This is a genomic window from Pseudonocardia sp., from assembly GCF_025465255.1.
GTDB lineage: Bacteria > Actinomycetota > Actinomycetes > Mycobacteriales > Pseudonocardiaceae > Pseudonocardia.
Genome location: NZ_JAODNI010000112.1, coordinates 1 through 112,298 on the forward strand (window position 1 = coordinate 1; position 112,298 = coordinate 112,298).

The 112,298-nt window shown below is 73.0% G+C and carries 112 protein-coding genes, 1 tRNA gene and 3 pseudogenes (1 of these 116 running past the window's edge); 49 read left to right on the plus strand and 67 right to left on the minus strand.

Annotation, left to right across the window (positions count from 1 at the left end):
• Positions 1-876: 876 nt before the first annotated feature.
• Positions 877-2,676, minus strand: coding sequence for an ABC transporter ATP-binding protein (locus JWP64_RS12590; protein ID WP_297496085.1), 1,800 nt, complete (start codon positions 2,674-2,676; stop codon positions 877-879).
• Between the two features lie 82 nt (positions 2,677-2,758).
• On the opposite strand from JWP64_RS12590, the gene JWP64_RS12595 reads away from it, so the two are divergent.
• Complete coding sequence (locus JWP64_RS12595; RefSeq protein ID WP_297496087.1) at positions 2,759-3,190, plus strand: MarR family transcriptional regulator; 432 nt, start codon at positions 2,759-2,761, stop codon at positions 3,188-3,190.
• Between the two features lie 138 nt (positions 3,191-3,328).
• Positions 3,329-3,508 carry a DUF4287 domain-containing protein gene (locus JWP64_RS12600; protein WP_297496088.1) on the plus strand — a complete coding sequence of 60 codons (180 nt, stop codon included), beginning with the start codon at positions 3,329-3,331 and terminating at the stop codon, positions 3,506-3,508.
• On the opposite strand, the gene JWP64_RS12605 is transcribed toward JWP64_RS12600, so the two are convergent.
• The gene (locus tag JWP64_RS12605; protein ID WP_297496089.1) at positions 3,465-3,761 is read right to left on the minus strand and encodes a hypothetical protein; all 297 of its coding nucleotides are present in this window, start codon (positions 3,759-3,761) and stop codon (positions 3,465-3,467) included. The two genes, JWP64_RS12600 and JWP64_RS12605, sit on opposite strands and share 44 nt — an antisense overlap.
• Before the next feature lie 43 nt (positions 3,762-3,804).
• A complete protein-coding gene (locus JWP64_RS12610; protein ID WP_297496090.1) occupies positions 3,805-4,659 on the minus strand; it encodes a class III extradiol ring-cleavage dioxygenase in 855 nt (284 codons plus the stop codon).
• A 238-nt stretch (positions 4,660-4,897) separates the two neighbouring features.
• Here JWP64_RS12610 and JWP64_RS12615 point away from each other — a divergent pair, with 238 nt between their 5' ends.
• Positions 4,898-6,163, plus strand: coding sequence for an NAD(P)/FAD-dependent oxidoreductase (locus tag JWP64_RS12615; protein ID WP_297496091.1), 1,266 nt, complete (start codon positions 4,898-4,900; stop codon positions 6,161-6,163).
• A gap of 114 nt (positions 6,164-6,277) precedes the next feature.
• Here the strand turns inward: JWP64_RS12615 and JWP64_RS31490 are convergent.
• From JWP64_RS31490 to JWP64_RS12640, 5 genes and pseudogenes are all read right to left on the minus strand, one after another.
• Positions 6,278-6,871: pseudogene (locus JWP64_RS31490) on the minus strand (response regulator); the annotation flags it as partial.
• A 151-nt stretch (positions 6,872-7,022) separates the two neighbouring features.
• On the minus strand, positions 7,023-7,238 hold the full coding sequence (locus tag JWP64_RS12625; RefSeq protein WP_297496092.1) for a hypothetical protein: 216 nt from the start codon (positions 7,236-7,238) through the stop codon (positions 7,023-7,025).
• Between the two features lie 249 nt (positions 7,239-7,487).
• On the minus strand, positions 7,488-8,231 hold the full coding sequence (locus JWP64_RS12630) for a GAF and ANTAR domain-containing protein (RefSeq protein WP_366889842.1): 744 nt from the start codon (positions 8,229-8,231) through the stop codon (positions 7,488-7,490).
• A 40-nt stretch (positions 8,232-8,271) separates the two neighbouring features.
• Positions 8,272-8,982, minus strand: coding sequence for an ANTAR domain-containing protein (locus JWP64_RS12635; RefSeq protein WP_297496093.1), 711 nt, complete (start codon positions 8,980-8,982; stop codon positions 8,272-8,274).
• Between the two features lie 306 nt (positions 8,983-9,288).
• A complete protein-coding gene (locus JWP64_RS12640; protein ID WP_297496094.1) occupies positions 9,289-10,257 on the minus strand; it encodes an NADPH:quinone oxidoreductase family protein in 969 nt (322 codons plus the stop codon).
• A 312-nt stretch (positions 10,258-10,569) separates the two neighbouring features.
• Between JWP64_RS12640 and JWP64_RS12645 the strand changes: the two genes are divergently transcribed.
• Positions 10,570-10,707: a hypothetical protein gene (locus JWP64_RS12645; protein ID WP_297496095.1), complete on the plus strand. Its 138-nt coding sequence runs from the start codon at positions 10,570-10,572 to the stop codon at positions 10,705-10,707.
• 10 nt (positions 10,708-10,717) lie between these two features.
• On the opposite strand, the gene JWP64_RS12650 is transcribed toward JWP64_RS12645, so the two are convergent.
• From JWP64_RS12650 to iolG, 3 genes are all read right to left on the minus strand, one after another.
• Positions 10,718-11,749, minus strand: a complete 1,032-nt coding sequence (locus JWP64_RS12650) for a LacI family DNA-binding transcriptional regulator (RefSeq protein ID WP_297496096.1) — start codon at positions 11,747-11,749, stop codon at positions 10,718-10,720.
• Between the two features lie 87 nt (positions 11,750-11,836).
• Positions 11,837-12,502, minus strand: coding sequence for a Gfo/Idh/MocA family oxidoreductase (locus tag JWP64_RS12655; protein ID WP_297496097.1), 666 nt, complete (start codon positions 12,500-12,502; stop codon positions 11,837-11,839).
• Positions 12,503-12,725: 223 nt separating this feature from the next.
• A complete protein-coding gene (gene iolG, locus JWP64_RS12660; protein WP_297496098.1) occupies positions 12,726-13,736 on the minus strand; it encodes an inositol 2-dehydrogenase in 1,011 nt (336 codons plus the stop codon).
• Between the two features lie 145 nt (positions 13,737-13,881).
• Between iolG and JWP64_RS12665 the strand changes: the two genes are divergently transcribed.
• Positions 13,882-14,922, plus strand: coding sequence for a LacI family DNA-binding transcriptional regulator (locus JWP64_RS12665; protein WP_297496099.1), 1,041 nt, complete (start codon positions 13,882-13,884; stop codon positions 14,920-14,922).
• On the opposite strand, the pseudogene JWP64_RS12670 reads toward JWP64_RS12665, so the two are convergent.
• The 3 genes and pseudogenes from JWP64_RS12670 to JWP64_RS12680 form a co-directional block, all read right to left on the minus strand.
• Positions 14,900-15,731: pseudogene (locus JWP64_RS12670) on the minus strand (FAD-dependent oxidoreductase). The gene JWP64_RS12665 and the pseudogene JWP64_RS12670 overlap by 23 nt on opposite strands.
• 11 nt (positions 15,732-15,742) lie before the next feature.
• Complete coding sequence (locus tag JWP64_RS12675) at positions 15,743-16,057, minus strand: MocE family 2Fe-2S type ferredoxin (RefSeq protein WP_297496101.1); 315 nt, start codon at positions 16,055-16,057, stop codon at positions 15,743-15,745.
• A 16-nt stretch (positions 16,058-16,073) separates the two neighbouring features.
• Positions 16,074-17,171 (minus strand): fatty acid desaturase family protein, encoded by a 1,098-nt coding sequence (locus JWP64_RS12680; protein ID WP_297496102.1) that lies wholly within the window; start codon positions 17,169-17,171, stop codon positions 16,074-16,076.
• Positions 17,172-17,306: 135 nt separating this feature from the next.
• On the opposite strand from JWP64_RS12680, the gene JWP64_RS12685 reads away from it, so the two are divergent.
• Both JWP64_RS12685 and JWP64_RS12690 read left to right on the plus strand, forming a co-directional pair.
• A complete protein-coding gene (locus JWP64_RS12685; RefSeq protein ID WP_297496103.1) occupies positions 17,307-17,486 on the plus strand; it encodes a hypothetical protein in 180 nt (59 codons plus the stop codon).
• 124 nt (positions 17,487-17,610) lie between these two features.
• Positions 17,611-17,946 carry a hypothetical protein gene (locus tag JWP64_RS12690; RefSeq protein WP_297496104.1) on the plus strand — a complete coding sequence of 112 codons (336 nt, stop codon included), beginning with the start codon at positions 17,611-17,613 and terminating at the stop codon, positions 17,944-17,946.
• Positions 17,947-17,950: 4 nt separating this feature from the next.
• Here the strand turns inward: JWP64_RS12690 and JWP64_RS12695 are convergent, their stop codons facing one another.
• From JWP64_RS12695 to JWP64_RS12705, 3 genes are read right to left on the minus strand one after another with little or no spacing between them, the layout of a single operon-like run.
• The gene (locus JWP64_RS12695) at positions 17,951-18,703 is read right to left on the minus strand and encodes an SDR family NAD(P)-dependent oxidoreductase (protein WP_297496105.1); all 753 of its coding nucleotides are present in this window, start codon (positions 18,701-18,703) and stop codon (positions 17,951-17,953) included.
• A gap of 10 nt (positions 18,704-18,713) precedes the next feature.
• Positions 18,714-19,580, minus strand: a complete 867-nt coding sequence (locus JWP64_RS12700; protein WP_297496106.1) for an MBL fold metallo-hydrolase — start codon at positions 19,578-19,580, stop codon at positions 18,714-18,716.
• Between the two features lie 23 nt (positions 19,581-19,603).
• On the minus strand, positions 19,604-20,164 hold the full coding sequence (locus tag JWP64_RS12705; RefSeq protein WP_297496107.1) for a TIGR03086 family metal-binding protein: 561 nt from the start codon (positions 20,162-20,164) through the stop codon (positions 19,604-19,606).
• Between the two features lie 92 nt (positions 20,165-20,256).
• On the opposite strand from JWP64_RS12705, the gene JWP64_RS12710 reads away from it, so the two are divergent.
• Complete coding sequence (locus JWP64_RS12710) at positions 20,257-21,339, plus strand: methyltransferase domain-containing protein (RefSeq protein WP_297496108.1); 1,083 nt, start codon at positions 20,257-20,259, stop codon at positions 21,337-21,339.
• On the opposite strand, the gene JWP64_RS12715 is transcribed toward JWP64_RS12710, so the two are convergent.
• Together JWP64_RS12715 and JWP64_RS12720 are read right to left on the minus strand one after the other, a co-directional pair.
• Positions 21,305-22,222, minus strand: coding sequence for a 3-keto-5-aminohexanoate cleavage protein (locus tag JWP64_RS12715; RefSeq protein WP_297496109.1), 918 nt, complete (start codon positions 22,220-22,222; stop codon positions 21,305-21,307). The two genes, JWP64_RS12710 and JWP64_RS12715, sit on opposite strands and share 35 nt — an antisense overlap.
• A 37-nt stretch (positions 22,223-22,259) precedes the next feature.
• On the minus strand, positions 22,260-25,739 hold the full coding sequence (locus tag JWP64_RS12720) for an indolepyruvate ferredoxin oxidoreductase family protein (RefSeq protein WP_297496110.1): 3,480 nt from the start codon (positions 25,737-25,739) through the stop codon (positions 22,260-22,262).
• Positions 25,740-25,847: 108 nt separating this feature from the next.
• Here JWP64_RS12720 and JWP64_RS12725 point away from each other — a divergent pair, with 108 nt between their 5' ends.
• Positions 25,848-26,288 (plus strand): Lrp/AsnC family transcriptional regulator, encoded by a 441-nt coding sequence (locus JWP64_RS12725; protein ID WP_297496111.1) that lies wholly within the window; start codon positions 25,848-25,850, stop codon positions 26,286-26,288.
• 561 nt (positions 26,289-26,849) lie between these two features.
• On the opposite strand, the gene JWP64_RS12730 is transcribed toward JWP64_RS12725, so the two are convergent.
• The 10 genes and pseudogenes from JWP64_RS12730 to JWP64_RS12775 form a co-directional block, all read right to left on the minus strand.
• Positions 26,850-27,497: an HAD-IB family phosphatase gene (locus tag JWP64_RS12730; protein WP_297496112.1), complete on the minus strand. Its 648-nt coding sequence runs from the start codon at positions 27,495-27,497 to the stop codon at positions 26,850-26,852.
• Between the two features lie 87 nt (positions 27,498-27,584).
• Positions 27,585-29,039 carry a nicotinate phosphoribosyltransferase gene (locus JWP64_RS12735; protein WP_297496113.1) on the minus strand — a complete coding sequence of 485 codons (1,455 nt, stop codon included), beginning with the start codon at positions 29,037-29,039 and terminating at the stop codon, positions 27,585-27,587.
• Between the two features lie 259 nt (positions 29,040-29,298).
• Positions 29,299-30,306, minus strand: a complete 1,008-nt coding sequence (locus JWP64_RS12740) for a LacI family DNA-binding transcriptional regulator (RefSeq protein ID WP_297496208.1) — start codon at positions 30,304-30,306, stop codon at positions 29,299-29,301.
• Between the two features lie 37 nt (positions 30,307-30,343).
• Positions 30,344-30,661 (minus strand): glutamine amidotransferase, encoded by a 318-nt coding sequence (locus JWP64_RS12745; protein ID WP_297496114.1) that lies wholly within the window; start codon positions 30,659-30,661, stop codon positions 30,344-30,346.
• Between the two features lie 24 nt (positions 30,662-30,685).
• Positions 30,686-30,972: pseudogene (locus tag JWP64_RS31495) on the minus strand (glutamine amidotransferase); the annotation flags it as partial.
• Positions 30,969-31,493, minus strand: coding sequence for a pyridoxamine 5'-phosphate oxidase family protein (locus tag JWP64_RS12755; RefSeq protein ID WP_297496115.1), 525 nt, complete (start codon positions 31,491-31,493; stop codon positions 30,969-30,971). The gene JWP64_RS12755 and the pseudogene JWP64_RS31495, both read right to left, overlap by 4 nt.
• Positions 31,493-31,918, minus strand: a complete 426-nt coding sequence (locus JWP64_RS12760; RefSeq protein WP_297496116.1) for a cupin domain-containing protein — start codon at positions 31,916-31,918, stop codon at positions 31,493-31,495. Before JWP64_RS12760 ends, JWP64_RS12755 begins: the two co-directional genes overlap by 1 nt.
• A 174-nt stretch (positions 31,919-32,092) precedes the next feature.
• The gene (zwf, locus tag JWP64_RS12765) at positions 32,093-33,592 is read right to left on the minus strand and encodes a glucose-6-phosphate dehydrogenase (RefSeq protein ID WP_297496117.1); all 1,500 of its coding nucleotides are present in this window, start codon (positions 33,590-33,592) and stop codon (positions 32,093-32,095) included.
• A gap of 103 nt (positions 33,593-33,695) precedes the next feature.
• Complete coding sequence (locus tag JWP64_RS12770; protein ID WP_297496118.1) at positions 33,696-33,959, minus strand: hypothetical protein; 264 nt, start codon at positions 33,957-33,959, stop codon at positions 33,696-33,698.
• Between the two features lie 50 nt (positions 33,960-34,009).
• Positions 34,010-34,228 (minus strand): hypothetical protein, encoded by a 219-nt coding sequence (locus tag JWP64_RS12775; RefSeq protein ID WP_297496119.1) that lies wholly within the window; start codon positions 34,226-34,228, stop codon positions 34,010-34,012.
• 227 nt (positions 34,229-34,455) lie between these two features.
• Between JWP64_RS12775 and JWP64_RS12780 the strand changes: the two genes are divergently transcribed.
• A complete protein-coding gene (locus tag JWP64_RS12780; protein WP_297496120.1) occupies positions 34,456-34,779 on the plus strand; it encodes a putative quinol monooxygenase in 324 nt (107 codons plus the stop codon).
• Between the two features lie 339 nt (positions 34,780-35,118).
• Entirely contained in the window at positions 35,119-35,322 is a 204-nt protein-coding gene (locus tag JWP64_RS12785; protein WP_297496121.1) for a cold-shock protein, read from the plus strand.
• A 91-nt stretch (positions 35,323-35,413) separates the two neighbouring features.
• Here the strand turns inward: JWP64_RS12785 and JWP64_RS12790 are convergent, their stop codons facing one another.
• Entirely contained in the window at positions 35,414-36,184 is a 771-nt protein-coding gene (locus JWP64_RS12790) for a pirin-like bicupin family protein (RefSeq protein WP_297496122.1), read from the minus strand.
• Between the two features lie 52 nt (positions 36,185-36,236).
• Positions 36,237-36,707, minus strand: coding sequence for a MarR family transcriptional regulator (locus JWP64_RS12795; RefSeq protein ID WP_297496123.1), 471 nt, complete (start codon positions 36,705-36,707; stop codon positions 36,237-36,239).
• A gap of 44 nt (positions 36,708-36,751) precedes the next feature.
• Between JWP64_RS12795 and JWP64_RS12800 the strand changes: the two genes are divergently transcribed.
• Positions 36,752-37,138 carry a DUF5313 family protein gene (locus JWP64_RS12800; RefSeq protein WP_297496124.1) on the plus strand — a complete coding sequence of 129 codons (387 nt, stop codon included), beginning with the start codon at positions 36,752-36,754 and terminating at the stop codon, positions 37,136-37,138.
• Positions 37,139-37,286: 148 nt separating this feature from the next.
• Here JWP64_RS12800 and bla read toward each other — a convergent pair whose 3' ends face one another.
• Complete coding sequence (gene bla, locus JWP64_RS12805) at positions 37,287-38,183, minus strand: class A beta-lactamase (protein ID WP_297496125.1); 897 nt, start codon at positions 38,181-38,183, stop codon at positions 37,287-37,289.
• A 181-nt stretch (positions 38,184-38,364) separates the two neighbouring features.
• Between bla and JWP64_RS12810 the strand changes: the two genes are divergently transcribed.
• Entirely contained in the window at positions 38,365-38,643 is a 279-nt protein-coding gene (locus tag JWP64_RS12810; protein ID WP_297496126.1) for a GlsB/YeaQ/YmgE family stress response membrane protein, read from the plus strand.
• A gap of 141 nt (positions 38,644-38,784) precedes the next feature.
• Positions 38,785-39,606 carry a methyltransferase domain-containing protein gene (locus tag JWP64_RS12815; RefSeq protein ID WP_297496127.1) on the plus strand — a complete coding sequence of 274 codons (822 nt, stop codon included), beginning with the start codon at positions 38,785-38,787 and terminating at the stop codon, positions 39,604-39,606.
• Positions 39,607-39,613: 7 nt separating this feature from the next.
• Here the strand turns inward: JWP64_RS12815 and JWP64_RS12820 are convergent, their stop codons facing one another.
• Both JWP64_RS12820 and JWP64_RS12825 read right to left on the minus strand, forming a co-directional pair.
• Complete coding sequence (locus JWP64_RS12820; protein ID WP_297496209.1) at positions 39,614-40,774, minus strand: DegT/DnrJ/EryC1/StrS family aminotransferase; 1,161 nt, start codon at positions 40,772-40,774, stop codon at positions 39,614-39,616.
• 159 nt (positions 40,775-40,933) lie between these two features.
• Entirely contained in the window at positions 40,934-42,058 is a 1,125-nt protein-coding gene (locus tag JWP64_RS12825; RefSeq protein ID WP_297496128.1) for an NDMA-dependent alcohol dehydrogenase, read from the minus strand.
• A 167-nt stretch (positions 42,059-42,225) separates the two neighbouring features.
• Between JWP64_RS12825 and JWP64_RS12830 the strand changes: the two genes are divergently transcribed.
• Positions 42,226-42,795, plus strand: a complete 570-nt coding sequence (locus JWP64_RS12830) for a GNAT family N-acetyltransferase (RefSeq protein WP_297496129.1) — start codon at positions 42,226-42,228, stop codon at positions 42,793-42,795.
• A 56-nt stretch (positions 42,796-42,851) separates the two neighbouring features.
• Positions 42,852-43,868 (plus strand): NAD-dependent formate dehydrogenase, encoded by a 1,017-nt coding sequence (locus JWP64_RS12835; protein ID WP_297496130.1) that lies wholly within the window; start codon positions 42,852-42,854, stop codon positions 43,866-43,868.
• Positions 43,869-43,930: 62 nt separating this feature from the next.
• Here the strand turns inward: JWP64_RS12835 and JWP64_RS12840 are convergent, their stop codons facing one another.
• The gene (locus JWP64_RS12840) at positions 43,931-44,137 is read right to left on the minus strand and encodes a DUF2945 domain-containing protein (RefSeq protein ID WP_297496131.1); all 207 of its coding nucleotides are present in this window, start codon (positions 44,135-44,137) and stop codon (positions 43,931-43,933) included.
• Positions 44,138-44,193: 56 nt separating this feature from the next.
• Entirely contained in the window at positions 44,194-44,319 is a 126-nt protein-coding gene (locus tag JWP64_RS12845; protein WP_297496132.1) for a hypothetical protein, read from the minus strand.
• Here JWP64_RS12845 and JWP64_RS12850 point away from each other — a divergent pair.
• The 4 genes from JWP64_RS12850 to JWP64_RS12865 all read left to right on the plus strand — a co-directional run bounded on the left by JWP64_RS12850 (position 44,309) and on the right by JWP64_RS12865 (position 46,059).
• Entirely contained in the window at positions 44,309-45,142 is an 834-nt protein-coding gene (locus JWP64_RS12850; protein WP_297496133.1) for a hypothetical protein, read from the plus strand. The two genes, JWP64_RS12845 and JWP64_RS12850, sit on opposite strands and share 11 nt — an antisense overlap.
• Entirely contained in the window at positions 45,142-45,291 is a 150-nt protein-coding gene (locus tag JWP64_RS12855; RefSeq protein WP_297496134.1) for a hypothetical protein, read from the plus strand. Before JWP64_RS12850 ends, JWP64_RS12855 begins: the two co-directional genes overlap by 1 nt.
• Positions 45,292-45,361: 70 nt before the next feature.
• A complete protein-coding gene (locus JWP64_RS12860) occupies positions 45,362-45,628 on the plus strand; it encodes a hypothetical protein (protein ID WP_297496135.1) in 267 nt (88 codons plus the stop codon).
• 38 nt (positions 45,629-45,666) lie between these two features.
• On the plus strand, positions 45,667-46,059 hold the full coding sequence (locus tag JWP64_RS12865) for an STAS domain-containing protein (RefSeq protein WP_297496136.1): 393 nt from the start codon (positions 45,667-45,669) through the stop codon (positions 46,057-46,059).
• A 337-nt stretch (positions 46,060-46,396) separates the two neighbouring features.
• On the opposite strand, the gene JWP64_RS12870 is transcribed toward JWP64_RS12865, so the two are convergent.
• Complete coding sequence (locus tag JWP64_RS12870; protein ID WP_297496137.1) at positions 46,397-47,287, minus strand: MBL fold metallo-hydrolase; 891 nt, start codon at positions 47,285-47,287, stop codon at positions 46,397-46,399.
• Positions 47,288-47,362: 75 nt separating this feature from the next.
• Between JWP64_RS12870 and JWP64_RS12875 the strand changes: the two genes are divergently transcribed.
• The 8 genes from JWP64_RS12875 (at position 47,363) to JWP64_RS12910 (ending at position 52,738) form a co-directional block, all read left to right on the plus strand.
• A complete protein-coding gene (locus JWP64_RS12875; protein WP_297496138.1) occupies positions 47,363-47,623 on the plus strand; it encodes a DUF6158 family protein in 261 nt (86 codons plus the stop codon).
• Between the two features lie 260 nt (positions 47,624-47,883).
• Positions 47,884-49,128, plus strand: coding sequence for a PP2C family protein-serine/threonine phosphatase (locus tag JWP64_RS12880; protein ID WP_297496139.1), 1,245 nt, complete (start codon positions 47,884-47,886; stop codon positions 49,126-49,128).
• A gap of 78 nt (positions 49,129-49,206) precedes the next feature.
• On the plus strand, positions 49,207-50,292 hold the full coding sequence (locus tag JWP64_RS12885; RefSeq protein ID WP_297496140.1) for an NAD-dependent epimerase/dehydratase family protein: 1,086 nt from the start codon (positions 49,207-49,209) through the stop codon (positions 50,290-50,292).
• 23 nt (positions 50,293-50,315) lie between these two features.
• Positions 50,316-50,738: a Rieske (2Fe-2S) protein gene (locus JWP64_RS12890; RefSeq protein ID WP_297496141.1), complete on the plus strand. Its 423-nt coding sequence runs from the start codon at positions 50,316-50,318 to the stop codon at positions 50,736-50,738.
• On the plus strand, positions 50,735-51,511 hold the full coding sequence (locus tag JWP64_RS12895; RefSeq protein WP_297496142.1) for a DUF1990 family protein: 777 nt from the start codon (positions 50,735-50,737) through the stop codon (positions 51,509-51,511). Before JWP64_RS12890 ends, JWP64_RS12895 begins: the two co-directional genes overlap by 4 nt.
• Positions 51,508-52,110 carry an NAD-dependent epimerase/dehydratase family protein gene (locus tag JWP64_RS12900; protein ID WP_297496143.1) on the plus strand — a complete coding sequence of 201 codons (603 nt, stop codon included), beginning with the start codon at positions 51,508-51,510 and terminating at the stop codon, positions 52,108-52,110. Before JWP64_RS12895 ends, JWP64_RS12900 begins: the two co-directional genes overlap by 4 nt.
• Before the next feature lie 63 nt (positions 52,111-52,173).
• The gene (locus JWP64_RS12905; RefSeq protein ID WP_297496144.1) at positions 52,174-52,482 is read left to right on the plus strand and encodes a hypothetical protein; all 309 of its coding nucleotides are present in this window, start codon (positions 52,174-52,176) and stop codon (positions 52,480-52,482) included.
• A 163-nt stretch (positions 52,483-52,645) separates the two neighbouring features.
• Positions 52,646-52,738: transfer RNA gene (locus JWP64_RS12910), tRNA-Sec, on the plus strand.
• A gap of 21 nt (positions 52,739-52,759) precedes the next feature.
• Here the strand turns inward: JWP64_RS12910 and selD are convergent.
• On the minus strand, positions 52,760-53,815 hold the full coding sequence (gene selD / locus JWP64_RS12915; RefSeq protein WP_297496145.1) for a selenide, water dikinase SelD: 1,056 nt from the start codon (positions 53,813-53,815) through the stop codon (positions 52,760-52,762).
• Positions 53,816-53,937: 122 nt separating this feature from the next.
• On the opposite strand from selD, the gene selA reads away from it, so the two are divergent.
• Together selA and selB are read left to right on the plus strand one after the other, a co-directional pair.
• Complete coding sequence (gene selA / locus JWP64_RS12920; RefSeq protein WP_297496146.1) at positions 53,938-55,299, plus strand: L-seryl-tRNA(Sec) selenium transferase; 1,362 nt, start codon at positions 53,938-53,940, stop codon at positions 55,297-55,299.
• Positions 55,300-57,120, plus strand: a complete 1,821-nt coding sequence (gene selB / locus JWP64_RS12925; RefSeq protein ID WP_297496147.1) for a selenocysteine-specific translation elongation factor — start codon at positions 55,300-55,302, stop codon at positions 57,118-57,120.
• Between the two features lie 16 nt (positions 57,121-57,136).
• On the opposite strand, the gene JWP64_RS12930 is transcribed toward selB, so the two are convergent.
• A complete protein-coding gene (locus tag JWP64_RS12930; RefSeq protein ID WP_297496148.1) occupies positions 57,137-57,646 on the minus strand; it encodes a DUF4383 domain-containing protein in 510 nt (169 codons plus the stop codon).
• A gap of 204 nt (positions 57,647-57,850) precedes the next feature.
• Between JWP64_RS12930 and fdh the strand changes: the two genes are divergently transcribed.
• From fdh to JWP64_RS12950, 4 genes are all read left to right on the plus strand, one after another.
• Positions 57,851-61,192: a formate dehydrogenase gene (gene fdh / locus JWP64_RS12935; protein ID WP_297496149.1), complete on the plus strand. Its 3,342-nt coding sequence runs from the start codon at positions 57,851-57,853 to the stop codon at positions 61,190-61,192.
• On the plus strand, positions 61,189-62,229 hold the full coding sequence (locus tag JWP64_RS12940; protein WP_297496150.1) for a 4Fe-4S dicluster domain-containing protein: 1,041 nt from the start codon (positions 61,189-61,191) through the stop codon (positions 62,227-62,229). The genes fdh and JWP64_RS12940 overlap by 4 nt, the downstream gene beginning before the upstream one ends.
• Positions 62,226-63,320 (plus strand): NrfD/PsrC family molybdoenzyme membrane anchor subunit, encoded by a 1,095-nt coding sequence (gene nrfD / locus JWP64_RS12945; RefSeq protein ID WP_297496151.1) that lies wholly within the window; start codon positions 62,226-62,228, stop codon positions 63,318-63,320. Before JWP64_RS12940 ends, nrfD begins: the two co-directional genes overlap by 4 nt.
• A gap of 74 nt (positions 63,321-63,394) precedes the next feature.
• Positions 63,395-63,685, plus strand: a complete 291-nt coding sequence (locus JWP64_RS12950) for a hypothetical protein (protein ID WP_297496152.1) — start codon at positions 63,395-63,397, stop codon at positions 63,683-63,685.
• Between the two features lie 24 nt (positions 63,686-63,709).
• On the opposite strand, the gene JWP64_RS12955 is transcribed toward JWP64_RS12950, so the two are convergent.
• Positions 63,710-64,186 carry an ATP-binding protein gene (locus JWP64_RS12955; protein WP_366889859.1) on the minus strand — a complete coding sequence of 159 codons (477 nt, stop codon included), beginning with the start codon at positions 64,184-64,186 and terminating at the stop codon, positions 63,710-63,712.
• A gap of 952 nt (positions 64,187-65,138) precedes the next feature.
• Here JWP64_RS12955 and JWP64_RS12960 point away from each other — a divergent pair.
• The gene (locus tag JWP64_RS12960) at positions 65,139-66,311 is read left to right on the plus strand and encodes a hypothetical protein (protein ID WP_297496154.1); all 1,173 of its coding nucleotides are present in this window, start codon (positions 65,139-65,141) and stop codon (positions 66,309-66,311) included.
• Positions 66,312-66,341: 30 nt separating this feature from the next.
• On the opposite strand, the gene JWP64_RS12965 is transcribed toward JWP64_RS12960, so the two are convergent.
• Positions 66,342-66,713, minus strand: a complete 372-nt coding sequence (locus tag JWP64_RS12965; RefSeq protein ID WP_297496155.1) for a DUF2267 domain-containing protein — start codon at positions 66,711-66,713, stop codon at positions 66,342-66,344.
• Positions 66,714-66,750: 37 nt separating this feature from the next.
• Positions 66,751-67,953 carry a glycosyltransferase family 4 protein gene (locus tag JWP64_RS12970; protein WP_366889862.1) on the minus strand — a complete coding sequence of 401 codons (1,203 nt, stop codon included), beginning with the start codon at positions 67,951-67,953 and terminating at the stop codon, positions 66,751-66,753.
• Positions 67,954-68,287: 334 nt separating this feature from the next.
• Here JWP64_RS12970 and JWP64_RS12975 point away from each other — a divergent pair, with 334 nt between their 5' ends.
• The 5 genes from JWP64_RS12975 to JWP64_RS12995 all read left to right on the plus strand — a co-directional run bounded on the left by JWP64_RS12975 (position 68,288) and on the right by JWP64_RS12995 (position 74,126).
• Entirely contained in the window at positions 68,288-68,761 is a 474-nt protein-coding gene (locus tag JWP64_RS12975) for a hypothetical protein (RefSeq protein ID WP_297496156.1), read from the plus strand.
• Positions 68,758-69,930: a zinc-dependent alcohol dehydrogenase gene (locus JWP64_RS12980; RefSeq protein ID WP_297496157.1), complete on the plus strand. Its 1,173-nt coding sequence runs from the start codon at positions 68,758-68,760 to the stop codon at positions 69,928-69,930. Before JWP64_RS12975 ends, JWP64_RS12980 begins: the two co-directional genes overlap by 4 nt.
• Positions 69,931-69,957: 27 nt before the next feature.
• Positions 69,958-70,626, plus strand: a complete 669-nt coding sequence (locus JWP64_RS12985; protein ID WP_297496158.1) for a DUF1345 domain-containing protein — start codon at positions 69,958-69,960, stop codon at positions 70,624-70,626.
• A gap of 64 nt (positions 70,627-70,690) precedes the next feature.
• A complete protein-coding gene (locus JWP64_RS12990; protein WP_366889864.1) occupies positions 70,691-72,772 on the plus strand; it encodes a glycogen debranching N-terminal domain-containing protein in 2,082 nt (693 codons plus the stop codon).
• A gap of 196 nt (positions 72,773-72,968) precedes the next feature.
• The gene (locus tag JWP64_RS12995; protein WP_297496160.1) at positions 72,969-74,126 is read left to right on the plus strand and encodes a glutathione-independent formaldehyde dehydrogenase; all 1,158 of its coding nucleotides are present in this window, start codon (positions 72,969-72,971) and stop codon (positions 74,124-74,126) included.
• Between the two features lie 117 nt (positions 74,127-74,243).
• Here JWP64_RS12995 and JWP64_RS13000 read toward each other — a convergent pair whose 3' ends face one another.
• The 3 genes from JWP64_RS13000 to JWP64_RS13010 form a co-directional block, all read right to left on the minus strand.
• Positions 74,244-75,047, minus strand: coding sequence for a SigB/SigF/SigG family RNA polymerase sigma factor (locus JWP64_RS13000; RefSeq protein WP_297496161.1), 804 nt, complete (start codon positions 75,045-75,047; stop codon positions 74,244-74,246).
• Between the two features lie 147 nt (positions 75,048-75,194).
• Complete coding sequence (locus JWP64_RS13005; RefSeq protein ID WP_297496162.1) at positions 75,195-76,898, minus strand: helix-turn-helix domain-containing protein; 1,704 nt, start codon at positions 76,896-76,898, stop codon at positions 75,195-75,197.
• A gap of 287 nt (positions 76,899-77,185) precedes the next feature.
• Complete coding sequence (locus JWP64_RS13010) at positions 77,186-77,521, minus strand: STAS domain-containing protein (RefSeq protein WP_297496163.1); 336 nt, start codon at positions 77,519-77,521, stop codon at positions 77,186-77,188.
• A 446-nt stretch (positions 77,522-77,967) separates the two neighbouring features.
• Between JWP64_RS13010 and JWP64_RS13015 the strand changes: the two genes are divergently transcribed.
• The 3 genes from JWP64_RS13015 to JWP64_RS13025 all read left to right on the plus strand — a co-directional run bounded on the left by JWP64_RS13015 (position 77,968) and on the right by JWP64_RS13025 (position 82,405).
• Positions 77,968-78,816, plus strand: coding sequence for a glycosyltransferase (locus JWP64_RS13015; protein ID WP_297496164.1), 849 nt, complete (start codon positions 77,968-77,970; stop codon positions 78,814-78,816).
• 154 nt (positions 78,817-78,970) lie between these two features.
• Complete coding sequence (gene ctaD / locus JWP64_RS13020) at positions 78,971-80,728, plus strand: cytochrome c oxidase subunit I (protein ID WP_297496165.1); 1,758 nt, start codon at positions 78,971-78,973, stop codon at positions 80,726-80,728.
• 66 nt (positions 80,729-80,794) lie between these two features.
• Positions 80,795-82,405: an MFS transporter gene (locus tag JWP64_RS13025; protein ID WP_297496166.1), complete on the plus strand. Its 1,611-nt coding sequence runs from the start codon at positions 80,795-80,797 to the stop codon at positions 82,403-82,405.
• Positions 82,406-82,429: 24 nt separating this feature from the next.
• Here the strand turns inward: JWP64_RS13025 and JWP64_RS13030 are convergent, their stop codons facing one another.
• The 13 genes from JWP64_RS13030 to JWP64_RS13090 form a co-directional block, all read right to left on the minus strand.
• The gene (locus JWP64_RS13030; RefSeq protein WP_297496167.1) at positions 82,430-84,142 is read right to left on the minus strand and encodes an FAD-dependent oxidoreductase; all 1,713 of its coding nucleotides are present in this window, start codon (positions 84,140-84,142) and stop codon (positions 82,430-82,432) included.
• Complete coding sequence (locus JWP64_RS13035) at positions 84,139-84,420, minus strand: UBP-type zinc finger domain-containing protein (protein WP_297496168.1); 282 nt, start codon at positions 84,418-84,420, stop codon at positions 84,139-84,141. Before JWP64_RS13035 ends, JWP64_RS13030 begins: the two co-directional genes overlap by 4 nt.
• Positions 84,417-84,911 (minus strand): hypothetical protein, encoded by a 495-nt coding sequence (locus JWP64_RS13040; RefSeq protein ID WP_297496169.1) that lies wholly within the window; start codon positions 84,909-84,911, stop codon positions 84,417-84,419. The genes JWP64_RS13035 and JWP64_RS13040 overlap by 4 nt, the downstream gene beginning before the upstream one ends.
• Complete coding sequence (trxA, locus tag JWP64_RS13045) at positions 84,908-85,384, minus strand: thioredoxin (RefSeq protein ID WP_297496170.1); 477 nt, start codon at positions 85,382-85,384, stop codon at positions 84,908-84,910. Before trxA ends, JWP64_RS13040 begins: the two co-directional genes overlap by 4 nt.
• The gene (gene clpB / locus JWP64_RS13050) at positions 85,381-88,023 is read right to left on the minus strand and encodes an ATP-dependent chaperone ClpB (RefSeq protein WP_297496171.1); all 2,643 of its coding nucleotides are present in this window, start codon (positions 88,021-88,023) and stop codon (positions 85,381-85,383) included. Before clpB ends, trxA begins: the two co-directional genes overlap by 4 nt.
• Positions 88,023-88,388, minus strand: a complete 366-nt coding sequence (locus tag JWP64_RS13055) for a chaperone modulator CbpM (protein ID WP_297496172.1) — start codon at positions 88,386-88,388, stop codon at positions 88,023-88,025. The genes clpB and JWP64_RS13055 overlap by 1 nt, the downstream gene beginning before the upstream one ends.
• Positions 88,385-89,368 (minus strand): J domain-containing protein, encoded by a 984-nt coding sequence (locus tag JWP64_RS13060; protein ID WP_297496173.1) that lies wholly within the window; start codon positions 89,366-89,368, stop codon positions 88,385-88,387. The genes JWP64_RS13055 and JWP64_RS13060 overlap by 4 nt, the downstream gene beginning before the upstream one ends.
• Positions 89,369-89,372: 4 nt before the next feature.
• Entirely contained in the window at positions 89,373-89,981 is a 609-nt protein-coding gene (locus tag JWP64_RS13065) for a nucleotide exchange factor GrpE (RefSeq protein WP_297496174.1), read from the minus strand.
• An 11-nt stretch (positions 89,982-89,992) separates the two neighbouring features.
• Positions 89,993-91,879: a molecular chaperone DnaK gene (gene dnaK / locus JWP64_RS13070; RefSeq protein ID WP_297496175.1), complete on the minus strand. Its 1,887-nt coding sequence runs from the start codon at positions 91,877-91,879 to the stop codon at positions 89,993-89,995.
• A gap of 2 nt (positions 91,880-91,881) precedes the next feature.
• Positions 91,882-92,415, minus strand: a complete 534-nt coding sequence (locus JWP64_RS13075; RefSeq protein ID WP_297496176.1) for a general stress protein — start codon at positions 92,413-92,415, stop codon at positions 91,882-91,884.
• 299 nt (positions 92,416-92,714) lie between these two features.
• Positions 92,715-93,806: a trypsin-like peptidase domain-containing protein gene (locus JWP64_RS13080; RefSeq protein ID WP_297496177.1), complete on the minus strand. Its 1,092-nt coding sequence runs from the start codon at positions 93,804-93,806 to the stop codon at positions 92,715-92,717.
• Positions 93,803-94,783, minus strand: coding sequence for an AraC family transcriptional regulator (locus JWP64_RS13085; protein ID WP_297496178.1), 981 nt, complete (start codon positions 94,781-94,783; stop codon positions 93,803-93,805). The genes JWP64_RS13080 and JWP64_RS13085 overlap by 4 nt, the downstream gene beginning before the upstream one ends.
• A 56-nt stretch (positions 94,784-94,839) precedes the next feature.
• Positions 94,840-95,217 carry a DUF2267 domain-containing protein gene (locus tag JWP64_RS13090; protein WP_297496179.1) on the minus strand — a complete coding sequence of 126 codons (378 nt, stop codon included), beginning with the start codon at positions 95,215-95,217 and terminating at the stop codon, positions 94,840-94,842.
• Positions 95,218-95,393: 176 nt separating this feature from the next.
• Here JWP64_RS13090 and JWP64_RS13095 point away from each other — a divergent pair, with 176 nt between their 5' ends.
• The 6 genes from JWP64_RS13095 to JWP64_RS13115 all read left to right on the plus strand — a co-directional run bounded on the left by JWP64_RS13095 (position 95,394) and on the right by JWP64_RS13115 (position 103,960).
• On the plus strand, positions 95,394-95,972 hold the full coding sequence (locus JWP64_RS13095) for a class I SAM-dependent methyltransferase (protein ID WP_366889871.1): 579 nt from the start codon (positions 95,394-95,396) through the stop codon (positions 95,970-95,972).
• A gap of 14 nt (positions 95,973-95,986) precedes the next feature.
• Positions 95,987-96,244, plus strand: a complete 258-nt coding sequence (locus tag JWP64_RS31500; protein ID WP_366889873.1) for a hypothetical protein — start codon at positions 95,987-95,989, stop codon at positions 96,242-96,244.
• A gap of 317 nt (positions 96,245-96,561) precedes the next feature.
• Complete coding sequence (locus tag JWP64_RS13100; protein ID WP_297496180.1) at positions 96,562-98,352, plus strand: phosphatidylglycerol lysyltransferase domain-containing protein; 1,791 nt, start codon at positions 96,562-96,564, stop codon at positions 98,350-98,352.
• Between the two features lie 668 nt (positions 98,353-99,020).
• Positions 99,021-100,049, plus strand: a complete 1,029-nt coding sequence (locus JWP64_RS13105; RefSeq protein WP_297496181.1) for an alpha/beta fold hydrolase — start codon at positions 99,021-99,023, stop codon at positions 100,047-100,049.
• A 388-nt stretch (positions 100,050-100,437) separates the two neighbouring features.
• Complete coding sequence (locus JWP64_RS13110) at positions 100,438-101,316, plus strand: hypothetical protein (RefSeq protein WP_297496182.1); 879 nt, start codon at positions 100,438-100,440, stop codon at positions 101,314-101,316.
• A gap of 196 nt (positions 101,317-101,512) precedes the next feature.
• Positions 101,513-103,960, plus strand: a complete 2,448-nt coding sequence (locus JWP64_RS13115; protein WP_297496183.1) for a SpoIIE family protein phosphatase — start codon at positions 101,513-101,515, stop codon at positions 103,958-103,960.
• Here JWP64_RS13115 and JWP64_RS13120 read toward each other — a convergent pair.
• From JWP64_RS13120 to JWP64_RS13160, 9 genes are all read right to left on the minus strand, one after another.
• Complete coding sequence (locus JWP64_RS13120) at positions 103,944-104,252, minus strand: hypothetical protein (protein WP_297496184.1); 309 nt, start codon at positions 104,250-104,252, stop codon at positions 103,944-103,946. The genes JWP64_RS13115 and JWP64_RS13120 overlap by 17 nt on opposite strands.
• A 174-nt stretch (positions 104,253-104,426) precedes the next feature.
• Positions 104,427-105,140, minus strand: a complete 714-nt coding sequence (locus JWP64_RS13125; RefSeq protein ID WP_297496185.1) for a FadR/GntR family transcriptional regulator — start codon at positions 105,138-105,140, stop codon at positions 104,427-104,429.
• A gap of 12 nt (positions 105,141-105,152) precedes the next feature.
• Complete coding sequence (locus JWP64_RS13130; protein ID WP_297496186.1) at positions 105,153-106,238, minus strand: sugar kinase; 1,086 nt, start codon at positions 106,236-106,238, stop codon at positions 105,153-105,155.
• Complete coding sequence (locus tag JWP64_RS13135; RefSeq protein ID WP_297496187.1) at positions 106,235-106,855, minus strand: bifunctional 4-hydroxy-2-oxoglutarate aldolase/2-dehydro-3-deoxy-phosphogluconate aldolase; 621 nt, start codon at positions 106,853-106,855, stop codon at positions 106,235-106,237. Before JWP64_RS13135 ends, JWP64_RS13130 begins: the two co-directional genes overlap by 4 nt.
• 14 nt (positions 106,856-106,869) lie before the next feature.
• Positions 106,870-107,748 carry an SMP-30/gluconolactonase/LRE family protein gene (locus JWP64_RS13140; RefSeq protein ID WP_297496188.1) on the minus strand — a complete coding sequence of 293 codons (879 nt, stop codon included), beginning with the start codon at positions 107,746-107,748 and terminating at the stop codon, positions 106,870-106,872.
• Positions 107,749-107,756: 8 nt separating this feature from the next.
• Positions 107,757-108,929 (minus strand): mandelate racemase/muconate lactonizing enzyme family protein, encoded by a 1,173-nt coding sequence (locus JWP64_RS13145; protein WP_297496189.1) that lies wholly within the window; start codon positions 108,927-108,929, stop codon positions 107,757-107,759.
• Positions 108,929-109,627 carry a gluconate 2-dehydrogenase subunit 3 family protein gene (locus JWP64_RS13150; RefSeq protein ID WP_297496190.1) on the minus strand — a complete coding sequence of 233 codons (699 nt, stop codon included), beginning with the start codon at positions 109,625-109,627 and terminating at the stop codon, positions 108,929-108,931. Before JWP64_RS13150 ends, JWP64_RS13145 begins: the two co-directional genes overlap by 1 nt.
• A gap of 28 nt (positions 109,628-109,655) precedes the next feature.
• Positions 109,656-111,323 carry a GMC family oxidoreductase gene (locus tag JWP64_RS13155; RefSeq protein WP_297496191.1) on the minus strand — a complete coding sequence of 556 codons (1,668 nt, stop codon included), beginning with the start codon at positions 111,321-111,323 and terminating at the stop codon, positions 109,656-109,658.
• A gap of 107 nt (positions 111,324-111,430) precedes the next feature.
• On the minus strand, positions 111,431-112,298 hold the 3' portion of the coding sequence (locus JWP64_RS13160) for a GMC family oxidoreductase (RefSeq protein WP_297496192.1). Its footprint extends 794 nt past the window's final position; the window shows 868 of its 1,662 coding nt (coding positions 795-1,662); its start codon lies beyond the right edge, outside the window — the gene reads right to left on this strand; it ends in the stop codon at positions 111,431-111,433.

Genomic DNA, 112,298 nt, shown 5'->3' on the forward strand with positions numbered 1-112,298 from the left:
AAGGACGGCCGTCCCGCCCTGCAGGCGCGGCACGGCGACCTCGACCGCGCGTTGCACGTGGCGACCGGGGACGATGCGGACGCCGGCGCGCGGACCACGCAACCTTCACCTGGCCCGGCACGGCGCGGACCCACGGCGCACCCGGTTCCCCCGGCTTCGCAACTCGACACTCCCATGACCGTCTCCACCACGACGGCGGCGATCACGACCCGGCCGCCCGAAGGTGCCCGACGTCGTACCGGCGAGCGGCCGGCGGTCCGGCCGGACGAGTCGGAGGCGCCCCGTACCACTCCCGGGCGTCCCGAGCAGGGTCACACCAGGGCTCCCGGCGCAGCTCACCGCACCGACACGGCCCGTCCCGCCGGCCGGCCCCGTCCTCCCGAGCCCGCTCGCTCGCACGACCGGCCGCGGGCTCTCGGCGAGGGAAGCCCTGCCGTCCGGCCCCGCCCTGCCGAGCGTGCTCGCCCGGCCGACCACCGGCGCCCTGCCAAGCAGCGACGCCCGGCCGACGAGGGACGCCGAGCCGACCAGCCCCGCCGCGCCGAGCCCGCCCGCTCCGCCGACCAGCCCCGGGCTCCCGACCAGCCCGGCTCTCCCGGTGCAGGCCGCACTCCCGGCCGGTCCGGCGGCTCCGAACCGGCTCACCGTTCGGATCAGACCGGCACTGCCGACTCCCGGCCGGCCGGCCGGGACCGCGGCGGCCGGAACGCCGATCGCGGGCGGCAGCAGCAGCCCGCACACGACGACCCGCACGGCGGGCGAAGCGCCGATGCGGGGGCACAGGGCCACGACCGTTCCTCGGGAAGGAGCGGGTCCTAGCCTAGCGCGGGCATTCCAGCCGCCGAGCCGGCCACGAGCCGCGGCCGCTCCAGCCGCTCAGGCAGCCAGTGCGGCGTAGCGGCCGTTGTTCGCGACAAGGTCCCCGTGGGTCCCGGACTCGACGACGCGCCCGTGGTCGACCACCGCGATCTCGTCCGCGCCGCGCACCGTCGAGAGCCGGTGGGCGATGGTGATCGTGGTGCGGCCGTGGGCGAGGGCGTCGAAGGCCCGCTGCACGGCGCGCTCGGTCTCGGTGTCCAGTGCGCTCGTCGCCTCGTCGAGGATCAGGACGCGCGGGTCCCGCAGGAGGGTGCGGGCGATCGCGAGGCGCTGCTTCTCGCCGCCGGAGAAACGGTGCCCGCGAGAGCCGACGGTCGTGTCGTAGCCGTCCGGCAGCGCGGAGATCAGGTCGTGGACCTGGGCGGCGCGCGCGGCGGCTTCGATCTCCTCGTCGGTCGCGTCCGGCTTGGCGTAGCGCAGGTTCTCCCGCACGGACGTGTGCAGCAGGTACGTCTCCTGGCTCACGACGCCGACGATCGACGCCAGATCGGCCAGGGTCATGTCGCGCAGGTCCACGCCGTCGATCGTCACGCGGCCGGCGTCCGGGTCGTGGAGCCGGGCGGCCAGGGCGGCGAGCGTGCTCTTGCCCGAACCGGTCTCGCCGACCAGCGCCAGCGTCGAGCCGGCCGGGACGTCCAGGCTCACGCCCGCGACGGCGGCGGAGTCGCTGCCGGGATAGGCGAAGGTGACGTCCTCGAACCGCACGTGCCCCTGCACGGTCGCCGGATCGACGTCGACCGGGGACTCCGGGTCGTCGACCTCGACGGGCAGGTCCAGGTACTCGAATATCCGCGCGAACAGGGCGAGCGAGCTGACCAGCGAGACGCTGACGTTGAGCAGGCCCGTGATCGGCCGGAACAGCCCGGCCTGGAGCGAGGTGAACGCGACCAGGGTGCCGATCGTCATCGTGCCGGCGGTGAGCGGGAGGCCCGCCGAGAGGTAGATGACCGCGGGGATCGCGGCGAAGATGACGCCGGTCGAGGCCATCCGCCAGCGCCCGGCCAGCTGCGAGCGCAGCTCCAGGTCGATCAGCCGACTCGACGACGCGGTGAACCGCCGCACGAGCGCGGGCCCGGCACCCATGGTCTTGCTGAGCTGGATCCCGCTGATCGACAGCCCCTCCTCGACGGTCACGTTGAGGTCCGCGAGCTCGCGCTGCTGCGCGGCGGTGATCGTGCGGCGCATCTGCGCGACGCGACGGGTCAGGTAGATCGCGGGCGGCATGACCACGAGCGAGATCAGGGTGAGCCGCCAGGACAGCGCGGCCATAGCTGCGGCCGTCGCGACCGCGGTCGTGAGGTTGGAGGCGACGGACGTGGCCGTCGAGGTGACGACGGACTGCATGCCGCCGATGTCGTTGGTGATGCGGGACTGCACCTCGCCGGTGCGGGTCCGGGTGAAGAAGCCGATGGACTGGCGCTGCAGGTGCGCAAAGACGTCCGTGCGCAGCCGGTGCATCACCTGCTGGCCGATCTTCGTGCTGATCCAGGTCTGGATCACGCCGAACGCGGCGGTCACGGTGGCGACACCGACCATGCCGGCGACCAGCCAGATCAGCAGGGTGAGGTTCCGGTCCGGCAGCGCGGTGTCGATCACCGAGCGCAGCAGGAACGGGGAGGCGGTCGCGACCAGGGACGACGCGACGATGATCGCGACGACCGCGGCGAGCGGCCTGCTGTAGGGGGCGAAGAGCCGGCCGATGCGGCGAAGCGAGACCTCGCGGGCCTGCTTCCGCTCGGCGGCGGTGACGGTGCGGCGGCCGCCTCGGCGGGGACCGTCCTCGGGCGTGGTGACCAAATGTGACTCCTCGTGTCGACCGAATATGCTGAGGTTACCTCATCATGAGGAGGCAACACGAGTTCTTGCTACGGTATTCCCCGTGCTGCACGACGCGGACCCGGACCGGGACGAGACGCTCTCGGAGGCCTTCTGGGCCGTCGCGCGCCGGTTGCGCGAGCTCAACCGGGAGGCGCTGGCCCCTTGGGACGTCACGCCGTCGCAGTTCCGGGCGATCGGGGTGCTCTCCCGGCACGGGACGATGCGTCAGGGCGAGCTGGCCGAGCACCTGCGCATCGCGCCGCGCTCGACCACCGAGGTCGTCGACGACCTGCAGGAACGCGGCCTCGCCGAGCGGGCGCCGGACCCGAAGGACCGCCGCGCCACGCTCGTCGAGCTCACGGAGAAGGGCACCGAGCTCGTCGACGCGGTCCGCACCGCCCGGCACGCGGGCTCGGAGGGTTTCTTCGCCGGCCTCGACGACCAGGACCGCGCGGACCTCACCCGGATATTGATGCGCCTGCGGCGCCCGTGAGCGGAAATCGTTGCCCCGGCGACGACAACCGCGCGCACGAGCGCCGGAGGCGCGGACGCGTGCGACGTGATGACCAAATCGGTCCGCCACGACGAACATGCGGGTGGACGATGGTGAGACCCCCGGCCAAGGAGGACCATGGCGGAACCACAGGTGAAGGGGCCCGCCTCCTACTTCCCCTCGATCGAGAAGAAGTACGGGCGCCCGATCGCGGAGTGGAAGGAGCTCCTCCGCGGCGCGGGGCCGACGACGCACAAGGAGCTCGTGACCTGGCTCAAGACCGAGCACGGATCACCTGGACCTGCCAGGACGAGCTGACCCGGCTGCCCCGGCTCGTCGGCGCCCCCCAGCGCTCGGACCGGTCGATCAGCCGGGTGTACTCCCCGGGGTCGTCGGACACGGGCTGGTCGTCCTGCGACTCGTCGTACCCCGGGTTCGCGGTGAGCGTCGGGACGACGAGGTCCTTGCGCGGGGTGAGCCGCACTGTGGCCCGGACGGTGTCACCGGGCCGGAGGACCTCCCGGTCCGTCACGATCTCGATCTCCGCGGCCGGTCTCCCGAAGCCCAGCATTCTGCGCCTTTCGTCGGGTTCGCCGACGATCCTGCCGCACCGCTCAGGCCACGTGGAGCGACCTCTTCGACAGCCCCATCCAGAACCCGTCGATCGTGGACTCCCGCGCCGCCTCCGGGTCCGCCGAGGCGCCCAGGGTCACGAACAGCGGGATGAAATGCTCGACCGTCGGGTGCGCGTACGGCATGCCCGGCGCCCGGGTGCGGTAGTTCGCCAGCTCGTCGACGTCGCCCCGGGCCAGCGCCTCCGCCGCCCAGGCGTCGAAGTCCGCCGACCAGCCGGGCGTCGTCCTGCCGAGGAAGTCGTCGCGGGTCAGGAACGGCAGACCGTGCGTGGTGAAGCCGGACCCGACCACCAGCACGCCCTCCTCGCGCAGCGCGCGGAGCCGGGTGCCGAGCGCCAGCAGCCGCGCCGGGTCGGAGGTCGGGAGGCTGAGCTGCAGCACCGGGATGTCCGCATCCGGGTACATGATCTTCAGCGGCACCCAGGCGCCGTGGTCCAGCCCGCGGGTGCGGCTCTCGTGGACCTCCTCGCCGTCACCGAGGGCGGCGAGCACCCGCTTCGCCAGGGCACTCGCGTCGGGGGTGTCGTAGCGCATCCGGTAGTACATCGGGTCGAAGCCGCCGAAGTCGTAGACCGGCGTGACGTGCGCGTCGCTGCTGGACAGGGTGAGCGGCGCCGCCTCCCAGTGCGCGGAGACGATCAGCACCGCCTTGGGCCTCGGCATCGACCGCGCCCACGCGAACAGCTGCGCCATCCAGACCGGGTCCTCGAACAGCGGCGGCGCGCCGTGGCTCAGGTAGAGCGCCGGCAGCGCCCCGTCCTCGGGGGTCCAGACGGCGTGCTCGCCCGCCTTCGCGACGTTCGCGAGGTGCAGGTCGAACGGGTGGACGGACATCGTGCACTCCTTGGTTGTTCAACTCTCAACCAAAGTACACCGGTTCGGGAGAGCTCAGCGCCCGAGGCGCGGTGACGAAGACCGAACTGCCCACCTTCGAGGAGTTCACGGACCTCGTCGGGCTGCCAGAGATCCGCGAACAGGAGCGCCGCTACGCCGCCTGCGGCCGGGAGGGCTGAGCGACGCATCTCTCACCCGGCGTCCGACGCCGCTCGCGCGGGCTTGCGACACTGAACGCATGAACGTCTCCCGCCCGCTCCCCGGTTCGACCGACCTCCTCGTCGTCGGCGCGGGGCCCGCGGGATCGGCCGCCGCCGCGTGGGCCGCCCGGCACGGTCTCGACGTCGTGCTGGCGGACGCCGCGCTGTTCCCCCGGGACAAGACCTGCGGGGACGGGCTGACCCCGCGCGCGATCGCCGAGCTGGACCGCCTGGGCCTCGGCGAGTGGGTGCGGTCGCACGGCTCCAACCGGGGCCTGCGCGCCGCCGGGTTCGGCCAGGAGCTGGAGCTCCCGTGGCCCGGGGGCTCGCTCCCCGGTACCGGCAGCGCGGTCGCCCGCACGGAGCTGGACGCGAAGATCCGGGACGTGGCGCTCGAGTCCGGCGCGGTCCCGATGGAGGGCGCCAAGGCCGTCGACGTTGAGCGGGACGGCGAGCGGATCTCGGGAGTCGTGTTCGCCCTGGAGGACGGCACCACCACGACCGTCCGGTGCGAGCGTGTCGTCGTCGCGGACGGCGCGCGCTCCACGCTCGGCCGGGTGCTCGGCCGGGAGTGGCACAAGGACACCGCCTACGGCGTCGCGGCGCGCGGCTACATCCGCTCCGGCCGCAGCGACGACCCGTGGATCTCCTCCCATCTGGAGCTGCGCGGCACCTCCGACGCCGTGCTGGCCGGCTACGGCTGGGTGTTCCCACTGAACAACGGCGAGGTCAACATCGGCGTCGGCACCCTCGCCACCGACGCACGCCCGGCCAAGGTGCGCCTGCGCGGGCTGATCGAGCACTACGCGGACATGCGGCGGGACGACTGGCAGCTCGACGGCCCGGTGCGGCTCCCGGCGTCGGCGCTGCTCCCGATGGGCGGCGCGGTCTCCGGCGTCGCCGGCCCGAACTGGGCGCTGATCGGCGACGCGGCGGGCTGCGTGAACCCGCTCAACGGCGAGGGCATCGACTACGGCATGGAGACCGGACGGGTGGTGGCCGAGCTGCTGATCGGCGAGAAGGACCTCGCCGTCGCGTGGCCCGCCACCCTGCGCACCCACTACGGGCAGGCGTTCTCGATCGCGCGCCGCCTCGCCGGGCTGCTCACGCTCCCCCGGCTGCTCCCCTTCGCGGGGCCGATCGGGATGCGCTCGCGCTCCCTGATGACGGTGGCGCTCCGGGTGATGGGGAACTTCGTCACCGACGAGGACCGGGACCTGACCGCGCGGGCCTGGCGGGCGGCCGGGAAGCTCTCCCTGCGGTTCGACGAGCGCCCGCCCTTCCCCGCCGCCGACCTGCGCTAGAGGGTCTGTCCTGCAGATCTGTGCCGGAGATCCGCAGGACGGACCCTGAGGGTTCCGGTAGACGAGGAACGCGACGTCGTCGTGGTCGTGGTCGTCCACGAGTAGCCGGTTCGCCACCAGGTCGATCACGGCCTCGGCGGGGAGATCGCGGGCGGCGGTCAGGGCGGCGACCGCCCGGTCCACACCGTTGTCGACGTCGTCGTCCGGGCGCTCGACCAGGCCGTCCGTGTAGAGCATCAGGGTCGAGCCCGCCGGGAGCGGCGCGACGGCCTCGGGCCTGCGGACGCGCGCGAACAGCTCGGGCGGGGAGAACGGCTTGGCGAGGTAGTCGTCCGCGCCGGCGGCCAGGCCGTCGACGGCCGCCTCCTCGCCCGCCCGCGCGGAGAGCAGCACGACCGGCGTCGTCGCCGTGGCCGGGTCCGCACGCAGCGCCGCGAGCAGGCCGAGCCCGTCGAGGCGGGGCATCATCACGTCCGCGAGCACCAGGTCCGGGATCTCCCGGCGGATCGCGGACCGGGCCGACGTCCGGGCTGTCCACCTCGGCGGCGAGGCCCGCCCGCCGCGCCCCCGCGAGCGGCTCCGCGGTGTCGGCCAGGGCGTCCTCGGCCGGGCCCGGCGTCCGCAGCTCGTGGCTGATCCCGGTGAAGAACTCGGTGCGCGCCCGGTCGAGCTCGGCCAGCGCCTCGGTCCGGCGCTGCGCGGCGTCATAGGCCTGGGCGTCGGTGACGGCGGAGCCGACCTGGCGGGCCACGAGGTCGACGAAGGAGCGGTGGTCCCCGTCGAGCCGCACGGTAGGGGCTGGCGCCGAGGACTCCGGGTGCCGGTGTCCGAGGATGGGCGCGTAGGGCGTCGTTGTAGATCATCCCGAGCTCGGGGCCCCCATGATCACCATGGCGAAGCGCGAGTTCATGCAGAGGGCGACGACCGAACGCAGCGCCGACGACCAGGTCCGCGGTTCCCCCGGCGGACTCGACGACCAGTCCTGCGCCGCCATGAGCTCGGCCAGCTCGCTACCCGGCAGGGTCACCCGCAGGTCGGCCGGGAGCGAGGCGCGGCGGTCGAGGCCGTCGGACACCAGCACGCCTCGTTTCGGGCCACAGCCTGTCGGGGCCGCCGCGCCGGGCACGAGGAAAGGTTGTGGGCAACCGATTCTGCCGCACGTTCCGCGCCGACGCCCGTGCGGCGGGGCCTACGGGCACGCGATCGGCCACTCTTCGGCCGAAAGGCCTACCGCGCCGAGGCCGCTCGGCCAGCTCGCCGACCCGGGCCGAGGTCGACGTACTCCTCGGGTCTCGTGCGGCGGACGTGGAGCGGGAGACCAGGCCTAACGAGAGACCAGCAGGACCGCGGGATCGAGACCACCGACGGTGAGCCGGCGTGCGACGTCCGCGAGCCGCAGGTTGTTGGCCCGGACGTAGCGGCGCAGCAGGTCGAAGGCCTCGTTCATGTCCACCCCGGCGTGCTGGGCCAGCACCCCCTTCGCCTGCTCGATGACGACCCGGCTGTTCAGGGCGGTCTGCAGCTGCTCGTTGACCACCTCGCCGCGGCGGATCAAACGCTCCGAGAGGATCCCTATCGTCGCGACGTCCGCGAGCGCCTGGCCCAGCACGAGATCGTCCTCGGGCAGCGGACCGGGCGCGTGGTGGAACAGGTTCAACGCCCCGATCGCCTGCCCGCGCAACCGGAGCGGGAGCGCGTGCACGGACCGGAACGCACCCCTGTTCTCCAGCGCCGCGACGAACGCGGGCCATCGGTGCGCGGCCTCGGCGATGTCGTCGACGCGGACCACGACCGACCTCCGGTAGCAGTCCAGGCACGGCCCCTCGTCGCTCTGCAGCTGGAGCAGCTCCATCAGCTCGGCGTCCTCGCTCGACGCCGCGACCGCCCGCAGCGCGCCGCGGTTGTCCGCGAGGACCAGCCCGGCCGCGTCGGCGGAGAGCAGGTCGGCGCTGTAGCCCACGAGCCGGTCCAGCAGGTCGATGACGTCGTAGTCGTCGACCATCGTGTCGGCGAGCGCGACGAAGGCCCGGCCGATCCGCCGTTCCCGGTCGCCCAGTTCCGCGTTCACGCCCACTCCCCGTCCCCGTGTGGTTTCAGCCGGTGCTGCATCAGCTCATGTCCTCGGTGAACCGCAGCCTGCGCGCCACGACGTCCCGGGCGATCTCGACGAGCAACCGCTGCTCGGCGAAGGCGTACGCCCGCATCCGCGCCAACGCCACCACAGGGTCCACCCCGAGCTGCGCCAGCACCATCCCGGTCGCCTGGTGCACCTCGTAGTGGGTAGCCGACCCGGTTTCCGGCCATCCGTCCGCATCCTCCCGGTCGGCCGCCTCGGCGGGGACGGTGAGCCTGTTGATGACCAGCAACGCCACGATGTCCACCGCCCGGAGCAGGTCCGCATAGCCCGCCACGGTCAGCCCGCCCGGCAGGACCCGGTAGAGATCCAGCACCCCGACGTTCACCGCCCCCCACTGCAACGGCAGTGCGAACAGCGCCCCGATCGTCGCACGTTCCGCCACCGCCGCGGCGAACACCGGCCAGCGCGCGGTCTCCGTGCCGTGGTGCATGTCCGGCACCATGACCGGCGCCCCGTACGTCGCGGCTTCGATGCAGGCCCCGTCGTTCAGGGAGAACTGCAGCTCCTCGAGCAGGTCCGCCGTCGGGTCCGTCGAGAAGAGGGTCGCGCGGGCGGTCCTCGCCGTGAGGACCGAGACCGCGGCGCCGTCGACGTCCAGCCCGTCGACGCAGGCCCGGCACAGCCGTTCGGCGAGCGCGCGCTGGTCCGCGTCCCGGGACCCGAGCAGGACCGCCCTCGTCACCGCGCCCGCCTCAGCCACGGCGGGCCGGGATCGGTGGTGCGGGTGGAACGGTGGTGGGGTCGATCGCGAGGACCATCCCGTCGGCGCAGGTTCGGTGGCACGGAGCGCGACAGGGTCCGGATCGAGCGCCGGGAGAACGCGCTCACCGTACCGCTCCCCGCCGGGTCGCTCGGGCCTGCCGGTCGAGCAAATTCGGCGCGCGACCGGCTCCACGCGAGCCCGTTCGCCCCGCGCGCGCGGTCGACCGCGCGCGTGGGAACCGATCGCGCGCGTCGGCAATGATCACGTGACCGGCCCGGCGTCGAATCAGGGCGCGAGGGCGATCTTCCCGGTGACGGCCCGGTCCGCGAACAGCCGCAACGCCTTCCCCGCCTCGACGAGCCGGAAGACCTGCGGCCGCGGCGGGTGCAGCTCTCCCCGGGCGATCCGGCCGAGGACGTCCGCGACGAGCTCGGTGGCCGCGTCCCCGTCGGTGCGGGCCCAGTCCCCCCAGTCCACGCCGACGACCGAGCGGTTCCGCAGCAGCACGATGTTGGCGGGCAGCCGCGGGATCTCCCCGGACGCGAAACCCAGCACACAGAACCGGCCGCCGGTGCCCAGGGCCCGGAGGGCGGACTCGGCCGCGGGGCCGCCGACGGGGTCGATCACGACGTCGGCGCCGCCGTCCGTCGCGGCGCGGATGCCGTCCTTGAGGTCCGTGTAGTCGATCGCCGTCTCGGCGCCCGCGGCCAGCGCCGCCTGCCGCTTGTCCTCCGACGACGCCACCGCGACGACCCGGCCGCCGAGGCTCCGCACGACGTCGACGGCGGCCAGCCCGATCCCGCCGCCCGCCCCGAGGACGACCACCCACTCGCCCTCGCCGATCGCGACGCGGTGGGTCACCGCGAACACCAGCGTCGAATAGCTCTCGATCGCCGTCACCGCGGTCTCGGCGCTCACGCCGTCGGGCAGCGGTACGGCGGTGCTCGCGGGCAGCACGGAGTGCGAGGTGAACCCGCCGAACGCGGTGGCCAGTCCGGCGACCGCGGTGCCCACTGCGGGCGCCGACACGCCCTCGCCGAGCGCGACGACCCGGCCCCCGACCGTCGAGCCCGGGGTGAAGGGCAGCGGCGGACGCACCTGGTAGAGCCCACGGACGATCAGCCCGTCGACGAAGCTGACCCCCGCCGCGTCGACCTCGACCAGGACTTCGCCGGGCCCTGGAGCAGGCGCCGCCTCCTCGACCACCTCGAGGTCCTCCACGTCGCCGAACGCCCGGCACACCACACGCTGCATGCCCCCACACTCTCCGATCGACGTCCCCGGTCACCAGACCCGACGAGGTGACACCGCCGAGGCCCGCGAGTCGGCACCTGGGACCGCGCGAGTCGGGGTCTCTCCGTCACCGAGTCGTGCCGGATCCGTGCGGGTCAGGGGCAGGTGGCCCGATCCTGGCGCGGGGCGGCCCCACCGGACCCGCATGGCCGATGCGCCGGAGCACCGGTGGGAGAACAGTGGCGACGAGGTCCCTTGCGGGCCCCGCTCGGCCCGCGCCGTCCGGCGCGCCACCGGGCGTGGCACTCCGCCACGTGCACCGAGGAGCTGAGTATGTCCGACAAGTCACCGCGCCAGTCCAGTAGCAAGAAGTCCGGGAAGACCCTGAAACAGAAGCGGGCGGAGAAGAAGTCCGCTTCGGCGGCGTCCGAGAACCCCGTCATCATCCCGACCCGCCGCGGCAGCAAGTAGTCCGCGGGGCTCAGGAAGGCGGCGGGCCGCTGGAGCCCCGGACTTCGAGGCGCGGCGGGATGAGGTGCACCCGTCGCGGCTCGTCCGGCCGTTCGATCCGGGCCAGCAGGATGCGGCCCGCCTGCTGCCCGACCGTCGGGGCCGCACCGTCGACGCTGGTCAGCCAGAGGGCCCGCAGCCTGGCGAGACCGGAGTTGTCGAAGCCGACGAGCGACACCTCCTCCGGCACCCGGACGCCCAGCTCCGCCGCCGCGGACAGCGCTCCCACGCAGGACATGTCGTTGGCCGCGAAGATCGCCGTCGGCCGCTCCGGCCGGGTCAGCAGCCGGACGGCGGCGCGATAACCACCCTCCTCGCTCATGTCCCCGGCCTCGACGTGGACGTGGTCGCCCAGGCCGAAGTCCCGCATCGCCGTCACGTAGGCGTCCCGGCGCAGCAGGCCCGCGGTCCCCGGCAGCCCGGAGATGTGGGCGATCCGGCGGTGCCCGAGCTCGACGAGGTGCCGGACCGCCAGCTCGCCGCCGGCCTCGTTGTCGTTGGCGACGACGTCGACCTTCGGCAGGTCGATGTCCAGCCCGCCGGCCGCGACGCTGGGGATCTTCGAGGTGACCTCGGCGATCGCCCGGGACATCGGTACGGACCCGGCCAGGATCAGACCGTCCACACCGTGCTCGAGGAACGACCAGGTCAGGGTCTCGTCCATCATCCGGTCCACCCGGCCGTCGCCGAGCAGGATGTGCTGCCCCGCCACATGCAGGACCGGTGTGAGGCCGTCGAGCAGGTCCGCGAAGTAGGGCTGGCGGATGTCGTTGAGCAGCACCCCGATCGTGCGCGACCGGTTCTCGGCGAGCCGGCGCGCGGCGGCGTTCGGCCGGTAGCCGAGCTCGTCGACGGCCCGCATGACCGCCTCACGACGGGCGGGGCTCACCTTCGGCGAGTCACGCAGGACGAGCGAGACGAGCGACTTCGACACCCCGGCCCGGGCCGCGACGGTCTCGAGGGTCGGCCGGCCCTGGGCGGGCCCCCTGTTCGGTGACGCCACCGGATTCCCGTCTCGCAGGTCGAGGATTGGAGCGATGCAACGCTAAGGCGGTGAGAGATCGGGTGTCAACGCCCAGCGCAGACCCCGTCAGGTGCCCGCGCCATGGCTCCACAACGCGGTCCGAAGCGCTCCACCTTCGCGTTGTGGCTCCATGACGCGAACGGCGGGGACGGGTCGGCCCGTCTTCGCGGAGCGGCGGAGGGACTCCAGGACCCGGGCCTGGGCGATCGCGGCCTCCCGGCCGAACTCCCGCTCCGCGCCGGCGATCACGGTCGCGGCGACGCCGAGCTCGATCCGGTAGGAGTCGGCGGCCGTGCCGACGAGGCCCCACTCCCCCGTCGGGTCGACGGGCAGCCGCTCCGTCACGCCGTCGCGTTCCAGCTCGATGTGGCCGGGCCGGCAGAGCCTCGGGTCCGGGATCGTGATCTTCCCACCGGTTCCGATGATCTCCAGCTCGTCCCGGCGGGGCAGGTCCGGCCCGACGTCGAAGTGGCCGAGCACGCCGTTCGGCAGGGTCAGGACGGCGGCCGTCCGCAGGTCCTCCCCGTCGGGGCCGTCCTGGGCCCGCACTGCGTAGACCTGCGACAGCTCCCCGCCGAACAGCCGGATCGCGCTCACGCGGTAGCACCCGAGGCCGTACACCGCGCCGCCGCCGAGGGCCGGGGTCCGCCGGATGTCGTCCGGCTCGGCACTCGCGCTCAGCACCGCGCGGACCCCCGCCTCGAGCGCCCGGACCGTCCAGTCCGTGTGCATCGAGATGGGCAGCGGGACGTAGACGGCATCGACCTCGTCGCTGCCCAGCAGCTCGTCGTACGAGCCGAAGGACAGCGGATGCCCAGTTCGTCGGCGTAGGCCTCGGCGCGCACGTCGTCCCGTGCGGCGACGGCGACGATCTCGGCGTCCGGCGCGCCCGCGGCCGCCGGGACCACGACCCGGCCGATCGCGGACGCGGACAGGATCCCCCCGAACGGCCACCTCAGCCGCCGAGCCGGACCGTGCGGCCGGTGCGCAGGCTCTCGGCCGCCGCGTCGGCGAGGACCAGCGCGGCGCGGCCGTCGGCGAAGTCCGGGGACGGCCGGGCCCCCTTCTCGACGGCGCTCACGAAGTGGTCGAGCTCGGCGCGGTAGGCCGGGCCGTAGCGCTCCAGGAAGAAGTTCAGGACCGGCGCGGCGGACTCGCTGCGCTCCGCCCCGGCGTACCGCACGCTCGTCGGCAGCTGGTTCTGCGCGATCAGCATGCCGGTGCTGCCGAAGGCCTCGAGCCGCTGGTCGTAGCCGTAGGCGCACCGACGGCTGTTGGTGATCTGGGCGAGCGCCCCGTCCGCGGAGCGCAGGGTGACGACCGCGCCGTCGATGTCCCCGACCTCCTCGATCTCCGGCGACACCAGGTTCGAGCCCATCGCCGACACCTCCACGACGTCCCCGGCCCCCTGGGCGCCGAGCAGGAAGCGGGCCATGTCGAAGTCGTGGATCGTCATGTCCCGGAAGAGCCCGCCGGACGTCGCGACGTAGCCCGCGGGCGGCGGCGCCGGGTCCCGGCTGATGATCACGACCTGCTCGAGCCGGCCGATCTCCCCGGCCGTGACGCGGGCCCGGATCTCGCGGAACGACGGGTCGAAGCGGCGGTTGAACCCGACCATGACCAGCGGGTCCGACGCCCCGATCTCGCCCCAACAGGCGTCGACGCGCGCGATGGCCAGGTCGATCGGCTTCTCGCAGAGCACCGCCTTGCCGGCGCGGGCCGCGCGGGTCAGCAGGTCGACGTGGGTGGGCGTCGGCGAGGCGACGATCACGGCGTCGACGGAGCCGTCGGCCAGGACCGCGTCGGCGTCCGTGCTCGCCGCCGCGCCGTACTGCGACCCGACCTCCTTGGCCGCCGTCTCCACCGGGTCGAAGACCCAGGCGAGCTCGGCCCGCGGGTGCCCCGCGACCGCCTCGGCGTGGACCCGGCCGATCCGGCCGCAGCCGAACAGGGCCACTCGCAGCATGGGAGCTCCTTCGCACCGGGCCCCGCGGGACCGTTTGGAACGTTCTAAACGTGGAGTGTGGGACTCGGCGCGAACGCCGTCAAGACCGCCCCTGAGATCGATCCAACCGTTCTCGGATACGGTGGCGCCGGCGGAGGGAGGCAGGGTGCCGAACAGCGACGGCGCGCGACCCAGGCGCCCCACGCTCAACGACGTCGCGGCGCGCGCGGGCGTGTCCCGCGCGCTCGCGTCCCTGGTCATCCGGCGTGCGCCGGGGCCGAGCGAGGAGTCCCGGACGCGGGTGCTGCAGGCCGCGGACGAGCTGGGCTACCGCCCGGACCCCAGCGCGCAGGTCCTGCGCAGCCACCGCAGCCGGCTGCTCGGCGTCACGCTCACCGTGCACGACACCTTTCACGCGGACCTGGTCGAGGCGATCTACCCGGCCGCCGCGGCGCTCGGCTACGAGGTCCTCCTCACCGCCGTCACCCCCACCCGCGCGGAGGACGAGGCGATCGACGCGCTCACCGCGTCCCGGTGCGAGGGGCTGATCCTCCTGGGTTCCGTCGCGACGCCCGCGCGGCTGCGCGAGCTCGGCGCGACCCTCCCGGTCGTCGTCCTCGGCCGCGGCGCGGGCGGCGGGAAGGCCGCCGTGGACACGGTCCGGACCGTCGACGCGGCGGGGCTCGGCCGGGCCGTCGACCATCTCGTCGGGCTCGGGCACCGGCGGATCGTGCACGTCGACGCCGGGCGGGACGCCGGGGCGGCGGAGCGCCGCCGTGGGTACCGGGACGCCATGCGCCGCCACGGCCTCGACGATCTCGCCCGGATCGTGCCCGGCCGCTACACCGAGCAGGCCGGCGGCGACGCGGCCCGGGTCCTGCTCGACGAGCCCGCGCTGCCGACCGCGATCGTCGCCGCCAACGACCGGTGCGCCGTCGGCGTCCTGGACGCCTTCCTGCGCGCCGGTGTCCGGGTGCCGCAGGACGTCTCGGTCGTCGGGTTCGACGACAGCCAGCTCGCGCGCCTGCACCACATCGACCTCACGACCGTCCGCCAGGACGCGGCCCGGATGGCGAGCCTCGCCGTCGGCGCCGCCGCCGAGCGCCTCGACGACGGCCGCACCGACGCCCGGGACATCACGCTCGATCCCGAGCTCGTCGTCCGCGGCACCACCGCCCCACCCGTCACGCGCCGACGGGCGACCTGAGAAGGAACTTGAGGGTGACGGACGGGTCGGCGAGGGCGGCCGGGTCCGGAACCGCGCGGCGGGCGATCAGCATCTCCGCGAGGCGGACGTCCTTGGCCACCGCGAGCGCGGTCTCCGGGACGGAGCCGATCCCGGCCACCACCACGTCGACCTCGACGACGGCCCCGTCCGCGAGCCCGATCGTGACCCCGGTCCCCGTCGACTCGCGCCCGGTGACGCCGGTCCCGCAGCGCAGGTCGACCCCGGCCGCGACGTGCCGGGCCACCAGGACGGCGGCGATCCGGGCCGGTACCGCGCGACCCATGGGGCGTGGCCCGAGCTCGACGACCGTCACCGAGCATCCCCGGGCCGCCGCCGACGCCGCGAGCTCCAGTCCGACGAACCCGCCGCCGATCACGCCGACCCGGGTCCCGGGCGTCAACCGCCGGCGCAGCGACACGGCGTCGGCGTGCGTCCGCAGGAGGTGCACCGGCGCCCCGTCGAACGGCAGCGGACGCGCCCGTCGCCAGGAGCAGCCGTTCGTAGCCCGGCCGCGGGCCGTCGGCGAGCTCGACGTGGTGCGCGCCGGTGTCCAGCCCGGCCACCTCGACGCCCGAGACCAGCTCGATGTCCGCGTCCCGGTACGCCCGGGCGTCGCGGATGGCGACCGGTCCGGCCGAGTCCGGGACCAGGCCCGCCTTGGAGAGCGGTGGCCGCTCGTAGGGCAGCAGCGGCTCCGCGCCGACGAGGGTGACCGGGCCGGTCCAGCCGTTCTCGCGGAGCGCGAACGCGGCACGGGCGCCGCACTCCCCCGCCCCGACGACCACCATCCCGGGCGGGGTCACGAGACCTCGATGTAGACGGTGCCGTCCTCGACCTTCGTCGGGTAGGTCCGTAGGTCGACGAGCACCGGGGCGCCCATCGCCTTGCCGCTGGTGTAGTCGAAGCGGCCGTTGTGCTTCGGGCACTCGATGACGCCGCCCATCACCAGGCCGTCGCAGAGCAGCTCACGTTCGTGGGAGCAGTGCCCGGCCGTCGCGTAGTAGACGTCGTCCGGGGAGCGGTACACGGCGTAGCTCTCCCCGGCGTGGTCGAAGGGGATGACGTCCTCGGGGTCGACGTCGTCGGTGGCACAGGCGGGGATCCACTGGGGCATCACGGTCTCCGGGGGGTCAGGCGGGGATCAGCGGGAGCGCGCGGCCGTCGTTGACGGCCGACGGCTCGTGGAACGGCGTCGCGCCGGGCGCCAGCTCGCGGCGGACGTAGTACGACTGGTCCTTCAGCTGGCGCAGGACCGCGGGCACGAGCTCCCTGTACGCCGCCCAGATCGAGGGGTACGCGGGCGCGAGATCGCCCTTGATCTCCTCGTGCAGCTCCGGCAGGCGGTGGTACGGGACCATCGGGAACATGTGGTGCTCGACGTGGTAGTTCATGTTCGAGTACAGGAACCGGTTGATCACGTTCATCCGCACCGTGCGGGTGTTGAGCCGGTGGTCGAGGACGTTCTCACCGAGACCCGAGTGCTGGGTCAGACCGTAGACGTAGAGCATGTACCGCCCGTACAGCGCGGGCCCGCCGACCAGGACCACCGGGAGCCAGGAGCCGGACACGATCGCCGAGGCGATCACCACGGCGTAGATCGCGAACCAGATCCGGGCGGTACGGAACACCTTCGGCCGCTCGGTCTCCGGGACGTAGTCCGCCTCCTCGGCGCTGAGCCGGCCCACGACGTGCAGCACCATCAGCCGCATCGCCACCGGCACGTCGACCAGCCCGACGAAGTTCGCGAGGAGCTTGGCCAGCCGCGCGGGGCGCATCGCCTGGATCTCCGGGTCCCGCCCGAGGACGAGGGTGTCGGTGTGGTGGCGGGTGTGGCTCCAGCGCGAGGCGGTCGGATCACGCATGACCATGAACGAGGCGATCTGGTAGACCACCTCGTCCATCCAGCGGGTCCGGAACGCGGTGCCGTGCCCGCACTCGTGCCAGCGGGAGTCCGACGCCGAGCCGTAGAGCACTCCGTACGCGGCGAAGAACGGCACGCACCACCAGCTGCCCCAGAACAGGGTCCCGACGCCGGCGAGGACGACCATGAGGCCGAGCCAGAGCGTCGTGTCCCGGACGGCCGGACCGTCGGAGCGGCGCATGAGCTCCTTCATCCGCTTGCGCGGGACGGCGCTGCGGTACCAGTCGGCGCTCGCGAGGCCCGCGTCGACCGCGGCTCGCGAGTCGGGCCCGACGAGGCTGTACCTCTCGAGGCGTTCCCTGCCCATGTCCGATTCCCTCTCCGCAGTGAGACGTGGCGTCGGACGCGATTGGAGCGCTCCAACCCAGATAATGGTGAGCGCGGGCACAGGCAGGTGTCAACCCCTTCGCGAGGGCGACCGTCGGCCTGGGAGACTGGGAACGTGACCGAGCCCGAGGACACGACGACCGCGCTCCCCCAGACCTGCGTCCGCTGCGGCACCCTCGCGCTGCTGCGGATCGTGGGCCACTGCGGGAACTGTGCCGCGGACATGGGCCTGCGGCACTCCGAGGACTACGCCCGGTGGCGGGCCGAGGTGAAGAAGGAGTTCGGCGTCAAGTAGCCACGCGGCAGACGGGCCCATAACACGGCTCTGTGATCGGCGTCTCGCCGCGCGACCAGGCAATTCGTCGTCCGTCGGCGAGTAGAACTTGTCCGCGCCGCCGCGGCACGTCACCCTCGTCGGTGTGAGCGAGAAGATGGTTGAACTCCACCTCGATGACGCGGGCCTGGCGGCGGACCTCCCGCGGCCGGAGACCCCGCAGGACCAGATCCAGGACGTCCCGTTCCGCCCGGTCCAGTTCCGCGACGACGACCTCCCCACGGCACTCGAACGCTCGGCGAAGTGGCTGCGCCGCGCCCAGGACTGGCTCGGCGAGCCCGTCGACGTCATCGCGATCCACCTCGACTACGACGACCGGAAGGGCTCGCCGTACTACGAGGTCAAGCTGCTCTGCAACGACGAGGACCTGGCCGGCGCCCCGCTGGCGATCCGGCAGGCGGGCGCGGCGCCGCAGCAGTGAGGGTTCACCGGGCCGTGTAGCCGCCGTCCACCGTGTAGTAGGCACCGGTCACGAACGACGCGGCGGGCGAGACGAGGAACCCGACGACGGCGGCGACCTCGTCCGCCCGCCCGAGCCGTCCCACCGGATGCCGCGCGAGGAGCTCCTCGTGCGCCTCCGGGGTGCGCTCGCCGAGCAGCGGCGTGTCGATGAACCCCGGCCCGACGGCGTTGACCCGGATCCCGGTCTGCGCGTACTCCAGCGCGGTGGTCCTGGTCAGGCCGACGACGGCGTGCTTCGACGCCACGTACGCCGACGCCCCGGGCACGGCGACGCTGCCGAGGATCGACGCCATGTTCACGATCACGCCCTCGCCGGCCGGGGCCATGACGGCCAGCTCGGCGCGCAGGCAGAGGAAGACGCCGTCGAGGTTGACGGCGAGCACCTGCCGCCAGGCGTCGAACTCCGTCTCCCCCGTCGGGACGCCGGAGCCGGTGCTGATCCCGGCGTTGTTCACCGCGACGTGCAGGCCGCCGAACTCCGCGACGGCCGCCGCCACCATGGTCGTGACCTGCACCGGATCGGTGACGTCCGCGACGACGGCGAACCCGCCGATCTCGTCGGAGACCTTCCGCGCGCCGCCCTCGTCCCGGTCCGCGACCACGACCCGGGCCCCGCGGGCGGCGAGCAGCCGCGCGACCGCGGCGCCGATCCCCGACCCCGCGCCGGTCACCAGCGCGACCTTGTTCGTCAGGTCCCTCGAGCCGTCGAACTCCATCGGGTTCCCCTCAGCTCTCGAACCGGTAGCCCGCGCCGTCGCGCACGACGAGCCCGGCCGTCGGGTCCGGGAAGTGCGTCCCGAGCACGAGCGTGCCCGAGTCCGCGAACTTCGCCAGGAACTCCTCGCGGGCGGACGTCCCGGCCGCGTGGTCGCAGTCCAGCATCGACGTCCAGCGCGGGCGCGCAATCTGGCACGGGAAGTGCACGAGGTCGCCGGTGATCACCGCGGACTCCCCGCGGGACTCGACGAGCACGCTCACGTGGCCGGGCGTGTGCCCGGGCGTCGGCACCAGCCGGACGTACGGATCGACCCGGGCGTCCGGCTCGACGAGGTCCACCAGACCCGCCTCGGCGACCGGCGCGATCGAGTCCGCCCAGACCGCCGCGACGTCCGTCATCGCGCGGAGCCAGCCGGGACGGTCGTCGTCCGTGCGGGCGGCCTCGGCCTGCCAGTGCTCGAAGTCCGCGCGCACCATGAGGTGCCTGGCCTGCGGGAACGTCGGCGCCCAGGCGCCGTCGACGAGCAAAGTGTTCCAGCCGACGTGGTCGATGTGCAGGTGCGTGTGGATCACCCGCTGCACGCTCGACGGCGGCCACCCGGTTGCCCGCATCTCGTCGAGGAAGCCGGTGCGCAGGCCGCTCCAGTGCGGCACCGCGCGCGGTTTGTCGTTGCCCAGCCCGGTGTCCACGACGATCCGGGTCCGCGGCGTCTCGACCAGGAACGAGTGGATGCTCATCCGCATCCGGCCCTCGGGCGTCAGGAAGTCCGGGACCAGCCACGGGAGGTCCGCGAGCTCGTCGGGGTCGATGCCGGCGATCCCGGCCCGGCCCGGCGGGACCTCGTCCTCGAGTTCGACGATCTTGGTGATGGTCACGTCGCCGATCCGCCAGGTACGGGTCACGGGCGGCGACCCATCATCCCGAGCAGCTCGGCCTGCGGGCCGGAACCGGGCGGGACGGCCACCTTCGGCCCGGTGACGCCCATCGCGCGGTACGTCTCCTCCATCGAGCCGAACCACTCCCGGACCGCGGCGGCCACGTCGGCGTCGACCGTCTCGTCCTCGCCGAGGGCACGCGCCAGGTCCACGGCGTGCACGAGGTGGTCCGCGGAGAGCTGCATCGCGTACTCCCGGCCCGGATGGTCGCCGAAGGACAGGTGCACGGTGCGGTCCAGGGCGCCGTCGGAGGTGATCGCGTCCAGCGCGGCGGCCGCGGTCTCGTCGATCGTGCCGACCGGGTCCTCGCCGAGCAGGTCGCCGTCGAACCGGGTGCCGACCTCCTCGATCGTCGCGCCACCGAACAGCAGCGGGGTCCAGCGCTCCTCGTAGGCGAGGTGGTTGACGAGCGTCCGGACGTCCCAGCCCGGTAGCGGGGTCGGATCGGCCCAGTGCCCGTCGACGGCGTGCACGCGGGCGCTGAACTCGGCGCTGCACCTGGCGTAGATCTCGCTGACGTCCACGTCGCCGAGCATGGTCGAGTTTCCCGCGCTTCGGAAGCAGGCCGGCCGCTTCGACGCGGGACGGCCCGCCCCCGGCAGGGCATGCTTAGCCCATGACCACCTCGGACACCGTCGTCCCGGACCGTCGCAAGGTCCGCGAGTTCGCCCGCCACCTCTTCGGCGTCTACACCAGCGGGGTCCTCACCTTCATGATCGACCTCGGGCACCGGACCGGCCTGTTCGACGCCGCAGCGGCCGGCCCCACCGACTCCGCCGGACTCGCCGAGCGGGCCGGGCTGGAGGAGCGCTACGTCCGCGAGTGGCTCGGGGCGATGGTCACCGGCGGGATCATGACCTTCGACGCCGGGTCCGGGCACTACACGTTGCCCCCCGAGCACGCCGCGGCCCTGACCGGCGACGGGTCCAAGAACATGGCTCCGATGGCGGCCATGGTCCCGCTGCTGGGCCGCAACCTCGACGGGATCGAGGCCGCCTTCCGCACCGGCGGCGGCGTTCCCTACTCCGCGTTCAGCCCGCACTTCACCGGGGTCATGGACCAGCTGAACCGCCGGCCCCTCGACGAGCTGCTGATCGACGCCTGGCTCCCGCTCGTCCCCGGCCTCGCCGAGCGGCTGGCGGCCGGGGCCCGCGTCGCGGACGTCGGCTGCGGCACCGGGCACGCCCTGGTCCTGCTCGCCGCGGCCTTCCCTGCGTCGACCTTCACCGGGTACGACATCGCGGAGGACGCCCTCGACCGCGCTCGCGCCGAGGCGGCCGCGGCCGGCCTGGAGAACCTCACCTTCGAGGTCACCGACGTGGCCGCGTTCCGCCCGGCCGAACCGTTCGACGTCGTGTTCGCCATCGACGCGGTCCACGACCAGGCCGATCCCGCCGCCGTCCTGCGCGGCGTCCACGACGCGCTGGTGCCCGGCGGCACGTTCGTCATGGTGGACATGGCCGCGTCCAGCGATCTGGAGGCGAACGTCGGCAACCCCTTCGCCGCCTGGATCTACTCGATCAGCACCCTGCACTGCATGACCGTCTCCCTCGCCCACGACGGCGCCGGGCTCGGCGCGGCCTGGGGCCGGGAGCTCGCCACCCGTATGCTCGGCGACGCCGGGTTCGGCGAGGTCACGGTGCAGCCGGCGCCGGGGCAGGCGCTCAACCTGATCTATTCGACGCAGCGGCCGGCCTGAGCCCGAGGATCCCGCGGGTCTCGCCGATCGTCGCCGGCCGTGTCCCGAGCCGGTCGAGCAGCTCCAGCACGCCCCGCAGCAGGTCGGTGTTCGACGGCGCGCCCGGACCCGCGTAGTCCTCCAGCCCGACCCGGAGGTGGCCCCCGCGCCGGACGGCCTGCTCGGCCAGCCCGGACGCGAGCACATCGCCACCCAGCACCGCGACCGACCAGGGCAGGCCCGACGGCTCGAGCAGCTCGAGGTAGGCGTCGAGGGCCTTCTCCGTCGGCGGGAGCCCGAACTCGAGGGCGCCGCCGAAGTACAGCTTGACGATCGCGCCCGCCGGGAGGCGGCCGTGCCGGTGCAGGGTCAGGGCGGTCCGCAGGAACCCCGGTTCGAAGATCGAGATGCTGGGCGCGGCGCCGAGCGCGGCCGTGCGGGTGCACATGTACTCGGTGTCCGCGATGCTGTTCTGGTATGGCTCCGTAGCGGCCGCCGGCGGGCACGTCCCGTCGGACAGCAGTCCGACGTTCACCGACCCGGGGTCGACGAGCGTCAGCCCGCCCATCCGCCGCCGCGCCAGCTCCTCGACGTGCGCCCACCGCCGCTCGACCGGGATCCCGCGCGCGCCCGCCGCCATCGTCGGGTAGAGCAGCATGTCCGGATGCCGGTCCAGCACCGGCTGCCAGGCCTGCAGGTAGGGCTCGACGGCGTGCACCCCGTCGTCGGTGAACATCGGCTCGTCGTTGTGGTTGTGCGCGATCGTGGCCCCGAGGTCGATGCACGCGAGCACGTCCTCGGTTATCTCCGCGGGCGTCCGCGGGACGTGCGGGTTGCGACGGCGTGGCGTCGTGCCGTTGACCGCCACCTCGACGATGACCGGGCCGGGGTTCTGCGTCGCCATGGCGACAGCATGAGGCGTCCCGGGCTCGCGTGCGTGATCAGCCGGTCCCGGTGATCACGGCGAGGAGGGCGCTCGCCTTCTCCCGGAAGCGCTCGACCGCGGCCAGCTTGATGTCCTCGTAGCCGCGCACGAGGTCCGGCAGCCCGGCGAGCTCGACGACCTGCTCCGCGCTCCCGGCGTCGAGGTGCTCCAGCGCGGTGTGCACCAGCCCCTGGTACTCGGCGACGAGCTCGCGCTCGACCCGGCGCACCTTCGCGTAGCCGAAGACGTCCAGCGGGGTGCCGCGCAGGCCGCGGACGGCCCGCAGCGCGCGGAAGGTGACGTCCGCGGTCCGGCCCTTCAGCCGGATCTTGCGCGTCATCCCCATCGCGCGCAGGACCGGCGGGTGCAGCAGGACCGAGACCGCCGCGTCCGGGCCGAACTCGGCGTCCCGGCGGGCCTTCTCGACCGGATCCAGGTGCAGCCGGGCGACCTCGTACTCATCCTTGTAGGCGAGCAGTTTGTGCAGGCCGATGGCGTACGCGAGGCCGATCCGCTCCCCCGTCGCCGCGCCCGTGCGGTCGGCCGCGATCAAGGTGACCCGCCCGACCTCCGCGGCGTAGCGGCGGGCCAGCGCCTCGTCCTGGAAGCCCTCGAGGTCCGCGACGCGAGTGGCGAGCACCGCCTCCAGCTCCCCGGCGACGCCCGTGGCGCGGGCGATCTGCGCGGCCGCCACGCCGACCTCCACCGTCGCGCGGGCCTGCGGCGTGGCGGCGGCGAGGACGGCCTCGGCGTCGATCACGGCGGCGCGGCCCCAGCGGAACGCGGCGAGGGTCTTCTCGACCGCGGCGCCGTTGAGCCGGATCGCCTCCTCGATGGCCTCGGCGGCGATCGGGACGACGCCGTGCTGGTAGGCGGCCCCGACCAACAGCATGTTCGTGGGCATGTGGTCGCCGAAGAGGGCCTCGGCCAGGCGCTGCGCGTCGAGGTAGAGGTTGTCCCCGCGGCGGGTCACGGTCTCGATCCGCTCGAGCGAGTCGGCCGGCGAGCCCGGCAGGGCGACCCGGTTGGTCACCATGGCGGCGGTCGGCACGATCGCGGTGTTGACGACGGCGACGGTGTGTCCGGGCAGGGCGACGGCGAGGTTCGACGCGTCCGCGGCGCCGAGCAGGTCGAAGCCGACCAGCACGTCGGCCGTGGCCCGGGAGGCGCGCAGCGAGCCGGTGACCGGCGCCTTCGCGATCCGGATGTCGGAGACGACCGGGCCGCCCTTCTGCGCGAGGCCGGTCTGCTCCAGCCCGGCGGCGAACAGGCCGTCGAGGTGCGCGGCCATCTGCAGGACCTGCGAGATCGTGACGACGCCGGTGCCGCCGATGCCGGGCATTCGCAGCAGCGTCGTGTCCCCCGCCAGGCGCGGCGCGGGCTCGACGAGCTCCACCGGGAGCGCCGGGACCTCACGGCGGGCCCGCGTTCCCGGCTCGACCAGCAGGAACGACGGGCAGTCGCCCTTGAGGCAGGAGAGGTCCGAGTTGCAGGACGCCTGGTGGATCCTGGTCTTGCGGCCGAACTCCGTCTGATGAGGCTGCACCGACAGGCATGTCGACTTGTCGCCGCAGTCCCCGCACCCCTCGCACACCCGCTCGTTGATCACGACCTTCTGCGCCGGGGTGGGCAGCCGGCCGCGCTTGCGCAGCCGGCGCTCCTCCGCGGCGCACCGGTCGTCGTGGATCAGGACGGTGACGCCGTCGAGGGCCGTCAGCTCGGCCTCGGCCTCCGCGAACTCGTCGCGGTGCCGGACCGACGCGATCGGGTCGAGCGCCACGCCGCGGTACTTCGCCGGGTCGTCCGTGGTGATCGCGATCCGCCGCACGCCCTCGGTGGCGAGCAGCCGGGTGATCTCCGGGACGGACAGCCTGCCGACGGCCTGCTGCCCGCCCGTCATCGCGACGGCGTCGTTGTAGAGCAGCTTGTAGGTCATCGTGACCCCGGCCGCGACGGCCGCGCGGATCGCGAGGGAACCGGAGTGGTGGAACGTGCCGTCGCCGAGGTTCTGGACCAGGTGACGGTCGTCCGTGAAGGGGGCCAGGCCGATCCACTGGGCGCCCTCGCCGCCCATCTGCGTCATGCCGACCTGGTTGCCGCGGCCCTCGCCGTCGAGCGCGACCATGGCGTGACAGCCGATCCCGACCCCGACGAGGGTGTCGTCCGAGGCCCGGGTGGAGGTGTTGTGCGGGCAGCCGGAGCAGAAGTAGGGGGTCCGCGCGGCGCTCTCGGCCACGGGGAGCGCGATCCGGGACGGCTTCGCCGGCGCGATCGCCGACAGGTGGACCGCCGCCGTTCGGGGCAGTCGGTCCGTCCCGATCCGGGCGGCGAGGGCGCAGGCCACCTCCTCCGCGCCGAGCTGGCCGCGGGCGGTGAGCAACGGGCGTCCCGTCTCGTCCCGGCGGCCGACGACGTTCGGGGCGCCCGGACGCCGGTAGAGCGCCTCCTTGAGCTGGCCCTCCAGGAACGGGACCTTGTCCTCGACGACGAGGCACTCGTCGAGGTCGCCGGTCATCTCCGCGAGCTGGCCGCCGTCGAGCGGGAAGGGCATGTCCAGCTTGATCAGCCGCAGGCCGAGGTCCTCCATCGCGCCCTCGTCCAGGCCGAGGTCCTCACAGGCCCTCTGGACGACGGCGTAGCCGGTGCCCGAGGCGAGGACGCCGAGGCGGGCTCGTCGCGCGGAGAAGGCGATCCGGTTGAGGCCCGTTTCCCGTGCGTACTGCCGGGCGAGGTCGAGGCGGCGCGTCAGCATGTCGTGCTCCGCGTCGAGTGCGGCCGGTCCGACGAGCGCGGACGAGGTCGGGCGCAGCGTCGACGGCGGCTGCGGGACACCCCGGCGCAGGGCGGTCACGTCGATCGTGGCGGACGCGTCGGCGATGTCCGCGACGATCTTGAGGCCGGTCCAGAGCCCGGTCGCCCGGGACAGCGCGACCGCGTGCAGGCCGAGCGAGAGGATCTCCGGGACCGTGCCGGGGGCGAGCAGCGGCATGACGAGGCTCTGCACCATCGGCTCGCACGAGCTGGGGACGGTGGAGGACTTGCTCGCCGGGTCGTCGCCGATCCATGCGACCGCGCCGCCGAGCGTCGCGGTGCCCACGAGGTTGCCGTGCCGGATGGCGTCCGCGGCCCGGTCCAGGCCGGGGTTCTTGCCGTACCAGAACCCGGTGACGCCGTCGTGCCGCCGGCCGGGGACGCGACCGAGCAGCTGGGTCCCGGCGACGGCGGTGGCGGCGAGCTCCTCGTTGACGCCGGGCCGGAAGACGACGCCGGCCGGGTCCAGGAACTCCGCGGCGCGCGCCATCTCCATGTCCACGCCACCCAGCGGCGAGCCCTGGTAGCCGGAGACGAAGACGCCCGTGTCCAGGCCGCGGGACGCGTCGAGGCGGCGCTGCTCCAGCGTCAGCCGCACGAGGGCCTGGATCCCCGAGATCAGGACCCGACCGGACTCGGCGGCGTACTTGTCGTCGAGGGACACGGACGTCGTGGTGGCGGTCACGTGGGAATCAGAACGGAACCGGCGGGAACGGCACAAGCAAGTCCCCGGTTATCGCCCTTCGCACGCAAAGTTCTCCTCCGTAGTCTGCCGGCGAGGAGAGGAGTTTGCGTGAGCGAGGTCGACGAGACGGACCACCGGTTGCTGGCGCTGCTGCAGGAGGACGGACGCCGGACCTATTCGGAGATGGCCGGCGTCGTCGGGCTGTCGGTCGCGGCCGTGAAGCGGCGTGTGGACCGGCTCCGCGAGATCGGCGTGATCACGGGGTTCACCGTGCAGGTGGACCACGCCAAGCTCGGCTGGGGCGTCGAGGCGTTCACCGAGCTGCGCTACGCCGGAAGGACCGGCGTCGGCGAGATCGTCGCGACGGCGTCGACGGTGCCCGAGGTGCAGGCGATCTACACGATCGCCGGGGACCCGGACGCGCTCGTGCACGTCCGCGTCCGGGACATCCCGCATCTGCAGACGGTGATCGACACCCTGCGCCGCGCCGGGACCGTCACGGGGACGAAGACGCTGATGGTGCTCGGTTCGTGGACCCGGGAGAGCTGAGCCCACGCGCGCGTTGTGATGTCACGCGCTGTTCAGCCTGACGCGCTCCGTCGACCGGCGCGGGTCGAACCAGGACGCGCGCGTGATTCAGAGCGTGAAGGCACGGCGGAGGCGGGCGGCGATGGGCCCGAAGACGTCGAGGTCGCCCCAGGTCCAGCGGACGACCGTCAGGCCCTCCCCGCGGAGCTCGTCCTCCCGGAGTTTCTCTCGGTAGACCGCCTCGGCGGGGTCCTGTCCGGGCTTCAGCGACCTGCCGTACTTCGTCCGGCCGCGTGATGCCCACCCGACCCGATGCGGATGACGTGCACACGGTCCAGCGGCACCGCCCAGACGTCGAACCCGTGGAGGAGCGCCGCGGTCACGTGGCCGACGACCGATCCCGCGGCCAGGCGCGGAACCACGGCGCGGACACCCAGCACGCGCCGGGTCTCCGCCGTTCGGTGGCACGTGCGCGGCCGTTGGCGCGCGTGAGGCTGGAGAACGCGCGTCGTGGAGTCCCGATACCTCCGGGCGACACGGCCAGGACGGCCCCGCGCCGTACCCGCCACCGCGGCCGGCGGCTCAGGACCGGTTCCCCGCAGCCGACTGCTCGAGCAGGCCGCGCCCGAGCGCGTACGCCTCCCGCAGGTCGGGCCCCTCGTAGACGACGGCGCACCGGTCCCGCAGGACGGGCGCCGGGTTGACGCCGACGGTGTGCCACAACCGGTCGAAGAGCAGCACGTCCGACGTCGAGTCCCCGTACGCGACGCAGTCGGACTCGGCGACGCCCAGCTCGTCGAACAGCCGCAGGGTGATGTCGACCTTGTGCTGCACCGTCAGAAGCAGGTCGTCGCCCGATCGCCCGCCCGGCACGACGCCGGCACCGAAGGTGTGGTGCGCTCCCCAACCCTCCAGCCGCCGCACGAAGAAGTGCGGGGACTGGGAGATCACCGCGCTGTGCTCGCCGCGGGCGGCGATGTCCGCGAAGACCTCGCGGACGCCGCCGATCCACGCCGCGGCCGCGAAGGCCTCGTCGAGCTCGGCCTCGGTGGCGTCCGCCCACAGCGGCAGCACGCTGTCCCAGAAGTCGACGTCGCTGATCTCCTTGCGCAGCCACGCCTGCTCGACGGCGTTCGCGGCGTCGTAGGAGCCGAGGTAGCGGGACAGCTCGACCGTCGCGGCTCCGCGGAGCAGGGTCCCGTCCATGTCGAACACGTGCAGCCGCGTCACGGCTCTCCTTGCCTCGTCGTTCACCTGGGCCGGCGCCCACCGCAGCCGAGGGGGTGCCGCGGCGGACGCCGGTGCATCAGGGCCGGCTCACGCGGAGACGGCCATCTCCGACGACACGGTCCGCATCGGGCCGACGACGTCGATGTAGTACGACTCCGGAACCTCGGCCTCGCTGTTCGCGACCAGCTCGGTGAAGTCCCACTTCTTGAGCAGCTTGCCGTTGCGGAACACCGGCTGCAGCACGTTCTCGGACTCGGGGATCGAGCCCTTCGGCACCGTCGTGTACACGCCGTTCTCGTGCTTGAGCGCGAGCCGGCCCTTCTTTGACGCCTTGAAGGCCGCGCCCGTCGGGTTCTTGGCGATGTCCCGCCACTCCCCGTTCACGCGGACCGCGGAGGCCTTCTGGCCGAAGTTCATCGTGTCCCGGTTCCAGTGCTGCAGGAGTCCGCCGCCCATGCCGAACACCGCGTTCTCCGCGGACATGCCGCGCCGCTCGAGCTCCATGTAGATCTCGCGCAGGCTGTCGAACGTGACGCCGTCGCCCTGCACCGTCCGGACGAACGGCGGCAGCACCTTGTAGCCCTTGGAGTTGACCTCGAAGCCGAACGCGTCCATCAGCCACTGGGTGGTGTCCGCGGTGACCTGCACCGGATCCCCCGAGTCCGGGCGGACGCCGACGAGGCCGGGGAAGTTCCGGACCATCTCCTTGAGCTCGCCGCCCAGAATGTTCTTCACGCAGTTCTCGTGGTCGTAGGTGTCCGTGAGGACCAGAGCGCAGCCCTCGGGCGCGAACGTCTCCAGCATGTTGCGGATCGCGCCGACCTCGTCGTCCGCACCCCAGGCGCAGAAGCCCGCGTGCTCGGAGTTCGGGCCGGAGTTCGAGATCTTCCCGGCGTTGTAGTAGCGCTTCGCGGCGAGGATGCCGGGGACGGTGTCCGACTGGTCGAAGTTGACGAGGTGGGCGAGGCCGCCCAGCGCCGCGGACTGCTGGGAGCTGACGCCGCGGGCGCCGTAGTCGTGGAGCATGAAGCGCAGCAGCTCGGGGTGGTCCGAGGTGTGGGCCAGCGCCTCGCGGATGACCTGCTTGGACAGCCAGCTCACCGTGCCGATCGTCGTCGGGTACCAGACGGCGCGCAGCAGGGCGGTCTCGAAGAAGCTCGTGGCCCAGAAGTACTTCGGGTCCGTGTTGATCACCTGGACCAGCACGTTGCGCGAGGGCACGACGGTCCCCTCGGGGACGGCCTCGATCTCCACAGGCAGGTAGCCGCCGTGGTCGTTGAGGATGCCCAGCCAGTTCTCCCGGTTGAAGTGCATCCCCTGCTCGCGGACGACGAACTCGGCCTCGTCGATGTCGTCGAGAGTGATCGGCTTCATCAGCTTCTCGCGCAGGTAGGCCTGCAGCCCGACGAACATCGTGACCGGGAACTCGCCCCCGCGCGACTCGATGTAGCTCGAGACGTACTCGGTGCCCTTCGGGTACAGCGGGTAGTGACAGTGCTTGTAGTTGTCCGTGTCGATGATCAGGTTGTCGAGATACCCCATGGAGAGAACCCACCCTTGTTCTGGAGAGAGTCGTTTCTGTTCCCGGAGACGAACTCGTCGGGGCCTGCCGTACATCGGCCCTGACCCGTGCCGGTGTGCACCGGAGCCACCATGGCGCACCGTGCGAGCGCGGGCCAGACATCGCGAAGGACACTAACATGATCGTAACGTTTCTACTATGGATGCAACACTGCTGAACAGCGCAAACACGATCGCAGAATCACCCTGAGAAGAGTGTGAGAGTGGACGGTGGAATCGATTATTTCGACGCTCCGGCCGGTGGGGCCACCGAGTCCCGTAGCTGCACCGTCGCCGGGAGCAGTCCGACCGACCCGCTGTCGGAGTTCTCGAGCAGGTCGAACAGGGCCGTCGCGGCGCGGAAGCCCATGTCGTGCGCGGGCTGCCGCACGCTCGTCAGCCGCGGGGTGAGCAGTGCCGAGAGCGGCAGGTCGTCGAACCCGACGACGCTGACGTCCTCCGGCACCCGCAGCCCGGTCGCCTTGCAGTGCTCGATCACGCCGATCGCCATCATGTCGTTCGCGCAGAGCAACGCCGTGGGCCGCTCGTCCGCGGGCCCGGCCAGGGCCTCCGCCGCGAGCGCCGCACCCGAGGCCTGCCGGTAGTCCCCCGCGTAGACGGGCACGGAGTCCGGGTCGATCCCGGCCCCCGCGCAGGCCTCCCGGTAGCCCGCGAGCCGCTGCTGCGCGGTCCAGAGCGCCGGTGGCCCGCCGATCACGGCGATCCGCCGGTGCCCCTGCGCGAGGACGTGCGCGGCGACCTCGCGGGCCCCCTTTCGGGAGTCGCAGACCACGGCCGGGAGCTCGAGGCCGGGGATCTGCTCGTCGACCAGGACCACCGGCCCCGACCGCGCGAGCTCATAGATCGACGCCGGCATCGAGCCGGTGCCGGACAGGTAGATCACGCCGTCCACCCGCTGGCTGCGGAGCAGCTTGGCCTGCTTCTCCTCCGGCTGCTCGGCGGCCTCCGGCACCACGAGGACCACCAGGACGTCCCGCGCCGACGCCGCCCGCTGCACGCCCTCCGCCACCATCGCGAAGAACTGGTTGGTCAGCTCGGGCACGACCATCCCGATCGTCGACGCCGAGCGGCGCTTGAGGTTGCGCGCGGACTCGTTCGGCGAGTACTCGAGCAGGCGGACCGCGTCCAGGACGCGGTTGCGGCGCTCCGGGGCGACCGGACCGCTGTCGTTGAGCACGTAGCTCACGGTGCTGACGGACACGCGCGCGTGTTCCGCGACGTCCTTCATGGTGGGCCGACGACGGGGCGTCAACTCAGGGGCCTCCTCAGCCGTGGGCGCCGGCGGACACCGGCGTGACCGTCCGCGAATCGCTCCCGACCCGGGCCGCCCAGGACAGTATCGACGTCCAGAGGCTCGCACAGTGCGCCCACTCCACGAACTCCGGCGGGGCCCAGTGCGGGGCCAGGTCCGAGGTGAACGCGGCGACCCGGCCCCCGCCGTACCCGCCGACGACGAGCAGCGGGTCCTCACCGGCACGGGCGACGACCGTCGCGCCGGGCTTGGCGACCACCCGGTCGAAGCCGAGCACCGACGGCCACCGGGCGAGCGCGCCGCCGCCCCCGCCGACGTGGTCCCCGAGCACGGTGAGCTTGTTCGGCGACCGTTCGGAACGCAGGAAGGTCTCGTCCGGGATCAGGAACGAGTTCGACCCGATGTCCGAGAGGACGACGACGTCGAACGCGTCGAGCTCCTCGGCGGTCTTCGGGAGGCGGGCGGAGATCTCGTGCCCGCGGACGTAGGTGACCGCGAAGCCGCCTGCTCGAGCGCGGCGAGGACGACGTCGGCGCCCTCCTCGTACTCGGTGGTGTGGAACCGGTCGAAGCCCTTCATGTGGATCGTGTGCCTGATCCAGGACTCGCCGGCGACCAGGACCCGCAAGGTGTTGCGGCTCATACGATCCGGTCCCCCACGTGGGCGGGCAGCGTCCGCGTCTCGGGCATGGCGATCGTCGTGATCTCGCGCATGTCCCAGCCGATCATCTTCGTCGGCGCCAGCTCGTAGTAGCGCCGGCCCGCGACCTCGCCGAACTCCAGGTACTGCTCGGCGTAGGGGTGCCCGACGTGGAAGTACTTGTCGTACACCAGCTGCGCCAGTGTCTCCTCCAGCGCCTCGTCCGTGACCTCGTGCATGGTGCCGGTGATGCGGACACCGCTCACGGTGGCGTACTCGTCCCCGCCGTCGACCAGCGCCGACAGCGCGCGGCCGGCGGTGAAGTTCGCGCCGTGCCTGCTCGCCGCGTCGATCGGGATGTAGAGCTTCTTCTCGTGCACCACCATCCACAACGGGGAGAGGTAGATCGAGCCGTCCTCGTTGAGGGTGGCGACCCGGATGGTCTTCGCCCTGCTCAGGTAGGCCCAGCGCTTGTCCCCGCGCAGAGGCTGCCAGGTGCTGGCGGTGACGGGTGCGACGGCCATCAGAGTCCCCCGGTTTCCGAGATCCGCAGTGCCCGGAGCTCACGGCTGTAGTCCGCGGCGTCGGCGACACCGACCTTGGGCGACGGGCCCGAGGTCCAGAAGAACGTGTAGGCGACGCCGGTCGCCTCGAGCGTGTACTCGTAGCCGGCGGGCAGGTAGATGTGCTCGCCCTCGACCGCCTCGAGCACGATCGAGCGGCCGGCTGCGTCCTCGACGACCAGGTGGATCTTCCCCTTGAGCACGAAGTGCGTCTCGTCGAAGTCCTTCTGGTCCCAGCGGTAGGGCAGGTGGTCCGGTTCGCCGTAGCAGTAACCGTGGCGGAAGTAGCGCGCGTCGTCCCGCTCGCGGGACAGGAAGATGTTGGTCTCGATGCCGGTGTTGAACTGCAGCCGCGGCATCTTGTCGATCTCGTCGGGCACGATCACCCGGGGGTAGCGTCGGGCGTTCGGGGCGGCCGGATCATAGTGAGCCACAGTGCCCTCCCTTCGGAAGAAGACCGGAGAATAGGACCGTAATCGGTTCTTGTTCTGGGCGATGAAGTCGGAACGCGCAGTTGACGCGCATTGGAGACGTTTCTCGCCGAGCCCCTACGGGGCAGCTCAGACCTTCTTCTCCCGCCAGCCCCGCTCGAACGGCAGCCGCCACGCGTTCGGCGCGATGAGCTGGTGGATCGCGTTCGGGCCCCAGGTGCCCGGGGGGTACATCTTCACCGGCGGCGGGTCCTCGAGCAGCAGCGCCGAGCGCTCCCAGAGGGACTCGATGCCGTCGGCCGTCGTGAAGAGGGTGTGGTCCCCGCGCATCGCGTCCAGGATCAACCGCTCGTAGGCCTCGAGGACGTCCCCGGCCCGCTCGGTCTCCTGCGTGGAGAACTGCATCGACAGCTTCTCCAGCCGCATACCCGGCCCGGGGCGCTTCCCGTAGAAGGAGAGCGAGACCCGGGAGGACTCCGCGAGGTCGAACGTGAGGTGGTCCGGCCCCTGCGAGCCCACCCCGGACCCGGCGGGGAACATCGTCCGCGGCGCCTCCTTGAAGGCGATCGAGATGATCCGCATCCCCTCGGCCATCTTCTTGCCCGTGCGCAGGTAGAACGGGGTTCCCGCCCACCGCCAGTTGTCGACGCCGACCTTGAGCGCGATGAACGTCTCGGTCTCGGAGTCCCGGCTGACGCCCTCCTCCTCGCGGTAGCCGCCGTACTGCCCGCGCACCGCGTCCCCCGGGTGGATCGGCAGCATCGAGCGGAAGACCTTGTTCTTCTCCTCGCTGATCGCCCGCGGCTCCAGGGCGGTGGGCGGCTCCATCGCGACGAACGCCATCACCTGCAGCAGGTGGGTGACCACCATGTCCTTGTAGGCGCCGGTGGACTCGTAGAAGTTCGCCCGCTGGTCGAGGCCGAGGGTCTCCGGGATGTCGATCTGCACGTGGTCGATGAAGTTGCGGTTCCAGATCGGCTCGAACAGCCCGTTGGCGAAGCGGAACGCCAGGATGTTCTGCGCCGCCTCCTTGCCCAGGAAGTGGTCGATCCGGAAGATCTGCGACTCGTCGAACGCCTCGTGCACGAAGGCGTTGAGCCTGATCGCGCTGGCGAGGTCGTTCCCGAACGGCTTCTCCATCACCACCCGGGAACGGGACACCAGGTCCGCGTCGCGGAGCATCGTGACCACGGCCTGCGCCGCCTTCGGCGGGACGGAGAGGTAGTGCAGCCGCAGCGCGTCCTCCCCCAGCAGGGACTCGGCCTCCTTGACGGCACCCGTCAGGGCCTCCGGCCCGGCGCCCTGGGGCACGTAGGTGAGCCGGTCCGAGAACTTCGCCCACGTCTCGTCGTCCATCGCGTGAGTGCCGAAGCTCGCGACCGCGGCCCGGGCCAGCGTGCGGAACTCCTCGGTGCCGATGTCCTCCATCGCGGTGCCGACCACGCGGATGTCCGGGGCGAGCGAGGACTGCATCAGGTACGCCATGCCCGGGATCAGCTTGCGCTTGGCGAGGTCGCCGGTGGCGCCGAACAGCACGATGACGTGCGGGGCCAGCTTTTCCTGTTCACGCATGTGGGGCCGCCCGCTCGGGTCCGGGTAGGAGATGGTCTGGGGACGGTTCTCGGCCACGGTCGATCCTCCTGCGGATGCTGGGCACGGAAAACCCTCGGAACCATACCGATTCCGGAGCGGTATCTCGTGTCGTCGACGTGACGGGCCGGAGGCGTCCGGATCAGGACGGCCGGCCCGCCGCGTCGGCCTGCCGCCCGGTCCATTCGACGAAGATCTCGTCCCGGAACCGGCGCTCCAGGGACTCGACGTCGTCCGCCCAGGCGTCCCAGGCGTCGCACGGGTACTCGTCCGCGACCGCGATCCGGATGCGAAAGCCGCCGACGGCCTCCTCCGGCGTGACGACGACGAACATGCCCTCGTACCGCCCGGCGATGATCTTCCCGATCTCGTGGACCCGCACCTCGGCCCTCGGCATCCCCCTCATGAAGGCGACGGTATCCGGGGCGGCCCGGGATGTCCTCCTCCACGGGGGTGTCAGCGACCGCCTTCGACGAACATCAGCGTCATCGCCAGATAGTCCCGCAGGGCGACGGTCCGGGGAGCCCTCCTGTGCTCGTGCCAGATCCGGTTGGCCACGGCGGCGTTCATCCCGCGGGACCTGTGCACGACCGCGGCGACCTCGACGTCGTCGATCTCCCGGCCGGCGAGCAGCGCGAGCTGACGCACCAGCTCGTGGGCCCGCACCTCGTCCACGGGCAGAGGATGCCGGGCGGCACCGACAGAATCGCGCCCGGAGATCCCGTGATCGTTCCCACCGCCGCGGCACGGTCGTTCCGGCCGCGGTGCGGTGGCCGTCGGAACGATCACCGGCGTCCACATTTGAGACACCGGACCACCCGCCCGGCCGCCTCCTGCGTGGGAAGATGCCCGGCGGGTCCGGGACGGTCCGGGCCGCCGGCACGACCGCTTGGGAGGCTTTCGTGATCCTCATCGTCCTCAAGGCCCAGATCCGCCCCGAGAAGCGCGACGAGTGGCTCACCGGGGTCAAGCAGTACACGGCCGACGTGCGGAGCGAACCCGGGAACGTCTCGTTCGACTACTACGAGAACGGCACCGAACCGAACGAGTTCGTGATCGTCGAGACGTTCCGGGACGGTGACGCGGGCTCCGCGCACGTCGCCACCGAGCACGCGACGAACTTCTTCGCCTGGATGCCGGCCATGATCACCGAGAAGCCGAAGATCAACTATCAGGACATCGACGGCGAGGCCTGGTCGGAGATGGCCGAGGTCTCCCCCGAGTGACCCTGCGCCCGACGCGTCCGACCCCGCCGTGATCGAACCCGCCACCGGCGACACTCCGGCCGCTCGGCGATTCCCTGCACCCTCACCGGCCCCCGACCTGCGGATTCGTCGCGGATGTGGAGAACCGGCGACACGATGTGCCGGGCCCGGTGGGCGATCACGCGGAAACGTGGTTGGATAGTCGTGGTCGTTCAGTTTCGGTGTTCGTGTCACGCACGCCGCAGGAACAAGTTGGCGGGAAGCCGTGAGACGTCGCCACGAGTCTCACGTTTCGCCTTCAAGGCCGGCCGGATCCCCCGCACAGGGTGGGGGATTCAACCACCTGAGAAGGAGCACGGCATGGCACAGGGAACTGTGAAGTGGTTCAACGGCGAGAAGGGCTTCGGCTTCATCGCCCAGGACGGCGGCGGCGCCGACGTCTTCGTTCACTACTCCGAGATCGACGGCAGCGGCTTCCGCAGCCTCGACGAGGGTCAGCGCGTGGAGTTCGAGATCGGCCAGGGCCAGAAGGGCCCTCAGGCCCAGGGCGTCCGCGTCGTCTGAGCTACGCCTCGCACGGAAGCCCGCCTCCCCTCGGGGAGGCGGGCTTCCGCTTCTGCGGGGGTCGTCAGCCGACGAACCCGGAGGGCAAGGGTCAGCCGGTGAGCCCGGCGTGCATCTCCCAGACCAGGACCTCCGACGCCTCCGACGCCGTCACCTTCTGGCCGCCGGTCGCGGTGAACCGCACCGCGTCCCCGGCCGCGAGCGCGCCGGCACCCTCGAGCGTGACTGCTCCCCCGGCGACGAACAGGTGCAGGTACGGCGCCTCAGGCAGCTCGATGCTCTGCCCCGGCGCGAGCCGGGCCGCGTACAGGGCGGCGTCGCGGTTGGCGATCCGGATCGCGCTCGCGCCGTCGTGCTTCGCCATCCCGGACGCGACGGGCACCAGCGCGCCGGAGAGCAGCTCGTCGTCGATCTCGGCCTGCTCGTAGCCGGGCGTGATGCCGTTCTCGTCCGGTAGGACCCACATCTGCACGAAGTGCACGGGATCCCGGTGGCTCTCGCCGCCCTGCAGCCGCCAGGCGTCGTTCTTCTCCGAGTGCAGGATCCCGGTGCCGGCGCTCATCCGCTGCGCCAGGCCCGGGTAGACCACCCCGGAGTGACCGGTGGAGTCCTGGTGCACGAGCGACCCCCGCAGCACCCAGGTGACGATCTCCATGTCCTGGTGCGGGTGTGTGTCGAAGCCGCGCCCCGGCTTCACGATGTCGTCGTTGTTGACCAGCAGCACGCCGTGATGGGTGTTGGCCGGGTCGTAGTGCGCACCGAACGAGAACGAATGGTGCGAGTCGAGCCAGGAGATCTTCGACGCGAACCGGTCGGCGGCGCGACGGACGTCGACCTCGGGGACGGCCACGGTCTCACTCATGTCTCCACCCTCTCACAAGTAGTTGCACCCACAACAACTACCGGCCGTCCACTCATTCCCCCGGGCCGAGGTCGCGCCGCGTCGCCGCGATGACCGTCGTCAGCACGCCGTGGAGCCGTTCGAGATCGGCCAGCGGCATGCCCAGCCGTTCGACGACCGCCGGTGGGATCCGTTCCGCGGCCACCCGCAGCGCCCGGCCCTCGTCGGTCAGCGTGATCGCCAGTGTCCGTTCGTCGCCCGGGACCCGGCGCCGCGTGAGCAACCCGGCCGCCTCCAGCCGCTTGAGCAGGGGGGACAGCGTGCCGGGATCGAGGGCGAGCGCCGAGGCGAGCGCCGTCACCGACCGCGGCTCCCGCTCCCACAGCGCCAGCATCACCAGGTACTGCGGGTGCGTGAGGCCCATCGGCTCGAGCAGCGGACGGTAGAGCGCGACGACGTTCCGCGCGGCGACGGAGAGCGCGAAACAGACCTGCCGATCCAGCTTCAGCAGGTCGACCGTGTCACTCCCGTGGTTCCCGGACACGCCCTCAGAGTATCATTGGGGTGCCAACTATTGGGGTGATAAGAATGGCCGTCCGCCGTCCCGACCCGTTCCACTGGGTGCTCTACGCCTTCGGCGCCAAGCTGCCCGCGCGGAACCGCGAGTGGGTGCTGCACGACGTCACCACCCGGACCTGGCAGCTCCGCCACATCGCCCGGGCCACGGTTCAGCTCGCACCCGTCGCGATCGTGCTGTACCTGTTCATCCCCGGCGAGTCCTGGGTGCGGGTCATGGCGGTCCTCGGCGGCGCGCTGATCGGCTACTTCTACTCGGTGACCTACATGTACGAGTCCGCCGAGCACCGGGCGATGAAGGCGGGGTACCCACAGGGCTACGCCGCGAACGTGCGCGAGGAGTCCCACTCGGAGGCGAACGCCGAGCGGCGGCGGCGCTACGAGGACCGCTGGCGCTGAGCAGGCGTCGGCCAGGGTCACGACGACGCACGCGCGCGACGTTGGCGCGACGCGCGGGTCGGCAGCGCGCGTCGCACTGAACGACGCGCGCGGGAGAGAGGGTCGCCCCCTCGCGCCCGCTCCCTCGCCGGCGGCGCCCCCCGGGTGATCAGCCCAGTTCGGCCGCCACGATCCGCGCCGCCTCGGCGATCACCGCGTTGTCGCCCTTCTCCTCCTCCCCGTTCCCGGTGGACAGGACGGCGAGGACGATCGGGGCCCGGCCCGGCGGCCACGCGACGGCGACGTCGTTGACGGTGCCGTATCGCCCCGCGCCGGTCTTGTCTCCGACGCGCCAGTCCGCCGGGAGCCCCGCGCGGATCCGGGTGCCGCCGGTGGTGTTGCCCACCATCCAGTCCGTCAGCAGCGTGCGGTCGGCGACGTCGAGCCGGGTCCCGAGGATCAGCTCCCGGAGGTCGGCGACGATCGCCCGCGGGCTGGTGGTGTCGCGCTCGTCGCCGGGGATCGCGGAGTTGAGGTCGGTCTCGCGCCGGTCCAGGCGGGTCACGTCGTCGCCCAGGGACCGGGCGAAGGCGGTGACCGCGCCGGGTCCGCCGATGTCGTCGAGCAGCAGATTGCCGGCGGTGTTGTCGCTGTAGCGCAGGGCCGCGTCGCACACCTCGGCGACGGTGAGCCCGTCGGCGACGTGCTCGGCGGTGACCGGGGACGCGTCGACGACGTCCGTGGCGGCGTAGCGGACGCGGGTCTGGAGGTGCTCGGGAGGGTTCCCGGCGAGCATCGCGGCGACGGCCAGGACCTTGAAGGTCGAGCAGAGCGGGAACCGCTCGTCGGGACGCTGGGCCACCTCGCGCCCGGTACCGGTGTCGACGGCGTGGAGCCCCAGCCTGGTGTCGAAGCGGGTCTCGAGGTCGGCGAACCGGGCCTGGACGTCGGATCCTGTGGCAGCGGGCGGGATCTGGCCGGAGCCCTCGCTCCGCCCGCAGCCCGCCAGCGGCACCAGCAGCGCCGCCCCCAGCATCCAGCGCCTGCTCATCGCGGCATTCCCCACGAAGGTTCTCCTCTCCGGACGCCCTGGAGCGGCGGCGTCAGGCCCAACAGCTTCCACCGTTCGGGCCAACTTGGATAACGAACAGGCTCACGATGCTCCCATCACGCATTCGACCGGCCCGAAACGGGAAGCCAGCCGCACAACGGCCCGAGCCCTCGGGCCGTCGCACACTGGAGGAACCGTGACCGTCACCGGCATCATCACTGCGATCGTCATCGGCGCGATCATCGGAGCGCTGGGCCGACTCGTCGTTCCCGGCAAGCAGCACATCCCGATCTGGCTCACGATCGTCGTCGGCATCATCGCCGCCTTCATCGGCACCTTCATCGCCCGCGCCATCGGCATTCCCACCGCCACCAGCGGTATCGACTGGCTCGAACTGCTCGTCCAGGTGATCGTCGCCGCCATCGGCGTCGTGCTCGTCGCCAACCTCTACGGACGCCGATCCGTTCGACACTGACCTGTTCCGCCCGCCGGGCCCGTCACCCTCGTGGTGGCGGGCCCGACGTGTGTCCGACACCCGTCGCGGGGGAATCGCCGACGAGCCGCGGCCGCCCGACCCCGCGTCGCGTACTTCTCACGAGCTTCAGGAGGCGCCATCATGTGGCGCCGCACATCCGTCGACACTCGCGAGGTCACCGTGGCGATGCTGGAGTTCGACGACGACGGCGCGCGGCTGATCGAGCGCGTCTACCGCAGCCCGGACGTCGTAGAGCAGCGCGCCCGGTCCCTGGCGCTGCTCGCACCGCAGCCGGGCGAGACGATCCTCGACGTCGGTTCGGGCCCCGGCTTCCTGCTCGCGTCGCTCGCCGAGGCGGTCGGGCCGGCCGGGGCCGTCCACGGCCTGGACCCGAGCGCGCCGATGAACGCGGTCGCCCGTGACCGGACCTCGGGGTTCTCGTGGGTGACCGTCGACGACGGCGACGCGCTGGCCCTGCCCTACGCCGACGGCACGTTCGACGCCGCCGTCTCCACCCAGGTCTACGAGTACGTCGGGGACATCCCGGCCGCCCTGGCCGAGCTCCGCCGGGTCGTCCGGCCGGGCGGCCGGGTGCTCCTGCTGGACACGGACTGGGACTCGGTCGTCTGGCACGCGGCGGACCGGGCGCTCCACCGTCGGATCCTGGCTGTCTGGGACGAGCACCTCGCCGACCCGCACCTGCCCTGCACGCTGCCGGGCCACCTGCGCCGGGCGGGGTTCCGGCTCACGGACCGCTCGATCGTGCCGATCTTCAACCCGACGTACGACCCGGACAGCTACAGCGTCCTGACGATCCGGACCGTCGGCCGGTACGTGCGCGGCCGGAGCGGGATCACGGACGCGGACGTCGACGCCTGGGCGGCGGATCTGGAGGCCCGCGGCGCGGAGGACGACTATCTGTTCAGCATCAACCGGTACTGCTTCCTGGGCGTCGCCGAATAGGCCCGGGCTACGCGCTCGTGCGGCGGGCGAGGACTCGGAAGGCGGGGGTGGGCAGCTCCGGGGCGAGGTCCACGGCGCAGCTCCGGGCCAGGATGCGCAGGGTGTTCGGGCAGCTCCCGGGCCCGTGGTCGACCTCCCGCTCCGCCCACGCGTAGGGGTCCAGCCGCGGGTGCACGGGCGTCCGCGCGTGGATCGAGCGCCAGTTCGGGTAGAGGTGACGGCCCGTGTCCGCCAACCGCTGCACCCCGCGCCGGGCCCCGAGCTCGACGGCGGCGCACTCGTCGTCGAACGCGACGGCGAGGCCGGCCGCGGCGGCCTGGTCGTGGTGCGGGACGAGCCGCAGGCCACGCTGCGCGAACCGGGAGCGCCACAGTGCGTCGGCCATGATCCGGCGGTGTCTGCCCCGCCGGGCCAGCTGAACGTCCAGCGCGGCGAGCTGTGGGCGCAGCACCGCCGCGGACAGTTCCGGCATCCGCAGGTTGACCCCCACGATGAGGTCCCCGCCGCGGGCGCTGAAGCCGTCCCGCTCGTAGCTGCCGACGTCGTGGTACATCGCCGCGCGCTCGAACAGGGTGCGGTCGTTGGTCAGCACCGCGCCGCCCTCGCCACTGCGGATGTTCTTGTGCTGGTTGAAGCTGAAGGCACCGGCGTGGCCCATCGAACCGACCCGCCGTCCGCGGTAGCGCACCCCGACGGCCTGGCACGCGTCCTCGATCACCACGAGCCCGTGCTCCGCGGCGACGGCCATGATCGCGTCCATGTCGCACACCAGGTTCAGCATGTGCACCGGGATGACGGCCCGGCTGTTCGGCGTGATCTTGCGCTTGAGGTCCACGGGGTCGAGCGTCAGCGACTCGTCGACCTCGACGAGGACCGGCACCGCGCCGACGGCCAGCGGCGCGGCCGCGGTCGACACCCAGGTGTAGGCCGGCACCAGCACCTCGTCGCCCGGCCCGATCCCCGCACCGACGAGCGCGGCGATCAATGCGCTGGTCCCGCTGTTGACGGCGAGCGCGTGCTCCACGCCCATCGTGCGGCGCAGGTCGTCCTCGAGCCGGCTGACCTCGGACCGTCCGTTGCCCGAGAACCGGCCGAGCTCCCCCCGGGCGAGCACCTGCACGGTGGCCGACATCCCCCGTGCGGTCGCCATCATCGCCGCCAGCGCCATCCCCGCCACCCACCCGTTCGTGCCCGTACCCGTGAACCAGTCATACCGGGCAGGACGGACATACGCACCGGGGACGGAGGCCATTCGACCGCACAAAGCCGGGGCCGGCCGCCGCGACGGTGCGGCGACCGGCCCCGGACCAGGCGGAAGACTACCCGGTCAGCGGTCCGCGTCGGTGTAGACGACCATCCCGCGGATGTTCTTGCCGTCCCGCATGTCCTGGTAGCCCTGGTTGATGTCCTCGAGCGTGTACTTCGTGGTCACCAGGCCGTCGAGATTCAGCCGGCCCTCCTGGTAGAGCGAGAGCAGCGACGGGATCTCCGCGCGGGGGTTGCTCCCGCCGAAGATCGCACCCTGCAGGTCCTTCTGCAGCAGCGTCAGCTCGAACAGGCTGAGCTTGACGTCGACGTTCGCCGCGCTGCCCATCCCGGTGACCACCGCGCGGCCGCCCTTGGCCGTCAGGGTCAGCGCCTCCAGGACGTTCTCCCCCTGGATGTCCCCGACCGTGATGATCACCTTCTCGGCCATCCGGCCCCACGTCAGCTCGTTGACCGCGGCGGTGGCCTCCTCGGCGGTCTCGTAGGTGTGCGTGGCGCCGAACTCCATCGCCCACTCCCGCTTGGCCGCGACGGGGTCGATCACCACGACCCTCTTCGCGCCCGCCGCCGCCGCGCCCTGGACCGCGTTCATCCCGACCCCGCCGGCACCCATCACCACGACCGTCTCCCCCGGCCGCACGTCCGCGACCTTCGTCGCGGAGCCCCAGCCGGTGCTGACACCGCAGCCGACGAGCGCTGCGACCTCGAGCGGGATGTCCGGCTCGATCTTGACCACCGACGCCTGGTGCACGGTGATGTACGGCGAGAACGTCCCCAGCAGGCACATCTGGACGACGTCCTGGCCCCGCGCCTGCACCCGGAACGACCCGTCGCTGATGGACTTGCCCGTGAGCAGCCCGGCGCCCAGGTCGCACAGGTTCTGGTGGCCGTCGGAACACGGCGGGCACATCCCACAGGCGGGGATGAACGCCGTGACGACGTGGTCGCCCTCCTTCAGCCCCGTCACACCCGGGCCGACCTTGACGACGACGCCCGCGCCCTCGTGCCCGCCGATCAGCGGGGTCGCGATCGGCGTGGCCCCGGTGACGAGGTGCTCGTCGGAGTGGCAGAGGCCCGATGCGGCCAGCTCGACCATCACCTCACCGGCCCGCGGGTCCCCGACCTCGATCTCCTCGACCGACCACTTCTCGCCGATCCCCCACAGCACAGCACCCTTGGTCTTCACCCGTGAACTCCCTCGTCCATTCGGCGACACGCCCGGCCCGGGCCGGGCCGGAGCCGCAACGTACCCGGCCGTGTCGGACGGGGCCCGGAGGGCAGCGGGGCCAGGGCCGAGCGGCGGCCGCGGATGAGCAGAATGGGAGCGGAACCCCACGGGAGGAGGAGGCCGTCGTGATCCTCAGGCCGCAAGCCGCGTCCGACCTCGACGCCGTCCGAGCGGTGGTCGGGGCGGCGTTCGGCGAGGAGGGACCCGGCATCGTCCGCATGCTCGACGCCCTCGACGTCTCGGGCGCCACGGTCGTCTCGCTGATCGCCGAGGAGGACGACGGGCAGGGTGAGCTGCTCGGTCACGTCCGGCTGTCGCGCTGCTGGCTCGACGCGCGGGAGCGGCTCGTCGACGTCCTGGTGCTCGGCCCGCTCTCCGTGCACCCGGACCGACAGGGCGCCGGCATCGGCACCGCGCTGGTCGCCGCGGCGCTGGGCGCGGCGAGGGCGTGCGGCGCACCGGCGTTGTTCCTCGAAGGGTCGCCGGAGTACTACGGGGCCCGCGGGTTCACCCGCGCCGCGGACCACGGCTTCGTCCGGCCGTCCGTCCGGATCCCGGAGGCCGCGTTCCAGGTCGCCGTGCTCCCCACGCACGAACCGTGGATGACCGGCGCGCTCGTCTACACCGACGCGTTCTGGGCGACGGACTCCGTGGGGCTGCGGGACCCCCTGCTGGCCCGGCTCGAGCGCGGTTGACCTGCAGGTCGTCGGGTAGCCCTCCCCCGGACCCGTCGCCGATTCTGGAGGTGGCCGTGAAGGTCGTCGCCGTGCTCTACCCGGACTCCGACCCGAAGGCGCATCCCGACGTCCTCGCGTCCGCGGAACGCGCGCTGGACCTCGGGCCGTTCCTGGCCGACCGGGGGCACGAGCTCGTCGCCACCAGCGACACCGGCGACGAGCTCGACACGCACCTCCGCGACACCGAGGTGCTGATCACCACCCCGTTCTGGCCCGTCTACCTGGACCGCGACCGGTTCGACCGGGCGCCGAGCCTGAAGCTGGTGATCACCGCGGGGGTCGGGTCGGACCACGTCGACCCCGAGGCCGCCGTCGAGCACGGGGTGACCGTCACGGAGGTGACCGGCAGCAACGTCGTGAGCGTCGCCGAGCACAACGTGCTGCAGATCCTGGCGCTCGTCCGCAACTTCGTCCCCGCCCACGAGCAGGTCGCGGACGGCCGGTGGGACGTCGCGGACGCCGCACAGGACGCCCACGACCTCGAGGGCAAGACGGTCGGGCTGATCGGGCTCGGTGCCATCGGCGCGCGGACCGCGCTACGGCTCAAGCCCTTCGACGTCACGATGCTCTACTCCGCCCGGCACCGCCGCAGCCCTGCCGAGGAGGCCGTCCTCGGCGTCCGCTTCGCCCGGCTCGACGACCTGGTGGCCCGCTCCGACGTCGTCTGCGCTGCCCTGCCCCTGCAGCAGGGCAGCCGGTCGTTGTTCGACCGCGAGCGGCTGGCCGCGATGAAACCCGGTTCGTGGCTCGTCAACACGGCCCGCGGCGCGATCGTGGACACCGACGCCCTCGTCGAGGCCGTCGAGTCCGGGCATCTCGCCGGGTACGCCGGGGACACGTGGTACCCGCAGCCCGCTCCGGCCGACCACCCCTGGCGCCACCTGCCCCGCAACGCGATGACCATCCACTACTCCGGCATGACGATCGAGGCGCAGCAGCGGATCGCGGACGGCGTCCGGGAGATCCTGGCCACCCACCTCGAGGGTGCCCCGCCGCCGGAGGACTACGTGGTCGGCGCGCCGGAGTCGTGACCGCACCTGCCCCCTGTGAGCGCGGGGTCGGTGTCTGTGCCGGGGGCAGGCGAGGTTCCGGCTCAGATCTTCTCCAGCACGTCCGGCTTGTGGACGGCCTCGCCGCCGCTCTTCTCGCTGCGCACCAGGTACTGCGGCTCGTCCTTCGACGCCCGGACCGTGCGACCGCCCGCCTCGGTGTCGGAGGTGATCTTCTTCAGCACCTCGCCCTCGGCGTGACCGCCGTGGCTCCTCCAGCGGACCTTGTCGCCCTTCGCGAACTCGGCCACGTCGCGTACCTCCTCGGTCGTTGCCGTGCGTACGACCCCTGGTACCCGCGCACGGATCACTCCATCCGCCCGGACGGATGATCGCTCGGCAGGGGGCCGCTGCTCTCCCCGCGCCGGGTCGCGGACTCCACGGACGCCGCGGCGCCGGCCGCGCTCGCCTCCTCGACCCGGGTGCTCGCCACCGCCGTCGGGCCGTACGCGCGCTACGGGCTCCCCGTGGTCGAGGCCTGTGCCCGTGCGGGCACGCACTACGCCGACCTGACCGGTGAGGTCCTGTTCGTCCGCGCCGCGATCGACCGCTGCGACGCCCTCGCCCGCGAGACCGGGGCCCGGCTCGTCCACTCCTGCGGCTACGACTCGATCCCCTCGGACCTCGGGACGCTCCTGCTCCACCAGCGGGCCGCCGAGGACGACGCGGGCGCGCTCGAGGAGGCCGAGCTGCTCGCCTCCGCCCGCGGAAGCTTCAGTGGCGGCACCGTGGCCTCGCTGCTCGGCCAGCTGGAGACGGTCGTCGGCGACCGCGAGCTGCGCCGGATCGCCGCGGACCCGCACGCGCTGAGCCCGGACCGTGCCGCGGAGCCCGCGAAGGCACAGCCCGCGGACGCCGCCCGGCCGAGCCGCCGCCCGGACGGCACGTGGGTCGCGCCCTTCGTGATGGCGCCGTTCAACACGCGGATCGTGCGGCGCAGCAACGCCTTGCAGGCCTGGGCCTACGGCCGGGGTCTGCGCTACGGCGAGGTCATGGCCTGCGGCCGGGGGCCGGCCGGTGCGGCGGTGGCGGCCGGCGTCACGGCCGGGCTGGCGACGTTCGTCGGCACGGTGACGCTCCCGCCGACCCGCGCGCTGCTGAGCGCATGCTGCCCTCCCCGGGCACCGGGCCGAGCGAGCGCACGCGCGAGAAGGGCTGGTTCCGGACCGTCGTCCACGGCCGGACGGAGCGGGGTCGCCGCTACACCGTCACGGTCGCCGGCCGGGGCGACCCCGGTTACGCGGGCACGGCGGTGATGCTGGGCCAGAGCGCCCTCTGCCTGGTGTCCGACGGGGACCGGCTGCCGGACCGCGCCGGCTCCCTCACCCCGGCGACGGCGATGGGCTCCGCCCTGATCGAGCGGCTGCGCGCGGCGGGACACACCTACGACGTCGCACCGGCCTGAGCGCACGTCGGGCGGCGGATCGCTCCGGCGCGCCGCCGACCGGACCGTGGCCGATCACGTGCGCGCGGCCGTGTTGGAGCCTCCGATCGCGGGGTACAACGCCGGTGACCTGCCCCCGACCACCCCGGAGGAGCCGATGACCACACCGGAGCGCTCCAGTTCCGACGACGCCGAGCAGCGGCGGACGACGGAGGAACCAGGGATCGACTACGCCACCGACGCCACGGCGTTCGACGACGCGGCCGCGCTGTCCGACGAGGCCGATCCCGCGGATGTCCTCGAACAGCGCCGCGACGACGGCCCGCCGGACGAGGACGAGGCACCCGAGACCGACTGAGGACCGGCTCCGCGGCCGACGGCGGCGAGACCACCCCGGTGCGCCCCTCTCGCGAGCAGCTCCTGACCGTCACCGCCGACGACCGCGACGCGGTCGTCGTCCTCACCGTCGACGGCGCCGTCGACCGCGCCGTCGACGCCCTGACAGTGCCCCGGCTCCGCGACGCGCTGCGCAGCGCCTTCGACCGTCTCGACGGTCGCGTCCTCGTCGTGGACCTCACCGCCGTCCGCTTCCTCGGCTCCCCCGGCCTGCGCGCCCTCGCCGAAGGTGCCACCGAAGCGGCCCGCCACCGCGGCGTCGAACCGCTGCGGGTGGTGGTCGACCACAACCGGCCGGTCATCGGGCCCCTCGAGATCGTCGGGCTCGACGGGGTCCTCGCGCCCTACCACGACGTCGGCGCCGCCCTCGGCGACGACGCCCCCACCAGCTGACGGCGCACCGCCGACGGCGGAAAGGGCAGGGCACCGCCTCGTGGCTCCTCCATCCGAGCAGGACGAGCACTCCTCCCGTCCCCACCGCATCCCGCGCGACGATCCGGACCCCACGCGCTCGGGCCGCTGGAGCTGCAGCTCCGCGCGGACCTCGTCTCCCCCTCGATCGCCCGGGACGACCTCGACGCCTGGCTCCTGTTCCAGGACTGCCCCCGGGGCAGACCGGCGAGCTCGTCCTCGCCGTCAGCGAGGCCGTCACCGACAGCGTCGAGCACGGCTACGAGGTCACCCCGGACGTCCACGACCACGAGGGGATCGTGCGCCGCACGGGCCTTCCTCACGGGCCGGCTGGCCGAGACGCAGCCGGATCCGTGATCCGGGGGGTTCGCCGGGGACCCTCCTGGCGCCTCGTGCCGTCGAGCGGGACGGTGTCCCCCCGCAGGACGACCCGCAGGCCGGCGTCGAGGCCTCGCTGCCGCATCTCGTGCTGGAAGTGGCTCAGCGGGGAGCGGAAGACCCCGTAGTCGTCGTAGTGGATCGGCACCGTCGTCCCGGGCCGGATCAGCTCGACGAGGTCCGCCCCCTGCCGGGCGTCCATGGTGACGAGCACGGGACCGATCTTGGTTCCGCCCAGGTGGGTCACCATCACGTCGATCTCCGGGTGGCGTTCGTGAACCTTCCGCAGGAACGGCCGGAACACGGTGTCCCCGGTGACGTACAGGCGCAGCTCGACGCGTCCGGCCCGCTCGAGCTCGAGGATCGTGCCCATCGTCGGCGGCAGGGCCCGGTGCACCAGCGCGGGACCGTGCCGGGCGGGCACCGCGGTGATCCGCAGCGTCTCGTCCCCGCGCTCGAAGCTGCGCGCGGCCCACGTGTCGAGTGCCGTCGCGGCGTCGAAATCCCAGCGCTGGAGCCGGCGTGCGGCGTGGTGGGTGGTCACGATCGGCACCGTCCGCGGCAGCCCGGCCCGGGCCCGCCGGTCGAAGTGGTCGCCGTGCAGGTGCGACAGCACGACGGCGTCGAGCCTCGGCAGGCCGTCCGTCGTGATCGCGGGCTCGGTGAGCCGACGGCTGGTGAGGCCGTAGCCGAGGTGGGCGCGTTCCCCGCGGTGCAGGAAGTTGGGGTCGGTGAGCACCGTGAAGCCGCCGAGCTGCAGGAGCGTGGTCGCCGTGCCCACGAACGTCAGCGTCGAGGCGCGCGGAGCAGCAGGCGTGTCGGGCGAGGTCATGCCTGGCCGGTACCCCCGATGTCCTCCGTGAACCCCGGACGGTTGTCCCGATCCGGCCGCGGGTAGCCCTGGTCCATGACGGACCGATCGCACGGCATTCCGCCGAACGAGCTGGACGACGCCGACCTGCACCGCGAGCTCCGGCACCTGCACGAGACACGCCACGACACCCTCCTCGAAGGCAGCGAGTCGGCCCTCGAGAACCACACGACGCGGATGCTGGCCCTCGAGCGGGAGTTCCTGCTGCGTTTCCCGGCCGAAGGCGCGCCGGATCCGCGACGCACCCGAGCGGGGAGCCGGGAGAACGCGGGCCAGCCGGTGACGGGAACGGCCTGATTCCTCGCCCGACGGAGTGAGACAGGTCTCGCGTCCTCGGGATCGGACCCCGCCCCCGCTGCCCGTGCTGATCGTCGCGGGCCTCGTGGAGTCCACCACCGCGACCCCCCACGGGCGCGTCGGCCCTGCGCCGTCGTCTCGGGGTGCGCCGGCCGCGCCGGGCCGGCCGCTGCGCGTCGTCGAGGACTCGCGGCCTGATCGTGGCCGCTCGCCACCCGAGGTGCGCGACACGAGCTTCCATCGGCTTGTACCGTCCGGCGGTGCAGACAGGTCAACAGGCGGCAGCCGCATGGGCGAACGTGCTCGCGCAGATCATCGATGGCGGGCACCTGGCCACCGGTGAGCAGCTCTCCACGATGGTCGACCGCGCGGTGCGGGAGATGGGGCTGACCGCCGACGTGCTGATGGTCGACCTGGCGCAGCACGCCCTCACCCCGGTCCGGCCCGAGCCCGGCGGGGAGGTCGCCGTCTCCGGCACGATAGCCGGACGCGCCTACCAGCTCGGCGAGATCCTGGCCGCCACCGACGACCGGGGCCGGGCGCTGTGGGTGCCGATGCTCGACGGCGCGGACCGGGCGGGCGTGGTCCGCATCGGCCTGGACGGGGTCCCCGACGCCGGGGTGGAGGACGGCCCGCTCCTGCGACGGTGGGTGTGGACGCTCGCCGGCCTGGTCGGGCACCTGGTCATGACCAAGGTCGTCTACAGCGACCGACTGCGGCGCTGGCGCAGCGGCGGACCGCTGTCCCTCCCGTCGGAACTGCTCTGGCAGCTGGTGCCGCCCCGCACCTTCGCGACCGAACGCGTCGTGGTGTCGGCCATCCTGGAGCCGCACGACCAGGTCGCCGGGGACGCCTACGACTACAACGTCGAGGGCGACGTCGTGGACCTCGCCGTGTTCGACGCCACCGGCCACGACATCCGGGCGGGCGTGACCACGGCACTGGCGATCACCGCCATCCGCAATGCCCGCCGCGCGGGCGAGAAGGACCTCGTGGCCGTCGCGGCGTGGGCGGACGCCTTCATCTCCGCGCAGCCCGGGCCGTTGCAGTTCACCACGGCGGTGCTGGCCCGGCTCGACACCGCCACCGGCGTCCTCGAGTACGTGCTCGCCGGCCATCCGCCTCCGCTGCTGATCCGGCACGGGAAGGTCGTCAAGGAGCTCACCGCGCCGCCCCGGCCCCCGCTCGGCGTCACCGTGGCCGGCGGCCTTCCCACGGCAGTGGAACGGGAGCAGCTCGAGCCCGGGGACCGGTTGCTGCTCTACTCCGACGGCGTCACCGAGGCCCGCGACGCCGACGGGGTGTTCTTCGGCGAGCAACGCCTGGTCGAGCTCGCCGAACACGCGGTGGCCGCGGAGCTGTCCGCTCCGGAGACGCTGCGGCGGCTCGGCGCCGCGGTGTTGGAGCACCAGGGCGGCAGGCTCCAGGACGACGCCACCCTGCTGCTGATCGACTGGTCCGCCGGCGGCCACCACCGGATGTTCCCCACGCTCCCGGACGTGTGACCGGCGGACGCGTTTGCCGTTCCCCGCGGTGGGCATCCGGGGCTGACCGCCGGGCCCGCGGCGGACGGAGGGGGACCAGTGCGGATCGTCATCACCGGAGCGAGCGGCAACGTCGGGACGGCGCTGCTGCGCCGGCTCACCCGCGACGTGGGGCAGGAGCACGATCTCGTCGGGGTCTGTCGCCGCCCGCCCACAGGCGGGCGCCCCTACGACGCGGTGTCGTGGACGGCGCTCGACCTCGCCGGGCCGGACGTCGGCGAGGCCCTGCGCCCGGTCGTCCGCGGCGCCGACGCCGTCGTGCACCTTGCGTGGGGGTTCCAGCCCTCCCGCGACATCACCTACCTGGACCGGCTCGGCATCGACGGCACCCGCGCCGTGATCGACGCCGTGCACGCCGAGGGCGTGCCCCACCTGGTGCACATGTCCTCCGTCGGCGCCTACTCCCCCGGCCCGGACTCGCCCGATGGCCTCGGCGTCGACGAGCTGTGGCCCACCGAGGGCATCGAGTCGCTGGCCTACAGCAAGGAGAAGGTCGCCGCCGAGCGTCTGCTCGACGAGTACGAACGCCTCCACCCCGACGGGGCGGTCGTCGCGCGGATGCGCCCCGGCCTGATCGTGCAGCGGGACGCGGGCAGCGCGCTGCTGCGCTACGGCGTGCCCTCCTACGTCCCCGGCGGCCTGCTCCGCCATGTGCCCGTGCTGCCGGTCGACCGCAACCTGGTCGTGCCGATCGTGCACACCACCGACGTCGCCGACGCGATCGCGCGCGTCCTGGAGCGACGCTCGGCCGGGGCGTTCAACCTCGCCGCGGACCCGCCCGTCACCCGCGACCTGATCGCCGACGTCCTCGGCGCCCGCGCGGTGCACGTCCCCCGGCCGGTCCTGCGCGTCCTCACCGACGTCACCTGGCGTACGCAGCTGCAGCCGCTCGATCCGGGCTGGATCGACCTCGCCTTCGCCGTGCCCCTGCTCGACACCACCCGCGCCCGCCGCGAGCTGGACTGGGCACCCCGGGTGGACGCCCGCACCGCCCTCGCCGGCGTCGTCGCCGGGATGGCCGACGCCGCCGCGACGACCAGCCCCGCGCTGCGACCGCGTTCCGTCGTCGGGGAACTGGCCGCCCTCGTCCGGCGCGGCCCCGTCGTCAAACGCCTGCTGCCCTGATCGCCCACCCCCGGAGGTTCGCCGTGTCCGATCCCACCCCGCCCGATCCCACCCCGCCCGATCCCGCACTGCCCGACACGCCCCCGGTCACCGGCGAGGTCCGCCGGCTCGGCCGGTGGGCGGTGGGCACCAGCCGCGGGGAGGACTTCGCCGTGTCCCGCCGCTGCCGGCACCAGCTCGCCGACCTCTCGAAGGGCACCGTCGACGACGACGGCTGCCTCGTCTGCCCCTGGCACGGCAGCCGCTACGACGTCCGCACCGGGGCCATGGTCGACGGCCCGCAGGGCTTCCTCTTCTACCGCGGCCCGACCCCCGGGTACAGCGCCCTCGTCCTCGCCTACGCCAAGCACCTCAGGCTGCGGGTGGGCCGCGTCGTGCGCCGCGCCGGGCGGATCACGGTCGAACCGGACGGCCGGGCCTCCGGCGACGGGAGGAGCGGCACGTGACTCCAGCACGGGGTGCGACGCTCCAGCGGGCGGTGTCGGACCTCGCCGACCTCGACGTCAACTACGAGCCCTCGGAGGTGGGCCCGCGCGGGTGGACGACGGACGAGCACGTCCACCTCCTCGGCACGGAGGCGCCGGGCGATCCGGTCCCCGACGGCCCCTGGGCCCGCGCCCGGGACCTGGTGGAGGACTACGACTTCACCCCGCCTGAGCTGCTTCGGGCCGTGTACGCCCGCGACACGGCCCTGCTCGGCCGCGACATCCTGCTGGACGGCCGGTTCGGCCCGGTCCGCTTCCTCATGGGCGTCCGCATCACCTCGATCGTCGACGAGGGGGAGGAGGCCGACGCGGACTGGCGGATCTGGGGCTGGGGCTACGAGACCCTGCAGGGGCACCTCCAGCGGGGCCGGGTGGTCTACCGCGTGGCGAAGCACCGGGAGACGGGCCGGGTCGAGTTCCGGGCCGACGTGCGCTGGCAACCCCATCCCCGGCTCGGCCCCGTGCTCGGCCTCGGCTGGCGGCTCTTCGGCCGGCACGAGCAGCTGCGCTTCTACCGGCGGATCGGCGGGCGGCTCCGGGACCGGGTCGTCGAGCATCCCGACGAGGGGCGCCGGGACCGGGCGGCCGACGCGGGCGACGGGCTCGTGTACGTGCCCACCGACGCCCCCGCCTCCCGCCTCGACCGCGTGCGCCTGCGCTGGTTCCACCCCGTCCGCGACGCCGGCGCGCGCCGCGTCCGGACCCCCGTCGCGGACCGTCCGGAGGGCTCGTGAAGGTCGTCGTGACCGGGGCGTCCGGCAACGTCGGCACCGGACTGCTCCGTGCGCTGGCCGGAGCGACGCCGGCCCACGAGGTCGTCGGGGTGTGCCGTCGACCGCCGCCTCCCGACCCGCCCTACGACATGGCACGGTGGCACGCGGTGGACCTGTCGGCGCCGGGAGCGGCCGCGGCGCTCGCGGAGCCGTTCGCGGGAGCCGACGCGGTGGTGCACCTGGCCTGGGCGATCCAGCCGGCCCGGGACGTCGCCGACGCGCTCGCCCGGGTCCTCGACCAGCGGGCCGGCGGGACGTTCAACATCGGCGCAGAGCCGCTCGGGACGCAGCAGCTGGCGGAGCTCGTGGGGGCCCGGCTGGTGACGCTGCCCCGGGCCGCGCTGGCCGGCGCGGTCAGCCTGGCGTCCGCGGGGCGCCTGCTGGCCATCACGCCCGGCTGGTTCCGCCTGCTGATGGAACAGCCGGTGCTCGGGACGGACCACGCGGCCGCGACGCTCGGCTGGTCGCCGCGCCACACCACGCGGCAGATCGTCCGGGAGCTCCTGGACACCATCGCGGAGGACCGTGCGGGGACGAGTGCGGTGCTGCGTGAGCACTGACCGGGTCGGGCGCGGCACGCTCCTCCGGTTGCCGGGCACCGCGACCGACGAAAGACTGCACGGGTGAACGGGGACAAGGGGCCCGCCGGCCGCGACGTCGTACCCGGCTCGTCGCTACGGGCCGGGTTCTCGTTGAGCGACCTCGAGCTGCCGGAGCTCTGGCTCGCCTACGTCGGCCTCGGCGGCTCGCTGGGTGAGGACGACCTCGAGGCGGCGCTGCGCGGCACGCTTCCGCTGTCCGACCACGAGCACGACATGATCGCGCAGGCGCTGAACGACTACTTCACCGAACGCGGCCAGGATCACCCGGTGGCCTACGCGAACGAGGAGGTCGAGCACGACCGCAAGGCGGCACGCCCGCGGGAGGGCTGATCCCGCCCCGCCGGGTCGGCAGTACGCGTAGCGGACGCGCGGTCACGGGGCGTGCGTCGCGATCAGGTCCCGGATCAACATTGTGGCACTCGGTGCCATTCCGCTCGGGTATCCCCTCGACGCGCGGGAGCGGCGGAGGGCCGTAGGCTGCGGGGCGCGCGAGGGAGGCGTACGGGTGCCTGGTGGCCCCCGCGGTCTTCAACACCGACGTGGCCGAGGATCTCGGCCAGGCGGGTTCGATTCCCGTCCGCCTCCGCTCCGCGCGCCCGCCCGATGCTCAGCGGTGCAGGGCGATGCGCCCGCTACCCGCCGAGACCGTGCCGATCACGGCCGCGGGCACGCCGCGCGAGGTCAGCTCGTCGACCGCGCGGTCCGCCCGTCCGGGCTCGGCGCCGAACAGCAGCCCGCCCGACGTCTGGGCGTCGGCGAGGATCGCGACGTCCGTGTCGGTGACGCCGGCGCCCACGTCCAGCACGTCACTGACCCACTGCCGGTTGCGCCGGCTGCCGCCGGGCACCGTGCCGGCCTCGGCCAGCTCCCGCACGCCGTCGAACAACGGCACCGCCGCGACGTCGACCCGGGCGTCGATCCCCGACGCCGCCGCCATCTTCCGCAGGTGCCCCAGCAGCCCGAAACCCGTGACGTCCGTGCAGCCACGGGCCCCCGCCCCGACCGCCGCCTCCGCGGCGGCAGCGTTGCTCGCCGTCATGGACGCGACGGCCTCGGCCACCAGCGCGTCCGGCGCCGTACCCGCCTTGATCGCGGTCGTGGTGATGCCGACGCCGAGCCGCTTGGTCAGGACGAGCGCGTCGCCCGGCCGCAGACCGGCGTTGGTGAGGATCCGGTCCGGATGCACCTCCCCGACCACGGCCATGCCGTACTTGGGCTCCGGATCGTCGATCGAGTGCCCGCCGACCACGGCGAACCCGCACTCCCGGCCCGCGTCGGCGCCCCCGGCCAGCACCTCGGCCAGCAGCTCCGCCGGGAGCTGCTCGGTCGGCCAGGCGACGAGGTTGAGGGCGAAGAGGGGCCGCCCGCCCATCGCGTACACGTCGGAGACGGCATTGGTTGCGGCGATCCGGCCCCACAGCCGCGCGTCGTCGACGACGGGGGTGAAGAAGTCCGTGGTCGCGACGAGCGCCCGGTCCGCGTCGAGCCGCCAGACGGCGGCGTCGTCCCCGGTCTCGGTGCCGACGAGCAGGTCGGGGTGCCGCGGGGGCGCCACCAGCGCCAACACGTCCGCGAGAGCACCCGGGCCGATCTTGCAGCCGCAGCCCGCGCCGTGGCTGAACTCGGTCAGCCTCCGGCCGGAAACGGCGGATGTGGCGGTCATGCGCATCCTCCCTGTCCCGCGTGACCCTACGACGGGGCGCGGTCCGCGGCAGCGCGCTCCGCCGGCGACACGCGTACGGGCGTGGCCGCGCCCACCGTGTGCGGCGGCCGTAGGGTGCCCCGGTGACCGAGTTCGCGAGCGGGCGGGGAGCCGACGGCGCCGCCGACGTCCGGCGCCGGATCCCCCGCACGGACATCGTCCTCGCCGAGCCGGCGGTCGTCGCCGCCACCCGCCGGCTCGGCCGGGACCTGGTCAAGCAGGCCGTCGTCGCGGCGCAGCAGGCGGCGCGGCGCGGCGCGATCGAGCCGGACGACGTCGTCGACGAGGTCCTCCGCCGGCTTCCGCGGGCGGCGACCCGGCTGCGGCCGGTACTCAACGCGACGGGCGTCCTGCTGCACACGAACCTGGGCCGCGCTCCGCTGTCGGCGTCCGCCCGGGAGGCCCTCGCGATCGCCGCGGGCACCTGCGACGTCGAGCTGGACCTCGGGACCGGCGGGCGGGGACGCCGCGGGGAGGCGGCCCTCGACGCCCTGCTGTCCGCCGTGCCCGCGGCCGCCGCGGCGCACGTCACCAACAACGGTGCCGCCGCCCTCGCCCTGGTGGCCGCGACGCTCGCGGCGGGCCGGGAGATCGTCGTGTCCCGCGGCGAGCTCGTCGAGATCGGCGACGGCTTCCGCATCCCCGACCTGCTCACCGCGGCCGGGGCCCGGCTGCGCGAGGTCGGCACGACGAACCGCACCCACCTGCGGGACTACGCGGACGCGATCGGCGAGGACACCGCGTTCGTCCTGAAGGTGCACCCCTCCAACTTCGTCGTCACCGGGTTCACCAGCGCCGTGGCGCCCCGTGAGCTGGCCGGGCTGGGCGTCCCGCTGGTGTGCGACATCGGCTCCGGGCTGCTCGCCCCGCACCCCCGGCTGCCCGGCGAGCCCGACGCCGCGAGCGTCCTGGCCGAGGGCGCGGCGCTGGTCACGGCCTCCGGGGACAAGCTGCTCGGCGGGCCGCAGGCGGGACTGCTGCTCGGTGCCCCGGGTACGGGCGCGGCCCTCGTCGAGCGGATCCGCCGCCACCCGCTGGCGCGGGCGATGCGCGTCGACAAGCTCACGCTCGCCGCGCTCGAGGCCACCCTGCGCGGGCCGGCCACCCCCACCCGCGAGGCACTGGACGCCGGCGTCGCCGGCCTGCGCGCACGGGCGGAGGCGCTCGCGGCGTCGCTCGCGGCGAAGGGCGTCCCCGTCGAGGCCGCGGCGTCGGACTCGACGATCGGTGGCGGCGGCGCGCCGGGCGTGATGCTCCCGAGCGCGGCGCTCATGCTCCCCGAGCACTTCGCGCGCGCCCTGCGGGAGGGTGACCCCGCCGTGCTCGGGCGGGTGGAACGCGGCCGCTGCCTGCTCGACCTGCGCGCCGTGGGCCCCGCGGCGGAAGCGGACCTGGCCGCCGCGGTGCTGGCCGTCCACGAGGCCGGCCGGCCCGGGGACTCCTGAATGGGCACGCACGTCGTCGCGACGGCCGGGCACGTCGACCACGGCAAGTCCACCCTGGTCCGCGCGCTGACCGGGATGGAGCCCGACCGCTTCGCCGAGGAGCGGCGCCGCGGCATGACCATCGACCTCGGCTTCGCGTGGACGGACCTGCCGTCCGGGGACACGGTCGCCTTCGTCGACGTGCCCGGTCACGAACGGTTCGTCACCACGATGCTCGCCGGCGTCGGCCCCGTGCCGGCCGTCGTGCTCGTGGTGGCGGCGGACGAGGGGTGGATGCCCCAGTCCGCGGAGCACCTCGACGCGCTCGAGGCGCTCGGCGTCCGGCACGCGCTGCTCGTCGTGACGCGCAGCGACCTCCTCGACCCGGAGCTCGCGCTCGCCGAGGCGCAGGAACGGCTGGCGGCGAGCGCTCTGGGCATCCGGCCCGCCGTGTGCGTGTCGGCCGCCACGGGTCAGGGGCTCGGCGAGCTGCGGGTCGCCCTGGACCTGCTGGTGGCGAGCCTGCCTGAGCCCGACGATGCGGCCGACGTGCGGATGTGGATCGACCGCGCCTTCACGATCCGCGGGGCCGGGACGGTGGTCACCGGGACCCTCGCCGCGGGCACCCTGGCCGCCGGGGACGAGCTGGTCCTGGACGGAGGCCGGACGGTGTCCGTCCGGGGGTTGCAGAGCCTGGGCGAGCCCGTCGAGCGGGCCCGCGGCGTGGCCCGGGTGGCGGTCAACCTGCGCGGCGTCCCGCTCGAGGCCGTGGCCCGCGGCGACGCCCTGCTGACCGCGGGCGCCTGGCTGCCGACCGCCGAGCTGGACGTCCGGCTGCACGGGATCCGCGGCGCGGCGCCCGATCCCGCGGCGCTGCCCCGCGAGCTCACCCTGCACATCGGGTCGGCGGCGGTGACGGCCCGGGTGCGGCCGCTGGGCGGGAAGGACGGGGACGGCGCGGATGCCGTGGTGGCCCGGCTCCGGCTGCGCCGCCCGCTGCCGCTGCGGATCGGGGACCGGGCGGTGCTGCGGGACCCGGGGCGTCGCCAGGTGGCCGCGGGTGTCACGGTGCTCGACCCGTCGCCTCCCGTCCTGCGCCGCCGGGGCGCGGCCGCCCGCCGCGCGGACGAGCTCGCGGCCTTCGACGGCGTCCCCGACGCCGCGACCGAGCTGGCCCGGCGTGGGCAGGTCCGGCAGGCCGAGCTGGTCGCCTGGGGGGTCGGCGTCCGCGACGTCGAGCGCCTGGACGCGGTCACGGCCGGAGGATGGCTGGTGGACCCCGCGCGCGCCCCGGCCCTCGTCGCCGACCTGCGGGCCGCGGTCGCGGCGCACGACGCGGCGGATCCGCTGGATCCGGGGCTGCCCCTCGAGGCCGCCCGCCGGGCGCTCGGCCTTCCCACCGCCCGGCTCGTCGAGGCGCTGCTCCGGCGCGTGGACGGTCCGGGACTGGTCCTGCGGGACGGCCGGGTCGCCGCGGATCGGGTGGCGGCGCTGCCGGAGCGGGTGCGCAGCGCGCTGGACGCCCTGCGCGCAGACCTGGAACGCGCGCCCTTCGGCGCTCCCGAGGCGGCGCGCCTCGCTGAGCTCGGCCTGGGTCCGCGGGAGCTGGCGACCCTGGTCCGCGCCGGGCACCTGCTCCGGGTCGCCGACGGCGTGGTGCTCCTGCCGGGCGCCGACGACCGCGCGGTGGACCTGCTGCGCGGGCTCGGCCCGGACTTCACCCTGAGCAGCGCCCGGCAGGCGCTCGGCACGAGCCGGCGGGTGGCCGTCCCGTTGCTGGAGCTGCTCGCCGGCACCGGCCGGACGGCCCGCACCCCGTCCGGCGGGCACCGGGTCGTGTGAGGAGGAGCCGCGCGGCTCAGCGGTGCGGGCGCTCGGCCTTGGTGCGGTCCATCGCGTCGCGGCCGTCCCGGGGGTCGCCCTCGCCGAGGGCGTCGCGCGCCGGGAGCAGGGCGATCGCCAGGCCCAGCAGCGCGATCGCCCCGGCGACGACCACCGCCGGGACGTTCATGCTGAGCACGTCGAACGGCGGCCGGACGAGACCGAGGATCCCCCATGCGGCCATGACCGCGCCGGCGACGGCCAGCAGCCAGCCGTAGGCCCGGGAGGCCGGCAACCGGGCCGCGCACGCCAGCCCGATGACGCCGAGCACGATGTGGATGATGTTGCGCAGGGGCGAGACCTCCACGCCCAGGAACGTCGGTCCCACGTCGCCCTCGGTGAGGGTGGAGAAGGCGGTGGGCCAGAACCCGAACACGCCGAACAGGAGCAGCGCCAGCCCGACGATCATGGCGGCCAGCTGCGGCCAGGGGAACCGCGCGGGTCCCGGCGACTCCGTCTCGTACCGCTCCTCGTGCCGCTCCGACATGCCTCTCCCCTCCGCGCCCGCCTCCGCGGGGACTCCCGCCAGTGCCGTCGAATACCACGGGCGCGGCGCGCCAACCGCGGCCGGGCGACATTCCCGGAATCGGACGCGCCGGACGCGCCGGGTGGACGGCGGGGAGGAGTTTCACGAGAATCCGCGGGGGTAGATCGAGGTGGACGGGTTCTTCGGCCGGGAGAGGGTGCACGTATGGATCTCGGGGGGCTGTTGCGGTCCTGGCCGCTCTACCGGCAGCTGACCGGCCCGGACAAGCTCGGCCGCGGCGCCGCGGCGCAGTCGCCGAAGCACGTCGGTCTCCGGCCGCGGACCGCGACGGCGGACCGGGTCGCGAAGTCCGTCTGCCCGTACTGCGCCGTCGGGTGCGCCCAGCGCGTCTTCGTCGAGAACGAGAAGGTCGTCCAGATCGAGGGCGACCCGGACTCCCCGATCTCCCGGGGCCGGCTCTGCCCCAAGGGTTCGGCGAGCCTGCAGCTCGTCACCGGCCCGCAACGGCTGGACAAGGTGCGCTACCGCGCCCCGTACGCCACCGAGTGGACCGAGCTCGAGCTGGGCGAGGCCATGGAGATGATCGCGGACCGTGTCGTCGAAGCCCGGGCCCGCGGCTGGCAGGAACGCGACGAGCAGGGCAGGCGGCTCGCCCGCACCAACGGTTTCGCCGGCCTCGGCGGCGCCACCCTGGACAACGAAGAGAACTACCTGATCAAGAAGTTGTTCACCGCGCTCGGCGCCATCCAGATCGAGAACCAGGCCCGTATTTGACACTCCGCCACCGTTCCCGGTCTGGGAGCAAGCTTCGGTCGCGGCGGGGCGACGGACTACCAGCAGGATCTCGCCAACTCGGACTGCATCATCATCATGGGCTCGAACATGGCCGAGGCCCATCCGGTCGGGTTCCAGTGGGTGATGGAGGCCAAGGCGCGCGGCGCACGGCTGATCCACATCGACCCGCGGTTCACCCGGACCAGCGCGCTCGCGGACACCTACGTCCCGATCCGCGCGGGGACGGACATCGCGTTCCTCGGCGGCGTGATCAACCATGTGCTGACCAACGAGCTGGACTTCAGGGAGTTCGTCGCGGCTTACACGAACGCCTCGTTCCTGGTCGGTGAGGAGTTCGCGGACACCGAGGACCTCGACGGCCTGTTCTCCGGCTACGACCCGGAGACCGCGACCTACGACCGGTCCACCTGGCACTACGAGGGCGTGGATCCGTCGGGGTCCACGCCGAAGGGTGACTCGGCGCGGGCGAAGGAGCAGACCCAACCCATGCAGGCGGGGGGCCGCGGCGCCACCGTGGAGGGCGCGGCCGAGGACATCGTGAAGGACCCGACGCTGCAGCACCCGCGCTGCGTGTTCCAGATCCTGAAGCGGCACTTCGCCCGCTACACCCCGGAGATGGTGGAGCGGGTCTGCGGGACGCCGCAGCAGCAGTTCCGCGACGTCTGCGAGGCGTGGACCGGGAACTCGAACCGCGACCGGACCACCGCGCTGGTCTACAGCGTGGGCTGGACGCAGCACAGCGTGGGCGCGCAGTACATCCGCACGGGCGCGATCCTGCAGCTGCTGCTCGGCAACGTCGGCCGGCCCGGCGGCGGGGTGTTCGCGCTGCGTGGACACGCCAGCATCCAGGGCTCGACGGACATCCCGACGCTGTTCAACCTGCTGCCGGGCTACCTCTCCATGCCGGACGTCGCGCACGACGACCTCGCGACCTACATCGACGACCAGCGTGCCGGCGGGCAGAAGGGCTACGGCTACAACGTCGACGCGTACATGGTCTCGCTGCTCAAGGAGTACTTCGGCGACGCCGCCACGGCGGAGAACGACTTCGGGTTCGGCTGGCTGCCGAGGATCGACGGCGACCACGGCACCTACCGCACCGTCATGGACATGATCGACGGCAAGGTGTTCGGCTACTTCGTCATGGGCCAGAACCCCGCGGTCGGGTCCGCGCACGGCAAGCTGCAGCGCCTCGGCATGGCCAACCTGGACTGGATGGTCGTCCGGGACCTGACCGAGATCGAGACGGCGACCTTCTGGAAGGACTCGCCGGAGATCGAGACCGGCGAGATCGTCACCGAGGAGTGCCGCACCGAGGTGTTCCTCATGCCCGCCGCATCGCACGTGGAGAAGGAGGGCACCTTCACCCAGACCCAGCGGATGCTGCAGTGGCGGGAGAAGGCCGTCGAACCGCGTGGGGACCAGCGCTCCGAGCTGTGGTTCTTCTACCACCTCGGGCGGCTGGTCCGGGAGCGGTTGGCCGCGTCGGAGGACCCGCGCGACGAGCCCGTGCAGAAGCTGGCGTGGGACTACGAGACCGAGGGCGACGGCGAGTGGGTCGAGCCGTCCGCGGAGGACGTGCTGCGCCGGATCAACGGCCACGACCTGACGACGGGCGAGGTCCTCGACAACTACCTCGGCCTGAAGGCGGACGGCACCACGTCGTGCGGCTGCTGGATCTACAGCGGCGTGTTCGCCGACGGGGTCAACCAGGCCGCCCGGCGCAAGCCGCACGACGCGCAGGGCCCCTACGAGGCCGAGTGGGGCTGGACCTGGCCGATGAACCGCCGGGTGCTCTACAACCGGGCCTCCGCCGATCCCGAGGGCCGGCCGTGGAGCGAGCGCAAGAAGCTGATCTGGTGGGACGCCGACGCGGGGAGGTGGACCGGACACGACATCCCGGACTTCCCGGTGGGCACCGCTCCGGGATACGTCCCGCCGGAGGGGACGACCGGACCCGACGCCCTGCACGGCGACGATCCGTTCATCATGCAGGCGGACGGCAAGGCCTGGCTCTTCGCGCCGCACGGCGTCGTCGACGGGCCGCTGCCGGCGCACTACGAGCCGCACGAGTCCCCGGTCCGCAACCCGATCTACACCCAGCAGGCCAACCCGACCCGCAAGGTCTACGGCCGGCCGGACAACCCGTCGAACCCGGCGCCGCCGGAGGGCGGGTCCGAGGTGTTCCCGTTCGTGCTGACCGCGGCCCGGCTGACCGAGCACCACACGGCGGGCGGGATGAGCAGGCAGCTGCCCTACCTGGCCGAGCTGCAGCCGGCGCTGTTCATGGAGGTCTCGCCGGAGCTGGCCCGCGAGCGCGGGCTGACCCACCTCGGGGAGGCGCACGTGGTCACCAGCCGCGCCGCGGTCCAGGCCCGGGTGATGGTCACCGACCGGATGGCGCCGCTGCGGATCGACGGGCGGGTGGTGCACCAGGTCTGGATGCCCTACCACTGGGGGGCCACCGGGCTGGTGACCGGGGACGTCGTCAACGACCTGTTGGGCGTCGTCCTCGACCCGAACGTCTTCATCCAGGAGAGCAAGGTCGCGACCTGCGACGTCCGGCCCGGACCGCGGCCGCGCGGCGCCGCGCTCACCGCGATGCTGGACGAGCTGCGTACCCGCGCCGGTATCACCACCGCCACCGGCACCCGGGTGGGGACCGCGGCGGGGGTGGCCCACGTCGAGGAGCCGGCGACGCCCGACACGCCCACGCACTCCCCCGCCGCCACCTCCGAGGAGACGCCATGACCGGCCGCAACCGGCTGTCCGGGCCGCTCGACGACGTCGCGCGCGACGCCGGGCACCTGGATCATCCCGCCCGCGTCGGGTTCTTCACCGACACCTCGGTGTGCATCGGGTGCAAGGCCTGTGAGGTGGCGTGCAAGGAGTGGAACGCCGTGCCCGAGGACGGGCTCGACCTGCTCGGCATGTCCTTCGACAACACCGGAATGCTCGGCGCCAACTCGTGGCGGCACGTCGCGTTCATCGAGCAGTCCCGCCCGCTCGGGCACCAGGATCCCGGCCTCGCGGGCCTGCCGACCGGGCCGAGCGGCATCGGGGAGACGGTGCACGCCGTCGAGCCCCGGCTGCGCGCCGCGCCGCGGGGTGGCTCGGAGCTCGGCACCGAACCGCTGCCGAACGCCCAGGACCTGGGGATGCCCGCCTTCTCCCGGCCGGGGGACGACAGCGGCGCCGAGTCCCGCACGGACTTCCGCTGGCTCATGGCCTCGGACGTCTGCAAGCACTGCACGCACGCGGGGTGCCTGGACGTGTGCCCCACCGGGGCCTTGTTCCGGACCGAGTTCGGCACGGTTGTCGTGCAGCAGGATATCTGCAACGGCTGCGGGTACTGCGTCTCCGGCTGCCCGTACGGCGTGATCGACCGCCGTGAGCAGGACGGCCGCGCCCAGAAGTGCACGCTCTGCTACGACCGGCTCGGCGACGGGCTGGAGCCGGCCTGTGCGAAGGCCTGCCCCACGGACTCCATCCAGTTCGGCCCGCTCGACGAGCTGCGCGAGCGCGCGGACCGCAGGCTCGAGCAGCTGCACGGGCTCGGGGTCGACGAGGCGAGGCTGTACGGCCGCGACCCGAACGACGGCGTCGGCGGGGACGGGGCGTTCTTCCTCCTGCTCGACGAGCCCGAGGTGTACGGCCTGCCGCCGGACCCCGTGGTACCCACCCGGAACGCGCCGCAGATGTGGCGGCGGGCCGGGGCGGCGGCCGCGGCGTTCGCGCTGGCCGGTATCGGCGCCTTCGTCTCCTCGACCCTCGGGAGCAGGCGGTGACCCGGCACACCGACCCGCCGCCGGCGGAGCGGCGCAGCGACGCGGGTGGCGCCGCCGACCGCGAAGCTCAGCTGTTCCAGGGCAGCCGCCGAAGCAAGCGGCCGGGCGGCCGCAGGCGCGGGGGCGGCGAGCCGACGGTCGTCCCGGATGCCGAGTTCCGCTCCTACTACGGCAGGCCGGTCCTCAAGGCTCCCGTCTGGGAGTGGAAGATCGCGGCGTACCTCTTCTGCGGAGGGCTCGCCGCCGGGTCGTCGGTGGTGGCCGCGGGCGCGGACCTGACCGGCCGGCCCGGGCTGCGGCGTGCGGGATGGCTCGGGTCGTTCGGGGCGCTGCTGGCCAGCCTCTGGTTCCTGGTCTCCGACCTGGGCCGGCCCGACCGCTTCCACCACATGCTGCGGGTGTTGAAGCCGACGTCCCCGATGAGCGTCGGGACCTGGATCCTCTCGGCGTTCGGGCCCGGCGTCGCCGTCGCCGCCGCCGCCGAGCTGGTTCCCGCGAGGTGGCGGCGGACCTGGCCCGCGCGGCTGCTCGCCCGGCTGGCCCGGCCCGCGGGGTTGTCGTCCGCGGTCACGGCGCCCGGCGTCGCGTCCTACACGGCGGTCCTGCTCTCGCACACCGCGGTCCCGGGCTGGAGCGAGGTCCGCGACGAGCTGCCCTTCGTCTTCGTCGGATCCGCGGCCGCCAGCGGGGGCGGGTTCGGGATGCTCTGCGCGCCGGTGGCGGAGACCGGTCCGGCGCGCGCGTTCGCCGCGGTCGGGGCCGCGTCCGAGCTCGCCGCGTCCCGGGTGATGGAGCACCGGCTCGGGCTGGTCGGCGAGGTCTACCGGAAGGGGCACGTGGGCCGGCTGCGGCGGGCGTCGGAGCTGCTCACCGCCGCCGGGCTCGCCGGGACCCTGCTCGTCGCGGGCCGCAGCCGGGCCGGGGCCGCCGCGTCCGGCCTCGCGCTGCTGGCCGGGAGCGCGCTGCAGCGGTTCGGGGTGTTCGAGGCGGGGGTCGCCTCGACGAAGGACCCGCGCTACGTCGTCGTCCCCCAGCGCGAGCGCCTCGAGGCTCGGGCGCAGGCGGGAGAAACCGTCCGGGGTGAGGCGTAGGTCCGTTCCGGCCGGGTACGACGCCCGGGTCCCCCGGGAACCGGCCCGGGTCCAACCCGAGGATGTGCAGGTCGATGACGACGACCTCGACGGTGTCGCCCTTCGCGGCCGCGCTCGCCCCCTTCATCGCGTGGCTCGCCACCCGCGAGAGCGACGAGGCGCTCCGCCGCGGGTACCGGGAGAGCGTCGAGGGCTACCTACGCTGGTCTCAGGCCGACCGGGGGGACGCCCACGACCGCCGCCGCCGCTACCTGGTCGCGATGCGGCGGGCCGGGAACGGCGATGTCGCGGCGACCCGGAGGGGCCTGGAGCGGCTGGCGGAGTACGAGACGATCGTCGCGCTGACCCTGCCGTTGGAGGCCTGACTCCTCGGGTCGGAACCGGACGCGCTACTCCGGGCACTCGAGCTTGCACCACAGGGTGAGCGTCGTGCCGGACTCCCCGCGGACGATCTCGACGGAGTCCACGTAGGCGCGGATCATCGTCAGTCCCCGTCCGCGGTCCCCCGGGTCCGCGGGCGTCGGCCGCCACCGGCCCTGGTCCGACACCGAGACCGTGACCCCGGCGGGTCGCCGCCCACCCCCCGTCCGGACGATCGCCAGCGCCGACGCCACGTCCGCGGCGGAACCCCGGGCCGGGTCGTCGTCGGCCGTCGCGCGGACGGTGATCGAGCCCCGCCCCCGGCCCGGGTAGGCGTGGTCGACACAGTTGGTGACGGCTTCGCTGACGGCGTAGACGACGTCGTCGCAGGTCTCGCACGATTCGCGACGTCCGCACACGGTGTGCAACCACACGGAGATCACCCGTCGGCACCGTGCGGCGGCGGTCGCTTCACTCGGAAGCACTAGCTCGAGGTCCGCAGCCACATCACTTTGTGCCCCGAGCGGAGGCAGGTCTAACCACTTACCGGGGAGTAAATCGTGTTCGCGCGCTCACGGTGGGTTCGACTCGACCCGCGGCGGAGGCGAGGTCCGAGAGCTCACCCCACGGGCGCCTCGTTCTTCGGCAAGGAGGTGTACAAAGCAATCCGGCAATTTCCCAGACCGCAGCATGCTCCGTATACGGTCGGTCACCTGAGCTCCATCATCGTGCCGACGCGGACGCTGACACCGCACCGTTGTGGGGACGAGGACGCGCCGGTGACCGAACCGACCGCCGGGCAGGACCGGGGCCAACCGGGCGATGCTCGTGCTGCGCGAGGCGCCGGGTCATCTGGTCCGCCGGGCCCCAGTACGCCGTGGTCGCCGCCGTCGGCGGGAACGCGGGCCTGGACCAGCGGGCGGTCGGTGAACGGGCCTCGCTGGACAAGTCCGGCGAGGCGGACATCGTCGCGCGGCTCCACGGGGCCAGGGCTGGCGGTGCGGCGGCTGCAGGACCGGATGACCGAGCCGCTGGTGGAGGCGCAGCGGGAGCTCTTCCTGCTCGGCTGCCGGGCGCTGCCCTACCCGGAGGACCCGGAGCGGGAGGGGGGCCCTGACCGACCGGGGGTCCGCCGCCGGACCTCTGCGGTGAGGGAGCGGCCATGGAAGCGCCGTGGCGGACGTCGTCGGAACGCGTCGACCCCGTCGCGCCGGTTCCGGCGACGGAGACGGCGGCTGGATGGCTCCCCCGCCTACAGCGTTCGGACGATCTTGCGCGGGCAGCCTTGTCACCTCGGCGGGCGGTCCGCAAAATCGACTCCACGTGCGGGCCGATCGGAGTCACGCGCGGCGGGCTCGTGGGCGGATCCGCCCGGCTTCCCCGCGATCACGAGGTGCGTCGGCCACAACGGGCCGGTCCTCGTGCCCTGACCGCGATCCGTGCCCGTGAGGAGTATGGATGGCCGAGCACTCCGACCGGTACGCCGGGGCCGGGGCCGCGCCGCCGAAGATCGTCGTGGGTCTCGTCGCCACCCCGCCCGACTACCCGGCGCGGGTCGCCGACCGGCTCCGCGAGGAGCTCGCGGCGCTCCTCGCCGACCGGGTCGACTCCACCGTGGACTGGGACGTCCGCACCGGTTGGGGCGCGATCGCGCCGCGACGCGACAGCGGCTACGACGGCTTGCTCGACGACGTGGCGGACCGTCGGCAGAAGGCCGGCTGGGGCATCGCCATCTGCCTCACCGACCTGCCGCTGCAGGTCCAGCGGGTGCCCCTGGTCGCCTACTCCTCGCTCCGCCGCCACGCCGGCCTGGTGTCCCTGCCGGCGCTCGGCTTCGGACAGATGCGGGCGGCCCGAGCCGCCGTCGCCGGGCTGATCGCCGGCCTGGTCACCGAACTCCTGATCGAGGACGACCTCGGCGGCGGCGGCCCCCGGGGTCGACGTGCCGCGAACGACCGGCGGATGACCGACACCGTCGTCCCGATCCATCGGGTCGTCACCGGCGCCGAGGACGGGGAGATCGGGTACGCGGCGTCCCGCGGCACCGGTCAGCTGCGGCTGCTGGTCGGCATGGTCCGGGCCAACCGGCCGGGGCGAGCGCTGCTCGGCCTGTCCAAGCTCCTCGTCGGCGCGTTCGGCACCGCGGCGTTCGCCCTGGCGACCAACACCATCTGGCAGATGGGCGACGCCCTGGACGGGCTGCGCCTGACCGTGATCATGGTGCTCGGCATCACCGCGCTCATCGGCTGGCTCGTCATCGCCCACGACCTGTGGGAGAAACCCTCCGACGACACGACCAAGGAACTGGCCCGGCTGTTCAACTTCGGCACCGTCATCACCCTGGGACTCGCCGTGGGGGTGTCCTACCTCGTGCTCTTCGTCGGGACCACCGCCGCAGCCGCCCTGTTCATCGACGGCTCGATACTCGAGGCCAACCTCGGGCACCCGTCCGGATTCGGGGACTACGCCACCCTCGCGTGGCTCATCACCTCCCTCGCCACGGTGGGCGGGGCCCTCGGTTCCGGGCTCGAGGACGAGGAGAACGTCCGGGCCGCCGCCTACGGCCACCACCCGACCCCGGAGGGCTGGCAGGACCTGGACCGCGACATGCGCGGGGACGACCGGGGCTGAGCGCGGGCCGGACGAACCGCCGCGGTGGGCTCAGCTCGAGGTGGGCGAGGCCCAGACGTCGGGGGACGCCTGCGCGCGGCGGACGTCGTACGACGCCGCGGCGTCACGGACGACCGAGAGCACGGCGGCGGCGCGGGCCGCGACGGCGTCGGGGGCACCGAGCCGGGACCGGCGCACCACCCGGCGTGCGAACTCGGCCGCGTCGAAGCACCGCGCGTCGTACCGGGCCCGCTGGAGGTCCTGGCGCAGGGCGCTCGGAAGCCGGGCCCGGAGCTTCCGGACCTCGCCGTCGTCCAGCATCTCCCCGAGCGTCTGCAGCACCGCCTGCGCCAGCAGCTCGGCGTCGTCACGCGGAAGCTCGGCACGCTCGGTGACGGCGTCGATGAACTCGTCGTAGTACATCTCCCACACCTTCGTCAGGGGACGTGGTCCCGCCCCGTCATTGCTCTCGGCCGGGGCCGGACGTGGCCGTCCGGACCGCCGTGTCCGCTCTCCGCCGGTCCGCCTGCCCTCCGTGCACCGCCTGGAAGGCGGACCTGTCCTTCGGGATCCTCTCCACCGCACGGCCCCCCGGTGCCGCGGCCGGCCGGAGGTGCGGCGGCCGGCCCTCCGGGACCGGCTGGGCGAGCCCTACGGCCTCCCGGTAGATCAGCTCGTAACAGTCGGCCATGTGATCGGCGCCGAACCGGGCCTCGACCTCCCTTCGGCAGCGGGCCGCGTCGAGGGACGGCGCCGCGAGGACGGCGTCGGCCAGCTCCCGCTCGTCGACGCAGACGAAGCCGGTCTCGCCGTGCCGCACGATCTCCGGCACCGATCCCCGCCGCAGGGCCACCACGGGCGTCCCGCAGGCCAGCGCCTCGATCATCACCATGCCGAACGGCTCCTCCCACTCGATCGGGAACAGCAGGCACCGAGCCCGTCCGAGCAGGTCCAGCTTCTCCGCTCCCCCCACCTCGCCCCGCCATTCGACGTCGTCGCCCAGCAGCGGGGCGACCACCTCGTCGAAGTACCGCCGCTCGCCCGGCTCCCGGCACTTCGCCGCGATGACGAGCGGCACGCCCACGGATCGGGCGACGCGGATCGCGGTGGTCACCCCCTTGTCCGGGTTCATCCGGCCCAGGAAGAGCACGTAGTCGTCCTTCCGCAGGCTGATCGGATAGGCATGGGGATCGACGGCGTTGTGCACGCTGCCGAACCACGAGATGTCCGGGGCGGCCGCACGCTGCGCCTCGGAGATCGCCACGAGCCGCACCCAGCCGGACACCGCCCGGTAGTACTCGCCCATCTCGCCGACCACCGGCCCGTGCGCGGTGACGACGGTCGGCAGCCCGTGGGTTCGCGCCAGCAGGGGGCCGGCCAGCGTGTGGTCGTGCACCACGTCGACGTCGAGGCCGGCGAGGATCGACGGGAGCGCGGCCGCGTGCACCACCTCGGGCAACGCCTCGCCCATCCGGTCGGTCTGGGGCAGGCCGTAGGTGCGGGCGAAGGCGGCGTCGGTGCCGTTGCGCCCGACGCCGACGAGCGTCAGGTGGTGGCCGTTGCGCAGAAGAGCCGAGACGAGGTCCGCGCACACGGCCTCGATGCCGCCGTAGCCGCTCGGGGGCAGTTCGGCCCACGGCGGGGCGACGACCGCGATTCGCAACGGCGACAGGGGATCGGAGGAAGCGCAGGAGGCGGTGATCGGCACTATTCGACCCTGCCTGCTCCCCCGGGGCGCGCACGTCGGCCCCGCAGGACGAACTCCGCGGACGAGGTGCTCCCCCGGGGGTTCACCTGCCTCGCCGTGTCGACTCCCGTCGCCGACGTTCACCCTGCCGTGCCGACGACACGACGACACCCGCCCACCGACGATCGGGTGGTCCGGCCGGGATCGTGACACCGGCGGAGCGGGACCGGTCGGTGCACCGGCGACCGACGATGCACGGTCGGCCGGCGCTGGTCCGCGTGCCGGGCCATCCGACGAGCTGAGGAGACCCATGGCCCTCACGAAGACGATCGGTCGCGCGGCCGCGGTCGCCGGGGCGGTGGCGGGCGGCCTGGCCGCGCGCCGCAGCCGGCCACGGCAGGACGGCACCGACGCCCGACGGTGGTTCGTGGTCACCGTGAACCGCTCCCCGGAGGAGGTGATGCCGGACGGGAAGCTCCCCGAGCCCCTGGCGCGGCTCGGCGACGCGATCGAGGTGCGGATCCGGCCCGCGCCGGGCGACAAGGGCACCGAGCTCGCCGCGCGACTGACCCACCCCCCGGAGTCCGGCCCGGCCGGGGCGAAGGCGCGGCTGCACGGCGAGGACCCGCGGCAGCAGGTCAGGACCGCGCTGCGCGAGGCGAAAGCCATCCTCGAGGTCGGCGAGGTCGTGCTGCCCGACGCGCCGGGGACCACCCATCCCGGCCTCGGCGGGCGGCTCGTGGCCGTGGCCGACCGCATCGCCCAGGGGAAGGGACGGCTGTGAAGGCGCTGTGCTGGGAGGGCACGAACGAGGTCGCGATCGAGAACGTCCCGGATCCGCAGATCCGCAACAGCGGCGACGTCATCCTGAAGGTCCGCGCCAGCGCGGTGTGCGGCTCCGACCTGCACCTGCTCGGTGGCTACATCCCGGCCATGCAGTCCGGCGACGTGCTCGGCCACGAGTTCCTGGGCGAGGTGGCCGAGGTCGGGCCCGGCGTGCGCGACCGCAAGGTGGGCGACCGGGTCGTGGTGTGCTCCTTCGTCGGATGCGGCAGGTGCTGGTACTGCACCCACGACCTCTGGTCGCTCTGCGACAACGCCAACACCAACCCGGGCATCACCGAGGCGTTGTGGGGCTCCGCCATCGGGGCCTGCTACGGCTACTCCCACGCCCTCGGCGGTTTCGCCGGCAGCCACGCCGAGTACATCCGGGTCCCCTTCGCCGATCACGGCACCTTCGTCGTCCCCGACGAGCTCGCCGACGACCTCGCCGCCGTCTTCGCCTCCGACGCCGGGCCGACGGGCTGGATGGGCGCCGACCTCGGCGGTGTCAAGTCGGGTGACGTCGTCGCCGTGTGGGGCTGCGGGGGCGTCGGCCAGGTCGCCGCCCGCGCCGCGGTGCTGCTCGGCGCCGAGCGCGTCATCTCCATCGACCGCATCCCCGAGCGGCTCGCCCAGGCCGAGAAGTACATGGGCGTCGAGACGATCGACTACGCCAAGACCGACGTGGGCGCCGAGCTCCGCGAGCGCACGGGCGGCCGCGGCCCGGACGTCTGCATCGAGGCCGTCGGGATGGAGGCGCACAGTACCGGCCCGGAGTACCTCTACGACCAGATCAAACAGCAGCTCCGGCTGCAGACCGACCGCCCGACCGCTGTCCGGGAGGCCATCTACAACTGCCGCAAGGGCGGCTCGGTGTTCTGCCTCGGCGTGTTCGCCGGGGTGGTGGACAAGTTCCCGCTCGGCGCGCTGATGAACAAGGGGCTCACGTTCCGCGGCGCCCAGCAGCACGGGCACCGTTACATCCCGATGCTGCTCGACCGCATCGCCAGCGGCGACCTGCCCACCCGGCACCTGGCGACCCATCCCATGTCCCTCGACGAGGGGCCCGAGGGGTACCGGCTGTTCAAGGAGAAGGAGGACAACTGTGTCCGGGCCGTGTTCCAGCCATGACGGACGGGAGCGGTGGGGGCAGGCCGGATGAGCACGACGAGGACGCGGAGAGCCGGCGGGGGGCGGATCATCTCCGTCTGGCGAGGGCTCTCCTCCCTCGCCGCGGGGATCGTCGCGGGCCTCGTCGCGGTGCTCCTCGGCGGGACGAGGATCGCCCCCCTCGTGGGCTGGAGCACCGGCGTGGGGAGCCTGCTGTTCCGGGTGTGGCTGGCCAGCTGGAGCCAGGGCCAGCTCGGCACCGAGGAGCTCGCCGAGGAGGAGCGCCGGACCCGCTCGACGGACACCTGGGTCCTCGTCGCCGCGGTGGCGAGCCTCGGCGTGATCACGGATGCGCTCGTCCAGTCCAGCGACAGCCAGGGTGGGACATCCGTGGCGCTGGTCATCCTCGGGGTCGTCTCCGTCATCCTCTCCTGGGCGATGACGAACACCGTCTTCGCCCTCAAGTACGCGCGCCTCTACTACCGCGACGAGGACGGGGGCATCGACTTCCTGCAGGAGGAGGAGCCGACCTACGCCGACTTCGCCTACATGGCGTTCGCCATCGGCATGACCTACGGGATCACGGACACCGTCGTCACCGACACCCGCATCCGCAAGACCGTGCTGGGGCACGCGCTGCTGGCCTACGCGTTCGGGACCGGCATCCTTGCGATCGCCATCAACCTGGTCGCGAACATCGGGGGAGGATCCCGGTGAGGGAGGCCGTCGGGGCCGGGGCCGCGGGATGACGGGGGCGTGGGCGTCCGGAGCCGGACCGCCGGTGCACGGCGGACCCGAGGGCACCACCACGGTGGTCGAGGGCTCGTCGTTCTGCGTGTCCTCCGTGTCGGGGGACGTGCTGCCCGACCGCGCGCAGGGGTTGTTCGTCGCCGACACCCGGCTCGTCTCCTGCTGGCTGCTGCGGGTGGACGGCGATGTCGTCGAGCCGCTCACCACCGTCGAGGACGAGAGCTACCGGGCGAGGTTCATCGCCCGTACCCCCCCGCGGCGCGGTCTCGCGGACAGCACCCTGCTGGTGCAGCGCACCCGCTACGTGGGCGACGGCATGCGGGAGGACATCCTCCTGCGCAACGTCGGGGCCGAGGCCGCCGGTGTGATGGTCACGATCGCCGTCGACGTGGACTTCGCCGACCTGTTCGAGGTCAAGGAGGGCCGGGCGTCCGGCCGGCCCGGCGTGGAGGCCGAGGTCGGCGCGGACACGCTCACGTACCGGTGCGCGACCCACGGCAGCTCGCGGTCGATGACGGTCGTCGCCACGGGCGAGCCGATCGTCTCCCCCGGGCTGGTGACCTACCGGGCCGTCGTGCCCGCTCGCGACGAGTGGTCGGTGTGCGTGTCCGTGCAGGCCGCGGTCGACGGCCGGCAGCTGCCGCCGCTGTACCACTGCGGCAAGCGGGTCGAGGAGACCGTCCCCGCGCGCCGCCTACGCGAGTGGCGGCTGGCCAGTCCCAGCATCTCCACCCCCGACACCGGCCTCGCGACGACCTTGCGGACCAGCAGCCGGGACCTCGGGGCGCTGCAGATCCACGATCCCGACCACCCGCAGCGCCGGGTCGTCGCCGCCGGGGCGCCCTGGTTCATGGCGCTGTTCGGCCGCGACTCGTTGCTGACCAGCTGGATGGCGCTGCCACTGGACCAGCAGCTCGCTCTGGGCACCCTGCAGACCCTCGCGCGCTTCCAGGGGGAGAAGGAGGACCCGCTCACCGAGGAGCAACCCGGCAAGATCCTGCACGAGGTCCGGCTCGGCCGGGAGGCGGCCCTCGCGCTCGGCGGCGGCCGCGCCTACTACGGCTCGGCCGACGCGACCCCGTTGTTCGTCGCGCTGCTCGGGGAGCTGCACCGCTGGGGCATCCCCACGGCCGACGTACTGGCGCTGCTTCCCGCCGCGGACCGGGCGCTGGCCTGGGTGGACGAGTACGGCGATCTCGACGGCGACGGCTTCGTCGAGTACCGCCGCGCGACCGACCACGGCCTGGCCAACCAGGGGTGGAAGGACTCGTTCGACGGGATCAACGACGCCGCGGGGCGGCTGGGGACACCCCCCATCGCGCTGTCCGAGGTGCAGGCGTACGTGTACGCCGCGTACCGGGCTCGCGCGGCCATCGCGAACGCGGTGGACGACGCGGACACGGCGGCGAAGCTCGAGGACCGCGCCGCGACCCTCAAGACCGCCTTCAACGAGAGCTTCTGGTTGCCCGACCGCGAGTGGTACGCCGTGGCGCTGGACCGCGACAAGCGGCCCCTGGACGCGCTGACCTCCAACATGGGCCACTGCCTGTGGTGCGGGATCGTCGACGACGACAAGGCGCCCGCGGTGGCGGCCCACCTCGTCGACGCACCGCTGTGGAGCGGGTTCGGCGTGCGGACGCTGGCCACCACGATGGGCGCCTACAACCCGATCAGCTACCACAACGGCTCGGTCTGGCCGCACGACAGCGCGATCGCCGCGGCGGGGCTCATGCGCTACGGGTTCGTCGCCGAGGCGCAACAGGTCGCGCTGGGCCTGTTCGACGCGGCCACCATGCTGGGCGGGCGGCTGCCCGAGCTGTTCTGCGGGCTGGACCGCACGGAGTTCCCCGCTCCCGTGCCCTACCCGACCTCCTGCTCACCCCAGGCCTGGGCCGCGGCGGCGCCGATCCTGCTGGTGCGCTCGCTGCTGCGGTTCGAGCCGGACCTGCCGGCCGGACGCGTGGGGTTCGACCCGGCGTTGCCCGAACGGATGCGCCCGCTCCGGGTCGAGCACCTGCCGCTGGCCGACGCGCGGCTCGTCCTGGACGTCCCGCCCGACGGGCGGCGCATCGAGGGCCTCCCGCCCGGCGTCGTGCTCGATCCCCCGGCGTGACCACCGGTCCGTCCGTGCACGGCACGGCGTCGCGGCGAGCGGGCGCATCCGCCGGGGCACCCGTCGCTCTCGGAGGCCGGTCTCGTGGGCTGCTTTCGCCCCGTCGGGACGAGGCGGGCGGACCGTGCGTTCAGCAGCATGGCGAGCACCGGGCCACCCGGGCCCGAGTCGACCGATCCCCCGGAGGACGAACCAGATGAAGGCCGCTGTGTACCGAGGACCGCGTCAGATCGCCGTCGAGGAGGTGCCCGACGCGCGGATCGAGGATGCGAACGACATCCTCGTCCGCATCACCACGACGAACATCTGCGGCTCCGACCTCCACATGTACGAGGGCCGGACCGACATGGAGACGGGACGGGTCCTCGGCCACGAGAACATGGGCCAGGTCGTCGAGGTCGGGGACGCCGTCCGGAAGGTCAAGGTCGGCGAGTACGTCGTGCTGCCGTTCAACGTGGCCTGCGGCCACTGTAAGAACTGCGAGCGCGGCCTCACCAACTACTGCCTGACCATGCAGCCGGAGCCGTCGTGGGCCGGCGCCGCCTACGGGTTCGCCGACATGGGCCCCTACCAGGGCGGGCAGGCCGAGCTGCTGCGCGTGCCCTACGGGGACTTCAACGCCCTGCGCCTGGGCGAGGACGCCGCGGAACGCCAGACCGACTACGTGATGCTCGCGGACATCTTCCCCACCGGCTACCACGCCACCGAGATGGCCGGCGTGAAGCCCGGCGACCAGACGGTCATCATGGGCGGAGGGCCGGTCGGGCTGATGGCCGCCTACTCCGCGATCCTCAAGGGCGCAGGCCGGGTGTGGGTCGTGGACCGGCATCCGGACCGCCTCGCGCTCGCCGACAAGATCGGCGCGATCCCGATCAACGACGCGGAGCAGGACCCCGTCGAGGTCGTCAAGCAGGCCACCCTCGGGCTCGGCGCCGACAACGGCTGCGAGTGCGTCGGCTACCAAGCGCACGACCCGCAGGGCCAGGAGAACGGCGCGCTCACGATGAACACTCTGATCAACGCCGTCCGGTTCACCGGCAAGATCGGCTGCGTGGGGGTCTTCGTGCCGCAGGACCCCGGCGGGCGGGAGAAGCAGGGGGACGTCGGCGAGCTCGAGGCGCAGGGCAAGCTACCGCTGGACTTCGGGATGATGTGGTTCAAGGGCCAGTCCGTCGGCACCGGGCAGTGCCCGGTGAAGAAGTACAACCGGTGGCTGCGCGACCTCGTCGCGGGCGAGAAGGCCCGGCCGAGCTTCCTCGTCTCGCACGAGCTGCCGCTCGACCAGGCCGCGGAGGCCTACGAGCACTTCGACAACCGCGACAACGGCTACACCAAGATCGTCCTGCATCCCTGAACGGGCCAGGACCCGCCGCCGGCGGTGAACCACGGGCCGGGGCCCGCAGCAGCGCTGCGGGCCCCGGCCCTCGTCCACATCCGGCCGCCGGTGGTGGCGGGAGCCGTCGGGCGGTCGTCACTCCTCGATGGTCAGCGCGCCGTGCAGCTCCGCGAGCGAGGCGCTGAGCAGCCGGGACACGTGCATCTGCGAGATGCCGAGGCGGCTCCCGATCTCGAACTGGGTCAGGCCGCCGAAGAAGCGCAGCAGCACGATGGTCCGTTTCCGCTCCGGCAGGGCCCTGAGCAGGGGGCCGAGCGTCTCCCGGTACTCCATCAGATCCAGCTCGGGATCCAGGGAGCCGAGGTGGGCGTCGAACCGGCTGTACTCCTCCGACGAGGAGTCCTCGAAGGACTCGTCGAGGGAGGCGCAGCGGCTGGCGTTCTGCACCTGGAGCCCGTCCACCACCCGGCTGAGCGGCATGTCCAGGCGGGCGGCGATCTCACTGGGCCGGGGGGCCCGGCCGAGCTGCTGGCCGAGGCGCTCGGCGGCCTCGTACATCTCCCGCTGGAGCTCGGTGAGGCGGCGGGGAAGGCGGATCGTCCGTGTGCGGTCGCGGAAGTGGCGCTGCACCTCGCCGGTGATGGTCGGCACCGCGAACGACAGGAAGTCGACCCCGCGATCCAGCTCGAAGCGGTCGACGGCGTGGATGAGGCCGACCGCCGCCACCTGCTCGAGGTCCTCCAGGTTCTCCCCCCGGTAGGCGTACCGGCGGGCGATGTGCTGGGCGACCGGCAGGTAGCCGGTGATCAGCTGACGGCGGATGACGGGGCCGCGCGGATGCCCCGCGGGCAGGCAGGCCCGTTCCTCGATCAACGACCGGAGGTGCTCATAGCTCCTCCGCTGGCGCCGCTGCGGCGTCGCGACTGTCGGATTGCGCACGGGCGAACTCCTCTCGACGGTCACCGCGATCGTGTCCACGAGAGGTACGGGTGTGCACCGGCTCGCAAGAGCGAACCGGCGGTCCTCGGTTGGGCCCGGGAGGTCGGCGCCCCCCGCCGCACGCCCCGCCCGGCGCCTCGCGGCCGCTCAGGAGCCGCCGCGCAGGATGTGCCAGGCGCGGGTGGCGACGTGCAGGTTGAGCCTGGTGTCCACCGCACCCAGGTCGTGACCGCTGACCTCCTTGATGCGGCGCAACCGGTAACGCAACGTGCTTCGGTGGATGAGCAGTGCCCTGGCCGTGGCGTCGTAGTTCCCACCCTGCTCGAGGTACTGCCACAGGGTGGTGACGAGATCGGACCTGCTCGTCGAGTCGTAGTCCAGAAGTGCGCCGAGCCACTCCCGGACGAACTGCTGCACCTCCCGGTTGTCCTCGCCGAGGGTGAGGACCCGGTAGATCCCCAGGTCCTCGTACACGGTGACGCCGGTGGGGGACGCCGAGCCCAACCGGACGCGCAGCGCCCGTTGTGCCTCGGCGTAGGACTTCGGGACCCCGGTCGGGGTCGAGCACACCCCGCCCACCCCGATGGCGCCCGCGGTCGAGCGCACGCTCCTGCCCACCGTGCGGTGCAGCTCGCTCCACCGGCGCCGCTCGTCGGGCCCGGGTGACGGAGCGACGAGCACCACCCCGTCCGGGCGGCGCGCGAGCAGGGCGTTGGTGTTCAGCAACCGGACGACGGCCTGCTCGACGGCGCGGACGAGCCCGTTCTCGGTCGGCGCGTCGGACCAGCGGATGACCAGGACCTGGTGCGGCGTGCGCAGGTCGTGACCGAGCGCCTCGGCCCGCGACAGGGCGCTCACGTCGTCGGTCCCGGTGAGCAGGTCGTCCACCAGATCCCGGCGCAGCCTCAGCTCGGTCTCGGCCAGGCCCCGCAGGTGCGCCAGCTCCATCGTCAACATCACCGCGCCGTGCTGGAGCGCGAAGAGCTCGTGCTCACCGGCTAGGCCCGCCGGGTCGACCAGGGCCAGCACGCCGAGCACCTCGTCACGCGGCTGGGCGACGGCGATCAGCCGGTCCCGGTCGCGTATCGGGTGCGGGCTGCGGCGGGCGTCGGCGAGCATCGCCTCGCGGCGCCGCGCCGGGAGCCGCGGATACGGGTCGGGCCTGCTCGGGCCGGCCCACGCGCGCAGGTTGCCGAAGGGGTCCTCGGCCGCGACACGCAGCCCGGTGAGCCGGTGCAGGGCATCCGCGATCCCCGCCTCCCCGGCCCCCGACGCGGCCACGGCGGTGAGCGTCTCGTGGACCTTGCGGCGCCGCTCCAGGTCGACGACGGTCGCGGCGAGGCGGTTGTTGACCTCGGCGAGGGTCGCGTTGAGCGTGCGGAGCTGGCCGGCGGTCTCCCGCTCGCGGCGGTGCAGCACGGCGGTGGTGAGGGCGAGGCCGGTCTGCTGCGCGAGTATCTGGAGCACCAGGAGCTCATCCGGTGGCGGCTCGCCGTCGGCGGCGACGACCAGATAACCGGCGTGGTGGCCGATCGACTCCAGGGCATAGGCCATGCCCCACGCCGAACCGGTCCCGCCCACCGGGCCGTCGGCGCCGTTGAGGTAGGCGAGCTGCTCGGCGAGGGCGGGCCGGGCGAGGATGGTGCCGTCCGGGGAGCGCAGCCCCTCGTCGTCACCGGTGAGGAGGGTGGCGACGGCACCGCACGAGGTGAGGGTGCAGACCGACGTCGTGGCCTGCTCCAGGATCTCCTCCTCCCCACACCCGTTGGACATCTTCAGCGAGAGCGTGAACAGGCTGCACAGGTTCGAGAGCTGCTGGCGCAACGCGTGGATCGTCGGGCCCTGCTTCATTCCGTTCTCCTCACCCACCAGGGTGTGCTCCAGACCACAACTGCGTCGGAAACCGACCGTACGATGCTCCTCTCCTTTTCGGCCCCCGACTCCCCGACGGTCCGACGCGTTTCCGCGGGCGGGGTGGCGCCGGACGCGGGGAGAACAGTGCTGCCCCGCTCGTGGGCGAGCCGGAGGTACCCGGTCCCGGGAGGTCGATGCCCGCGGGACAGGCCGATGTTCGTGCGGATCTGCCGATGCGCCCGGCGGTCGGAGCTCGGTGCGGATGCGCGTTCCGTGCGGGCCGTTCAGTCCAGCGTGCCGAGCGCGGCCCGCTGATCCGGGTGGATCTCGAACAGGGACGCCACCCCCGCGGCGTGCAGGGCGAGGGGGACCGGGTCGCCGGGACGGTCCCCGCACACCAGGCACAGGCCGATGTCGCCCGCACCCGCCTCGCACGCGATGTCGACGAGGGCGGAGACCCCGTCCGGCGACAGCCGGGAGAGCGGGCGCAGATCGACGATCACCAGCCGCGGACCCCGGGCCAGCTGCGCGTACACCGACTGTCGGAGCTGGGCCGCCGCCTCTGCGGAGATCCCGTCGCCGACCCGGACGAGCAGGACGTCGTCGGTCAGCCCGTGCACGACCGGAACGCTCCCGGCGGGAGCTGAGCCGTCCGGCCCATGGCCGTCGGACCGTTCGGGCGCGGAACGGCCCTCTGCATCACACATGATTCGACATTCAAGCGCGAGCCGGGGCGGCGGCGCCATTCGGGGGAATCCGGAGACACTCGGCAGAGGCGGGACCCCGGAGTACTTTCCGTGGGCCCCGTTCGACCCGTCGGGCCGAGGATCTCGGTCGGCGTTCGCATCTCCGGACCGGTTCGGAGGCGGAGACGGCCGCCCATGATGGTGGGAGTTCAGCCGGGTTCTGTCTCCGGCCGAGTCCCACGGGGAGGTGATGATCGAGTCCGACGACATGAATGGCACCCACGCCGACGCCGGACGACGAGTCACCTTCGCCGATCCGGCGTCGGCGGCCCCGTTCCCCCCGCGCGGGCGCGTTCAGCTCCCCCGGCGATCGGCAGGAGGTGAAGTGGCCGTTGGCGGCACTCGTCGTTCTCGTCCCCACACGCAACCGGCCTGCCGAGCTCGCCACCACCCTCGCCGGGCTCGCCGCCCAGGATCACCCGTTCGACCTCGTGGTGAGCGACCAGTCCGACGGGTCCCCGTCCTATGCCACCCCTGCGGCGGCCACGCTGCTCCGGGTGCTGGCCGGCGCCGACCACCGCGTGACGGTCCGCCGTCACCTTCCACGACGTGGGCTGGCCGAGCACCGGGCGTCGCTGCTCGCCGCCTCCACCGCCCGATACGTGCTGTTCTGCGACGACGACGTCTGGCTGGAGCCGGGCACGGTGGCGCGGCTGCACGAGGCGATCGTCGAACTGCGGTGCGGGCTGGTCGGGGCGGCGGTCCAGGGCCTGTCGTACCTGCACGACCACCGTCCGGCCGAGCTGGCCCCCTTCGAACGGTGGCAGGGCAGACCCGAGCCCGAGCGCATCACCCCCGGAACCCCCGCGTGGGCCCGCTGGACGCTGCACAACGCGGCGAACCCGAGGCACCTCGCCCGCCGGCATCTGCGCCCCGGCGAGCCGTGGGTCGCCTACAAGATCGCGTGGGTCGGCGGCTGCGTGCTCTACGACCGGGACGTCCTCGAGGCCGTCGGCAGCTTCGACTTCTGGCCCGACCTGCCCGAGGAACACTGCGGCGAGGACGTCCTCGTCCAGCACAGGGTGATCGCCCGGGCCGGCGGTGCCGGGATCCTCCCGTCGGGCGCCGTCCATCTGGAGGCCCCGACGACCGTGCCCGACCGACGGGTGCAGGCCCGCGACGTCGTCGGCCGCCACGACCCGCTCGGCTCGCCGTCACCGCCGTCGTGATCGGGCGGAGCACTCCTGCGGACCCTCCCCACTCCCGACCGGTTAGGAAGCTGAGCGACATGGCGTCGGCACTGTTCACCCACCCCGTGCACGAGGTCGAGGTCGAGCCCGTCCGGTTCGGCTCGGCGGTGTGCCACGGATCGGAGCCGCGGTCATGACGACCACCCGTCCCGCACCGATCGTCGTGAGCGCCCCGCGACCGCAGACGCACGGCAAGGGCTCACGGCTGCTGCACATGCTGCGGACCACGGACCCCAAGGACATCGGGATCCTCTACCTGGTCGCCTCGTTCCTGTTCTTCCTGGCGGGGGGAGCCATGGCCCTGCTGATGCGGGCCGAGCTGGCGAGGCCGGGCCAGCAGTTCCTGTCCGCCGAGCAGTACAACCAGCTGATGACCATGCACGGCACCGTGATGCTGCTGCTGTACGCCACACCGATCCTGTTCGGCTTCGCGAACTACATCCTGCCCCTGCAGATCGGCGCACCGGACGTCGCGTTCCCGCGGCTCAACGCGTTGTCCTTCTGGCTGTTCCTCTTCGGCGGGTCCATCGTGATGTCGGGTTTCCTCACCGCCGGCGGGGCCCCCGACTTCGGCTGGTACGCCTACGCCCCGCTGGCCGGGCAGACCTACACCCCCGGCGTGGGCGGGAACCTGTGGTTCGCGGGGCTCATCGTGGCGGGGCTGGGCACCATCCTGGGCGCCGTCAACATGATCACGACGGTCATCTGCCTGCGCGCGCCGGGGATGACGATGTTCCGGATGCCGATCTTCTGCTGGAACATCTTCGCCACCGCCATCCTCGTCCTCATCGCCTTCCCGGTCCTCACCGCGGCGCTGTTCGGCCAGCTGATGGACCGCCACCTCGGTTCGCACGTGTTCACCCCGGCCAACGGCGGGGCGATCCTGTGGCAACACCTGTTCTGGTTCTTCGGCCACCCCGAGGTCTACATCGTGGCGCTGCCGTTCTTCGGGATCGTCACCGAGATCATCCCGGTGTTCAGCCGGAAACCCCTCTTCGGCTACAAGGGGATGATCTTCGCCACCATCACGATCACGTTCTACTCCGCCGCCGTGTGGGGCCACCACATGTTCGCCACGGGAGCGGTCCTGCTCGCGTTCTTCTCGGCGACCACCTTCATCATCGCCATCCCGACCGGTATCAAGTTCGTGAACTGGATCGGGACGCTGTGGAAGGGGAAACTGACGTTCGAGACGCCGATGCTGTTCGCCGTCGGGTTCCTCGCGACGTTCCTCTTCGGCGGCCTCACCGGCGTCCTCCTGGCCTCGCCGCCGTTGGACTTCCACCTCAACGACACGTACTTCGTCGTCGGCCACTTCCACTACGTGCTGTTCGGGACCATCGTCTTCTCGGTGTTCGCCGGCATCTACTTCTGGTTCCCGAAGATGACCGGCCGGATGATGGACGAGACCCTGGGCAAGATCCATTTCTGGACCATGTTCATCGGGTTCCACACGACCTTCCTGGTCCACCACTGGCTCGGCAACGAGGGCATGCCGCGCCGCTACGTGGACTACCTGCCCACCGACGGCTTCACGACGCTGCACATGATCTCCTCGATCGGCTCCTTCCTGCTCGGCATGTCGACGCTGCCGTTCCTCTGGAACGTGTTCAAGAGCTACCGGTACGGCCGGAGGGTGACCGTCGACGACCCGTGGGGCCACGGCAACTCCCTGGAGTGGGCCACGTCCTGCCCGCCGCCACGGCACAACTTCACCGAGCTGCCCCGCATCCGCTCCGAGCGCCCGGCCTTCGAGCTGCACTACCCGGAGTACGTCGAGCGGTACCGCCTGGAGGCCCACGTCGGGCGCCGCCCGTCCCCGTTCGAGGTCGCGGCCGAGCGGGTCACACCGGACCAGGGGCACGACGACGACGACCCGAGATCCCGCTGACCTGCGTGGGACGACCACGGGAAGGCCTGCCATGACGACCGCCGACGTCGACGTCCGGGGCGCCGGATGACCCTTCCCCTCCCCGGCGAGACTCCCGTTCCCGTGGCGGTGACCCCGACGTGGGCGCCGTTGCGGCACCCGGTGTTCCGCGCCCTGTGGATCGCGCAGTTCGGCGGCAACATCGGGACCTGGGCGCAGATGGTCGGGGCGCAGTGGCTGATGGGCGACCTGGGCGGCGGCGGGCTCGCCATCGGCCTCGTGCAGACCGCCGCGACGCTGCCGGTGTTCCTGTTCGTCGTGCCGGCCGGTGCCCTGGGCGACAGCGTCGACCGCCGCAAGCTGCTGCTCCTCGGGCAGTCGGTGATGACCGTCGCCGCCACGGTCCTGCTCCTGGTCACCGTCACCCACGTGGTGAACCCGGTGCTGTTGCTCGGGCTGACCGCCGTGATGGCCGCCGGGCAGGGCCTGGCGGCGCCGGCGTTCCAGGCGGTGCAACCCGAGCTCGTCGGGCGCGACCAGATTCCCGCCGCCGCGCTCCTGAACGGCGTGAACGCGAACGTGGGCCGGGCCATCGGCCCGGCGCTCGGCGGGGTGCTCATCGCCGCGGCGGGCCCGGCGGCGGCGTTCGCGCTCAACGTCGCCTCGTTCGTCGGCCTGCTGGTGGTGCTCGCGAGGTGGCGCCGCGAGGTCGCTCCGCGCCCGCTGGGCGCGGAGCGGGTGCTCGCCGCGGTCCGCACGGGTGCCCGCTACGTCCGCAGCGCCCCGAGGTTCGGGGCGGTGCTGGCCCGGTCCACCGTCTTCATGGTGTTCGCGAGCTCGCTGTGGGCGTTGCTGCCGATCCTCGCCCGCGGTCCGTTGCGGCTCGGCCCCGGCGGATACGGGCTCCTGCTGGGCGGGATCGGGGTCGGGGCCGTGCTCGGCGCCCTCGTGGTCCCGGCCATCCGGGCGCGCGCCGAGCCGGGGGTCGTCGTCAGCGCGGGAACGCTGGTCTACGCGGCGACCCTGGTCCTCACCGGGCCGTCGCGCTCGGTCCCCCTCGTGGCGGTGACGCTGGTGGTCACCGGGCTGACGTGGGTGACGGTGCTGTCCACGCTGAACAGCGGCGCGCAGATGGTGCTGCCGGACTGGACGCGAGCCCGCGCGCTCGCCTACTACCAACTCGCCATCATGGGTGGGCAGGCGCTCGGCGGGGTCGTGTGGGGCCTGGTCGCGCAGCTCTGGGGCGCCTCGACGGCGCTCGTGGCCGCCGGGATCGGGCTCGCCGTCAGCCTGCCCGTCGGATGGCGGTGGGCGCCGATGGCCGGCCCGACCCCCGACCTGAGCGCCGAGCAGCACCTGCCCGACCCGCCGGACGTCCCGGTCACCGGCCTCGGGCACGTGCTCGTCCTCATCGAATGGCGGGTACCCGACGAGTCCGCGACCGCCTTCACCGAAGCCATGCGCGCCGTCGGGCTGTCCCGACGACGCACCGGCGCCACGCTGTGGGGTCTGTTCCGCGACGTGGAGGACCCCGAGTGCTTCGTCGAGGCGTTCACGGTGCCCGACTGGACCGAACACCTGCGCCAGCACCTCGAGCGCGGCACCGCCATGGATCGCCTCGCCGAGGCCGCCGCGCGCCAGCTGGTGGTGCCGGGCACCGAGCCGCAGGTCCGCCACCTGGTCCGGGAGGATTCCTGACGGGCGGCGCCGTCCCCTCCTCCCTCACACGGAGGCGAGGCGCTCGTGCACCATGCGGACCGCCATCGCGCCCTCCCCCACCGCCGACGCGACGCGCTTCACCGACCCGCTGCGGACGTCCCCTGCCGCGAACACCCCGCGCACGCTCGTCTCCAGCAGCAGCGGCGCCGCACCCCCGGGCTCCTCGCGCGCCGCCGCCGCGGGACCGGTCAGGACGTAGCCCCCGCCGTCGAGTGCCACGACGTCGCCCAGCCAGCCCGTGCACGGTGACGCACCGATGAACACCGCCAGCTCGCGGGCCGGCAGCGTCCGGCGCTCGCCGGTCCGGTTGTCCTCGACGACGACGGCCTCCAGCGCGCCTCGCTCCCCCACCAGCTCGCGCACCTCGGTGTGCAGGTGCAGCTCGATGCGGGAGTCGTGCAGGATGCGGTCGGCCAGGTACCGGGACATGTCCTGGAGGGCGGGCTCGCGGACCACGAGTCGGACCGCGCCCGCGTGGTCGGCGAGGAAGAGCGAGGCCTGGCCCGCCGAGTTGCCGCCGCCCACGACCACGACCGGGTCGCCGGCGCACAGCTGGGCCTCGACGAGGGTCGCCGCATAGAGGACGCACGTGTCCTCGAACTCCTCCAGCCGCGGCACCGGCAGCCGCCGGTAGTGGGCCCCGCAGGCGAGGATGACCGCGCGTGCCATGAGGCTGTCGTCGCCACCGAGCCCGAGCCGATGGTGCCCCTCGCGGCCCGCCTCCAGGGTCATGGCGTCGGCGGGCACCGCCATCCGGACGCCGAACTTCTCGGCCTGCACGACGGCCCGCTCGGCGAGCTCCCCGCCGGAGATCCCGGCCGGGAACCCGAGATAGTTCTCGATCCGGGAGGTCGTCGCCGCCTGCCCGCCCGTGGCGACGTGGTCGAGCAGGACCGTGCTGAGTCCCTCCGACGCGCCGTAGACCGCTGCCGCCAGTCCGGAAGGCCCGGCCCCGACGACCGCCAGGTCACAGACCTCGACCTCGCTCCGGCTCGGCCGGATGCCGGTCAGCTCGGCGAGGTCCTCGGGACGGGGGTTGCGCAACACCCGGTCCCGCCACACGACCACCGGCGTCTCCGCGGGGCTGATCCCCAGCTGCTGCAGGAGCGACTCCGCGTGGGGGTCGGACTCGAGGTCGACGAACCGGTGCGGCAGCCGGTTGCGGGCGGCGAACTCGCGGAGCCGGTGACTGTCCGGGGAGTACCGGGACCCGATGATCCGGAACCCGGCTCCCTCGCCAAGCACCAGCATCCGCCGGACGAGGTAGGCCCGCAGGATCTCGTCGCCGAGCGTGGGGTTCTGGGCGAGGTGATCACGGAAGCGGTCCGCGGGGACCACGAGGAGCTCGCCGGGGTCGGCCGCGATCCAGGTCAGGAAGGACACCTGCCCGGTGAGCAACCCGAGCTCGCCGAGGAACCGTCCCGGGCCGTGCACCCGCAGGACCCGCTGCTCGGGGGTGCCGAAGGCCTCCACCGACGCGACCCGCCCGGAGAGGATCACCCGGAACGCGTCGTCCGGCGTGCCCTCGGCGATCAGCACCTGGCCGCGCTCCGTCCGGGTGCGCTCGCCGAGCGCGGACAGCGTGCGGATGCGGGCCTCGTCGAGCCGGGGGAACGCCCCCTGCAGGTCCGGCGTCTCCCCGTCGGGGACGGACTCGAGCAGCTGCTCGAGGCCGGCCCCCGCCGTGTCCGTCGTGTCCGGGTCCGTGCGCGTCATGCGAAGGCCTCATCGACGAAGCACCAGCGCCAGTCCTCCCCCGGCTCGAACGACCGCACGATCGGGTGCCCGACGGCCCCGGCGTGCACCCGCGCGTGCCGCATCGGCGAGGAGTCGCAGCACCCGACGTGCCCGCACGTCAGGCACAGCCGCAGGTGCACCCAGGGGGTGCCCGAGCGCAGGCACTCCTCGCACCCGTCGGGGGTGCGCGGCACGACGTCGCGGACCCACGTGACGTGCGGGTCGACGCCCCCGCCGGAGATGGGCGCCGTGGTCATCGCGTCGTCCGGTCGCCGAGCACCAGCGCCGCCCCGATCGCGGCAAGCCAGGCGTCCTTGGCCAGCGGGATCCCCTCCTGGCTGGGGAAGGGTGAGCCCGGGCGGCGCATCCCGGGCGTCCGGGCGTACAACCCGATCAGTCCCGCGCCGAACCCGAGCAGCCCGAGCCCGGCCACGCCCGCCGGCACGAACGGGAGTAACAGGCTCGCCCCGAGCAGGATCTCGCCGACCGAGAGCGCCTTCGTGAACGCGGTGGGCTCGACCGTGGCCACGAACGGGTAGGCCCCGCTCGCGAAGCCGTGCAGGTACTTCGCCGTCTCCTCGTCCGCGCTCCACTTGCCCAGGCCGGAGTCCAGGATGTAGGCGCCGGTGGCGAGCCGCAGCGGCACCTGCCAGGTGAGGGACGGCCACAACCTCGCGGGCGGCGGGACCGGCTTCGCGGACGAGATCCGGGCCGGGACGAGGGTGGCGATCCGGTCGCGCAGGGTCATGAGGTGACCGCAGAGTCGGTGGGGTCGGTGAGCGCCTGGTCCAGCCAGCTGCGCAGCGCAGGCAGCGGTGCGGCGCCCGGCTGCCTGGCGATGACCTCGCCGTCGCGGAGCACCATCAGTGTGGGCACCGCGCGGACCTCGAAGCGCTGCGAGAGCTTGGGGGCGCTGTCGACGTCGACCTTCACCAGCTTGATCTCGCCGGCCCGCTCGGTGGCCAGCTGTTCCAGGGCCGGGCTCACCATCCGGCACGGGCCGCACCAGGTCGCCCAGAGGTCCACCACCACCGGCAGCGGCGCGCGCTCGGCCACCTCGGCGAAGTCGTCGTCGCCCGCGTCGGCGATCCACGGCAGCGGGTTGTGGCAGTTCCCGCACTTGGGGACGCCGTCACCGACCGCGGGCACCCGGTTCTTCTTCCCGCAGTGCGCGCACGTGACCACGGTGGAGCGCGACGTCCGGGTCGTCGGTGTACTCATACGGGCACCACCACCTTCTCCGGGTGCACCGGTGCGTTGTGGGTGACCACGAGGCGGTCGTCCTTGACGTCGACGACGACCGTCGAGCCCTCCACCACCTCGCCCGCGATCAGCGCCCGGGCGACCATGGTCTCGACCTCCCGGGAGATGAACCGGCGCAACGGGCGCGCGCCGTACACCGGGTCGTAGCCCTCGCGGGCGATGAAGGCGCGCGCCTCGTCGCTCACCTCGAGGTCGATCCGGCGCTCGGCGAGCCGGATGCGCAGGGCGGTGAGCATCAGATCGACGATCTCGGCGATCTGTTCCAGGACGAGCGGGGTGAACATCACCGTGTCGTCCACCCGGTTGAGGAACTCGGGGCGGAAGTGCGCCCGCAGCTCGGCCGTCACCAGATCGCGGGCCTCCGGCTTCAGCTGGCCGGTCTCGGTGACCCCGTCGATCAGGTACTGCGACCCGATGTTGGACGTCATGATGATCACGGTGTTGCGGAAGTTCACCGTGCGGCCCTGGGCGTCGGTGAGCCGGCCGTCGTCGAGCACCTGCAGCAGCGTGTTGAACACGTCCGGGTGCGCCTTCTCGATCTCGTCGAAGAGCACGACCGCGTACGGGCGCCGCCGGACGGCCTCGGTGAGCTGCCCGCCCTCGTCGTAGCCGACGTAGCCGGGAGGGGCCCCGACCAGCCGCGACACCGTGTGCCGTTCCTGGTACTCGCTCATGTCGATCCGGACCATGTTGTCCTCGGAGTCGAACAGCGCCGAGGCCAGCGTCTTCGCCAGCTCGGTCTTCCCGACGCCGGTGGGGCCGAGGAAGATGAACGACCCCGTCGGCCTACGCGGGTCCTTGATCCCCGACCGGGCCCGGATGATCGCATCGGACACCGCGCGCACGGCCTCGTCCTGCCCCACCACCCGGTTGTGCAGGATGGTGTCCAGCCGGAGCAGCTTCTCCCGCTCGCCCTCGGTGAGCCGCTTGACCGGGATGCCGGTCCAGGACGAGACGATGTCCGCGATCTCCTCGGGAGTCACCTCCTCACGGAGCAGCCGGTGCCCGCCCTGCTTCTGGACGAGCCGCTCCTCCTCGGCCGGGAGCCTCCGTTCGAGATCTGCCAGCCGCCCGTAGCGCAGCTCGGCGGCCCGGTTCAGGTCGTAGGCACGCTCGGCTTCCTCGGCCTCGCGCCGGACCTGCTCCAGTTCGGCCCGCAGCTCCTGGACGCGCTTGATGGCGCTCCGCTCGGCCTCCCACTGCGCGCGCATGGCGTCGGACTCGGCCCGCAGGTCGGCCAGCTCGCGGCGCAGCTCCTCGAGCCGGGACCTGCTGGCCGGGTCCTCCTCCTGGGCCAGGGCGGCCTCCTCGATCTCCAACCGCGTGACCCGGCGGGTGATCTCGTCGAGCGCCGCGGGCATCGAGTCGATCTCGGTGCGCAGCCGGGCGCACGCCTCGTCGACGAGGTCGATCGCCTTGTCGGGGAGGAACCGCTCGGTGAGGTAGCGGTCCGACAGCGTCGCGGCGGCCACCAGGGCGCCGTCCTGGATGCGGACCCCGTGGAACACCTGCAGCCGCTCGCGCAGCCCGCGCAGGATGGAGATGGTGTCCTCTACGCTCGGCTGGTCGACGTAGACGGGCTGGAAGCGGCGCTCGAGCGCGGCGTCCTTCTCGACATGCTTGCGGTACTCGTCCAGCGTCGTCGCGCCGATCATGTGCAGCTCGCCGCGGGCCAGCATCGGCTTGAGCATGTTGCTCGCGTCCATCGCGCCCTCGGTGGCGCCGGCCCCGACGACGGTGTGCATCTCGTCGACGAACAGCAGGATCCGGCCCTCGGCCGCCTTGACCTCGCCGAGCACGGCCTGCAGCCGCTCCTCGAACTCGCCGCGGTACTTCGCGCCCGCGATGAGCAGGCCCATGTCCAGCGCGAAGATCGTCCGGTCCCGGAGCCCCTCAGGGACGTCGCCGTTCACGATGCGCTGGGCGAGCCCCTCCACGATCGCGGTCTTCCCGACGCCGGGGTCGCCGATCAGCACCGGGTTGTTCTTGGTCTTGCGGGACAGGATCTGGACGACCCGGCGGATCTCGGCGTCGCGGCCGATCACCGGGTCCATCCGGCCCGCGCGCGCCGCCTCGACGAGGTCCTGCCCGTACTTGGACAGCGCCTCGTAGGTGCCCTCGGGCGTCGCCGAGGTGACCCGCTGGTTGCCGCGCACCTTCGTCAGCTCGGCGAGGAAGCTGTCGCGGGTGACCCCGTTCTCGGCGAGCAGCCGCCCCGCCCCGGTCCGCGAGCCCTCCTCGGCGAGCGCGACGAGCAGGTGCTCGACGGACACGTACTCGTCCTTGAGCCGGCGGGCCTCGCGCTCCGCGGCGTCCAGCAGGTGCGCCAGCCGCTGGGTGACCGAGACCTGCCCGGGCTGGGTCGCGGGCCGGGTGGTCCGTGGCTTGCGCCCCAACTCCCCTTCGAGGTCGCTGCGCAATCGGCTCAGGTCGACGCCGAGCCCGGTGAGCAGCCGCGGTACCAGCCCGTCGGGTTGTTCGAGGAGCGCGAGCAGGAGATGCTCGCCGTCGACCTCGGTGTGGCCCGCGCGGGTCGCGAGGTCCTGGGCGGCCGAGAGGGCCTGCTGGGACTTCTGGGTCAGGCGGTTCAGGTCCATCAGAGACTCCGTACCCCGTCGGTGTCGTGCCGTTCGGTGCGGCTCGGTTCGATGCGGTTGAGGGCGGCGCGCTGCTGCCGGTGCAGCGCGATCTCCAGCGCCTGGATGCGGTCGAGCAGCTCGACCACCAGACCGAGCGCCGCGTAGTTCAGGGACAGCCCGCTGCGCAGCCGTTCGATCCGGGCGACGGACATCAGCTGGCCGGGGGCGAACCACAGCGCGCCGTCGCCGCTGCGGCTCGCGCGCACCAGGCCCAGCGCGACGAAGCGGCGGACCAGGTCGGGGTGCACGCCGCTGCGGCGCGCGAACTCCTCCTGGCTCAGCAGCCGCCGGGGCCGCCGCACCGGCAGATATCGGCTCGTCATCGCTCTGCGCCCTTCGTGGCGGCCTCGCGGCGCGGGTCGAACGACGACACGGCGGCGAGTTCGGTGAACAGCTCTCGCTCGCGGTCCGTCAGCCGCGGCGGGACCATGATCTTGGCCTCGGCGTAGAGGTCGCCGGGCTTCCCCTTCGGGTTCGGCATGCCCTCCCCGCGCAACCGCAGCCGCCGCCCGGTCGACGTCCCCGGCGGAACGGTCACCTTGGTCTCGCCCCCCGGGGTCGGGACCGGCACGGTCGCTCCGAGCGCGGCCTCCCACGGTGCCAACGGGAGGTCGACGTAGATGTCGCGGCCCTGCACCCGGAACCGCGGGTGCGGCAGGATCCGCACGACGAAGTAGAGGTCGCCCCGCTCCCCGCCGTTGATCCCGCGGCCGCCCTCGCCGGAGAGCCGGATGCGCTGCCCGTCGGTGACGCCGCGCGGGATCGTGACCGTGTAACTGCGCGGCCCCGCGGTGCCCTCGAGCGTGATCGAACGTCTGCCGCCGCGGTACGCCTCCTCCACGGTCAGCGGCAGCTCGGCCTCCTGGTCCGCGCCCGCCACCGGGCCGGAGCGGCCGCGGGCACGGCCGCCCCCGCCGAAGATCCCCCCGAACAGGTCCTCGATGTCGACCCCGCCGGCACCGCCGAAGCCCTCGAAACCCCCGCCGTAGCCCTCGGACGCGTAGCCGCCGCCGGGCCGGCCGCCGCGGGACCCGCCGGAGCGGGCCCTGCCCGCGCCCACGCGCTCCTCCCAGTCCTCGGGGACCTGCCGGTAGTTCTCCCCGAACCGGTCGTAGCGTTTGCGCTGCTCCGGGTCCGACAGCACGCTGTAGGCCTCGTTGGCCTCCTTGAAGCGCTCCTCCGCCGCCGGGTCCTTGTTGACGTCGGGATGGTTCGCCCTGGCCAGCCGCCGGTAGGCCTGCTGCAGCTCGTCGGACCCGGCGTCCCGTGACACACCGAGGACCTCGTAGTAGTCCCGGGCCATGCGCTCAGTCCCCCGAGGCCCTGGTGACGGTCACCGACGCCGGCCGCAACTGGCGGTCCGGAGCCCCGTAGCCGGGCCGTACGACCGCCGCGACCGCACCCGGCGGAACGTTCGCGTCCTCGGGCGCGACGACGCCGACCACCTCGTGCCGCGCCGGGTCGAACGGCACGCCGGACTCCTCCTGACGGGGGTAGCCGAGCCCTGCCAGCAGCGCCATCGCCTGTTCACGTACCGCCCGGACGCCCTCGACGATCGAAGACGGGTCGGCCTCGGCGTGCCGCAGCGCCAGGTCGATGTTGTCCAGGACGGGGAGGAACGCCGCCGCCACCCGGTCGCGCTCGGCGCCGCGCTCCCGCGTGAGGTCGCGCTGGTAGCGCTTGCGGAGGTTGTCCAGGTCCGCGGCGGTGCGCCGCCAGCGGTCCTCCAACTCGGCCGGGGCCGGCCCCGCCCCGGCCGCGGTCTCCAGGCCCTCCGGCCGCTGCCCCGTCCCGTCGGCCCCGCCCGGGCCGGAGGCCGTGGCCTCCGACCCCGGCTGTTCCTGCCGGGCCGGTTCGTCGGACCGCTGCTGGGCGGAGAGCGAGGGCGCGGGGCTCTCGGGTCGCTGGGCTGTCATCGCATCCGCCCTCAGCTGCGGTCGAACTCGGCGTCGATCACGTCGTCGTCCGCGGCGGACGACTCGGACCGGTCATCGCTCGCCCCGGCCGGCTGACCGCCTCCGGCGGAGACGGTCTGCAGCCCGGCCAGCACACCCTGAAGCTCCTGGGTGAGCTCGCGGACCCGCTCGATCGGCGCCTGGTCCGACACCGCCTGCCGGGCGTCGGTCACCAGCATCTCCGCACGCGACCGCTCGTGGGGCGGGGCGGCGTCGCCGAGCTCGTCGAGCCGGCGCTGCACCTGGTAGGCGAGGGCGTCGAGCTCGTTGCGCGCGTCGATCTCCTGCCGCAGCTCCTGGTCCGCCGCACGGTTGCGGTCGGCCTCCTGCACCATCCGGTCGACGTCGCCCGCGTCGAGGTTGGAGCTCTCCGAGATGGTGATGCCCTGTTCCTTGCCGGTGTCCTTGTCCCTGGCCGTCACGTTCAGGATGCCGTTGGCGTCGAGATCGAGGGTCACCTCCACCTGAGGTTCGCCGCGTGGCGCCGGCCGGATGTCGGTGAGCTGGAACCGGCCCAGCACTCGGTTGTCGGCCGCGCGCTCCCGCTCGCCCTGCAGCACCACGACGTCCACGGCGGGCTGGTTGTCCGCGGCGGTCGAGAACGTCTCGGCGCGCCGGGCCGGGATCGTGGTGTTGCGTTCCACGATGCGGGTCATCACGCCGCCCTGGGTCTCCACGCCCAGCGACAGCGGTGTGACGTCGAGCAGCAGCACGTCGGACACGTCGCCCTTGAGCACCCCGGCCTGGATCCCCGCGCCGACCGCGACGACCTCGTCGGGGTTGACCGTCATGTTCGGGTCCTTGCCGCCGGTGAGCCGCCGCACGAGGCTCTGGACGGCGGGGATCCGGGTGGAGCCGCCGACGAGGATGACCTCGTCGATGTCGTCGGAGCTGACCTTCGCGTCGGACATGGCCCGCTTGACCGGCTCCATCGTGCGCTCGATCAGGTCCGAGGTGATCTGTTCGAACGTCGAACGCATCAGCGTCGCCGTCAGGTGCTTCGGCCCGTTCTGGTCCGCGGTGACGAACGGCAGGTTCACCTGCGTCTGCGTCACCGAGCTCAGCTCGATCTTCGCCTTCTCGGCCGCCTCGTAGAGACGCTGCAGCGCCTGCGGGTCCTTGCGCAGGTCGATGCGGTTCTCCTTCTGGAACTCCTCGGCCAGGTGGTCGACGATCCGCCGGTCGAAGTCGTCGCCGCCGAGGTGGGTGTCCCCGGCCGTCGCCCGCACCTCCACGACGCCGTCGCCGACGTCGAGGATGCTCACGTCGAACGTGCCGCCGCCGAGGTCGAACACCAGCACGGTCTCGTGCTGCTGCTTGTCCAGCCCGTAGGCCAGCGCCGCCGCCGTCGGCTCGTTGATGATCCGCAGCACCTCGAGGCCGGCGATCTTCCCGGCGTCCCTGGTCGCGGTCCGCTGCGCGTCGTTGAAGTAGGCGGGGACCGTGATGACGGCCTCGTTGACCTTCTCGCCGAGGTGGCGCCCCGCGTCGTCGGCGAGCTTGCGCAGGATCATCGCGCTGATCTCCTCCGGGGCGTACAGCTTGCCCCGGACGCTGATCCGCGCGTTGCCCTGGTCGTCCGCCACCACGTCGTAGGTGACCTGCTCGGCCTCCTCGCGGATCTCGTCGAACTTGCGCCCGATGAAGCGCTTGACCGAGTGGATCGTGCCCTTCGGGTTGAGGATCGCCTGCCTGCGGGCCAGCTGGCCGACCAGCCGCTCGCCGTTCTCGGTGAACGCCACGACCGACGGGGTCGTGCGCTGCCCCTCGGCGTTGGGGACGACGTCTGCCTCGCCGCCCTCCCACGCGGCGATCACGGAGTTGGTGGTGCCCAGGTCGATACCGGCGGCTCGCGCCATGATCAGATCCTCCGCTCGAGCTTGCGCAGGGCCTCGTCGGCCACGTCGGCGTCGACCATCACCTCGTACCGGGAGGGAAGCATCGCCGAGACCGAGGAGAAGTCCCGCCTGCCTCGCTGCATCGCATAGACGATCAGGCCCACGACCGCCCCGATCACGGCACCGAAGACCACGCCGTACAGCGCCAGCAACACCGCGTTGATCAGCGGGTTGACCCAGCTGAACAGACCGAAGATCCAGCCGATCAGGGCGCCGGGCACGGCGCCGCTCAGCGCGCCGCGCCAGAGGGCCCGGCCCCAGGTCATCTTGCCGACGACCTGTTCGACGACCTGCAGGTCGTGCCCGACGATCGACACCCGCTCGACCGGGAAGTCGAGGTCGGCCAACCGGTCGACGATCCGTTCGGCCGCGGCGTAGTCGGTCGTGGTGGCGATGGCTCGCCGGACAGGGGCATGGGACGGCGTGGTCGGCTCCGCGGCGGCACCGCTGGCACCGGGCGCGACCGCCGGCCCGACGGGGCTCGGCTGATCGGTCATGGCTGGGCTCCTGGAGTAGTGGTCGGCCGGCGACCTGTTCGCCGGGTGGATGTCGGGTCGGGAGGCGGACCGGGGGTCCCCCTCGGTCTCCTCGCTCTGTCGCGGGGTCTCGGGCGGGTCCGTCCACACGGCGTCCTGCGAGGGCCGGTGGTGCCCGGCACTGCGCCCGTGCGGTCGAGCCGTAGGTACACGATGGCAGCGCAGCCGCTGCGGCGAACGGGTCCCGCGGGGCAACCTTCGTGCGGCCGTTGGCCCCACGGGGCCGGTGCCGGTCCGGCCGGACGTCGATCGCGGTCCGGTCATCCGCTCGGCAGCTCGCCGAGGGTCACCGGCACGGTCGTCGGACCGCCCGGCGGGCGCACGAACGTCACCCGCACGACGTCGCCCGGGCGGTGCTCGGCCAGGGCTTTCTGGAGTTGCTGGGCTTCCTTGACCTCCGTCGCGTCGATCATGGTGATGATGTCCCCGTCGCGGATGCCGGCGTTCGCCGCGGGGCCGCCGGGCTGTACGGCCGCCACCCCGACACCGGCGGGCTGCCCGCTGTCGTCGGTGACCGTGACCGCCGACAGGCCGAGGGCGGCGCGCCGGGAGTCGACGACCCTGCCGTTGTCCACGATCTGGCGGGCCAGGTCGGTGGCCAGGTCGCTGGGCACGGCGAACCCGATGCCCGGCGCGGCGCCGCCCGCCTCGGGGTTCACCGCGGCCAGCGTCGGGATGCCGATGACCTCACCGTTGAGGTTGACCAGCGCCCCGCCGCTGTTCCCCGGGTTGATCGCTGCGCTGGTCTGGATCGCGTCGCGCAGCACGGCGCCGGGCGAGTTCGGCCCGGCCGGCTCGCTCACGGTGCGCCCGAGCGCCGAGACGATCCCGTCGGTCACGCTGCTGTCGAGCCCGAACGGGTTGCCCATCGCGATCACGATGTCGCCGACCACGAGGTCCGACGACCGGCCGAAGGCGGCGGGCCGCACCGGTGGCGCCCCGGTCAGCTTGATCACCGCGAGGTCGTCGGGCGGCCAGGAGGCCACCAGGGCCGCGGGATAGGTCGCGGTGCCGGAGGGCAGCCGCACCTGGAAGCTGGTCGAGCTCCCGACGACGTGCGCGTTGGTCAGGACGTGCCCCGCGCTGTCGAAGACCACCCCGGAGCCGAGGCCGCTGCCGGTGCTGATCTCCACGACGGACGGCAGCGCCCGGGTCGCGGCCTGGGCGTAGTCCTGCTCGAGCAGCTCGGCTACCCGGGCCGGGGGGGCGTCGGGCGCGGACGGGGCGTTCCCCACCGTGGTGCAGGCCGTCGTCCCCGCCACGACCGCGGCGCACAGGGCGGGCACCACCGCGCGGCGCCGCCGTCCGGGCCGGCGGCGGGTGGCGGTCCCGGCGCGGTCGTGGGTCCTCACCCCGTACGTCCGACGTGCAGCGTCTCCGCCGGCGACCGGCCGTACACGCGCCCATAGTCTTCGGTGAAGCGGCCCGGGTCGTCGAAGCCCCAGCGACCGGCGACCCCGTCCACGGAGGTCTCGTCGTCCGAGCCGTCCCGCAGATCGTGGTACGCACGCTCCAGCCGGACCCGGCGCAGGTAGGTCATCGGAGGCCACCCGACGTGCCGGAGGAACCCCTCGTACAGGGAACGCTCGCTCACCCCGCTCGCGCGCGCGAGCAGCGCCGGGGTGAACGGGTACTCCGGCTGGTCGTGCATGGTCTCGGTCGTCCGGTGCACCGGCTCCAGGCACCACGAGTGGACGGGGCGCTCCATCTCGGCGCGGTCGCGGTGGTCGGCCGCGGCCAGCAGCCCTTCGACGACCGCGTCGTGCAGCGGCGCGGCGACCAGCGGGTTCCTCAGGACGGGGCTGCGTGCCTCCGCGGCAGCGCAGAGCAGCTGCACCAGCCGGGCCCATCGCATGCCGGCGGGAGCCCGCAGGTCCATGCTCGCCTCGGGGTCGAGCGGGTGGCCGGGCGAGTGCCCGAGCAGCTCGAGCAGCGTGTCGTCGAGCGCGTCCCGGTCGATCCGCACGGTGTAGGCCGAGTACCCGTCGCCGATCGTCATGCTGACGTCGCCCACGTCCTGGCAGATCACCGCGCGTCCGGGGAACGCCTCGGTGGACTCCGACCGGTGCTCGACCTGCTTGACGCCGGTGTCGGGGAGGTCGACCGAGAAGCAGGTCTGCAGGTCCGACGTGCCGGTCCGGACGGCAGCGCCGGACCGGTACCGGACCACGCTCACCGCGCCGAATTCCACGCCGTCGAACCGGACGTCGTAGGGCGTTCGCCGATCCACCATGTCGAGACGGGTCGTGGAGCCGTCCCGGCCGACGTCGGCCTTCGCGTGGTCGAGGTCGTCCTCGTGGAACGAGATGTAGTTCGCGGTCCCCACCATTGACCGTTCACTCCCTCCGGGTGGAGCCGGGCGACGGGCGTACCGTGCACGACCGGCTACGTCTGGGCGTCGATCAGTGCGGCGTACTCGAGACCGAGCTGGCTGAGCACGTCGTCGAACTCCCCCGCGCTGACGGCGTCGGGGATCACGGAGAGCACGGCGGCGGTCGCGGCGGCCGCGTCCGCCGGGTCGATGCCGGAACGCTGCACGACCCGGCGCGTGAACTCCGAGACGTCGAAGCCCTGCGCCTCCTCCTGCGGTGGGATGAGATCCTCCTGCAACCCCTTGGGCAGCTGAGCGCGCAGGTCCTCGGCCTCGCCGCCGCTCAGGCGCTCGGAGAGCGTCCGCAGTACGGCGTGCGTGAGCGACTCGGCCTCGTCGCGCGGCAGGCCGGCGCGTTCGCTGACCGCATCGATGAACTCGTCGTACTTCATCTTCACCTCCTCCGCGGAGGTGCCAGCGTGGCTGGTCGCTCCCGGCCGGGGCACCGGCCTGATGCGCCCAACCGGGGGCGCGCGTCTCGACTCGGCAGAACCACGCGGCGGCGGTCCTTCCCCGCCCTCGACACGCGTCCGCGCTCGGACACGGTCCCTCTGGAATCGTGGGCAGGATGAGCAGTGATCATCCTGTCGACCCGTCGAACGCGGCCCGGTCCGCCAACTGGGACGGCGACGGAGGCGTCTTCTGGGCTGCCCACGCCGACCGCTTCGACGAGGGGGTGGCCGCCTACCGCGAGCCCTTCCTGGCGGCTGCGGCGATCGCCGACGGGGCGACGGTGCTCGACGTCGGATGCGGAAACGGCAGGGTCACGATCGAAGCAGCTCGACGCGCCGGTTCCGGATCGGCGCTGGGGGTGGATCTGTCCTCGGAGATGCTCGGAGTCGCACGTCGCCGCGCCGAGATCGAGCGGGTGCCGAACCCGACCTTCCTGCTCGCCGACGCACAACTCCACCCGTTCCCGGCCGAGTCCTTCGACCTCGTCGTGAGCCGGCACGGGACGATGTTCTTCGGTGATCCGGTCGCCGCGTTCCGCAATCTCGCGCGGGCGCTCCGCCCGGGAGGCTGTCTCGTCCTGTTGACCTGTCAGCGGTGGGAGCACAACGAGTGGCTCCGCGCCTTCCGTACCGCCTCGACGCAGGCCGCGGTCTGCCCGTCCCGCCGACGACCACGCCGAGTCCTCTCGCGCTGAGCGACCCCGAGCGCGTGAGGTCGCTGCCCACGGTCGCCGGCTTCTCCGACGTCCGTCTGCGGGGCCTCACCGCGCCGATGTACTTCGGTGCCGATCCCGACGACGCCTTCCGGTTCGTCTCCGCCCAGAACGCCGGGACGGTGCGGGACCTGGACCCGGACGACAGGAGTAGCGCGCTCGGCGCGCTGCGCGCGAGCCTGGTCGATCACCACCTCGCCGGTGGCGTGTACTACGAGTCCGCGGCCTGGCTCGTCGAGGCCCGGCGACCCTGATCCGGCCACGAGGCGAGCGTCATCCGGCGATTCACCCTCCGCTGCGGCGAACCGCTCGACGACCGGCCGCCGAGCGAACCGGACGTGGTCGGCGCAACGGGACGATCCCTCACCACATACACCCGCTCGGGTGGACCATGGCATCGTCTGGAACTGTGCTCGGAGGCGGAACGGCAGCGGCGCGAGCGGCCCTGCCCGGGCTGAGCGCCGCGATCGGTCCCGCCTCGCCCCCGAGGTCCGGTGGACCGGCGGCCGGCTGCCCGGTTCGGGCGCGGCGGGCGACACCGTCGCCGCGGCCGGAGTCAGGAGAGGTGCCCATGTCCCGCGCTGACGCTCCTGCCCCCGACGAACGCCGAAGGACACCGGAGGCACCCGATCCGGGCGCCCGCGGTCGTCGCATCGCCGGCGCCGCGGCCGTGCGCACGGTCGTGTGGTCGACCCGGCTCGTCGCCCTGCTGACCATCGTCTCGACCGTGTTCCCCGGGCCCCGCCGGATGCTCACCCCTGAGCTGCGGAGCTCGCTCGGCCTGCCTCCGACGATCGGTCTCGCGGGTGTCGTCATCGCCCTGGTCGCCGGCGTCGGGCTGCTGCTGGCGGCCACCGGGCTGCGCCGTCGCAAGCGGCGCGCGTGGCAGCTGGGCGTCGTCGTCACGGCGGTGCTCGCGGTCGCCGACGCGACGCGCGGCATCGCGACCCGGCACGGGTACTTCGCGGCCGCGGCCGCGGCCCTGCTGTGCGCGGCCCTGCTCTTCAACCGGCGGTGGTTCGTCGCGCGCCCGGATCCGCACGGTCTCGTGCGGGCCGTCGTCCTGTTCGCGCAGTTCGCGGCGGCCGGGTTCGGGCTGGTCTGGCTGCTGCTGGCGATCAACGGCCGTCGGCTCGAGGGCCGCCCCGGCGCGCTCGACGAGGCGACCCACGCGGCGCTGTCGCTGGTCGGCGTCAGCGGTCCCGTGCAGTTCCGGGTGGACTGGCTCGACGACCTGACCGCCACAGCCGGCCTGACCTTCGGCGTCGTGGCCGTCGTGGTGGCCGGCTACCACCTGCTCCGTTCTGCCGAACCCCGTCCGGGGCAGAGCGCGGAGGACTCCGAACGGCTCCGTGCACTGCTGGCCAAGGACCGCGATCCGGAGTCCCTGGGCTATTTCGCGCTCCGCCCGGACAAGGCCGTGGTCCTCGCCCCGGGCGGCCACGCGGCCGTCGCCCACCGGGTGCTCGCCGGCGTCGCGCTGGCCTCCGGCGACCCGCTCGGCGACACCGGAGCATGGCCCGGCGCGATCGAGGCGTACCTGGCCGAATGCGTCGAGCACGGCTGGACCCCGGCGGTGCTCGCGTGCTCGGAACGCGGGGCGACCGCCTACGCCAAGGCGGGCCTGGACGCGCTCGAGCTCGGCGACGAAGCCGTCCTGTCGACGGACACCTTCACCCTCGACGGCCGTCCGATGAAGGGCGTCCGCCAGGCACACGCCCGTATCGTCCGCGCCGGGTACACGGTGCGCGTCCGTCGCTGCGGGGAGCTCGACGACCAGGAGCGGGCCGCCCTCGCCGAGCTCGCCGCGAGCTGGCGCGGGGACGCCACCGAACGCGGCTTCTCGATGGCATTGTCCCGGGTGGCCGAGCCGCAGGACCCGGCCGCCGTGCTGGTCACCGCCCACGGCCCGGACGGCGCCGGCGGTGATCGGGTCCGCGGGCTGCTCCAGCTCGTCCCCTGGGGCGCCGACGGCCTGTCGCTCGATCTCATGCGCCGCGCTCCGGACACCGAGAACGGGGTGACCGAGGCGATGATCGTCGAGCTGATGAGGGCCGCCGAGGGTCTCGGCGTGGCTCGTGTGTCGCTCAACTTCGCCTTGTTCAGGGCCGCTCTCGAACGCGGCGAGCGCATCGGTGCGGGGCCGGCCACCCGGCTGTGGGCGAAGCTCCTGCGCCTCGGCTCGCGCTGGTGGCAGATCGACAGCCTCTACCGGTTCAACGCCAAGTTCTCCCCGGCCTGGACGCCGCGCTACCTCGTCTTCCCGCTGGTCCGCGACGTGCCACGAATCCTGCTGGCCGCGCTGGAGGCGGAAGGCTTCGGCGGCCGGCCGCCGGCTCTGCTCCGCCTCCTGCGCCGCTGAGCGGGACGCCGCGGCGGGACGCGCAGGTGAGCGGGAGGCAGGAGGAGCCGGGCCGCCGTGGCCACGGTCAGCGTGTTCGGGACGATGGCCGCCGACGTGGGTCAGTGCACCGTGCAGGTGCAGAACGGCTGGCGGCACGAGAAGCACGGGGGCCTGTTCCGACAGCACCCGCATCCGCAGTCCTCGGGTGAATGCGCCCGCACCTCGTACGCGTCCCGGGGGTCGAACCCGCGCCGACAGGTCGAGCACGTGACGGGCTCGACTCGCGCGGGGACGTCCATGGCGCCCATCTTCACCACGACGGCGCCGCCTCGACAGGGGTCTACCCCGACAGGGGTGCCCCGGACCGCCGCCGGCGACCGATCCGCGCGGTGCGCGGTCCCCGATTCGAGGTTTCGATCGGCAGCGCGTGAGCATGCTGCCGGACAGGAACTGGATTGGTGCGCGCACTCGACAGTTCCCAGGTCCGGCCGGTAAGGCAGATTGCCGGCCGGACCGACTCATCGACACAGCCGCATGTGACGCGGGCAACGCCGATGGCCGGGCTATCGATCACGCGGAGCGGCTACCTCGCTCCCGACACCACGCCGAGCTCGCTGTCCCCTCGACCCCGTGCGGAAGACGACGTCGCCTCCGACCGGCCGGCACCCCCCGACCCGAAGGACGCCATGCCCCTGCTCCCCCGACCCGGCCCCGCACGCTCCGAACCGGTGCGGCGGACCCGCCGGCTCCGCTGCGGCACCCGACCGGCCCCGGCCGCGCCCGTCACCCGCCACGAGATCACCCTCCACGACCAGCAGGTGACCTTCCTGGAGACGGGGGAACGCAGCGGCGGACCGACGGTGGTGCTGCTGCACGGGCTGGCGAGCAGCTCGGCGACCTGGCTGCCGGTCCTGCCCCTGCTCGGCCGCCACGCCCACGTCATCGCGCCGGACCTGCTCGGCCACGGCGAATCGGCCAAACCCCGCAACGGCGACTACTCCCTCGGCGCCTACGCCGCCGGTCTGCGCGACCTCCTCGTCGCGTTGCACCTGGACGGCGCCACCGTGGTGGGGCACTCGTTCGGCGGTGGCGTCGCGATGCAGTTCGCCTACCAGTTCCCCGAGCTCACCGAACGGCTCGTCCTCGACGCCAGCGGCGGGCTCGGCCCGGACGTGAGCATCGCCCTGCGCGCCGCGAGCCTGCCCGGCACCGCGACGGTGCTCCGGGTGCTGAACGCCCTCACCCCGCGCAGGTTCGCCGACCTCGCGCACCGGGCCGTCCGCACCGTTCCGGGTGTACCGATCGCCGACCTCGACGAACTGGCCCGCGCCCTCACCTCCTTCGCCGACGACGGCGCGCGCGGCGCGTTCGTCCAGACGGTGCGCAGCGCGCTGAACTGGTCCGGACAACGCCTCGACGGCAACGGCAGGCTCTACCTGCTCGCCGACGTGCCGGTCCTCCTCGTCGGCGGCACCGCCGACGCGGTCATCCCGCTCGCCCACACCACCGCCGCCCACGACCGGATGCCGGGAAGCCGGCTCGAGATATTCGACGACACCGGGCACTTCCCGCATTCCGAGCACCCGGCGCGGTTCGCCGGCGTACTCCTCGACTTCCTCCGCACCACCAGCCCGGCGCACGCCGACGTCGACTCGTTCCGGCGGCAACTGCTGGCGAAGGGTCCACGACCCGCAGCCGACGTGGTGCCGGCGTGAACCCTTGCCGGAACGGGCGATCCGCCGCTCCCATCGTGGCGATCGATGAGTTCCTCGATAATTGTCGCGATCATGTCAGGAGGTCCACCTCCGTCCGTTCCACGACGAGCGCCGCTCGACTTGTCCGGATCCCGGAATTGCGTATGCTCGAGTCGTTGCCCATCTTCGTCGAAGCCCGGGACGGCCGACAGCACATTCCCCGGATCTTGAGCAGCAGGTCACGGGGCCGTACTCGACAGGTCGCAATCGCGCCCACCTCGCCCTGCATTCGTCGTCTGTCAGCGAAGCGCGACCACGTGGCGCCATTGGGACCACACCAGAATCCGTCACAGAATGCTGCGCATCACCGTGCCGCAGCGCGTTCTCGAACCGTCGAAAGGCTTTTCTCATGACTCAGCCCGCTGATGCACGCAAGCCCGACAAGGGCGACAGGGAACCACAGGGCCCGGGCGGCGACAGGAAGGTCAGGCGTGAGCCCGGCGCCAAGGGCGACGTCGGCCCGAAGGGCCCGGCGGGCCCCGCCGGAGACCCGGGACCCAAGGGCGAGGCCGGCCCGAAGGGCCCGGTGGGTCCCGTCGGGGACAAGGGCCCGCAGGGCGAGCAGGGCCCGAAGGGCCTGACCGGGGAGACCGGCGACAAGGGTCCGACCGGCGCCGTCGGGCTCCCCGGGGAGCGTGGCGACCAGGGCCCGGCCGGCATCGCGGGGTTGCCGGGCGAGCGCGGGGACAAGGGCCCCGAGGGGCCGACCGGGGAGCAGGGGCCCCGTGGGGCACAGGGCTCCACCGGCGAGCAGGGCGCGCCCGGCGAGGACGGCGCGCCCGGACCGGCCGGTCTTCCCGGCGCCCAGGGCCAGCGAGGCGTCATCGGGGAGACCGGTGAGCAGGGCGAACGCGGGCCTCGCGGCCTGCCCGGGGAGCAGGGCGAGGACGGCCCGCGCGGCATCGCCGGACCGCAGGGCGTGCAGGGCGAGCAGGGTCCCCCCGGACCGGTCGGCCCGGTCGGCGTTCCCGGCGTGCAGGGGGCTCCCGGTCCGTCCGGCCCGGCCTGGCTGGTCCAGCCCGCGCCGTCGGAGTTGTTCCGCAACGTGCTCCACGCCGCCGCGGACGTCTCGCCGCGGACCGTGATCGATCCCCGCGCCGGCTTCCGCTACCTCACCACGCTCACCTCGCAGCTGGTCAAGCTGCAGGGCGGACTCGTCCTGCGCGCCATCACCCCGACCGAGGAGTCCGCCCACGACGTGGCGGACAACGTCCGCTTCATCGCCTAGGACGCGGGTCGGTCGTCGGCGCCCCGTCCCACGCAGGGACGGGGCGCCGACCTCGTGCGCTCGTTCCCTTCCCGGTCCGCTCGTTGCCGCTAGATTGCTCCCAGGCTCCGCACGGAGGGACCAGCCGGCCCTCCGCGGCGGGGATCCGTGGTGCCGGCGTCGGGTGTTGCCGGGAGCTGGAGAAGGTGGCGGTTCGGTGGACGAGCGTGCACCGTTGTGGGCTGCGTTGCTGGATCACGCACGGGTCGGGGCGTTCGCCCTCGACGCGCGGGGCCGGGTCGTCGTCTGGACCGCCGAGGCGGAGCGGCTGACCGCGCGGACCAGCTCCGAGGTCCTCGGGGCGGACGGCGTCGTCGTGGGGATCGCGCCGCCGGACGAGGCTGCCGGGTGGGAGACGACGGCCGACGCGCAGGCGGGAGCGACCTGGTCCGGCACGCTCCCGAGCACCTCGGAGCACGACCGGCCGGTGTGGTACCGGTGCCACCCGGTCCACGCGGACGGCCGGTTCCTCGGGGTCGTCGGGATCCTGTCCGACGAGTCCGGGAGCCCGGACTCGTCGGACGAGACCCTCGCCCTGCTCGACGGGCTGTTCGAGAACGCGCCGGTCGGCTTCACCTACGTCGACACCGATCTCCGGTACCGGCGGGTCAACGCCACGGTCGCCTCGATCAACGGGGGGACGGTGGAGGAACGGATCGGCCGGACGATCGACGAGGTCCACGGCGAGCCCTGCGGCCCGCGGTTCTCCGCGGTGTGCCGGGAGGTCATCCGCACGGGCGAGGCCCAGCGGGTCCGCATCGAGGGCCGGCTCTGGCACGGCCGGGGGCCGCACCAGGTCTGGCGGATGAACTACTACCCCGTCTTCGGCGCCGGAGGCGAGGTCGTCGGGGTGGGCGACGTCTTCGTCGACGTGACCGAGGCCGAGACGACCGGACGAGAGCTGACCGAGCTCGCCGCGGCCCGGCTGCGGACCGTGACCCGCTACCGGAGCCTCATCGAGGCGACGAGCGCCGAGGTCTGGACCGTCACCGCCGACGGCGACCCGGTGCCGGACCCAGACGCCTCGGCGGCGGACCGGGCGCCCTTCCTGACAAGGGTCCATCCCCACGATCGGGAGGACGCGGAACGACGCTGGCGCGAGGCGCTCAACACCGGCTCGGTCTTCGACGAGGTCGCCCGGCTCGCCGCCGAAGGGGGCGGGCACCGCCACTTCAGGATCCGCGCGGTGCCGGTGGTCGTGGCGGGCCGCACCGTCGAGTGGGTCGGCACCGAGACCGACATCGACGCCGAGGTCCGGGCCCGCACCCGCCTGGAGCTGCTCGCCCGGGCGACCGAGGCCGTCAACCGCGAGCTCGAACCGCTCAGCGAGCTGCAGGCGCTCGTCGACGTCCTCGTCCCCACCTTCGCCGACGGCTGCACCGTCCATCTCCTCGACCCGCTGGTGGCGGGCGGCCCCGTCACGGGACGGCGGTTGACCAGCCGGGTCGACATCGAGGTCCCCGACGCCTCCGCCGAGCCGTTCACCTACGCCGACGACCATCCCTTCGCCGAGCTCGTGCGCACGCGTCGCCCCCTCCTGCTGCACCATCCCCTGGACGACCGTGCCCGTTGGGCGCGCGACACCGCCCTCGCCGACTGGGAGCGCAGGCTCGGCTGGCACACCTCGCTCCTGACCCCCATCCGCTCCGGCGACGCCGTCATCGCCGCCCTGACCTTCGTCGCCTGGGGCGACCGGCCGCGCTTCACCGACGAGGACCTGACGTTCGTCAGCGAGCTCGCCGCGCGAGCCTCCGTGGCCATCGAGCACGCGCAGCGGTTCCAGGAGACGCGGCGCGCCGCGCTCACCCTGCAGAAGGCGATGCTCAGCGAGCTCCCCCCGCGCCGCGACGTCGAGATCCAGGCCCGGTACCAACCCGCGCTCGACACCCTCGAGGTCGGTGGGGACTGGTACGACGCCTTCACCCTCCCCGGCGGCGACCTCGGTCTCGTCGTCGGGGACGTCGTGGGCCACGACCTGGACGCCGCCACCGTGATGGGACAGCTGCGCAGCATGTTCCGCGGCATCGCCATGGACGACTCCATGGAGCCGGCGAGGGCCGTCGAACGCCTCGACGAGCTCGCGGTCGCGCTCGGGATCACGGACTTCGCGAGCCTGCTCTACGCCCGGCTCCGACCACGTCCGGACGGCGGCGCCACCCTCACCTGGAGCAGCGCGGGCCATCCGGCCCCGCTGCTGGTCCACCCCGCGCACGGCCCCCGGTCCCTCCTCGAAGGAGCGGGAATGGTGCTCGGCGTGACCACGCGCGGCCCCTCCCGGTCCCAGGGCCGCGCGACAATCGAACCGGGCTCGACCCTGCTGCTCTACACCGACGGCCTCGTGGAACAGCGCCGCAGGGACCTCGACGAGACGACGTCCCGGCTCGAGGCCGTCGCCTCGGAACTCCTCGACACGCCGCTGGCGACGTTCTGCGACGAGCTCCTCGCCCGCAGCGAGTCCGACACCAGCGACGACATCGCCCTCCTCGCCGTGCGGCTACCCGACGCCCTCCCGGCCGCCCCCCCGGTGCGGCCGGGACGGAGCGGGCAGACACAGCACCGGCCTCCCGAGGTCGTCGGGAGCGGAGCCGTCAGATCTCGGTCTTGAGGATGCAGATCGGCAGGTGGGCGTCGAGCACCGCCTGACGGGCCTCCTCGCCCAGGCCCGAGTCGGCCTCGGCCGCAGCCTTGGCGCTGTCGCCGGCCTGTTCGAGCTCGATGACGGAGTCACGGGCCTCGCCGGTGTCCGCGACCACCCGGTCCGCCTTGCTGTCGAACTCCCGGACCACGGCGACGAGCACGGCCGACGCCCCCTGGTCGCTCTCGGACGCCCGCACGGCGTCGGACGTCTTGGTCTCGATATCGCCGAGCCGCGTCTTCATGTCGGTCATGGCCAGCATGGCCTTTCCCCGGTGAGTGCGGTCCTGGCTTGCGGGACCGCATTCAAGACCTCACCGCCGACGCCGCCTATGACCGGAAGCACGTAGAGCGGACATACCGGGTGCACCGTCAGGATGGGAGGTTCTGCCGGAACGCAGTCGATCCCCGTGCGGCCACCGGGCAGGTTCTCCCGCTCAGTCCCGCGCGAGGTGCGCGATGATGTCGCGCTCGACGTCCCGGATGTGCTTCACCGCGGCCGCGCGAGCGTCGTCGACCCGGTGCCCGCCGACTGCGTCGACGATCTGGCGGTGCCCGGCGTGGGCGGCTTCCCGGCGGCCCCGCAGCCCGACGACCTGGTGCGAGTAGTCGACGAACAAGGGCTCGATCGTCGAGTGGAGCTTGAGCAGCAGCGAGTTCTTCGTCGTCTGCGCGATCGCGCGGTGCAGGTCGGCGTCGAGCGCGACGAAGTCCTTGTCGCTGAGGTCGGGACTCGCCATCGCCTCGATGATGCCGCGCAACTCGGCGGTCTCGTCCTCGGTCGCGCGTTCCGCGGCCAACCCGGCGGCGTCCCGCTCGAGGGTGATCCGGACCTCGAACAGCTCCTGCACCGTGTACTCGTCGAGTACGAGCAGCTGCGACAGGTCGGGCGCGCGGCGTGACCGGCTGACGACGAAGACACCGACGCCGTGGTCGGTCCGGAGCATCCCGTTCGCCTCGACGACGCGGATCGCCTCGCGCATCGAGCTGCGCCCGACCCCGAACTGCTCGGCCAGTGCCCGCTCCGGCGGCAGCTTGTCCCCGGGCGCGAAGTCTCCTCGGACGATCATCGACTCGAGCTGCTCGGCGACGGAGTCCGCCACCTTCAGCCTGCGGACGGGCTCGATCCTGCCGCGGCTCGTGCTGGACATCCGGCCCCCCTCTTACCCTTGACCCGGCAGGTCGGTGGTCGCGTCCCCCAGGACCACGAGGTCGCCAGTGGTCCGGTGGTCTGAAGAGTAGTGGCCGTGGTCACCGTCCGCCACCGCGCAACGCCGCGAGCCGGCGAACCGGTCGTGGTCCACGGCGGCCGGAGGTCCGGCCACGCCGCGTCGCGGGAGGATGTCCTCGGGCAGGATCGCCCCGGGAGTGCCCACGACCAGGGACGCGAGCCGATGGCCGGCCGCCGCCGCCTGCGCCGGTCGTTCACCGCGCAGCCGCGCGGCCAGGTACCCCGCGTTGAAGGAGTCCCCCGCCGCAGTCGTGTCGACGACCGGGACGTCGCGCCGCGCCGGCACGGGGACGACGTCGCCGCCGGTCACGACGAGACATCCCTCCGGCCCCGTCTTGACCACCGCCTCGGCGACGCCGAGCCCGGCCAGGCGGGCCGCGCACGCCTGCGCGTCCCGGTCCCCGTACAGCGCCCGCTCGTCGTCGAACGTGGGCAGGTAGACGTCGGTCAGCTCCAGCGTGCGGGTGACGGCCGCCCGCGCGGCCGCCGCGTCGGGCCAGCCGCGCGGGCGGAAGTTGCTGTCGAACGCGACCCGCGCGCCCCGGGCCCGGGCGGCCGCCAGGACCGACCACAGCCGCTCGCGGGCCGGTGCGGAGAGGATCTGCAACGTTATCGCCGACAGGTAGACCAGATCGCTGTCCGCGACCGCCCGGTCGACCCGCTCCGGCCAGCTCGCGTCGAACAGGCACCGGGCCGGGGACTCGGACCGGTGGTAGGTGAAGCTGCGCTCCCCCGCCCCGTCCGTCCGGACCAGGTACAGCCCCGGCGTGCGCCCGGGCATCCGCTCCACCAGGCCGGTGCCGATGCCCTCCGCGGCCGCGGCGGCGACGAGCTCGTCGCTGTACCGGTCGTCGCCCACCGCGGACACGTAGTCGACGGACACCTCGTCCGCCGGGGCGCTGCGGGCCAGGTAGACCGCGGTGTTGAAGGTGTCCCCGGCGAACCCGAGGGCGAGCGTGCGGTCCGTCCGGTGGGTGAGCTCGACCATGCACTCGCCGATCGCGGTCACCCGGGTCACGGCCGCGCCCCGATCAGGTCGCGCAGCTCCGCCACCTTCGCCTCGAGGTCGTCCGCGGCGTACACGTCGCTGCCCACCCCCACCGCGAACGCACCCGCGTCGAGCCAGGCCGGGACGTCGCGCACCGCGATCCCCCCGGTCGGGACGATCCGGGCCCCGGGCAGGACCGAGAGCACGGACTTCAGGTACTGCGGCCCGCCCAGGTGTGCCGGGAACATCTTGGCCACCCCGCGGTCCGCGGCGGCCCCGATCTCGGCGGGGGTGATGCCACCCTCGACGAACAGCACGTCCCCCTCGGCGGCGACCGCCCGCGCGGCCGGAACCGGGTACGGGCTGACCAGGAAGTCCGCGCCGTACACCACCGCACACTGCGCGTCGGCCGCCGTCCGGACCGTACCCAGCCCGACCACCGCGTCCGGCGCCTCGGCCTTCACCGCCGCGACGAGATCCGGCCAACCCGGGATCGTCGCGGTGAGCTCGAGGACGTCGAGACCCGCCGCGACCAGCCGCAGCGCGATGACGCGACCGGCGTCGGCGTCGGGCGCGCGCAGCACCGGGACGATCCGGGCGCTGCGGATCCGCTCGGCGGTGCGCTCCTGAGCCGCGGACAGGGTCATTGCTGGGTCCTCCTTCAGAACGCCCGGACGCCGGAAACCCGGGTCCGGAACCGGTGCAGCGTGGTACTGGCGCAGATGTAGAGCGAGCACAGGTCGTCGTCGCCCCAGGTGAAGTTGGCGGTCACCTCGGGAACCCGGATGACGCCGAGCGCGACGCCCGCGGGGTCGAAGACGTGGATGCCGCCCGGCCCGCAGCTGAACAGGTTTCCGGCGCTGTCGACCTTCAGGCCGTCGGGTTCGCCGGGACCGGCGCCCGTGGTGCGGGCCCAGACCTCGCCGCCGGTGACACCGCTCCCGGTGAGCGCGAACCGGCGGATGTGCATCCGTTCGGTGTCGGCCACGAAGAGGTGCCGCTCGTCGAGGGACAGGCACAGCCCGTTGGGGCCCTCGACGTCGTCGGTCAGCAGCTCGAGGCCGCGGGCGCCGAGCCGGTAGACCCCGCAGAAGGGCAGCTCCCGCGACCGCGGCACGCCGTAGGGGGCGGCGCGACCGTAGCCGGGATCGGTGAAGTAGATCGTCCCGTCCCGGGCCACGACCACGTCGTTGGGGCTGTTCAGCTCCTTGCCCTGGTAACGGTCCGCGAGGGTGACCACCGAGCCGTCGGCCTCCTGCCGGACCAGCCTGCTCGTCGCGTGCTCGCAGGTCAGCAGGCGGCCCTGCCGGTCGTAGGCGTTCCCGTTCGCCATGTGGCTGGGATCCCGGAAGACCGACAGCTCACCGGCGGCGGACAGCCTCGACATCCGCGCGGCGGGGATGTCGCTGAACACGAGCGACCGCTCCCGCGGATGCCACACCGGGCCCTCGAGGAACCGGAACCCCGTGGCCACGCGGCGCAGCGGCTCGTCGGCCACCACGTCGTGCAGCCGGGGGTCCCGGACCTCGAGAGCGGACACGGCAGGGATCACCGCGCGCCGAAGGCCGGCGGTGTGGCGCCGGGCGGGCGGGCGGAGCCCCGCGAGAGGGCGAACCGCTCGTCGGCGTCCGGGGCGAGCTCGACGCCCAGCCCGGGCGCGTCCTGCGCGGCCAGGTACCCGTCCTTCACCACCAGCGGGTCGACCAGCATCCCGTCCCAGCCCGGCCCGCCGTAGGCGTCGACCTCGATCAGCGGGGTGTTCTCGCAGGCCAGGATCATGTGCAGGCCTGCGGCCAGCGCGATCCCGGTGCCCGAGGAGCAGGCGATGTGCGGGATGCAGCTGAGGTTCCAGGTGCTGGCCATGTCGGCCACCCGCTTCGCCTCGGAGATCCCGCCGACGCTGGTGGCGTCGGGCTGCAGGATGTCGAAGGTCCGCCGGGTGAGCAGGTCGATGAACTCGAACCGGGTCAGGAGGGACTCCCCGCCCGACAGCTTGAGCGAGACCCGGTCCGCCAGCCACGTGTGGTCGTCGGCGTACTGGGTCAGGCTGCGCGCGAGGATCGGCTCCTCGAGCCAGGCCACGTTCAGGCCCTCGAGCTCGCGGGCGAGCTGCAGGGCCCCGCGCCGGTCGTAGGACATGTTGGCGTCCACCCCGAGGTCGACGCCGGGGCCGACGGCGTCGCGCACCGAGCCGACCAGGTGCACGGCGTCGCCGATGTCCCCGAGGACCCGCAGCTTCATCGCGGTGTAGCCGTCGGCCACCGCCCGCCGGGCCTCGTCGACGATCTGGTCGACCGGCTTGAGCGAGGGCGCGAAGTACGCCCGCACCTTCGACTTGGAGGAGCCCAGCAGCCGGTGGACCGGCTGGCCGGCGATCTTGCCCAGCAGGTCCCACAGCGCGATGTCGATGCCGCTGAGGGCATAGGTCTCGATCCCGCGGCGGCCCCACATGTGGGTCGCGTCGAGCATCTGCTGCCAGAGGGCGCCGATGTCACGGGGGTCCTTGCCGACGAGCATCGGGGCGAGCTGCTGGTTGATGATCGGCCCGACGGTCGGGAAGTACTCCGAGGAGAACCCGGCCTCGCCGATCCCGACCAGGCCTTCGTCGGTGGTGACCCGGACGACGATGCCGCCCTTCGACGTGACCACCATGGCGCCCCACCGCAGCGGCTCGTCGAGCGGTGACCCGAGTGGCGTCGCCTCGACGCTGGTGATCCGCATCAGCCGGCCTTCCCGAGGTGCGGGACGAGCTCGTTCCAGTCGTACTCACCGACGAAGTACTCGGTGGTGCTGTAGGTGCCGTCCATGGTGTCCTTCAGCGACTTCGGGCCGGGGAAGCCGATGACCTTCCAGCCGATCCGGTCCTTGTTCCCGCCGTAGACGGGGTCGCAGTAGAAGCCCTGCCGGGTGTGCAGGCACAGCGCCTCGAAGAACGGCAGGCCCTGGTCGAACGTGCCCTGCAGGAACGTCCCGACCGCGAGGCTCGAGCCGAGGGTGACGGGGCCCGGCTTCGGCGCACCGGAGAAGGCCTCGAGCGCCAGGTCCTGCTCAGCCTCCGTGAGCTCGATGAAGGCCTTGGCGAACTGTTCCCGGGCCGCGGCGTCGAGGGCCGCGATGCCCTCCCGGTAGGTCTGTTGCATGTCGTACATGCGCGAGCGCCAGGCGTCGGCGAACTTGCCGGTCAGCTTGAGGAACCCGCTGCCGTCCGCGGCGGCGAAGATGTAGTCGATGCCGGACAGGTAGCGGTCGATGAACACGACCACGCGGGCCTCGCGGGCGCCCGGGTCGTGGTCGGTGGGGATGATGCGGGCGGTGGCCGCCTCGATCGTGTCCCACTCGTGGTCGGTGAAGAACAGGCGCTCGTCGGAGTCGGGATCGATCGGGGAACCGACGATCTCCCAGTCGGCCTTCAGGGTCATGACGTCCTCCTTTCCTCGGGGTTGGGGTTCAGGCGACCTTGATGTGCTCATCACGGCCCTTGGACCAGGCGTCCGCGATGTAGTCCGACACCCGCCAGGCGTTGGCCATCATGGTCAGCGTCGGGTTGACACCGGTCGAGGTCGGGAAGCAGGACCCGTCGACGACGAAGAGGTTGTCGACGTCGTGGGACTGGCACCACTCGTTGAGCACCGTGTTCGACGGATCGGTGCCCATCCGGGCCGTCCCGTGCTGGTGGCAGGTGTTGCCGGTCATCCGGTCCAGGTAGACCGGGACGGTCTTGCGCGCGCCGGCGACCTGCAGGATCTCCGCGTTCTTGTCGACCTGCCACTTGCTCATGGCCACGTCGTTGCCGTGCGGCTTGTGCGTGATCCGGGCGACCGGGAGGCCCCAGGCGTCCTTCACCGTCGGGTCGAGGTCGACGCGGTTCCCCTCGACCGGCATGTCGTGCAGGATCGCGCCGATCTTCATCGCGAAGTTGAAGTAGCTGCGGTCGGCGTCCTTGAGCGACTGGCCCCACTGCGGCCGGCCGGGGAAGACCCAGTTGATCGGGTGGCACGTCTGAGAGGCCGAGATCAGGCAGCCGCCGATGTGCCCGCGGTTCTCGTCGGTCTCGTAGAACTCGAAGGTGCCGCCGCTGATGTAGTTGCCGGCCCAGCCGTGCAGCGGGTCGTCGATCTCCTGGTCGAACAGGCCGACCGCGAAGACGTACTCGTGGAAGGTCGCGTTCTTGCCGACCATGCCGCTGGAGTTGCCCAGGCCCTCGGGGAACTGCGGGGACCTCGACATCAGCATCAGCCGCGCGGACTCGATCGCGCCGAGCCCGAGGACGACGACCTTCGCCTCCTGGGCGACCTCGTTGCCGTCCGGGTCGATGTAGACGACGCCGGTGGCCTTGCCGTCCTTGCCGACCGTGATCTCCCGGACGAAGGACTCCGAGCGCAGCTCGAAGTTGCCGGTGGCGACGGCCTCGGGGATGAACGTGGTCAGCGTGTTCGACCGCGCCGTGCTCGGGTCGCCGTACTGGTTCCAGAAGCTGGTGGTGTTGAACGGGTCGCGGCCCTTGTGGTTGTTCGTCACCATCGCGTGCGGGATGGGGAAGCCGTTGATCCCCATCTTGTTGCAGGCCTCGTAGAAGCGCTTGCCGAACTTCGTCGGGCCCAGCGGCTCGCTCGGGTAGGCCTTGCTGCGGAAGGGCTCGTACTTGTCGGCGCCGGCGATGCCGGAGATGCCGAACTCCCACTCCACCTTGGTCAGGTAGGGCTCGAGGTGCTCGTAGCGGATCGGCCAGTCGGCCAGGCTCGCGCCCTCGATGTCACCGTGCAGGCTGCGGACCATGAAGTCCGACTCGCGCGGCCGGGGCACCCAGCCGGCCCAGTGGTTCGTGCCGCCACCGACCAGCTGCGGGGTCGGCGAGAACGGGAAGCGCTCGGCCTCGGAGGTCTCGTCGTGGCGCAGTGTGCGGGGGAACAGGTTCGGGTCCGGCCACAGGTAGTTGCGGTTGACGTACTTGAGCTCGTCGCCGGAGTAGTGGTCCTGGGCCGACAGCCACGGGCCGCGGTCGAAGCCGACGACCTTGAGGCCGGCTTCGCTGAGCACCTTGGCCGCGGTGGCCCCGGTGGCCCCGAGTCCGACGACGATCGCATCGACCTGCTCGGGCTTCTTGACGTGACGCACGTGCTCTCCTCTCCGCGCCCGCAGCAGTGCCGGCGCGTGATGGCGTGCCCCGGCCCGAGGGAGAGCGCCCTCGGGCGGGGTGACGGGGTGGGGGTCGGACGCGCGCGCTACAGCGCGGGCGCTTCCGCGTTGCTCGGGGTCGTCGTCTGCGACGCGATGTCCCGGTGGCGGCGCTTGATGTACTCGGCGGCCCGGACCGCGACGGCCTGCAGCGTGCTGGTCGGGTTCACCGCGGCGCCCGTGGTGAGCGAGCTGGCGTCGGTGATGAACAGGTTGGGCAGGTCCCAGGTCTGGTTCCACTTGTTGGTGACCGAGTCCTCGGGCGTGTTGCCCATCCGGCAGGTGCCCATGATGTGCCAGCCGGGCGGCGGCGCGTCGATGCCGCCGATGCCCGTCGTGGTGGTGTCGATGACGCCGCCGGCCGCGTCCGCGGCCTCGCGGGCCCGCTGCTGCCCCCACTCGACGAGCCGGCGGTCGTTCTCGTGCAGCTCGTAGTGGACGTGCGGCGCGGGGAGCCCGCTGGAGTCCTTCACCTCGGGGTCGAGGGTGACCCGGTTGGTGCGGACCGGCAGGTCCTCGCCCTGGACGTAGACCAGCGCGTGCCGGCCGAAGTGGTCGTCGAAGAACCTGCGGTGCCCGGCGCCCCAGGGGGCCGTGTTGCCGGTGTTCGTCCCGAGCGCGCTGGTGGCGGCACCCAGCGAGGTGCCGACCTGCAGCGAGAAGCCGTTGACGAAGCCGCGCGACGGGTCGCTGTCGTAGAACTCCTGACTGTAGAGCACGGCGGGCTCCGGGCCCTTGAAGCCCTCGAGCGGCTCGTCGAACCAGAAGTCGACGAAGGACCAGCTGTGGTACATCAGGTGCGTGCCGACGAGGCCGTTGGAGTTGGCCAGCCCGTCCGGGTGGCCGTTCTGGGCGGACATCAGCAGCAGCCGGGGCGTGCCGATCGAGTTCGCGGCGACCACCACGATCCCGGCC

Bases quoted from the DNA above. Each gene is read 5' to 3' on its own strand.
- JWP64_RS12600 (WP_297496088.1), top strand. From the start codon at position 3,329: ATGGCGGAACCACAGGTGAAGGGGCCCGCCTCCTACTTCCCCTCGATC.
- JWP64_RS12605 (WP_297496089.1), bottom strand. From the start codon at position 3,761: ATGCTGGGCTTCGGGAGACCGGCCGCGGAGATCGAGATCGTGACGGAC.
- JWP64_RS12610 (WP_297496090.1), bottom strand. From the start codon at position 4,659: ATGTCCGTCCACCCGTTCGACCTGCACCTCGCGAACGTCGCGAAGGCG.
- JWP64_RS12615 (WP_297496091.1), top strand. From the start codon at position 4,898: ATGAACGTCTCCCGCCCGCTCCCCGGTTCGACCGACCTCCTCGTCGTC.
- JWP64_RS12640 (WP_297496094.1), bottom strand. From the start codon at position 10,257: ATGCAGCGTGTGGTGTGCCGGGCGTTCGGCGACGTGGAGGACCTCGAG.
- JWP64_RS12645 (WP_297496095.1), top strand. From the start codon at position 10,570: ATGTCCGACAAGTCACCGCGCCAGTCCAGTAGCAAGAAGTCCGGGAAG.
- JWP64_RS12655 (WP_297496097.1), bottom strand. From the start codon at position 12,502: ATGCACACGGACTGGACGGTCCGGGCGCTCGAGGCGGGGGTCCGCGCG.
- iolG (WP_297496098.1), bottom strand. From the start codon at position 13,736: ATGCTGCGAGTGGCCCTGTTCGGCTGCGGCCGGATCGGCCGGGTCCAC.
- JWP64_RS12675 (WP_297496101.1), bottom strand. From the start codon at position 16,057: ATGCCCCAGTGGATCCCCGCCTGTGCCACCGACGACGTCGACCCCGAG.
- JWP64_RS12680 (WP_297496102.1), bottom strand. From the start codon at position 17,171: ATGGGCAGGGAACGCCTCGAGAGGTACAGCCTCGTCGGGCCCGACTCG.
- JWP64_RS12695 (WP_297496105.1), bottom strand. From the start codon at position 18,703: ATGGAGTTCGACGGCTCGAGGGACCTGACGAACAAGGTCGCGCTGGTG.
- JWP64_RS12710 (WP_297496108.1), top strand. From the start codon at position 20,257: ATGACCACCTCGGACACCGTCGTCCCGGACCGTCGCAAGGTCCGCGAG.
- JWP64_RS12715 (WP_297496109.1), bottom strand. From the start codon at position 22,222: ATGGCGACGCAGAACCCCGGCCCGGTCATCGTCGAGGTGGCGGTCAAC.
- JWP64_RS12735 (WP_297496113.1), bottom strand. From the start codon at position 29,039: ATGGGGTATCTCGACAACCTGATCATCGACACGGACAACTACAAGCAC.
- JWP64_RS12740 (WP_297496208.1), bottom strand. From the start codon at position 30,306: ATGAAGGACGTCGCGGAACACGCGCGCGTGTCCGTCAGCACCGTGAGC.
- JWP64_RS12755 (WP_297496115.1), bottom strand. From the start codon at position 31,493: ATGGCCGTCGCACCCGTCACCGCCAGCACCTGGCAGCCTCTGCGCGGG.
- JWP64_RS12770 (WP_297496118.1), bottom strand. From the start codon at position 33,959: ATGAGGGGGATGCCGAGGGCCGAGGTGCGGGTCCACGAGATCGGGAAG.
- JWP64_RS12785 (WP_297496121.1), top strand. From the start codon at position 35,119: ATGGCACAGGGAACTGTGAAGTGGTTCAACGGCGAGAAGGGCTTCGGC.
- JWP64_RS12790 (WP_297496122.1), bottom strand. From the start codon at position 36,184: ATGAGTGAGACCGTGGCCGTCCCCGAGGTCGACGTCCGTCGCGCCGCC.
- JWP64_RS12800 (WP_297496124.1), top strand. From the start codon at position 36,752: ATGGCCGTCCGCCGTCCCGACCCGTTCCACTGGGTGCTCTACGCCTTC.
- JWP64_RS12815 (WP_297496127.1), top strand. From the start codon at position 38,785: ATGTGGCGCCGCACATCCGTCGACACTCGCGAGGTCACCGTGGCGATG.
- JWP64_RS12820 (WP_297496209.1), bottom strand. From the start codon at position 40,774: ATGGCGCTGGCGGCGATGATGGCGACCGCACGGGGGATGTCGGCCACC.
- JWP64_RS12855 (WP_297496134.1), top strand. From the start codon at position 45,142: ATGCTGGGCCAGAGCGCCCTCTGCCTGGTGTCCGACGGGGACCGGCTG.
- JWP64_RS12870 (WP_297496137.1), bottom strand. From the start codon at position 47,287: ATGACCTCGCCCGACACGCCTGCTGCTCCGCGCGCCTCGACGCTGACG.
- JWP64_RS12875 (WP_297496138.1), top strand. From the start codon at position 47,363: ATGACGGACCGATCGCACGGCATTCCGCCGAACGAGCTGGACGACGCC.
- selD (WP_297496145.1), bottom strand. From the start codon at position 53,815: ATGACCGCCACATCCGCCGTTTCCGGCCGGAGGCTGACCGAGTTCAGC.
- selB (WP_297496147.1), top strand. From the start codon at position 55,300: ATGGGCACGCACGTCGTCGCGACGGCCGGGCACGTCGACCACGGCAAG.
- JWP64_RS12930 (WP_297496148.1), bottom strand. From the start codon at position 57,646: ATGTCGGAGCGGCACGAGGAGCGGTACGAGACGGAGTCGCCGGGACCC.
- JWP64_RS12940 (WP_297496150.1), top strand. From the start codon at position 61,189: ATGACCGGCCGCAACCGGCTGTCCGGGCCGCTCGACGACGTCGCGCGC.
- JWP64_RS12950 (WP_297496152.1), top strand. From the start codon at position 63,395: ATGACGACGACCTCGACGGTGTCGCCCTTCGCGGCCGCGCTCGCCCCC.
- JWP64_RS12960 (WP_297496154.1), top strand. From the start codon at position 65,139: ATGGCCGAGCACTCCGACCGGTACGCCGGGGCCGGGGCCGCGCCGCCG.
- JWP64_RS12965 (WP_297496155.1), bottom strand. From the start codon at position 66,713: ATGTACTACGACGAGTTCATCGACGCCGTCACCGAGCGTGCCGAGCTT.
- JWP64_RS12975 (WP_297496156.1), top strand. From the start codon at position 68,288: ATGGCCCTCACGAAGACGATCGGTCGCGCGGCCGCGGTCGCCGGGGCG.
- JWP64_RS12985 (WP_297496158.1), top strand. From the start codon at position 69,958: ATGAGCACGACGAGGACGCGGAGAGCCGGCGGGGGGCGGATCATCTCC.
- JWP64_RS12995 (WP_297496160.1), top strand. From the start codon at position 72,969: ATGAAGGCCGCTGTGTACCGAGGACCGCGTCAGATCGCCGTCGAGGAG.
- JWP64_RS13005 (WP_297496162.1), bottom strand. From the start codon at position 76,898: ATGAAGCAGGGCCCGACGATCCACGCGTTGCGCCAGCAGCTCTCGAAC.
- ctaD (WP_297496165.1), top strand. From the start codon at position 78,971: ATGACGACCACCCGTCCCGCACCGATCGTCGTGAGCGCCCCGCGACCG.
- JWP64_RS13025 (WP_297496166.1), top strand. From the start codon at position 80,795: ATGACCCTTCCCCTCCCCGGCGAGACTCCCGTTCCCGTGGCGGTGACC.
- JWP64_RS13030 (WP_297496167.1), bottom strand. From the start codon at position 84,142: ATGACGCGCACGGACCCGGACACGACGGACACGGCGGGGGCCGGCCTC.
- JWP64_RS13035 (WP_297496168.1), bottom strand. From the start codon at position 84,420: ATGACCACGGCGCCCATCTCCGGCGGGGGCGTCGACCCGCACGTCACG.
- JWP64_RS13040 (WP_297496169.1), bottom strand. From the start codon at position 84,911: ATGACCCTGCGCGACCGGATCGCCACCCTCGTCCCGGCCCGGATCTCG.
- trxA (WP_297496170.1), bottom strand. From the start codon at position 85,384: ATGAGTACACCGACGACCCGGACGTCGCGCTCCACCGTGGTCACGTGC.
- clpB (WP_297496171.1), bottom strand. From the start codon at position 88,023: ATGGACCTGAACCGCCTGACCCAGAAGTCCCAGCAGGCCCTCTCGGCC.
- JWP64_RS13055 (WP_297496172.1), bottom strand. From the start codon at position 88,388: ATGACGAGCCGATATCTGCCGGTGCGGCGGCCCCGGCGGCTGCTGAGC.
- JWP64_RS13060 (WP_297496173.1), bottom strand. From the start codon at position 89,368: ATGGCCCGGGACTACTACGAGGTCCTCGGTGTGTCACGGGACGCCGGG.
- JWP64_RS13065 (WP_297496174.1), bottom strand. From the start codon at position 89,981: ATGACAGCCCAGCGACCCGAGAGCCCCGCGCCCTCGCTCTCCGCCCAG.
- dnaK (WP_297496175.1), bottom strand. From the start codon at position 91,879: ATGGCGCGAGCCGCCGGTATCGACCTGGGCACCACCAACTCCGTGATC.
- JWP64_RS13075 (WP_297496176.1), bottom strand. From the start codon at position 92,415: ATGACCGATCAGCCGAGCCCCGTCGGGCCGGCGGTCGCGCCCGGTGCC.
- JWP64_RS13085 (WP_297496178.1), bottom strand. From the start codon at position 94,783: ATGGTGGGGACCGCGAACTACATCTCGTTCCACGAGGACGACCTCGAC.
- JWP64_RS13090 (WP_297496179.1), bottom strand. From the start codon at position 95,217: ATGAAGTACGACGAGTTCATCGATGCGGTCAGCGAACGCGCCGGCCTG.
- JWP64_RS13095 (WP_366889871.1), top strand. From the start codon at position 95,394: ATGAGCAGTGATCATCCTGTCGACCCGTCGAACGCGGCCCGGTCCGCC.
- JWP64_RS13100 (WP_297496180.1), top strand. From the start codon at position 96,562: ATGTCCCGCGCTGACGCTCCTGCCCCCGACGAACGCCGAAGGACACCG.
- JWP64_RS13105 (WP_297496181.1), top strand. From the start codon at position 99,021: ATGCCCCTGCTCCCCCGACCCGGCCCCGCACGCTCCGAACCGGTGCGG.
- JWP64_RS13110 (WP_297496182.1), top strand. From the start codon at position 100,438: ATGACTCAGCCCGCTGATGCACGCAAGCCCGACAAGGGCGACAGGGAA.
- JWP64_RS13120 (WP_297496184.1), bottom strand. From the start codon at position 104,252: ATGCTGGCCATGACCGACATGAAGACGCGGCTCGGCGATATCGAGACC.
- JWP64_RS13125 (WP_297496185.1), bottom strand. From the start codon at position 105,140: ATGTCCAGCACGAGCCGCGGCAGGATCGAGCCCGTCCGCAGGCTGAAG.
- JWP64_RS13135 (WP_297496187.1), bottom strand. From the start codon at position 106,855: ATGACCCTGTCCGCGGCTCAGGAGCGCACCGCCGAGCGGATCCGCAGC.
- JWP64_RS13145 (WP_297496189.1), bottom strand. From the start codon at position 108,929: ATGCGGATCACCAGCGTCGAGGCGACGCCACTCGGGTCACCGCTCGAC.
- JWP64_RS13150 (WP_297496190.1), bottom strand. From the start codon at position 109,627: ATGACCCTGAAGGCCGACTGGGAGATCGTCGGTTCCCCGATCGATCCC.